General features: G+C 58.8%; 115 protein-coding genes and 1 tRNA gene (2 of these 116 running past the window's edge). 59 read left to right on the forward strand and 57 right to left on the reverse strand.

All coding sequences use genetic code 11. The annotated features are described in order from the left end of the window. Nucleotides 1-267: the 3' portion of a M24 family metallopeptidase gene (locus ACR0IP_RS17745; RefSeq protein ID WP_480526995.1), read on the forward strand. 900 nt of this gene lie to the left of the window's left edge; only the last 267 of its 1,167 coding nucleotides appear in the window; its start codon lies off the left edge, out of view; its stop codon occupies nucleotides 265-267. On the opposite strand, the gene ACR0IP_RS17750 is transcribed toward ACR0IP_RS17745, so the two are convergent. Continuing rightward, entirely contained in the window at nucleotides 264-719 is a 456-nt protein-coding gene (locus tag ACR0IP_RS17750) for a nucleoside deaminase (RefSeq protein WP_170662116.1), read from the reverse strand. The genes ACR0IP_RS17745 and ACR0IP_RS17750 overlap by 4 nt on opposite strands. Before the next feature lie 61 nt (nucleotides 720-780). Between ACR0IP_RS17750 and ACR0IP_RS17755 the strand changes: the two genes are divergently transcribed. The 13 genes from ACR0IP_RS17755 (at nucleotide 781) to ACR0IP_RS17815 (ending at nucleotide 15,032) form a co-directional block, all read left to right on the forward strand. Then, nucleotides 781-1,596 (forward strand): pseudouridine synthase, encoded by an 816-nt coding sequence (locus tag ACR0IP_RS17755; RefSeq protein WP_480526998.1) that lies wholly within the window; start codon nucleotides 781-783, stop codon nucleotides 1,594-1,596. A 174-nt stretch (nucleotides 1,597-1,770) separates the two neighbouring features. Further along, nucleotides 1,771-2,685, forward strand: coding sequence for a 5-bromo-4-chloroindolyl phosphate hydrolysis family protein (locus ACR0IP_RS17760; RefSeq protein ID WP_170691737.1), 915 nt, complete (start codon nucleotides 1,771-1,773; stop codon nucleotides 2,683-2,685). Between the two features lie 33 nt (nucleotides 2,686-2,718). Further along, complete coding sequence (locus tag ACR0IP_RS17765) at nucleotides 2,719-3,909, forward strand: toxic anion resistance protein (protein WP_170374831.1); 1,191 nt, start codon at nucleotides 2,719-2,721, stop codon at nucleotides 3,907-3,909. A gap of 12 nt (nucleotides 3,910-3,921) precedes the next feature. Further along, nucleotides 3,922-4,878, forward strand: coding sequence for a DUF2927 domain-containing protein (locus ACR0IP_RS17770; RefSeq protein ID WP_480527000.1), 957 nt, complete (start codon nucleotides 3,922-3,924; stop codon nucleotides 4,876-4,878). 22 nt (nucleotides 4,879-4,900) lie between these two features. Then, on the forward strand, nucleotides 4,901-6,049 hold the full coding sequence (locus ACR0IP_RS17775; RefSeq protein ID WP_170662122.1) for an SPFH domain-containing protein: 1,149 nt from the start codon (nucleotides 4,901-4,903) through the stop codon (nucleotides 6,047-6,049). A gap of 18 nt (nucleotides 6,050-6,067) precedes the next feature. Further along, the gene (locus tag ACR0IP_RS17780; protein WP_170662124.1) at nucleotides 6,068-7,156 is read left to right on the forward strand and encodes a TFIIB-type zinc finger domain-containing protein; all 1,089 of its coding nucleotides are present in this window, start codon (nucleotides 6,068-6,070) and stop codon (nucleotides 7,154-7,156) included. A 114-nt stretch (nucleotides 7,157-7,270) separates the two neighbouring features. Next, nucleotides 7,271-7,708 carry a D-aminoacyl-tRNA deacylase gene (dtd, locus tag ACR0IP_RS17785; RefSeq protein ID WP_170691732.1) on the forward strand — a complete coding sequence of 146 codons (438 nt, stop codon included), beginning with the start codon at nucleotides 7,271-7,273 and terminating at the stop codon, nucleotides 7,706-7,708. Beyond that, nucleotides 7,708-8,811, forward strand: a complete 1,104-nt coding sequence (locus ACR0IP_RS17790; RefSeq protein WP_170691730.1) for a DUF4147 domain-containing protein — start codon at nucleotides 7,708-7,710, stop codon at nucleotides 8,809-8,811. Before dtd ends, ACR0IP_RS17790 begins: the two co-directional genes overlap by 1 nt. A gap of 231 nt (nucleotides 8,812-9,042) precedes the next feature. After that, nucleotides 9,043-10,629: an ABC transporter substrate-binding protein gene (locus ACR0IP_RS17795; protein ID WP_170691728.1), complete on the forward strand. Its 1,587-nt coding sequence runs from the start codon at nucleotides 9,043-9,045 to the stop codon at nucleotides 10,627-10,629. A 15-nt stretch (nucleotides 10,630-10,644) separates the two neighbouring features. Then, the gene (locus tag ACR0IP_RS17800; RefSeq protein WP_170374804.1) at nucleotides 10,645-11,601 is read left to right on the forward strand and encodes an ABC transporter permease; all 957 of its coding nucleotides are present in this window, start codon (nucleotides 10,645-10,647) and stop codon (nucleotides 11,599-11,601) included. Then, nucleotides 11,601-12,416, forward strand: coding sequence for an ABC transporter permease (locus ACR0IP_RS17805; protein WP_170375341.1), 816 nt, complete (start codon nucleotides 11,601-11,603; stop codon nucleotides 12,414-12,416). Before ACR0IP_RS17800 ends, ACR0IP_RS17805 begins: the two co-directional genes overlap by 1 nt. Further along, nucleotides 12,413-14,053: an ABC transporter ATP-binding protein gene (locus tag ACR0IP_RS17810; RefSeq protein WP_480527003.1), complete on the forward strand. Its 1,641-nt coding sequence runs from the start codon at nucleotides 12,413-12,415 to the stop codon at nucleotides 14,051-14,053. Before ACR0IP_RS17805 ends, ACR0IP_RS17810 begins: the two co-directional genes overlap by 4 nt. Before the next feature lie 142 nt (nucleotides 14,054-14,195). Beyond that, entirely contained in the window at nucleotides 14,196-15,032 is an 837-nt protein-coding gene (locus tag ACR0IP_RS17815) for an alkaline phosphatase family protein (RefSeq protein WP_480527006.1), read from the forward strand. A gap of 85 nt (nucleotides 15,033-15,117) precedes the next feature. Here ACR0IP_RS17815 and ACR0IP_RS17820 read toward each other — a convergent pair whose 3' ends face one another. From ACR0IP_RS17820 to ACR0IP_RS17835, 4 genes are all read right to left on the reverse strand, one after another. Next, entirely contained in the window at nucleotides 15,118-16,041 is a 924-nt protein-coding gene (locus ACR0IP_RS17820) for an alpha/beta hydrolase (RefSeq protein WP_480527008.1), read from the reverse strand. Nucleotides 16,042-16,053: 12 nt separating this feature from the next. Further along, entirely contained in the window at nucleotides 16,054-17,943 is a 1,890-nt protein-coding gene (locus tag ACR0IP_RS17825; RefSeq protein WP_480527010.1) for an acyl-CoA synthetase, read from the reverse strand. Nucleotides 17,944-18,103: 160 nt separating this feature from the next. Further along, nucleotides 18,104-19,921 (reverse strand): ABC transporter transmembrane domain-containing protein, encoded by a 1,818-nt coding sequence (locus ACR0IP_RS17830; RefSeq protein WP_480527012.1) that lies wholly within the window; start codon nucleotides 19,919-19,921, stop codon nucleotides 18,104-18,106. Nucleotides 19,922-20,055: 134 nt separating this feature from the next. Beyond that, nucleotides 20,056-20,129: transfer RNA gene (locus ACR0IP_RS17835), tRNA-Gly, on the reverse strand. Between the two features lie 107 nt (nucleotides 20,130-20,236). On the opposite strand from ACR0IP_RS17835, the gene ACR0IP_RS17840 reads away from it, so the two are divergent. Continuing rightward, on the forward strand, nucleotides 20,237-21,007 hold the full coding sequence (locus ACR0IP_RS17840; protein WP_480527014.1) for a TIGR01458 family HAD-type hydrolase: 771 nt from the start codon (nucleotides 20,237-20,239) through the stop codon (nucleotides 21,005-21,007). A 428-nt stretch (nucleotides 21,008-21,435) separates the two neighbouring features. Here the strand turns inward: ACR0IP_RS17840 and ACR0IP_RS17845 are convergent, their stop codons facing one another. The 3 genes from ACR0IP_RS17845 to ACR0IP_RS17855 all read right to left on the reverse strand — a co-directional run bounded on the left by ACR0IP_RS17845 (nucleotide 21,436) and on the right by ACR0IP_RS17855 (nucleotide 23,861). Then, nucleotides 21,436-22,179, reverse strand: coding sequence for an alpha/beta fold hydrolase (locus ACR0IP_RS17845; RefSeq protein WP_480527015.1), 744 nt, complete (start codon nucleotides 22,177-22,179; stop codon nucleotides 21,436-21,438). A gap of 119 nt (nucleotides 22,180-22,298) precedes the next feature. Beyond that, the gene (locus tag ACR0IP_RS17850) at nucleotides 22,299-22,766 is read right to left on the reverse strand and encodes a lytic transglycosylase domain-containing protein (protein WP_170643205.1); all 468 of its coding nucleotides are present in this window, start codon (nucleotides 22,764-22,766) and stop codon (nucleotides 22,299-22,301) included. Between the two features lie 108 nt (nucleotides 22,767-22,874). Continuing rightward, nucleotides 22,875-23,861 (reverse strand): DMT family transporter, encoded by a 987-nt coding sequence (locus ACR0IP_RS17855; RefSeq protein WP_170643206.1) that lies wholly within the window; start codon nucleotides 23,859-23,861, stop codon nucleotides 22,875-22,877. Between the two features lie 116 nt (nucleotides 23,862-23,977). On the opposite strand from ACR0IP_RS17855, the gene ACR0IP_RS17860 reads away from it, so the two are divergent. Both ACR0IP_RS17860 and ACR0IP_RS17865 read left to right on the forward strand, forming a co-directional pair. Continuing rightward, the gene (locus ACR0IP_RS17860; protein WP_480527017.1) at nucleotides 23,978-24,661 is read left to right on the forward strand and encodes an SOS response-associated peptidase; all 684 of its coding nucleotides are present in this window, start codon (nucleotides 23,978-23,980) and stop codon (nucleotides 24,659-24,661) included. Then, the gene (locus ACR0IP_RS17865; RefSeq protein WP_480527019.1) at nucleotides 24,658-25,116 is read left to right on the forward strand and encodes a putative molybdenum carrier protein; all 459 of its coding nucleotides are present in this window, start codon (nucleotides 24,658-24,660) and stop codon (nucleotides 25,114-25,116) included. The genes ACR0IP_RS17860 and ACR0IP_RS17865 overlap by 4 nt, the downstream gene beginning before the upstream one ends. 213 nt (nucleotides 25,117-25,329) lie before the next feature. Here ACR0IP_RS17865 and ACR0IP_RS17870 read toward each other — a convergent pair whose 3' ends face one another. Both ACR0IP_RS17870 and ACR0IP_RS17875 read right to left on the reverse strand, forming a co-directional pair. Continuing rightward, complete coding sequence (locus ACR0IP_RS17870; protein ID WP_170637389.1) at nucleotides 25,330-25,896, reverse strand: tetratricopeptide repeat protein; 567 nt, start codon at nucleotides 25,894-25,896, stop codon at nucleotides 25,330-25,332. 30 nt (nucleotides 25,897-25,926) lie between these two features. Next, nucleotides 25,927-26,415 carry an Lrp/AsnC family transcriptional regulator gene (locus tag ACR0IP_RS17875; RefSeq protein ID WP_170480350.1) on the reverse strand — a complete coding sequence of 163 codons (489 nt, stop codon included), beginning with the start codon at nucleotides 26,413-26,415 and terminating at the stop codon, nucleotides 25,927-25,929. Nucleotides 26,416-26,518: 103 nt separating this feature from the next. On the opposite strand from ACR0IP_RS17875, the gene putA reads away from it, so the two are divergent. Together putA and ACR0IP_RS17885 are read left to right on the forward strand one after the other, a co-directional pair. Further along, nucleotides 26,519-29,917, forward strand: a complete 3,399-nt coding sequence (gene putA, locus ACR0IP_RS17880; protein WP_425085178.1) for a bifunctional proline dehydrogenase/L-glutamate gamma-semialdehyde dehydrogenase PutA — start codon at nucleotides 26,519-26,521, stop codon at nucleotides 29,915-29,917. Nucleotides 29,918-29,959: 42 nt separating this feature from the next. Then, complete coding sequence (locus ACR0IP_RS17885) at nucleotides 29,960-30,703, forward strand: rhomboid family intramembrane serine protease (RefSeq protein WP_480527022.1); 744 nt, start codon at nucleotides 29,960-29,962, stop codon at nucleotides 30,701-30,703. 106 nt (nucleotides 30,704-30,809) lie between these two features. Here ACR0IP_RS17885 and ACR0IP_RS17890 read toward each other — a convergent pair whose 3' ends face one another. Then, nucleotides 30,810-31,595, reverse strand: a complete 786-nt coding sequence (locus ACR0IP_RS17890) for an inositol monophosphatase family protein (protein ID WP_170680437.1) — start codon at nucleotides 31,593-31,595, stop codon at nucleotides 30,810-30,812. Between the two features lie 98 nt (nucleotides 31,596-31,693). After that, on the reverse strand, nucleotides 31,694-32,599 hold the full coding sequence (locus ACR0IP_RS17895; RefSeq protein ID WP_170555813.1) for a LysR family transcriptional regulator: 906 nt from the start codon (nucleotides 32,597-32,599) through the stop codon (nucleotides 31,694-31,696). Between the two features lie 94 nt (nucleotides 32,600-32,693). Between ACR0IP_RS17895 and metF the strand changes: the two genes are divergently transcribed. Together metF and ACR0IP_RS17905 are read left to right on the forward strand one after the other, a co-directional pair. Beyond that, nucleotides 32,694-33,560 (forward strand): methylenetetrahydrofolate reductase [NAD(P)H], encoded by an 867-nt coding sequence (metF, locus tag ACR0IP_RS17900; protein WP_170468213.1) that lies wholly within the window; start codon nucleotides 32,694-32,696, stop codon nucleotides 33,558-33,560. Between the two features lie 183 nt (nucleotides 33,561-33,743). Further along, nucleotides 33,744-34,406 carry a J domain-containing protein gene (locus ACR0IP_RS17905; RefSeq protein ID WP_170468215.1) on the forward strand — a complete coding sequence of 221 codons (663 nt, stop codon included), beginning with the start codon at nucleotides 33,744-33,746 and terminating at the stop codon, nucleotides 34,404-34,406. Nucleotides 34,407-34,476: 70 nt separating this feature from the next. Here the strand turns inward: ACR0IP_RS17905 and ACR0IP_RS17910 are convergent, their stop codons facing one another. After that, entirely contained in the window at nucleotides 34,477-34,995 is a 519-nt protein-coding gene (locus ACR0IP_RS17910) for a YHS domain-containing (seleno)protein (RefSeq protein ID WP_170374769.1), read from the reverse strand. Between the two features lie 229 nt (nucleotides 34,996-35,224). On the opposite strand from ACR0IP_RS17910, the gene yghU reads away from it, so the two are divergent. Next, nucleotides 35,225-36,103, forward strand: coding sequence for a glutathione-dependent disulfide-bond oxidoreductase (gene yghU, locus ACR0IP_RS17915; protein ID WP_480527026.1), 879 nt, complete (start codon nucleotides 35,225-35,227; stop codon nucleotides 36,101-36,103). 68 nt (nucleotides 36,104-36,171) lie between these two features. On the opposite strand, the gene ACR0IP_RS17920 is transcribed toward yghU, so the two are convergent. Both ACR0IP_RS17920 and ACR0IP_RS17925 read right to left on the reverse strand, forming a co-directional pair. Then, nucleotides 36,172-36,960, reverse strand: a complete 789-nt coding sequence (locus ACR0IP_RS17920) for an SseB family protein (RefSeq protein ID WP_480527028.1) — start codon at nucleotides 36,958-36,960, stop codon at nucleotides 36,172-36,174. After that, nucleotides 36,953-37,540, reverse strand: coding sequence for a uracil-DNA glycosylase family protein (locus ACR0IP_RS17925; RefSeq protein ID WP_170689280.1), 588 nt, complete (start codon nucleotides 37,538-37,540; stop codon nucleotides 36,953-36,955). The genes ACR0IP_RS17920 and ACR0IP_RS17925 overlap by 8 nt, the downstream gene beginning before the upstream one ends. 237 nt (nucleotides 37,541-37,777) lie before the next feature. Here ACR0IP_RS17925 and ACR0IP_RS17930 point away from each other — a divergent pair, with 237 nt between their 5' ends. Genes ACR0IP_RS17930 through ACR0IP_RS17945 form a run of 4 tightly spaced genes read left to right on the forward strand, consistent with a single transcriptional unit; the run spans nucleotide 37,778 to nucleotide 42,334 of the window. Further along, complete coding sequence (locus ACR0IP_RS17930; RefSeq protein WP_480527031.1) at nucleotides 37,778-38,437, forward strand: ABC transporter ATP-binding protein; 660 nt, start codon at nucleotides 37,778-37,780, stop codon at nucleotides 38,435-38,437. After that, complete coding sequence (locus ACR0IP_RS17935; protein ID WP_480527033.1) at nucleotides 38,415-39,983, forward strand: KpsE/RkpR family capsule polysaccharide export protein; 1,569 nt, start codon at nucleotides 38,415-38,417, stop codon at nucleotides 39,981-39,983. Before ACR0IP_RS17930 ends, ACR0IP_RS17935 begins: the two co-directional genes overlap by 23 nt. Nucleotides 39,984-39,988: 5 nt before the next feature. Next, a complete protein-coding gene (gene kdsA / locus ACR0IP_RS17940; RefSeq protein WP_170689277.1) occupies nucleotides 39,989-40,822 on the forward strand; it encodes a 3-deoxy-8-phosphooctulonate synthase in 834 nt (277 codons plus the stop codon). A gap of 15 nt (nucleotides 40,823-40,837) precedes the next feature. Then, nucleotides 40,838-42,334, forward strand: a complete 1,497-nt coding sequence (locus ACR0IP_RS17945) for a phosphomannomutase/phosphoglucomutase (RefSeq protein ID WP_480527036.1) — start codon at nucleotides 40,838-40,840, stop codon at nucleotides 42,332-42,334. 28 nt (nucleotides 42,335-42,362) lie between these two features. Here ACR0IP_RS17945 and ACR0IP_RS17950 read toward each other — a convergent pair whose 3' ends face one another. After that, nucleotides 42,363-44,312 carry an AsmA family protein gene (locus ACR0IP_RS17950; RefSeq protein ID WP_480527038.1) on the reverse strand — a complete coding sequence of 650 codons (1,950 nt, stop codon included), beginning with the start codon at nucleotides 44,310-44,312 and terminating at the stop codon, nucleotides 42,363-42,365. A gap of 96 nt (nucleotides 44,313-44,408) precedes the next feature. Between ACR0IP_RS17950 and rimO the strand changes: the two genes are divergently transcribed. Together rimO and ACR0IP_RS17960 are read left to right on the forward strand one after the other, a co-directional pair. Then, nucleotides 44,409-45,797, forward strand: a complete 1,389-nt coding sequence (rimO, locus tag ACR0IP_RS17955; protein WP_480527040.1) for a 30S ribosomal protein S12 methylthiotransferase RimO — start codon at nucleotides 44,409-44,411, stop codon at nucleotides 45,795-45,797. A 118-nt stretch (nucleotides 45,798-45,915) separates the two neighbouring features. Further along, nucleotides 45,916-46,239 (forward strand): hypothetical protein, encoded by a 324-nt coding sequence (locus ACR0IP_RS17960; protein ID WP_170680414.1) that lies wholly within the window; start codon nucleotides 45,916-45,918, stop codon nucleotides 46,237-46,239. 36 nt (nucleotides 46,240-46,275) lie between these two features. Here ACR0IP_RS17960 and ACR0IP_RS17965 read toward each other — a convergent pair whose 3' ends face one another. Both ACR0IP_RS17965 and ACR0IP_RS17970 read right to left on the reverse strand, forming a co-directional pair. Next, entirely contained in the window at nucleotides 46,276-46,695 is a 420-nt protein-coding gene (locus ACR0IP_RS17965) for a diacylglycerol kinase (RefSeq protein ID WP_480527042.1), read from the reverse strand. Between the two features lie 76 nt (nucleotides 46,696-46,771). Then, entirely contained in the window at nucleotides 46,772-46,957 is a 186-nt protein-coding gene (locus tag ACR0IP_RS17970) for a hypothetical protein (protein WP_425085163.1), read from the reverse strand. Nucleotides 46,958-47,186: 229 nt separating this feature from the next. Between ACR0IP_RS17970 and ACR0IP_RS17975 the strand changes: the two genes are divergently transcribed. Then, complete coding sequence (locus tag ACR0IP_RS17975) at nucleotides 47,187-47,429, forward strand: CDGSH iron-sulfur domain-containing protein (RefSeq protein ID WP_170689272.1); 243 nt, start codon at nucleotides 47,187-47,189, stop codon at nucleotides 47,427-47,429. A gap of 23 nt (nucleotides 47,430-47,452) precedes the next feature. On the opposite strand, the gene ACR0IP_RS17980 is transcribed toward ACR0IP_RS17975, so the two are convergent. From ACR0IP_RS17980 to ACR0IP_RS17995, 4 genes are all read right to left on the reverse strand, one after another. After that, the gene (locus ACR0IP_RS17980; RefSeq protein WP_170468240.1) at nucleotides 47,453-47,722 is read right to left on the reverse strand and encodes a DUF6455 family protein; all 270 of its coding nucleotides are present in this window, start codon (nucleotides 47,720-47,722) and stop codon (nucleotides 47,453-47,455) included. Between the two features lie 14 nt (nucleotides 47,723-47,736). Further along, complete coding sequence (locus ACR0IP_RS17985) at nucleotides 47,737-47,988, reverse strand: DUF6455 family protein (protein WP_170492215.1); 252 nt, start codon at nucleotides 47,986-47,988, stop codon at nucleotides 47,737-47,739. Nucleotides 47,989-48,056: 68 nt separating this feature from the next. Further along, complete coding sequence (locus ACR0IP_RS17990; protein WP_170460595.1) at nucleotides 48,057-48,425, reverse strand: YigZ family protein; 369 nt, start codon at nucleotides 48,423-48,425, stop codon at nucleotides 48,057-48,059. Further along, entirely contained in the window at nucleotides 48,422-49,123 is a 702-nt protein-coding gene (locus tag ACR0IP_RS17995) for a M48 family metallopeptidase (protein WP_170374736.1), read from the reverse strand. Before ACR0IP_RS17995 ends, ACR0IP_RS17990 begins: the two co-directional genes overlap by 4 nt. 120 nt (nucleotides 49,124-49,243) lie before the next feature. Between ACR0IP_RS17995 and ACR0IP_RS18000 the strand changes: the two genes are divergently transcribed. From ACR0IP_RS18000 to ACR0IP_RS18010, 3 genes are all read left to right on the forward strand, one after another. Then, a complete protein-coding gene (locus ACR0IP_RS18000; RefSeq protein ID WP_170375333.1) occupies nucleotides 49,244-49,483 on the forward strand; it encodes a hypothetical protein in 240 nt (79 codons plus the stop codon). A 187-nt stretch (nucleotides 49,484-49,670) separates the two neighbouring features. Continuing rightward, entirely contained in the window at nucleotides 49,671-50,249 is a 579-nt protein-coding gene (locus ACR0IP_RS18005) for a nitroreductase family protein (RefSeq protein ID WP_170374734.1), read from the forward strand. Further along, nucleotides 50,246-50,938, forward strand: coding sequence for an EI24 domain-containing protein (locus ACR0IP_RS18010; protein WP_170374731.1), 693 nt, complete (start codon nucleotides 50,246-50,248; stop codon nucleotides 50,936-50,938). The genes ACR0IP_RS18005 and ACR0IP_RS18010 overlap by 4 nt, the downstream gene beginning before the upstream one ends. Nucleotides 50,939-50,940: 2 nt before the next feature. On the opposite strand, the gene ACR0IP_RS18015 is transcribed toward ACR0IP_RS18010, so the two are convergent. After that, a complete protein-coding gene (locus tag ACR0IP_RS18015) occupies nucleotides 50,941-51,213 on the reverse strand; it encodes a DUF1467 family protein (protein ID WP_170374730.1) in 273 nt (90 codons plus the stop codon). 21 nt (nucleotides 51,214-51,234) lie between these two features. Further along, nucleotides 51,235-51,639 carry a methylmalonyl-CoA epimerase gene (mce, locus tag ACR0IP_RS18020; RefSeq protein WP_170374728.1) on the reverse strand — a complete coding sequence of 135 codons (405 nt, stop codon included), beginning with the start codon at nucleotides 51,637-51,639 and terminating at the stop codon, nucleotides 51,235-51,237. Between the two features lie 135 nt (nucleotides 51,640-51,774). Between mce and ACR0IP_RS18025 the strand changes: the two genes are divergently transcribed. After that, nucleotides 51,775-52,491 (forward strand): response regulator, encoded by a 717-nt coding sequence (locus ACR0IP_RS18025; protein ID WP_170374726.1) that lies wholly within the window; start codon nucleotides 51,775-51,777, stop codon nucleotides 52,489-52,491. Nucleotides 52,492-52,818: 327 nt separating this feature from the next. Here the strand turns inward: ACR0IP_RS18025 and aspS are convergent, their stop codons facing one another. From aspS to ACR0IP_RS18045, 4 genes are all read right to left on the reverse strand, one after another. Next, on the reverse strand, nucleotides 52,819-54,594 hold the full coding sequence (aspS, locus tag ACR0IP_RS18030; protein WP_480527047.1) for an aspartate--tRNA ligase: 1,776 nt from the start codon (nucleotides 54,592-54,594) through the stop codon (nucleotides 52,819-52,821). Between the two features lie 77 nt (nucleotides 54,595-54,671). Continuing rightward, a complete protein-coding gene (locus ACR0IP_RS18035) occupies nucleotides 54,672-55,343 on the reverse strand; it encodes a CPBP family intramembrane glutamic endopeptidase (protein ID WP_170689270.1) in 672 nt (223 codons plus the stop codon). Further along, nucleotides 55,340-55,984 carry an aminotransferase class IV family protein gene (locus tag ACR0IP_RS18040; protein WP_170374719.1) on the reverse strand — a complete coding sequence of 215 codons (645 nt, stop codon included), beginning with the start codon at nucleotides 55,982-55,984 and terminating at the stop codon, nucleotides 55,340-55,342. Before ACR0IP_RS18040 ends, ACR0IP_RS18035 begins: the two co-directional genes overlap by 4 nt. Continuing rightward, entirely contained in the window at nucleotides 55,939-57,066 is a 1,128-nt protein-coding gene (locus ACR0IP_RS18045; protein ID WP_480527050.1) for an aminodeoxychorismate synthase component I, read from the reverse strand. Before ACR0IP_RS18045 ends, ACR0IP_RS18040 begins: the two co-directional genes overlap by 46 nt. A 177-nt stretch (nucleotides 57,067-57,243) precedes the next feature. Here ACR0IP_RS18045 and carB point away from each other — a divergent pair, with 177 nt between their 5' ends. Further along, a complete protein-coding gene (gene carB, locus ACR0IP_RS18050) occupies nucleotides 57,244-60,588 on the forward strand; it encodes a carbamoyl-phosphate synthase large subunit (protein WP_480527052.1) in 3,345 nt (1,114 codons plus the stop codon). A 55-nt stretch (nucleotides 60,589-60,643) separates the two neighbouring features. Here the strand turns inward: carB and ACR0IP_RS18055 are convergent, their stop codons facing one another. Genes ACR0IP_RS18055 through ACR0IP_RS18065 form a run of 3 tightly spaced genes read right to left on the reverse strand, consistent with a single transcriptional unit; the run spans nucleotide 60,644 to nucleotide 65,198 of the window. Next, on the reverse strand, nucleotides 60,644-63,685 hold the full coding sequence (locus ACR0IP_RS18055) for an efflux RND transporter permease subunit (RefSeq protein ID WP_480527053.1): 3,042 nt from the start codon (nucleotides 63,683-63,685) through the stop codon (nucleotides 60,644-60,646). An 11-nt stretch (nucleotides 63,686-63,696) separates the two neighbouring features. Continuing rightward, complete coding sequence (locus ACR0IP_RS18060) at nucleotides 63,697-64,734, reverse strand: efflux RND transporter periplasmic adaptor subunit (RefSeq protein WP_480527054.1); 1,038 nt, start codon at nucleotides 64,732-64,734, stop codon at nucleotides 63,697-63,699. Beyond that, the gene (locus ACR0IP_RS18065) at nucleotides 64,731-65,198 is read right to left on the reverse strand and encodes a MarR family transcriptional regulator (RefSeq protein WP_170374701.1); all 468 of its coding nucleotides are present in this window, start codon (nucleotides 65,196-65,198) and stop codon (nucleotides 64,731-64,733) included. The genes ACR0IP_RS18060 and ACR0IP_RS18065 overlap by 4 nt, the downstream gene beginning before the upstream one ends. Before the next feature lie 168 nt (nucleotides 65,199-65,366). On the opposite strand from ACR0IP_RS18065, the gene ACR0IP_RS18070 reads away from it, so the two are divergent. Then, on the forward strand, nucleotides 65,367-66,491 hold the full coding sequence (locus tag ACR0IP_RS18070; protein ID WP_170374699.1) for a beta-ketoacyl-ACP synthase III: 1,125 nt from the start codon (nucleotides 65,367-65,369) through the stop codon (nucleotides 66,489-66,491). A 15-nt stretch (nucleotides 66,492-66,506) separates the two neighbouring features. On the opposite strand, the gene ACR0IP_RS18075 is transcribed toward ACR0IP_RS18070, so the two are convergent. Beyond that, nucleotides 66,507-68,291 (reverse strand): hypothetical protein, encoded by a 1,785-nt coding sequence (locus ACR0IP_RS18075; RefSeq protein WP_480527055.1) that lies wholly within the window; start codon nucleotides 68,289-68,291, stop codon nucleotides 66,507-66,509. Nucleotides 68,292-68,363: 72 nt separating this feature from the next. Next, nucleotides 68,364-68,825, reverse strand: a complete 462-nt coding sequence (locus tag ACR0IP_RS18080; protein WP_170374695.1) for a hypothetical protein — start codon at nucleotides 68,823-68,825, stop codon at nucleotides 68,364-68,366. A 358-nt stretch (nucleotides 68,826-69,183) separates the two neighbouring features. Between ACR0IP_RS18080 and ACR0IP_RS18085 the strand changes: the two genes are divergently transcribed. Continuing rightward, a complete protein-coding gene (locus tag ACR0IP_RS18085; RefSeq protein ID WP_170374693.1) occupies nucleotides 69,184-69,762 on the forward strand; it encodes a thymidine kinase in 579 nt (192 codons plus the stop codon). On the opposite strand, the gene ACR0IP_RS18090 is transcribed toward ACR0IP_RS18085, so the two are convergent. The 5 genes from ACR0IP_RS18090 to ACR0IP_RS18110 form a co-directional block, all read right to left on the reverse strand. Next, complete coding sequence (locus ACR0IP_RS18090) at nucleotides 69,759-70,709, reverse strand: 2-hydroxyacid dehydrogenase (RefSeq protein WP_170662205.1); 951 nt, start codon at nucleotides 70,707-70,709, stop codon at nucleotides 69,759-69,761. The genes ACR0IP_RS18085 and ACR0IP_RS18090 overlap by 4 nt on opposite strands. Then, nucleotides 70,709-71,047, reverse strand: coding sequence for a tRNA-binding protein (locus tag ACR0IP_RS18095; RefSeq protein ID WP_170662207.1), 339 nt, complete (start codon nucleotides 71,045-71,047; stop codon nucleotides 70,709-70,711). Before ACR0IP_RS18095 ends, ACR0IP_RS18090 begins: the two co-directional genes overlap by 1 nt. Further along, nucleotides 71,040-71,855, reverse strand: a complete 816-nt coding sequence (gene proC / locus ACR0IP_RS18100) for a pyrroline-5-carboxylate reductase (RefSeq protein WP_170374687.1) — start codon at nucleotides 71,853-71,855, stop codon at nucleotides 71,040-71,042. Before proC ends, ACR0IP_RS18095 begins: the two co-directional genes overlap by 8 nt. A gap of 38 nt (nucleotides 71,856-71,893) precedes the next feature. Then, the gene (locus tag ACR0IP_RS18105) at nucleotides 71,894-72,394 is read right to left on the reverse strand and encodes a type III secretion system chaperone family protein (RefSeq protein WP_480527057.1); all 501 of its coding nucleotides are present in this window, start codon (nucleotides 72,392-72,394) and stop codon (nucleotides 71,894-71,896) included. Nucleotides 72,395-72,704: 310 nt separating this feature from the next. Further along, entirely contained in the window at nucleotides 72,705-72,953 is a 249-nt protein-coding gene (locus ACR0IP_RS18110; protein ID WP_480527058.1) for an accessory factor UbiK family protein, read from the reverse strand. Nucleotides 72,954-73,050: 97 nt separating this feature from the next. Between ACR0IP_RS18110 and lgt the strand changes: the two genes are divergently transcribed. The 5 genes from lgt (at nucleotide 73,051) to ACR0IP_RS18135 (ending at nucleotide 77,267) form a co-directional block, all read left to right on the forward strand. After that, the gene (gene lgt / locus ACR0IP_RS18115; RefSeq protein ID WP_480527060.1) at nucleotides 73,051-73,938 is read left to right on the forward strand and encodes a prolipoprotein diacylglyceryl transferase; all 888 of its coding nucleotides are present in this window, start codon (nucleotides 73,051-73,053) and stop codon (nucleotides 73,936-73,938) included. Beyond that, a complete protein-coding gene (locus ACR0IP_RS18120; RefSeq protein ID WP_480527061.1) occupies nucleotides 73,935-75,002 on the forward strand; it encodes a class I SAM-dependent methyltransferase in 1,068 nt (355 codons plus the stop codon). The genes lgt and ACR0IP_RS18120 overlap by 4 nt, the downstream gene beginning before the upstream one ends. Then, the gene (pgeF, locus tag ACR0IP_RS18125; RefSeq protein WP_170689258.1) at nucleotides 74,999-75,757 is read left to right on the forward strand and encodes a peptidoglycan editing factor PgeF; all 759 of its coding nucleotides are present in this window, start codon (nucleotides 74,999-75,001) and stop codon (nucleotides 75,755-75,757) included. The genes ACR0IP_RS18120 and pgeF overlap by 4 nt, the downstream gene beginning before the upstream one ends. A gap of 273 nt (nucleotides 75,758-76,030) precedes the next feature. Beyond that, complete coding sequence (locus ACR0IP_RS18130) at nucleotides 76,031-76,159, forward strand: hypothetical protein (protein WP_256439789.1); 129 nt, start codon at nucleotides 76,031-76,033, stop codon at nucleotides 76,157-76,159. A gap of 325 nt (nucleotides 76,160-76,484) precedes the next feature. Then, a complete protein-coding gene (locus tag ACR0IP_RS18135; RefSeq protein WP_170637468.1) occupies nucleotides 76,485-77,267 on the forward strand; it encodes a Hint domain-containing protein in 783 nt (260 codons plus the stop codon). A gap of 117 nt (nucleotides 77,268-77,384) precedes the next feature. Here the strand turns inward: ACR0IP_RS18135 and ACR0IP_RS18140 are convergent, their stop codons facing one another. Continuing rightward, on the reverse strand, nucleotides 77,385-77,885 hold the full coding sequence (locus tag ACR0IP_RS18140) for an Lrp/AsnC family transcriptional regulator (RefSeq protein ID WP_170374674.1): 501 nt from the start codon (nucleotides 77,883-77,885) through the stop codon (nucleotides 77,385-77,387). Nucleotides 77,886-78,110: 225 nt separating this feature from the next. On the opposite strand from ACR0IP_RS18140, the gene trxB reads away from it, so the two are divergent. From trxB to ACR0IP_RS18160, 4 genes are all read left to right on the forward strand, one after another. After that, the gene (trxB, locus tag ACR0IP_RS18145) at nucleotides 78,111-79,052 is read left to right on the forward strand and encodes a thioredoxin-disulfide reductase (RefSeq protein ID WP_170689257.1); all 942 of its coding nucleotides are present in this window, start codon (nucleotides 78,111-78,113) and stop codon (nucleotides 79,050-79,052) included. 78 nt (nucleotides 79,053-79,130) lie between these two features. After that, complete coding sequence (locus tag ACR0IP_RS18150) at nucleotides 79,131-80,801, forward strand: adenylate/guanylate cyclase domain-containing protein (protein WP_480527063.1); 1,671 nt, start codon at nucleotides 79,131-79,133, stop codon at nucleotides 80,799-80,801. Between the two features lie 226 nt (nucleotides 80,802-81,027). Then, nucleotides 81,028-82,746: a bifunctional sulfate adenylyltransferase/adenylylsulfate kinase gene (locus ACR0IP_RS18155; RefSeq protein ID WP_480527064.1), complete on the forward strand. Its 1,719-nt coding sequence runs from the start codon at nucleotides 81,028-81,030 to the stop codon at nucleotides 82,744-82,746. Nucleotides 82,747-82,883: 137 nt separating this feature from the next. Continuing rightward, complete coding sequence (locus ACR0IP_RS18160; protein WP_480527066.1) at nucleotides 82,884-83,723, forward strand: hypothetical protein; 840 nt, start codon at nucleotides 82,884-82,886, stop codon at nucleotides 83,721-83,723. Here ACR0IP_RS18160 and ACR0IP_RS18165 read toward each other — a convergent pair. From ACR0IP_RS18165 to ACR0IP_RS18180, 4 genes are all read right to left on the reverse strand, one after another. Next, on the reverse strand, nucleotides 83,720-84,592 hold the full coding sequence (locus ACR0IP_RS18165) for a hypothetical protein (RefSeq protein WP_480527067.1): 873 nt from the start codon (nucleotides 84,590-84,592) through the stop codon (nucleotides 83,720-83,722). The genes ACR0IP_RS18160 and ACR0IP_RS18165 overlap by 4 nt on opposite strands. Further along, nucleotides 84,589-85,476: a PhzF family phenazine biosynthesis protein gene (locus ACR0IP_RS18170; protein ID WP_480527069.1), complete on the reverse strand. Its 888-nt coding sequence runs from the start codon at nucleotides 85,474-85,476 to the stop codon at nucleotides 84,589-84,591. Before ACR0IP_RS18170 ends, ACR0IP_RS18165 begins: the two co-directional genes overlap by 4 nt. 109 nt (nucleotides 85,477-85,585) lie before the next feature. Continuing rightward, a complete protein-coding gene (locus ACR0IP_RS18175; protein WP_170374662.1) occupies nucleotides 85,586-85,810 on the reverse strand; it encodes a DUF1150 family protein in 225 nt (74 codons plus the stop codon). 5 nt (nucleotides 85,811-85,815) lie between these two features. Continuing rightward, entirely contained in the window at nucleotides 85,816-86,229 is a 414-nt protein-coding gene (locus tag ACR0IP_RS18180) for an Hsp20 family protein (RefSeq protein WP_170374660.1), read from the reverse strand. A 163-nt stretch (nucleotides 86,230-86,392) separates the two neighbouring features. Between ACR0IP_RS18180 and ACR0IP_RS18185 the strand changes: the two genes are divergently transcribed. From ACR0IP_RS18185 to ACR0IP_RS18195, 3 genes are all read left to right on the forward strand, one after another. Next, nucleotides 86,393-86,617 (forward strand): YdcH family protein, encoded by a 225-nt coding sequence (locus ACR0IP_RS18185; protein ID WP_480527071.1) that lies wholly within the window; start codon nucleotides 86,393-86,395, stop codon nucleotides 86,615-86,617. 65 nt (nucleotides 86,618-86,682) lie between these two features. Further along, entirely contained in the window at nucleotides 86,683-87,171 is a 489-nt protein-coding gene (purE, locus tag ACR0IP_RS18190) for a 5-(carboxyamino)imidazole ribonucleotide mutase (RefSeq protein WP_480527073.1), read from the forward strand. Then, nucleotides 87,164-88,231, forward strand: a complete 1,068-nt coding sequence (locus ACR0IP_RS18195) for a 5-(carboxyamino)imidazole ribonucleotide synthase (RefSeq protein ID WP_480527075.1) — start codon at nucleotides 87,164-87,166, stop codon at nucleotides 88,229-88,231. Before purE ends, ACR0IP_RS18195 begins: the two co-directional genes overlap by 8 nt. Nucleotides 88,232-88,297: 66 nt before the next feature. On the opposite strand, the gene ACR0IP_RS18200 is transcribed toward ACR0IP_RS18195, so the two are convergent. The 6 genes from ACR0IP_RS18200 to ACR0IP_RS18225 form a co-directional block, all read right to left on the reverse strand. Further along, complete coding sequence (locus tag ACR0IP_RS18200) at nucleotides 88,298-89,449, reverse strand: alpha-D-ribose 1-methylphosphonate 5-triphosphate diphosphatase (protein WP_480527077.1); 1,152 nt, start codon at nucleotides 89,447-89,449, stop codon at nucleotides 88,298-88,300. Then, nucleotides 89,446-90,219: an alpha/beta fold hydrolase gene (locus tag ACR0IP_RS18205; protein WP_480527079.1), complete on the reverse strand. Its 774-nt coding sequence runs from the start codon at nucleotides 90,217-90,219 to the stop codon at nucleotides 89,446-89,448. Before ACR0IP_RS18205 ends, ACR0IP_RS18200 begins: the two co-directional genes overlap by 4 nt. Before the next feature lie 44 nt (nucleotides 90,220-90,263). Beyond that, nucleotides 90,264-91,100 (reverse strand): DMT family transporter, encoded by an 837-nt coding sequence (locus ACR0IP_RS18210; protein ID WP_480527081.1) that lies wholly within the window; start codon nucleotides 91,098-91,100, stop codon nucleotides 90,264-90,266. A 179-nt stretch (nucleotides 91,101-91,279) separates the two neighbouring features. Further along, on the reverse strand, nucleotides 91,280-92,923 hold the full coding sequence (groL, locus tag ACR0IP_RS18215; RefSeq protein WP_170374649.1) for a chaperonin GroEL: 1,644 nt from the start codon (nucleotides 92,921-92,923) through the stop codon (nucleotides 91,280-91,282). A gap of 55 nt (nucleotides 92,924-92,978) precedes the next feature. After that, nucleotides 92,979-93,266, reverse strand: a complete 288-nt coding sequence (gene groES, locus ACR0IP_RS18220) for a co-chaperone GroES (protein WP_170352338.1) — start codon at nucleotides 93,264-93,266, stop codon at nucleotides 92,979-92,981. A 154-nt stretch (nucleotides 93,267-93,420) separates the two neighbouring features. Next, nucleotides 93,421-94,095, reverse strand: a complete 675-nt coding sequence (locus ACR0IP_RS18225) for a DUF2161 domain-containing phosphodiesterase (RefSeq protein WP_480527084.1) — start codon at nucleotides 94,093-94,095, stop codon at nucleotides 93,421-93,423. 113 nt (nucleotides 94,096-94,208) lie between these two features. Here ACR0IP_RS18225 and ACR0IP_RS18230 point away from each other — a divergent pair, with 113 nt between their 5' ends. The 7 genes from ACR0IP_RS18230 to ACR0IP_RS18260 all read left to right on the forward strand — a co-directional run bounded on the left by ACR0IP_RS18230 (nucleotide 94,209) and on the right by ACR0IP_RS18260 (nucleotide 100,481). Continuing rightward, on the forward strand, nucleotides 94,209-95,189 hold the full coding sequence (locus ACR0IP_RS18230; RefSeq protein WP_480527086.1) for a TraB/GumN family protein: 981 nt from the start codon (nucleotides 94,209-94,211) through the stop codon (nucleotides 95,187-95,189). 106 nt (nucleotides 95,190-95,295) lie between these two features. Beyond that, entirely contained in the window at nucleotides 95,296-96,216 is a 921-nt protein-coding gene (locus ACR0IP_RS18235; protein WP_480527088.1) for a manganese-dependent inorganic pyrophosphatase, read from the forward strand. Between the two features lie 226 nt (nucleotides 96,217-96,442). Beyond that, on the forward strand, nucleotides 96,443-97,318 hold the full coding sequence (locus ACR0IP_RS18240) for a TIGR01459 family HAD-type hydrolase (RefSeq protein WP_480527089.1): 876 nt from the start codon (nucleotides 96,443-96,445) through the stop codon (nucleotides 97,316-97,318). Nucleotides 97,319-97,419: 101 nt separating this feature from the next. Then, nucleotides 97,420-97,863, forward strand: a complete 444-nt coding sequence (locus ACR0IP_RS18245; protein WP_074736482.1) for a MaoC family dehydratase — start codon at nucleotides 97,420-97,422, stop codon at nucleotides 97,861-97,863. 181 nt (nucleotides 97,864-98,044) lie between these two features. Next, nucleotides 98,045-98,977: a bifunctional riboflavin kinase/FAD synthetase gene (locus ACR0IP_RS18250; protein WP_480527091.1), complete on the forward strand. Its 933-nt coding sequence runs from the start codon at nucleotides 98,045-98,047 to the stop codon at nucleotides 98,975-98,977. Further along, entirely contained in the window at nucleotides 98,974-99,447 is a 474-nt protein-coding gene (locus ACR0IP_RS18255; RefSeq protein WP_480527093.1) for a YcgN family cysteine cluster protein, read from the forward strand. The genes ACR0IP_RS18250 and ACR0IP_RS18255 overlap by 4 nt, the downstream gene beginning before the upstream one ends. Next, nucleotides 99,447-100,481: a threonine aldolase family protein gene (locus ACR0IP_RS18260; RefSeq protein ID WP_480527095.1), complete on the forward strand. Its 1,035-nt coding sequence runs from the start codon at nucleotides 99,447-99,449 to the stop codon at nucleotides 100,479-100,481. Before ACR0IP_RS18255 ends, ACR0IP_RS18260 begins: the two co-directional genes overlap by 1 nt. 2 nt (nucleotides 100,482-100,483) lie before the next feature. On the opposite strand, the gene ACR0IP_RS18265 is transcribed toward ACR0IP_RS18260, so the two are convergent. Next, nucleotides 100,484-101,086: a DsbA family protein gene (locus tag ACR0IP_RS18265; protein WP_480527097.1), complete on the reverse strand. Its 603-nt coding sequence runs from the start codon at nucleotides 101,084-101,086 to the stop codon at nucleotides 100,484-100,486. Between the two features lie 107 nt (nucleotides 101,087-101,193). Between ACR0IP_RS18265 and ACR0IP_RS18270 the strand changes: the two genes are divergently transcribed. Then, the gene (locus ACR0IP_RS18270; protein WP_170637503.1) at nucleotides 101,194-102,213 is read left to right on the forward strand and encodes a ribose-phosphate pyrophosphokinase; all 1,020 of its coding nucleotides are present in this window, start codon (nucleotides 101,194-101,196) and stop codon (nucleotides 102,211-102,213) included. A gap of 102 nt (nucleotides 102,214-102,315) precedes the next feature. Continuing rightward, entirely contained in the window at nucleotides 102,316-102,756 is a 441-nt protein-coding gene (gene rpiB / locus ACR0IP_RS18275; RefSeq protein ID WP_480527099.1) for a ribose 5-phosphate isomerase B, read from the forward strand. A 42-nt stretch (nucleotides 102,757-102,798) separates the two neighbouring features. Here the strand turns inward: rpiB and ACR0IP_RS18280 are convergent, their stop codons facing one another. From ACR0IP_RS18280 to ACR0IP_RS18310, 7 genes are all read right to left on the reverse strand, one after another. Further along, nucleotides 102,799-103,149: an H-type lectin domain-containing protein gene (locus tag ACR0IP_RS18280; protein ID WP_480527101.1), complete on the reverse strand. Its 351-nt coding sequence runs from the start codon at nucleotides 103,147-103,149 to the stop codon at nucleotides 102,799-102,801. 116 nt (nucleotides 103,150-103,265) lie between these two features. After that, nucleotides 103,266-103,676, reverse strand: coding sequence for a F0F1 ATP synthase subunit epsilon (locus tag ACR0IP_RS18285; RefSeq protein WP_475216431.1), 411 nt, complete (start codon nucleotides 103,674-103,676; stop codon nucleotides 103,266-103,268). 12 nt (nucleotides 103,677-103,688) lie between these two features. Further along, nucleotides 103,689-105,113: a F0F1 ATP synthase subunit beta gene (gene atpD, locus ACR0IP_RS18290; RefSeq protein WP_170460468.1), complete on the reverse strand. Its 1,425-nt coding sequence runs from the start codon at nucleotides 105,111-105,113 to the stop codon at nucleotides 103,689-103,691. A gap of 18 nt (nucleotides 105,114-105,131) precedes the next feature. Then, complete coding sequence (locus ACR0IP_RS18295) at nucleotides 105,132-106,010, reverse strand: F0F1 ATP synthase subunit gamma (RefSeq protein WP_170374620.1); 879 nt, start codon at nucleotides 106,008-106,010, stop codon at nucleotides 105,132-105,134. A 12-nt stretch (nucleotides 106,011-106,022) separates the two neighbouring features. After that, the gene (gene atpA / locus ACR0IP_RS18300) at nucleotides 106,023-107,561 is read right to left on the reverse strand and encodes a F0F1 ATP synthase subunit alpha (RefSeq protein ID WP_170374618.1); all 1,539 of its coding nucleotides are present in this window, start codon (nucleotides 107,559-107,561) and stop codon (nucleotides 106,023-106,025) included. Next, nucleotides 107,562-108,122, reverse strand: coding sequence for a F0F1 ATP synthase subunit delta (locus ACR0IP_RS18305; protein ID WP_170374616.1), 561 nt, complete (start codon nucleotides 108,120-108,122; stop codon nucleotides 107,562-107,564). 300 nt (nucleotides 108,123-108,422) lie between these two features. Continuing rightward, on the reverse strand, nucleotides 108,423-109,157 hold the full coding sequence (locus ACR0IP_RS18310; protein WP_480527104.1) for a class I SAM-dependent methyltransferase: 735 nt from the start codon (nucleotides 109,155-109,157) through the stop codon (nucleotides 108,423-108,425). 62 nt (nucleotides 109,158-109,219) lie between these two features. On the opposite strand from ACR0IP_RS18310, the gene gloB reads away from it, so the two are divergent. Together gloB and clpA are read left to right on the forward strand one after the other, a co-directional pair. Continuing rightward, complete coding sequence (gene gloB, locus ACR0IP_RS18315) at nucleotides 109,220-109,987, forward strand: hydroxyacylglutathione hydrolase (RefSeq protein WP_480527106.1); 768 nt, start codon at nucleotides 109,220-109,222, stop codon at nucleotides 109,985-109,987. A 174-nt stretch (nucleotides 109,988-110,161) separates the two neighbouring features. Further along, nucleotides 110,162-110,957 carry the 5' end (the start) of an ATP-dependent Clp protease ATP-binding subunit ClpA gene (gene clpA / locus ACR0IP_RS18320; protein ID WP_170460457.1) on the forward strand. 1,529 nt of this gene lie beyond the right edge of the window, so the window shows 796 of its 2,325 coding nt (coding positions 1-796); it begins with the start codon at nucleotides 110,162-110,164; its stop codon lies beyond the right edge, outside the window.

Genomic DNA, 110,957 nt, shown 5'->3' on the forward strand with positions numbered 1-110,957 from the left:
TATGACAGTTTCGCCCGCGCCGGATATGAAAAGGCCAACCGCACCGGTTATCCCATCGGCCTCAGCTACCCGCCCGACTGGGGAGAGCGCACGATGAGCCTGCGTCCCGGCGACACCACGGTATTGCAGGAAAACATGACGTTTCACCTGATGCCGGGACTGTGGACTCCGGACTGGGGGCTGGCGATAACCGAAAGCTTTGTCGTGACGCCGGAGGGCGGCCAACCGCTGGCCGATATCCCGCGTGAGATGGTGGTTAAACCCTAGTAGTCACGTTGGCTCGCGAAAAAGCGCCTGAGCAGGTCGGCCGCCTCGTCGGCTGCGATGCCATCATAGACCTCTGGCTTGTGATGGGCCTGCGGGTGCGCAAAAACCCGTGCGCCATGGGCGACTCCACCTGATTTCGGGTCGGACGCCCCGTAGTAGATGCGGCGGATGCGTGCTGCGGCCAAAGCCGCGGCGCACATCGCGCAAGGCTCCAACGTCACATAGAGGTCATGACCGGGCAGCCTTTCTGAGCCTGCCTCGGCGCAGGCGGCGCGTAGAGCCAGTATCTCGGCATGGGCGGTCGGGTCGTTCAGCTCTCGCGTGCGATTCCCGGCAGAGGCAACAACCCGGCCGTCGGACGCGACGATCACCGCGCCGACGGGAACCTCCCCCCGTTCGGCGGCCGCGCGGGCCTCGGCCAGCGCCTTGTCCATATGCGATTTGAACACCATGCCCCTGACTGCCTCAGAAACCTGCCTTTCGCAAGCGGGCGGGATGGGGTATGGCCCTGCCATGAGCAACACCCCTCCTCCAGGCGACCGGATCGCCAAAGTCCTGGCCCGTGCTGGCGTAGCCTCGCGGCGCGAGGCGGAACGCATGATCGAAGCAGGCCGCGTCAGTGTGAACGGCAAGGCTATCAAAAGCCCTGCCCTGAACGTGACCGGCAAAGACAGGATCACCGTCGACGGCAAACCGGTATCGGAACCCGAACCCTCACGCCTGTGGCTGTATTACAAGCCGACCGGTCTGGTGACCACGACCAAGGATGAAAAAGGCCGCGCGACGATCTTTGACGAACTGCCCGAAGGCATGCCTCGGGTGATGTCTGTTGGCCGGTTGGATCTAAACTCCGAAGGGCTGTTGCTGCTGACCAATGATGGCGGCATCAAACGCAAGCTGGAGCTTCCCTCAACCGGTTGGCTGCGGAAATACCGCGTTAGGGTGAATGGACGCCCCAAGGACGAGGATTTCGCCCCCCTGCGCAAAGGTCTGGTGATCGAGGGCGAAAGGTTTCAGCCCATGACCGTCTCGCTTGATCGTCAGCAGGGCGCGAATGCCTGGCTAACCATCGGCCTGCGCGAAGGCAAAAACCGCGAGATCCGCCGCGCGATGGAGGATATCGGCTTTACCGTGAACCGCTTGCTGCGCGTATCTTACGGGCCGTTCCAACTGGGCGACCTGAAACCGGGTGAGGTTGAAGAGGTCCGCCGCCGCGTAATGCGCGATCAGCTGGGTCTGGATGGGGGTGAAAAACCCGAAGGAACGGCGAAACGCGCGACCCGACCGCAGCGAAAACGCCCTCCGATCGGCAAGAAACCCCGCAAGTGATGCGGGTTTGACAACCTTCCCCCTAGCGCCAAGCCCTCGTATCCCCTAAATTTTCTGTGAGTGCTGCTATTTGGGGGGCTGAATGTCCGGGAGCGGAGTGCAAAAACTGGCCTATGCGGCCCTTCTGGTGCTGCTGTTTGGCGTCTGCACCGGCCTGCTTGGGGGTCTGTAGCCATGGCCAAACGCTTTGGCGGCAAATACAGCCCTCAGGGTCAGGAATCGTCGGATAGCCCGCTGCCGCGCGGCCAGTTTGACAATGCTCGGGTTGAACCTGCAGGCGCGCGGGCAAACATCCTGTTCATCCCCGCGATCCCTCTGGTCTTTTTGTCGCTGAATGACGGCGCGATTGGCATGACCATGGGCCTTGTTGCCGCAGGCATTCTGACAGCCGCCGCGTTTTTGCTGCGCGAAGGGTTGCGGGCCGAGGCCGCTTATAACGCCCGCAAAACCGCGCGTCGCCCAGCCTTCCCTCGTAAGATCTTCGCAAGCGTTCTGACCGGGCTTGGGGCAGCGCTCGCGTCCTACCGTACGGAGTTTCTGGACGCTGAGACCGCGGCGCAAGCAAGCCTTGTAGCCCCGATCCTGTTTGGCGCCGCCGCCGCTACCCTACATTCCGTATCCTTCGGCTTGGACCCCATGAAAAACAAGGGGATGGAGGGTGTCGACACGTTCCAGCAAGACCGTGTCGCCCGCGTCGTCGATGATGCAGAAAAGCATCTGGCTGAGATGACGGATGCAATCAAACGCGCCGGAGATCGACGGATTGAGGCGCGTGTCGAACGGTTTCAGGACACCGCCCGTGATCTGTTCCGCACGGTCGAAGAAGATCCGCGCGATCTGGCGGGCGCACGGAAATATCTGACCGTCTATCTACAGGGGGCACGTGATGCGACGGTCAAGTTCGCGGATGTATATGCCCGCACCCGCGACGGGCAGGCCTTGGCAGACTACTCCGCCCTATTGGATGATCTGGAACAGAATTTCGCCGCGCGTACGCGCAAAATGCTATTGGATGACCGCAGTGATTTGACGGTCGAAATCGACGTGCTGCGTGAAAGACTGCAGCGCGAAGGCGTCCGGCTGGACTGACCGGCCCTTTATATTTGAGCGAGGAACTCCCCTATGTCCGACGAGATCAAGAACAAAGCGGTTGAGGCCGAAACACTGGTACAAGAGGTCACCGCGGTGGCCCTGCCCGAACCACAGGCCGAGGTCGTCTCGCTTGAAGAGGCCGACGAACCCGTCAGCGCCGAGATCCGCAAGCGGATGGATGAGATCGACATGGGCAACACCAATTCGATCGTCGCCTTCGGCTCGTCCGCGCAGGCCGAATTGCAAGAGATCAGCCAAGCCATGCTGGCAGATGTGCGCAATAAGGATGTTGGCCCCGCGGGCGACAGTCTGCGCAACATCGTCACCACGATCCGGGGGTTCTCGGTCAGTGAGCTGGACGTGCGGCGCGAACGCAGCTGGTGGGAGAAACTGCTGGGTCGCGCGGCCCCATTCGCCAAATTCACGGCCCAATACGAAGAGGTGCAGGGCCAGATCGACCGTATCACCGACGATTTGCTGTCTCACGAACACACTCTTTTGAAAGACATCAAATCGCTGGACCTGCTCTATGAAAAAACGCTGGGGTTCTATGACGAACTGGCGCTTTACATCGCTGCGGGCGAGGAAAAGCTGACCGAGCTGGACAGCCACGACATCCCCGAGAAAGAAGCCGAGGTTCAGGCAGCACCCGAAGATCAGCAGGTCATGAAAGCGCAGGAGCTGCGCGACATGCGCGCCGCGCGCGACGATCTGGAACGCCGGGTGCATGACCTGAAACTGACCCGGCAGGTGACGATGCAGTCACTGCCCTCGATCCGGTTGGTGCAAGAGAACGACAAATCTCTGGTGACGAAGATCAACTCGACCTTGGTCAACACGGTTCCCCTGTGGGAAACCCAGTTGGCGCAGGCCGTCACCATCCAGCGCAGCGCCGAAGCCGCCGCTGCCGTGCGCGACGCCAATGATCTGACCAACGAGCTTCTGACCTCGAACGCGGCCAACCTGCGTGAGTCGAACAAGATGATCCGCGAAGAGATGGAGCGTGGCGTGTTCGACATCGAGGCCGTCAAACAGGCCAACGCGGACCTGATCGGCACGATCAATGAAAGCCTGGCGATCGCGGACGAAGGCAAAGCCAAACGCGCAGCTGCCGAGCAAGAGCTTCAGAAGATGGAGGCCGAATTGCGCGACACGCTGGCCGCCGCCAAGGCACGGCGTGACGGGACCGGCGACAATGCCGGAACGGCTGTTCCGGGATAAGGTGGGCTGGGCGTGCTGCCTTTGAGCTGTCTCAAAACGGGCCTTGGTGTTCTGGGGCTTCTAGCGCTTGCGGGGTGCGATGAGGCGCTGACCTCTTCGGTCGTTCCGCAGGTGCGGCCATCGGCCCCGCCGACTGCGGCAAACGCCTATGTGCCACCTTCGGCCGCCAGTCAGGACCTCGCGCGGTTCTATCAACGGATCGAACGGGACCTACTTACCCGCGGCCTGTTGCGTACCGATGGCGGAGGACCAGACACCCCTTATGACGCCGACGACCTGAGCCGGAACTTTGAGGCCATCGCTTTTTACAGCGAATATCCTGATCACACTGTCTCGCTCGGGTCGCGGCAAACGGATGGGCAACTCAGCCGCTGGTCAGGACCTGTTCGTATCCAGACCGAATTCGGACCCTCGGTCCTGCCCGCGACCCGCACCAGTGACGCGGATCAGGTTCAATCATATGCTGCGCGGCTGGCCAAACTGACTGGCCATCCGATCTCGACCGTCAGTCGCAAAGCCAATTTCCACGTGTTTTTCGCCGGCAAAGACGACAGCGCCTATGTTGTCACGCGTCTCAAGGAACTGGTGCCCAACATCAGTCAAGCCTCTCTGGATTTAGTCGCCAACCCGCGCGCGAGTTTCGACTGTTTTGTGTTCGCCTCGGCCACCCGCAACGATCCGAACAAATACGTGCGCGCAGTGACGCTGATCCGGTCGGAACTGCCCGATCTGGTGCGGCGTAGCTGTATTCACGAAGAGATTGCGCAAGGGCTGGGCCTGTCCAATGACAGCCCTGCCGCGCGGCCTTCGATCTTCAACGATGATGACGAGTTTGCCTTGCTGACAAGTCATGATGAGAAACTACTGACAATGCTCTACGATCCGCGTCTTACGCCCGGAGTGACGGTCGATCAGGCCCGCCCTGTGGTGCGGATCATTGCGCGTGAATTGATGGGGCAGCCGCTCTGACCCCAAGGACAGGAGAACCCAAATGGGAATTTTCGATTTTCTGACCGGAGAGTTTATCGACGTTATTCACTGGGTCGATGACACCCGAGACACCATGGTCTGGCGGTTCGAACGCGAAGGGCACGAGATCAAGTATGGTGCCAAGCTGACCGTCCGCGAGGGTCAGGCGGCGGTGTTTGTCCATGAAGGGCAACTGGCGGATGTGTTCACGCCCGGTCTCTATATGCTCGAGACCAACAACATGCCGATCCTGACGACCTTACAGCACTGGGATCACGGCTTTCAGTCCCCATTCAAATCCGAGATCTATTTCGTCAACACCACGCGGTTCAATGATCTGAAATGGGGCACCAAGAACCCGATCATGCTGCGCGACCCGGAATTCGGACCAACCCGCATTCGGGCCTATGGCACCTATACGGTACGGGTGAAAGACCCGGCAAAATTTCTGGTCGAGATCGTCGGAACCGATGGTGAGTTTACCATGGACGAGATCAGCTTTCAGGTCCGCAACATCATCGTGCAAGAGTTCAGCCGCGTGATCGCCGGGTCCGGCATTCCGGTTCTCGACATGGCCGCGAATACGGCCGATCTGGGCAAACTGATTGCAGCCGAAGTCTCGCCCGTGTTGGAAGGCTATGGGCTGGAGATGCCTGAGTTCTACATCGAAAACATCTCGCTTCCGCCTGCGGTAGAGGCCGCGTTGGACAAGCGCACCTCTATGGGACTGGCGGGTGATCTGGGCAAGTTCACCCAGTATTCCGCCGCCGAGGCGATGACGGCAGCAGCCAACAACACCGGTCAGGGCGGCGGCATGGGTGCCGGTCTTGGCATGGGAATGGGCATGGCGATGGCCAATCAGATGGCGAACATGGCAGCGGGCCAACCGAGCGGCCCGTGGGGGTCGCCCGCCCCCGCTGCCCCGCAAACATCCGCGCATGCGGCCCCGCCGCCCCCTCCACCCGTTGAGCATGTATGGCATATCGCGGTGGACGGACAGACCAGCGGGCCGTTCTCGAAGGCCAAGATGGGGCGTATGGCCACGGACGGAGAACTGACACGCGAGACACATGTCTGGACCGCTGGTCAGGATGGCTGGAAAAAAGCCGGTGAGGTGCAGGAGTTGGCGCAACTGTTCACGATCCTGCCCCCGCCTCCGCCGGGTGCGTAGGCAGTAGCAGGCGGACGGATGACTGAAGAACACCGCTTTCCCTGCGACCAATGTGGCGCGGACTACCGGTTCAATCCCGGCGATGGCACGTTGACCTGTGACCATTGCGGCCACTCCGAACCCATTGGCTCAGGCCCATGGGGCGGCGCAAGCCTGCGCGAGCTGGATTTTGACGCCGCCATCGCCGACCGTCTGCCCGACAGCGAGATTGAGGAAACGCGGGTTCTGTCCTGTCCGAACTGTGCCGCTCAGGTCGAGTTCGACCCGAATACCCACGCAGCGGAATGTCCGTTCTGTGCCACTCCTGTGGTGACGGATACAGGCGTCAACAGGCATATCAAACCCAAAGGCGTCCTGCCTTTTGCGCTGGATGAACGGTCCGCCCATAAGGCGATGGGGGATTGGCTGGGTCGGCTTTGGTTCGCGCCGAACGGGCTGAAGGACTATGCTCGCAAGGGGCGAAAAATGCAGGGCATATATGTGCCCTACTGGACCTTCGACGCGGACACCAAATCCAGTTATCGCGGCGAACGCGGCACCGTCTACTACGAAACGCGCACCGTCATGCGCGACGGGAAGCGGGTGCAACAACAGGTGGCCAAAGTGCGCTGGAGCCCGAAATCCGGTCGTGTCGCGCGGTTCTTTGATGACGTTCTGGTGTTGGCGTCACGCTCTCTGCCCAAGAAATATACAGACGCGTTGGAGCCCTGGGATCTGCCCGCACTTGAACCCTACCAGCCGCAATACCTGGCGGGGTTCCGGGCCGAGGCGTATTCGGTCGAGTTGCCCGATGGGTATTCCGAGGCGCGGGCACATATGGCGCGCGTGATCGAGCGTGACGTGCGCTTTGACATCGGTGGCGACCGGCAGCGTATTCACGCGGTGGACACGGATGTACGCGATGTGACGTTCAAGCATATCCTGCTGCCCATCTGGATGGCTGCCTATAAGTATCGCGGGCAAACCTATCGGTTTGTGGTCAACGGGCGCACTGGCCGGGTGCAGGGGGAACGACCGTGGTCTGCGATCAAGATAACCATTGCGGTGGTCCTTGGCCTGCTGGTGGCAGCAGGCGTGGGGTACGTGATGGCGACGTCGCAGGGGTGAGCCCAGCAAAATCACACAGGCAGACGTTTTCCCGACTACGCGCAAGACGCTGGATGACAAGTGGGCCTCCGGCGGCTAAACCGACTGCTGAACGCATGCGATTTGGGGAGAGCGATGCGCGCAGTCTTACAACGGATCTCTAGAGCGTCAGTCTCGGTGGATGGCGCTGTTGTCGGTCAATCGGGACCGGGCCTGATGATTCTCGTATGCGCGATGCAGGGCGACAGCGAAGAGAATGCCTCGAAACTTGCTGCGAAAATCTCCAAGCTGCGAATCTTCAAGGATGACGCCGGTAAAATGAACCGGTCTGTTGTGGACATTGGCGGCTCGGCCTTGGTTGTCAGTCAGTTTACCCTTGCTGCGGATACGGCCAGCGGTAACCGGCCCGGATTCTCGCAGGCCGCTGCGCCGGATGTCGGGAAACACCTTTATGAAACCTTTACCAAGAACCTCGCCGCTTGCGGAATCGCGGTCGAGACAGGGCAATTTGGGGCCGACATGGCCGTCGAACTGGTCAATGATGGGCCAGTGACAATCTGGATGGAGAATTGATGACCCGCGCTGAACAGGCAATCGCACTCTGGCAAGCCGGAGTCGCGGCGGTAGACGGATACACGGCAACCCGCAAAGCACTCTCCGATGTTGCAAAACCGGATCGGATTCTGGCAGTTGGCAAACCCGCGGCGGCGATGGCCCGAGCGGCATTGGATCATTTCGGAGACATCCCAACGCTGGTGGTCACCAAGGACGATCATGGGCGCGACCTGCCGGAGGGCGTCGAGGTGATCGAGGCCTCACATCCAGTCCCGGACAGCCGCAGCCTTGCAGGCGGCAGGGCACTACGCCTTGCGGTTGAGGCTATGCCGTCTGAGGCGCACCTGCTGCTGTTGGTGTCGGGCGGCGCGTCCTCGCTGGCCGAAGATTTGATAGGTGGCAAAACGCTTGAGGATCTGAAGGCGTTGAACAAAAAGCTGCTCTCCGAGGGACTTGATATCGGGTCGATGAATGCGGAACGACGCAAGATTTCGCAAGTCAAAGGCGGAGGATTGCTGTCCCGGCTCAAAGGCCGAAAGGTCACGGTTCTGGCGATCTCGGACGTGCCGGGGGATGATCTGAACGTTATCGGCTCGGGCATCGGTGCGCTGCCTGAACAAGTCTCTTACGAGGCCGAAGCGCAGATCATTGCCTCGAACGCCCATGCACGTGCGGCGGCTGCCGAAGCGGCCGAGGATGCGGGTCTGTCGGTGCTGGCCAATGAAGAGGCCCTGCATGACGATTATCAGGCTGTTGCCACAGCGCTCGGTGAGAAACTGCGGCAGATGGGATCAGGCGTCATGGTTTTCGGCGGCGAGCCGACTGTTGTGCTGCCCCCAAACCCCGGACAGGGTGGGCGCAATCAGGCTTTGGCACTGGCTCTGGCGCATGAGATTTCCGGCCTTGAAAATATCACGGTCGTGGTCGGAGGAACCGACGGAACAGATGGCCCAACCAACGCAGCGGGCGGGGTCGTTACTGGCGCCACTTGGGCCAAAGGCGCGGACGAGGCGCTGGCCGCCGCCGATAGTGGGGCCTTCCTGGAAAACGCAGGCGCTTTGCTGGTGACCGGGCCGACGGGAACCAATGTCATGGACCTGATTGTCGCAATTCGGGATTAGAATGACGTATTCTCCCGATACCGACCAAGGCAACCAATAGATCATTTTCGTCATAGCGGAGGAAGCGAAGACACGGCGCTATGACGGCTTTGATAAACACGGTATTGTCAGGCAAGGCACATTTGCGACACGGAATTCCACTTGCCCGACCCGCTGAAATGCGTCAACGTTGACTCACGCGTCAATAAAAAGCCCGAAAACGGGCGAACACAATCAACTGGGAGCTTCTGAATGAACGAACAACTCACTCACATGTCCAAACAGGTGACGGCAGGCAAACTGACCCGTCGCGAGTTCATGGGCAAAGCCGCCGCTCTTGGCGTTTCGGCAGCCATGGCAAGCACGATGTTCGCCGACGCGGCCCGTGCAGCCGGCCCGAAAAAGGGTGGCGATCTGAAATTCGGCCTGCAGGGCGGCGAATCGACCAACTCGCTGGATCCGGCAACCTATGCAAGCTCGGTCCCGTTCCAGAACGGCAAACAGTTTGGCGACCAACTGGTCGAAGTTGCACCCGACGGCACGATCGAACCACGCCTTGCCGAAAGCGTCGAAGGCAGTGCAGACGCGAAGGTCTGGACCTTCAAGCTGCGTCAGGGGGTCGAGTTCCACAACGGCAAGACCATGACCAGCGAAGACGTGCTGAAAACCATGCAGCGCCACTCGAACGAAGACTCCAAGTCCGGTGCATTGGGCATCATGAAGGGCATCGAGTCGATGAAGGCCGATGGCGACAATTTCCAGGTCACCCTGTCCGAGCCCAACGCCGACCTGCCCTATCTGATGGCCGACTATCACCTGATCATTCAGCCGGATGGCGGCATGGAGAACCCGGCAGCCGGTATCGGCACAGGTCCCTACAAGCTGGAAGTTGATGAGCCCGGCGTCCGTCACCTGTTCACCAAGAACGAAAACCACTGGAACAGCGATTTCGGCAACTTCGACAGCGTCGAAGTGGTTGTCATCAACGACGCAACTGCCCGGACAGCCGCGCTGCAATCGGGTCAGGTTCACGCAGTGAACCGCGTCGAGCCCAAAGTTGCCGACCTGCTGGGCCGCGCGCCAAACCTGACTGTTCATTCGACCGCCGGTCGTGGCCACTATGTGTTCATCATGCATTGTGACACGGCTCCGTTCGACAACAACGAACTGCGCACGGCTCTGAAGTATGCCATCAACCGCGCGGATCTGGTGGACAAAGTTCTGCGCGGGTATGGCTCGATCGGGAATGACATGCCGATCAACGCGGCTTACCCACTGTTCGATGAGACCATCGAACAGCGTGAGTTCAGCGTTGAAAAAGCGGCAGAGCACTACAAGAAATCCGGTCACGATGGATCGCCGATCATTCTGCGCGTTGCAGATGGCGCCTTCCCCGGTGCTGTGGATGCGGCGGCGCTGTTCCAGCAAACCGCTGCTCAGGCAGGTATCCCGCTGGAAATCAAGCGTGAACCCAATGATGGCTACTGGTCGGAAGTTTGGAACGTTCAGCCGTTCTGTGCCTCTTACTGGGGTGGTCGTCCGGTCCAGGACCAGATGTATTCGACCGCGTACCTGTCGAGCGCAGATTGGAACGACACGCGCTTCAAGGTTCAGGCCTTCGACGACTTGCTGTTCGCAGCGCGCGCCGAACTGGACGCGGAGAAACGCAAGGGTATCTACAGCCAGATGGGCCAGATGGTCCGCAACGAAGGCGGCCTGATTTGCCCGATGTTCAACGACTTTGTCGAAGGCATCAGCAACCAGCTGGACGGTTGGGAATCTGATCCGACGCAAGAAATGATGAACGGCAACATCTCGCGCAAGATGTGGTTCGTATAACTCGGGCAACGGATAATGCATCCTATCATCAAACTGGTTTCCCAGCGCCTTGCGCTGGGACTCCTATTGCTGCTCGGCGCTTCGGCTCTGATTTTTGGCCTGACCGAAGCCCTTCCCGGAGACGCCGCGCAAGCCGTCCTGGGGCAGTCCGCAACCCCTGAGGCCCTTGCAAACCTACGAGAAGAGATGGGCCTGAACCGCCCTGCCCTAACCCGCTATTTCGAATGGTTGGGTGGCATCGCGCAAGGCGATCTGGGGCAATCCCTCACCAATAAACTCGATATCTCCGAGAGTATCGGCAAACGCCTCGGTAATACACTATTCCTTGCTTGCGTCGCTGCGATCGTTTCTGTTCCGCTTGCGATCTTCTTGGGCCTTCTGGCCGTCCGGTTCCGCAATCGCTGGCCCGACAAGTTGATCTCGGCGATTACTCTGACAACCGTTTCAATCCCCGAGTTTCTGATCGGTTACGTGGTGATCTACTTTATCTCTGTTAAACTGGGCTGGTTCTCATCCCTGGCGATGATCAACGATTCCATGACCTTCGGGCAGAAGCTGAATGCAATTGCCCTGCCGGCTTTCGTTCTGACGCTGGTGGTTCTGGCGCAAATGATGCGCATGACCCGCGCGGCCATTCTGAACCTCATGCAATCGGCCTATATCGAAACCGCCGAGCTTAAGGGCCTGAGCACCTTTCAGGTCATTGCACGCCACGCCTTCCCCAATGCGATTTCCCCTATCGTGAACGTTGTGATGCTGAACCTGGCCTATCTGGTTGTCGGTGTCGTCGTGGTCGAGGTTGTGTTCGTCTATCCTGGCATGGGGCAGTATCTGGTGGATGCGGTGACCAAACGTGACGTGCCCGTCGTGTTGGCCTGTGGCGTCGTATTCGCGGCCGTCTATATCGGCCTGAACATGGTTGCCGATATCGTGTCGATCCTTGCCAACCCAAGACTGAGGCATCCGAAATGATAAAGAACATTCCTCTTTCGGCACTGATTGGCCTCTTGTTCACTGGCGCCTATTTCTTTGTGGCCATCGCGGCCCCCCTGATTGCGCCCTATGGAATGGCAGAAGTCGTCGGTGATGTGTGGGAGCCTGCCAGCGCCGAACATCTGCTGGGTACGGACAATATCGGGCGGGACCTACTGACCCGCATGATCTATGGCGGGCGCACGACGATCTTCATCGCTGCCGCCGCAACCTTGCTCAGTTTTCTGACCGGTACGTCTCTGGGTTTGCTGGCCGCCGTTCTGGGCGGATGGGCGGATCAGGCACTCAGCCGGACTGTTGACCTGATCATGTCGATCCCGACCCTGATCCTGGCGCTGGTTATTCTGGCCATCGTTCCGGTGACCGTTCCGATCCTGATCCTTGTGATGGGTCTGCTGGACGCAACCCGCCCCTATCGACTGTCGCGCTCGGTCGCGGTGGACATCAACGTGATGGACTACGTCGAAGCCGCGAAACTGCGCGGTGAAGGGCGCGCATGGGTTATCTTCCGGGAAATCCTGCCCAACGCTCTGTCGCCTCTGGTGGCCGAGTTCGGTCTGCGGTTCATCTTCATGGTTCTGTTTATCTCGACCCTGTCCTTCCTAGGCCTGGGCGTGCAACCGCCGCTGGCGGACTGGGGCGGCATCGTGAAGGAAAACAAGGACGGTATCGTCTATGGCATCGGCGCTGCTCTGTGGCCCGCAGTGGCTATCGCGACGCTGGCCATCTCGGTCAACCTTGTGGCTGACTGGGTTCTGAACCGCACCACATCGCTGAAAGGAGGCCGGGGATGAGCGACGATATCCTTCTCAAGGTCCGCGACCTCAAGATCGGCGCGACCGTCTATCCGCCGGGCGAAAAGCCCCATGACATCGAAATCGTGCATGGGGTCAGCTTTGACCTCGAACGCGGCAAGGTGCTTGGGCTTATCGGTGAATCCGGCGCTGGTAAATCCACCATCGGTCTGGCCTCGATGGCCTACGGCCGCGGTGGTGTGAATATCACCGGCGGCGAGGTCTGGGTAAACGGGCGCGATATCCTCAAGACATCTCATGGGGATATCCGCAAGCTGCGTGGGGGTGAGGTCACCTATGTGTCGCAATCCGCTGCCGCGTCGTTCAACCCTGCCAAAAGGATCATGGATCAGGTCGTCGAAGCGGCGGTCGAGCAGAAGAAATTCACTCGCAAACAGGCCGAGGCCCGTGCACGTGAACTCTTCGCCAAGCTGGGCCTGCCCGATCCGGACAATATCGGCAGTCGCTACCCGCACCAGGTTTCCGGTGGTCAGCTGCAACGCTGCATGACCGCGCTGGCCTTGTGCCCTGAGCCAGATCTGGTGGTGTTCGACGAACCAACCACGGCCTTGGACGTGACCACCCAGATTGACGTTCTGATGGCGATCAAAGAAGCCATTGCGGATACCGGCGTCGCAGCCTTGTATATCACTCACGACCTGGCGGTTGTGGCGCAGGTCAGCGACGACATCATGGTTTTGCGGATGGGCGACACCGTCGAGTACGGCAATACTGATCAGATCATCAACAACCCGCAGGAAGACTACACCAAGGCCCTGGTCTCGGTCCGGTCTATCGAACATGAAGAGAAAAAGCCGACCTCAGAGCCGGTTCTTCAGGTCGACGGTATTACCGCACGCTACAAGGGTCTGAACTTCGATGTTCTGCACAACGTCAATGTTGAGCTCCATCCGGGGCAGACTTTGGCGGTCGTGGGCGAATCCGGCTCGGGTAAGTCCACTTTGGCACGTGTGATCACCGGCCTGCTGCCGGCACGTGAGGGTGAGATCACCTTCAACGGGCGCAAGCTGAGCTCGGATCTGAAGGGGCGTACACGCGAAGACCTGCGTGAGCTGCAGATGATCTATCAGATGGCGGACACGGCGATGAACCCGCGTCAGACAGTCGGCACGATCATCGGCCGCCCGTTGGAGTTCTACTTCAACATGCGCGGAGCCGAGAAACGCAAACGCGTTGTCGAGCTGCTGGATGAGATCGAACTGGGCGAAAAGTTCATCGATCGCTATCCGGCGGAACTATCCGGCGGACAGAAACAGCGTGTCTGTATCGCGCGGTCACTGGCGGCCAAGCCTAAGATGATCATCTGTGATGAGGTCACTTCGGCCCTTGATCCACTCGTAGCTGACGGCATCCTGAAGCTGCTGCTGGACCTGCAGAAGATCGAGGATGTGGCTTACCTATTCATCACCCATGATCTGGCGACGGTCCGAGCGATCAGCGACAGCATCGCGGTGATGTATCAGGGTCGCGTCGCGCGCTACGGCTCGAAATCTCAGGTGCTTAGCCCGCCGTTCGACGACTACACCGACCTGCTGCTCAGCTCGGTCCCCGAGATGGAGCTTGGCTGGCTGGAAAAAGTGGTTGCCAACCGGAAGATGGAGGCGGCAGGGAACTAACCGCTGCCTCAACCAAAGCTATGAAATCCCGGCACTTGTCACAAACAGGTGTCGGGATTTTACTATTCGGGGCGGGAATAGGCAGCCCAAGTGCAACGAATCTTCTAGGGTCGCCCGAAACACTCTCGAAAAGGGTCAGAACATGGACCGCAAACTCCTCCTCATCATTCTGGACGGCGTCCCGTGGCGCAACTTCCGCCGGTTGTTCGGCAACCTCGAAGGCTGGGTCGATAGTGGTGAGGCCCGCGTATGGAAGCTCCGCTCGGTCCTGCCATCGACCTCGGCCAGTTGCTATGCCTCGATCCACACGGGCGTGACCCCGCAGGAACATGGCTGTACCGGCAACGGCAATGTCTTCCGCCTGAGCCATAAGGACGTTTTCAGCCAGGTCCGCGAGGCCGGAGGCGTGACCGGAGCCGTCACCCACAGCTATTGGTCGCAGTTCTTCAACCGTCATCCGTTCGACTATGTGCGCGACGTGGAATATGACGAGCCGGACAGTAAGACCATCAATCACGGGCGGTTCCACAGCATGACCGGCTATGGCAAGGCCAACCAGATGACGCCCTGTGACGTCGATCTGTTTGCCACTCTGACGAACCTGTGCCTGCGCCATGGGTTGGACTATGGCATCCTGCACACCTGCACCTTGGACAGCATGGGTCATCGCTTCTTCCACGATTGTGAGGAAATGGATCATGCGTGCTTCGTGATGGATGAGATGCTGGCCCCCTTCATTCCGAACTGGCGCAAGCTGGGCTATGAGGTCATCGTCACCGCAGATCACGGGCAGGACGAACGCGGCCACCACGGCGGGCGGAGCCCGTTGCAACAGGAAACCGCACTGTATTATTTCGGCGACGCAGAAGGCCCCGAGGCCGATACGGTGATCGACCAACTACAGCTTGCCCCTACCATCCTAACCCGTATGGGCGCGCCGCTGGCGGAAACGATGAAGGCCAAAGCGTTCCTGAGCTGATCAGAACGCTACGCGGACTCATCCGGCGACAGGAATGTTCTGAACAGGACAGGGCATTCCTGTTCTAATCTGGAACCCAGATCGGTTAGTCGTAGGACCAAATCCCCTGCCCCAGAGCCTCAATGGCGATGGAAATTCGTTCAAAACTATCCGCAGCGCGTTTGACCGAGGTTCGGGCGCGCAGATAACCGTGGACAAGGCCCGGTTCGTTGATCCACTCAGCGCGTCCTCCAGCAGACTGGATCGCGGCACAATAGTCTGATCCATCATCCCTGAGAGGGTCGCAATCGGCGGTGATGACAACGGTCGGCGGCAAGCTCGAGAAGTCGGTATCCTGAAGCGGGGCAAAAGTTGGATCGCCGCTTGGGGCTGGCCCCCCGCATCTAACTGCTTCGTAGAACTTGATATCCTGAAGCGTCAACAACGGCGCATGCGCGTGTTCGATATACGAACCTTTGGACGTATCACCGCCCAGCCCGGGGTAGATCAAGACCTGCCCCAAGATAGTCTCTAGCCGACCCCGCGCGTGATGAGCGACACATGCCGCCAGATTGCCCCCTGCACTGTCACCCGCCAGAATCATCGGGTCGCCAAATTCGTCCGCCGCCCAGTTTGTAGCAGTCCAACAGTCCTGAAACTGGGCCGGATGCACGTTTTCGGGGCACAGGCGATAGTCGACTGCGACAATCCGATATCCGGTCTGTGCGCAAATCTCGGCGCAGACATCATCGTGGCTATCCAGCCCGCCGACGACGAAACCGCCGCCATGGAAATAGACGACGGTTCGTGTCGGTTGACCTGCGGTATAAAGGCGGACCGGCACGCCATTGGCGGACAGGTCCTGCACCGCCACCCCTTCGGGTCGCGGCTGGCGAAAATCCTGACACATCTTGTCATAAACCTTGCGCTGGTCTTCGATTGACAGATCCACCGCATCGTCAGGATAGCTTTCAGCCGTGCGTCTTATGAACGCCCAAGTTTCCTCATCAATTAGACGTTCATAATCCATGTTCCCTCCCGGTTAGGCTGCCCACTCCCACGGCCGGGTATAAGCGCCCAGCACTTTGCTGACATCGTCCTCGGATGTGCCGTTCGCGTCAAGCTGCGCGACCAGGCCACGCTTCTTGTCGTCGATGACCGAGACGACACGGGCATCAACGCCAGCTTGCTCAAGCGCGCCATTGTAGATCCGGGTGATCGCGTGCTTGCGCAGATCAGGTTTGAACACCTTACCAACCGCGGTCTTGGGCAATTCGGTCAGAATTGTCATGTGCTTGGGCTGAGCCGCGCGTTCATGAACATGGACCTTACAGAACTCCATCAACGCCTCTTCGGTCACCGAAGCTCCCTCCACCAGTTCTACGAATGCGCAAGGCACCTCACCGGAATGGGCGTCGGGCTGACCAATGGCACCTGCGAAGGCCACGGCCTCATGCCCTAGCAGGGCCTCTTCGATCTCGGCAGGATCAATATTATGTCCGCCACGAATGATCAGGTCCTTGGCACGACCGGTGATCCAGAGGTACCCGTCGTCATCAAAGCGACCCAGATCGCCTGTGCGCAGATACTTGTCGTAGTGGTACAGGTTCTCGTTCTTGTCGGTTTCTGTATAGGTATTGCCTGCAAAGACACCGGGGTTCGAAACGCAAATCTCTCCAATCTCATCCACCGCGCATTCCTTGGGACCGTCCGGGCCGTCCTGCAGGATTTTGACATCGGTGTAGGGGAAGGGAATCCCGATCGAGCCGATCTTTTTCTCACCATCCACCGGGTTGCACGAGACAAGGCAGGTGGCCTCGGTCAGGCCATAACCTTCGACGATGGTCACGCCCGTTGCCTCTTCGAACCGCCGGAACAATTCCACCGGCAGCGGGGCCGAGCCGGAGAACGCCGTTTTCACCGAGGAAATATCAGCATCCACGGGTCGCTGCATCTTGGCCGAGATCGCGGTGGGCACGGTGATGATGAAACTGACCTTCCAACGTTCGATCAGCTTCCAGAAATTGTCGAACACGCCATCGCCGCGATAACCCTGAGGTGTCGGGAAAATCACATGCGCGCCCGAGGACACGGCCGCCATCCAGATCACATGCACGGCAAAGACGTGGAACATCGGCAGCGGGCACATGATGACGTCGTTTTCGTCGAACAACAGCGTATTGCCCAGCCAGCCATTGTAGATCAGGCCCGAATATTTGTGCTGCGCCACCTTCGGCATGCCGGTCGTGCCGCCGGTGTGGAAGTAGCAGGCCACCCGGTCCTCGGTGCTGTCTGCGAAGGTCAGTGTCGTGGGCTGTTTGGCCAATTCCTGATTGAAGTTCTTATAGTCCGCATGCGCGAGCTTTGCCTTGTCGCCCATTTTTGGGCGCAGGAACGGGACGATCCAGGATTTCGGCGGTGTCAGATAGCGGTTCAGGTCAATCTCGAGAATGGTGTTGACCTTGGGCGCATGGCGCACGGCCTCTTCCACCTTCTGCGCCACATCCGTTTTCGGGAAGGACTTGAGCGTGACGACAACCTTAGCGCCAGTCTCGCGCAGAATGGCGGCGATCTGTTCCGGCTCGAGCAGCGGGTTGATCGGGTTTACGATACCGGCCACGGCACCGCCCATCAGGGTCACCAGCGTCTCGTTACAATTTGGCAGGATATAGGCCACCACGTCGTTTTCGCCGATCCCGAGCGAGCGAAACAGGTTGGCCGCCTGATTGACCTGCCCTAGAAGGTTGGACCATGTCAGCGTCTCGGCCTTGTCATTCGGACCTGAAAACAGCTGAAAACTGACCGCGTTGTGGTTTGGAAATTTCTCTGCGGTGCGCGATAGCAGCTGGTGGAACGTCACCGGCAGGTCGCGGTCCTCCCATGCCATTTCCTGTTCAATACGCGCTTTGTCTTCCTTGCCAACAAAGGCCATGTGGCTCCTCCCCGTGTTTTATTCTCCCGCGCGCCACACGCGGAGTGATCTTACCTCAGATGGGATCACAACCTTGGCGGCGCAAGCAAGGGCTTAGCGAGGGAAAAGTTGAAAATGTAGAATGACGCTACGGCGAAACGGCGATTGCCGGAGCGTCACTTTATTCCGCGGCGACGCCGTCAGTGAACTGAAGACGGGCCAAACGGGCGTAAAGCCCCCCTTGCGCCACCAGATCGTCATGGGTGCCCTGGGCGACGATGCGACCGGCCTCCAGCACCACAATGCGGTCCGCCTTTTTCACGGTTGCCAGCCGATGCGCCACGATCAGGGTCGTGCGCCCGGCGCGCATCTGATCCACCGCGCCCTGTACAGCCCGTTCGCTTTCCGCATCCAGCGCCGAGGTCGCCTCGTCCAGCAACAGAACAGGCGCATCCCGCAAAATGGCGCGTGCAATAGCGATCCGCTGTTTCTGCCCGCCAGACAGCATTACTCCCCGTTCGCCAACGAAACTGTCATAGCCTTCGGGCAGTGCCGCGATGAAGTCATGTGCGGCAGCGGCGCGCGCGGCGGCCTCGACCTCGGCGTCCGAGGCATCCAGACGGCCAAAGCGTATATTGTCACGGGCGGAGGCGGCAAAAATAACCGGATCCTGCGGGACCAGTGCCATATGCTGGCGGAAATCTGCCCGGTTAAGGTTTTGCAGATCCATCCCATCCAGCATCACACGCCCCGAGTTCGGGTCGTAGAACCGCTGGAGCAACTGAACCACAGTTGTTTTTCCCGCGCCCGAGGGGCCAACGAAGGCAACCGTCTCGCCGGGATTGACCTGCAGGCTGAGCTTGTCCAGCGCTACCACATCGGGCCGCGCAGGATAGCGGAAGGTGACCTCTTCGAACTTGATCTCTCCGCGCACCGGTTGCGGCAACGGTTTTGCTTGGGACGGGTCGGTCACGGCGTCTTCGGCATTTAGCAGCTCAACCAACCGTTCAGTGGCCCCTGCAGCGCGCTGAAGCTCGCTCCAGATCTCGGACAGGGCAGCAACAGAGCCTGCCATGATGACGGAGTAGATGACGAATTGGATCAGAACCCCTTCGGTCATGACCCCATTGCGCACGTCATTGGCCCCCATCCACAGCACTCCAACGATGCCTGAGAAGACGAGAAAGATTACGATGACCGTCAGAATGGCCCGCGTCTGGATGCGGCGTAGCGACACGACATAGGAGGTCTCGGTCATGTCGCCAAACTGCTGGCGGCTTGCGGGTTCATGGGTGAAAGCCTGCACGGTCTGTACCGCGCCCAGCGCCTCGCCCGCGTTGCCTGAAGAGGCCGCGATCCAGTCCTGATTCTCGCGGCTTATGGCGCGGAGCCTGCGGCCCAGCACCAGAATTGGCACCACAACAACGGGGATCAGCAGCAGAACCAGCGCTGTCAGCTTGGCCGAGGTTAACAGCATCAGCACCAACCCTCCGACAAACATCAGCAGGTTGCGCAGGGCAATCGAGACAGATGACCCGATCACCGATTGAATCAGCGTCGTGTCGGTGGTGATCCGGCTCAGGACCTCTCCGGTCATGATGCGTTCGTAGAACTCGGGGCTCATACCGATGACGCGGTCAAAGACGGCCTTTCGAATATCGGCGACCACGCGTTCCCCCAGACGGGTGACAAGCGCGTAGCGGATGCCGGTGCCCACGGCGAGAATACCGGCGATACCCAGCGCGGCCAGGAAATACCAGTCCAGCAGCTCTCCGTCCTGAATGCGGAAGTTGTCCACCACGCGACGCACGGCCAAGGGCAAGGTCAGCGTCATACCAGCCGTCAGGACCAGCGCCAGTGTCGCTCCTAGCATCAACAGGCGATACGGCTTCATGAACGGCCAAAGCGATGCCAAGACGCCCAGCTTTTTCGAGCCTGCTCTTTCTTCGCTGGCGCCCGGCGCGGATGCGGTGGTCGTGCTGGCTATCTGTCTCGCCATGTGCGGCCCTTGTGTCTTCACTGTGTCTTCGATGCTGAGTTGCTGTTTCTTGGCGGTACTGGCCCGCAGGGTCAAGGCCGCGCGCAAAATGCCCTGAGGACCGGGCCATTTGACGCAGAGATGTAGGGCTGAGTTGGAGCGGGTAGACGGAATCGAACCGACATAGCCTGCTTGGAAGGCAGGGGCTTTACCATTAAGCTATACCCGCTCAATGTTTCGCCTTCCTATGTGATGGCTAAGTGGGCGTCAAGAGCGAACCATCACTTGGGCAAATTGACCCGAAAGAAAGAGTTTTTCGTAGTTTGTGAGGAAGGTGTGAGCAAAGGCGTTCTGTTTGATATCGCAGGTGTTCTGTATCAGGGCGATAAGCCACTGGCGGGTGCTGTGGAGGCGGTTTCAACCATTCGCGACACAGGACTTCCGGTTCGCTTTCTAACGAATTCAACCCGACGACCGAAGCGTGTTATTCTGGATAAGCTACAAGGCTTCGGAATAGACGCAGATCCCGAAGAAATACTGACACCCGCTGCGGCAGCTTGTGCCTGGCTAGAGGAAAACGGTCTTGCGCCACATCTTCTGATCCATCCGGATCTGGAAGAGGATTTTGCAAAGTGCTCGAAATCTGGCCCCAAAGCGGTAGTGGTTGGAGATGCCGGCCGCTATTTTACGTATGAACGATTGAACGCAGCCTTTCGCCTGATCCAAGACAGTGCTCTCTTTCTTGCATTGGCCTCAAACAGAGTGTTTCGTGACGCAGACGGCGAATTGAGTCTGGATGCCGGCGCTTTCGTCCGGGCGCTTGAGTATTCGAGTGGAACGAATGCTCTTCTGTTTGGAAAACCATCGCCAGCGTTTTTCCACTCTGCCGCGCAAAGCATGGGGCTAGAGCCTGCTGAGGTAACAATGATTGGCGATGATGCCGAAAGCGATATCGCGGGTGCTTTGAGGGCGGGTTTAGGCGCGGCCTTTCTGGTTCGAACCGGAAAATACCAAACTGGCGACGAGGCGCGCTATGAACCGCGACCCACTGCAACTGCAGACGGTGTCCGGGCCGCTGTGGAACTTTTCACCGAAGGGCGCGATTGAAAGCGCCCGAAGGAGCATTGCACCGATGGGAACCGGCACACACAAACAGATAAGGTCAGTGCGGTAAACTTCGGCCCGAACAAGCTTTGATTTCAAACTTGGGTTGGCACACGACCCGCGGCGGGTCAGAACAGTCGAGCAAAATGAGGGCTTTTGCAAGTTCCGCCAGGGGTAAAAGAGGACACTGAAGTTCTCCGCGGACGGCCCGTGGCCGACATTCAGCACGGCATAGAATTTCCGCGGGCGCGGCCCGCTTTGCTTACATTCACTGCAAATGCAAATTCTCGACATCTGCGAATTCACAGGATGCGGACTGTGCGGCCATCCGCATTTTCACTCCGAAGGACCGTAGCAGACCTTCGAAACGAGACTTTGCAAACCCAGAGGTTCGCGGCCCTACTTTCATCAAACTCTAATTTGCAACTCCACTAGATTTCTGTAAGCGCCTCAGCGATTTTGTCTGCGAGTACTTCAGGCTGGTCAACGCTCGGCCAATGTGTGGCGTTTTCTAAGATGACATGGTTCATCTTGTTTTCTTCTAGCCAACGGACAGTGTCTTCGGGACAATTATCGGGATTGTACAAATATGTAACGTTAGCTGCGTGTTGCAAAACCTCACCTGGTATGTGATCTGATGAAAACATCCGGGCGTCAATACCGAGCTGCCAAAGCGCTAAAGGATCGGCCTTTGAGACTTCGTCGCGATATCTCCTTATGATCGGTTCAGACTTCGCCATCTCATCTAGCCGCCCTAGAAACGCTTTGCGAAACTCTGCCGGACTAGCGTAGTCGGCCGCTGTACCGGAAAAATAGGCATCTGCGGCGGTAATGTTACCTTCCAGAGAAACGATTTTAGTCAAAGGGCAGTCTGCCCGGCGGGCGGCCAAGGAAGCTATGATCGAAGCAACTGAATGGGCGACGATAGTTTCGGCCTCATACTTTGTTGCTTCATTTGACACGTATTGCGCGAGGGCTTCGAGTGTTGTTCCTTCAGCAAGAGGCGCAGCGCCAAATCCTGGAAGATTGATGGGCAACAAACGATGGCTGAAAGCAAGGTGTGTCTCAGTCAATCCGTCAAACATGCTTCCATTGTCGCCGAAGCCGGCAACGAACAAAATGATCGGCCGATTGTCACGCACCCCTTTGAATTTTCTTGAGTGTTCGGCGCACATATCAATCTCCTGAACTCTGCGGGACGCGCAAAACAGGGCTCCAACGTGCAAGCTACTTTGTGCAAAGAAGGCTGTTTGCGGTGTATCGGGAGCTTTCTGCAATTCCTATGGGAAGGACCTCAGCCGCAGTATTTTCGGACCTCGGTATCCCGAAGCCCCGTGGCTACAAGCATGCATCTGTTACGGGCTTCGTAGTAATAGCCGCGGGCATACCACATGACCGCTTCGGGCTCATTTCCATCCGAAACCATCCAGGCACCGCGCAGGTATTTCACGGCGTATGTCAGATTGGTCTGAGCGTCAAAGAGGTCGGAAGGCTGTCCACGAAACCCCATCTGGCGCGCTGTGGCAGGTAGAATCTGCATCAGCCCGTAGTAGGGGCCATTTCGGGCACTGGGGCGGTAATCACTTTCTCGTTGGATCACTCGGTGTACAAGGCTCCGCGGCACACCGTTTGCGTCCGCAGTTTCATTGATCATCACTCGCAGCTCAGGGGTTTCACCGGGATAAAGCCGGGTTAATGACTCCGCGGGTTGATTGCTACAAGCGGCAAGAAATAACGCAGCAACAATGAACGTGTTTCGCATCAGAATTCTCTTCCCATCAACTGTACGATTCATCAGCGCTCAACTGCGATTGAATTTCAATATCCCAGAAAATTGTTGAGCAACTTTTGGCCCGAATTGATTTGGCATCTAATACCGACGGTGCACTCTCTTTTCAGTAACAATGTGCCTCTTTTTCTGACGCTCACGCAAAAATACAAACAGTCCTGACCCCAAGATCAGTGCGATACCAATGGCGACAGGCAGGTTTGGGAGCTCTCCCCAGATGACCCATCCCCAGAAAACGGCCATAGGAAGACCGACGTATTCAAATGGCGCCACTGTCGCCGCGTCTGCCATGCGGTAAGCCTGGCCGAGGCAATACCCGATGATTGCAGAATTGAATCCGAGCCCAATAAACAACCAGCGGTCAGTCCCTTCGGGCCAAACCCAGGCACGCAGCAAGAAGATCAAGCTTTCGTTTTCAAACGCGCTCGCAAAGCGCCCATCCCCTGCCACTGACCAGAACAACAGGCTTACAACGATAAAGCACGCCTGAATGTAAACAGCCATTGCTGAGGCTTTGGACTTTGCGCCCAAGAAACGAGTCATCACGTTGTTGAGGGCATAGGTGAACGCAGCAAGAACCGGAAGGGCATACATCAGCAGACCAACCTCACGCTCGCCGCCGCCCTCCCAGGGGCGGGTCATGATCACCACGCCCAAGAATCCCACAATCACGGCACCAATCCGCATCGGCCCAACTCTTTCGCCAAGCAATGGGATACTCAGCAAGGTGATCATCAAGGGAGCTACGAAGAAAACAGCCGTGGCTTCCGCCAGGGGCATTACCGCGAGGGCTGTAAAGAAGGTCAGATTGGCTACCACAATCAACAGACCGCGCAGAAGGTGAAGTCCAGGCTGATCGGTTTTCAGGATGCGCCAACCGCCCTCCATCTGGACTAGGGCAAAGCTAAATCCGATTCCGATCAATGATCTTGCAAACACCATCTGGTGCAAGGGGTAACCGCCAGACAGGAATTTAATCAGCATATCATTGATAGAAATCGCCAATATTCCGATCAGTACGAACGCAATACCAACTGTCGGGTTTTGTAATTTTTGTACCGGTGTCATGGTGTGCCCTTTCATTGGGCCACTACCATGGGTCTGGGGATAGATCACGTCGCTTTGCGACACGGTAAGTCGCGCAACCTTGTCCAACTTAGGTCTTGTGCGTAGCTTTTGGAGCCATGTGCAACCTCTACTCCAACACCATCCCGGCCACAGCGATGCGCCATCTGTTTGACGTGACCGTTGAACGCGACACGCTGGGGAATGCGGAACCATTCCCAGCCATTTATCCAAAGCCCTTAGCCCCTGTGGTCAGGAAAGGCGACGAAGGTAAGCGTGAGCTGGTCTCGCTGAGTTGGGGATTTCGTACGACAAAGAAGTCAAAGAAAACCGGTGCTATTATCCAACCGGGTGCCTTGAATAACGCACGTGATGACAAGGTGCGCTCAAACGGCTTGTGGAAACAGAGCTTTGAGGAGCGGCGTTGCCTCGTTCCGGTTAGTTCGTTCTGTGAGGCCCAAGGAAAAAACCCTGCCACCTACCACTGGTTCGCCCTGAAGGGCGATGAAGACCGCCCGCCACTCGCATTTGCGGGTATGTGGCAAACCTCGCGATACCAGGGCCTTGAAGGGCCCGAGGAGGTTGAAACCTACACCGTCATCACCACGACGGCCAATGAACTGGTAAAGCCCATACACCCGCAGAGAATGCCCGCCATCCTCAAGCCGGAGGACTATGAGCAATGGATGGATGGCAACGCGAATGACGCATTCGAACTGCTGGAGCCCCTAAATTCGAACGAAATGCAAATTGTTCGGTCTGGCGAAGGTGAGAAGTCGGACTCAGCAGGAAGATTGCCGTGAAAATCGTATCGGGTGGGCAAACTGGCGTAGACTTGGCTGCACTTGAGTTCGCTATCCAACGCGGTTTGAGCTACGGCGGCTGGGTTCCCAAAGGTCGCATCAACGAAGCTGGCCGCATTCCAGAGCGATACTCAGGTCTAACGGAAGCACCTTCGCCAGAACCAGACGTCAGAACCCGGCTCAACGTCGGTTCAAGCGACGCGACGCTTATTCTGACTGATGGATCAGAAAGTCCCGGCACGAACTATACTCATCAAGTCGCAAGTGAGTTAGGAAAACCGGTTTTGCGTATCGCGCTTGCAGATAAAAACCGTCTAGAAACTGAGCGGGTTCGGCAATGGGTCGCATCGATCAAGCCTTCGGTTCTCAACGTTGCCGGACCACGTGAATCTGAGGCACCTGGGGTATGTTCGAAAGCGTTTGCTTTCCTGAGCGACGCACTTTCGACCTCCTAGGCCAGTTTCTCACACGCCCGAAGTTCTTAAAGGGCTGACCGGTAAACCCGACGGTATTAACAACCCCTGCGGTCCATTGATCGAAAATTCCACACTGCCACCATTACCACTAAGCTATACCCTTTCAGCGTTTGGGTTGAGTGATCCAAGCATCTGGGGGCGTCAAGAACCGAAATCACGCCGGGCGTGCATTTCCTTGGGGCAGTGGGTCTGTCAGATATCCTCGCCCGGCGGCTCTAGCGCGCCGCCCGGTTCCAGCAAGGCCCGCTCGGACAGCCATGGGTTCAGCTCAAGGGCCGCAGTCAGGGCAGAACGGGCCTCATCCAATCTCCGCAGACCCAGCAACGTTAGGGCCCGGCCACTCATGGCCGCGATGTGATTTGGGGATAGCTCCAGCGCCCGATCCAGATCAACCAAAGCTGAAGGGAAGTCTTGCCGCAGGAAATTGACGAAGGCACGTTGGTTGTACCCTTCGGCATATTCCGGGCAGTAGACCACCAGTTCATCTAGCTCTTGCAAAGCGCCCAGAAGATCCGATGCCTCGCGCCGCGCCATGCCACGATCCAATAGCGTCTGAGCGCGAAGGTCGGGCGCATCGGTCCACAGCTCCCACATCTGGTTGGAAATCCCGCGCGCCTCAGACTGCGACTCGGCCTGTTGAATTTGTGCAATCAGCGCGCCCATTCCTTCCGAATGGTCCGGTGCAGACGGGCAGGATTGCGCCAAAGCGGGAGTTGTAAGCCAAAGGGCAAAGACAGGTGCTATGAACGTGCGGATCATAGACCAAGTGTGACGCACAATCCGCTTTGGTCAAGTTTCGCGGTCGATGCCACCCAGCAATCCGGTTTCTTTCACCGCTTCCATCGCAACAAAGGTCGAGGTATTGGCGACATGCGGCAGAGACGAGATCTTCTCGGCCAGCACCGCGCGGTATTCCGACATCGACCCGGTGCGCACCTTCAGCAGATAGTCGAAATTCGACGCGATCATATGGGCTTGCTCGATCTCCGCGATCTTGCGGACCGCGGCATTGAACTCGGCCAGCGCTTTTTCCCGCGTGTCAGTCATGCGCACCTCGACAAAGGCCACGTGATCTAGCCCCAACCGGATCGGATCCAACATTGCTCGGTATCCTGTAATCACCCCATCTGCCTCAAGCCGCTTCAACCGTGCCTGGGTCGGCGATTTCGACAACCCGATCCGCCGCGCCAGATCCGCGACCGAGATGCGCCCGTCTTCGGCCAGAGCCTGCAGAATCGCGCGATCAAAACGGTCGAGGTTCGGAAAGTCCATTTGCATCGAAATACCGTCAAAAATCAGTTCGTTTGACCTGTGTATGTCAAAACTTGGTCCGTTGTCCCGAAAAAATGCGCGTATACTGATAAAAACGCCCGGAGGAACAATGTCTCACAGCCTGCGCACATCCATCGACACCCACACCTATGCCGATCAATCGACCGTTCTGCAGGCATTGACCCACCAGGCAGACCTGTCCGAGTCGGACCGTCGCGCCATCTGCGACGCGGCGGCCCAATTGGTCCGCGATATCCGGTCCAGCACCTCGCCCGGCATGATGGAGGTGTTTCTGGCTGAATACGGCCTGTCCACTGACGAAGGCGTGGCGCTGATGTGTCTGGCCGAGGCGCTTCTGCGAGTACCCGATGCAGATACGATTGATGCGCTTATCGAAGACAAGATCGCGCCCTCGGACTGGGGCAAACATTTGGGGCAGTCCTCATCCTCGCTGGTCAACGCCTCGACCTGGGCCTTGATGCTGACCGGCAAGGTGTTGGATGAGGGTAAGGCCTCGCCCGTCAGCGCCATCCGCGGGGCGATCAAGCGGCTGGGTGAACCGGTCATCCGAACCGCTGTTGGACGCGCGATGAAGGAGATGGGGCGTCAGTTCGTTCTGGGCGAGACGATTCAATCGGCCATGGAACGCGCCAGCGGGATGGAGGCCAAGGGCTACACCTACTCCTACGATATGTTGGGCGAAGCGGCCCGGACCGAGGCCGACGCCGCCCGCTATCACCTGTCCTATTCGCGCGCTATCGCCGCCATTGCCGAGGCGTGTACTCATGACGATATCTGCGCCAATCCCGGCATTTCGGTCAAGCTGTCTGCCCTGCATCCACGCTATGAGCTGGCGCAGGAGGCGCGGGTCATGGATGAACTTGTCCCCCGCCTGCGCGCACTGGCCCTTCTGGCCAAAGCTGCTGGCATGGGCCTGAACGTGGATGCCGAGGAAGCCGACCGGCTGTCCCTGTCCCTGCAAGTCATCGAGGAAGTCATGGCCGAGCCCGCCTTGGCCGGTTGGGATGGGTTCGGCATCGTCGTGCAAGCTTACGGCCCGCGCGCCGGGCTCGTTCTGGATACGCTCTATGAAATGGCCGGGCGCCATGATCGCAAGCTGATGGTGCGGCTGGTCAAAGGCGCCTATTGGGATACGGAGATCAAGCGCGCGCAGGTCGAAGGTGTCGATGGCTTCCCAGTCTTCACCCATAAGGCCGCGACCGATGTCTCGTATATCGCCAATGCCCGCAAGCTGCTGGGCATGACCGACCGGATCTATCCGCAATTTGCCACGCATAACGCGCATACCGTCAGCGCGATCCTGCACATGGCCGAGGGACAGCCATTCGAGTTCCAGCGCCTGCATGGGATGGGCGAAACGCTGCACGGTCTGGTATTGGACAAACACAAAACCCGCTGCCGCATCTACGCGCCGGTCGGCGCGCATCGCGATTTGCTGGCCTATCTGGTCCGGCGTCTGCTGGAGAACGGCGCGAACTCATCCTTCGTGAACCAGATTGTGGATGAGGCCGTCCCACCGGAAGAGGTCGCCGCTGATCCATTCACTGCAGCTGAGACACCGCCCTCGCCTCTGCCAACCGGGCCAGAGCTGTTTTTGCCCGAGCGTCCCAACTCCAAGGGCTTTGATCTGCACCACACACCGACGCTGGACCAGATCGACGCAGCGCGGGATCGGTTCCAAGCAACTGATTGGCGCGCGGAGCCTTTGCTGTCCGAGGACGCGAAACCCATGGCTGAAGAGCCGGTGATTAACCCGGCCAAACCCCAGGACAAGCCCGGCACAGTTGCGTCGACCAGTATTGCGGATGTGGAGCTTGCCCTGGCCTCGGCCAGCCCATGGCAAGCCCCGGCAGAGCAACGCGTCAAAGCTCTGAACGCAGCCGCCGACCTGTATGAGGCCCATTTCGGAGAACTCTTCGCCCTTCTGGCTCGCGAGGCGGGGAAATCCCTGCCCGATGCCGTTGCCGAGCTGCGCGAAGCGGTGGATTTCCTGCGCTACTACGCGGCGAACATCCCCGATGCCAAACCGGCTGGGGTCTTCACCTGTATCAGCCCGTGGAACTTCCCCCTGGCGATTTTCACCGGACAGATTTCGGCGGCTTTGGCAACCGGCAACGCCGTCCTCGCCAAACCCGCGCCGCAGACGCCTCTGATCGCGCATCGCGCGGTGCAGCTGTTGCACGAGGCCGGAGTTCCCCGCGATGTGTTGCAACTGCTGCCAGGCGGACCAGAGGTCGGGGCCGCGCTCACCTCGGATGCGCGCGTCTCGGGTGTGGCGTTCACCGGATCTACGGCGACGGCGTTGAAAATCCGCTCGGCCATGGCACAGAACATGCGACCCGGCACACCTCTGATCGCTGAGACAGGTGGTTTGAACGCGATGATCGTGGACAGCACGGCGCTGCCGGAACAGGCGGTGCAATCCATCATCGAAAGCGCGTTTCAATCAGCTGGTCAGCGCTGCTCAGCCCTGCGCAGTCTCTATCTGCAAGAGGATATCGCCGAGGATGTGCTGACCATGCTCAAAGGCGCGATGGATGCGCTGCAGGTCGGTGATCCGTGGCTGATCTCAACTGATTGCGGGCCGGTCATTGATGAGACCGCGCGTCAGGGAATCGCGGACCATGTCGCGAAAGCCCGTGCAGAAGGGCGCGTTCTTAAAGAACTCAACACGCCGCCCGAGGGGACATTCATTGCCCCCACCCTGATCGAAATCGGCAGCATCGCCGATTTGGAACGTGAAATATTCGGCCCGGTTCTGCATGTCGCTCGCTTCAAAGCGCAAGAGATCGACACGGTAATCGCCGACATCAACGCCACTGGCTACGGGCTGACCTTCGGCCTGCACACTCGCATCGACGACCGGGTTCAGCATGTGACCGAGGCGATCCACGCGGGCAATGTCTATGTGAACCGCAACCAGATCGGCGCCATCGTGGGATCTCAGCCTTTCGGAGGCGAGGGGCTTTCGGGCACTGGTCCCAAAGCGGGTGGGCCGAACTACTTGGCCCGGTTCTGCGCTCCGGATCGTCAGAGCACCTCAGAGACATGGCGGGCAACTGCGGAATTGCCCGCGCCGAAAGGGCAACCGGCCCCTTTTCGAACCCAAACCCTGCCCGGACCTACGGGGGAATCAAACCGGTTGTCTGAATTTGCCCGGCCTCCGCTGTTATGTCTCGGCCCCGGCGAGAGCGCTGCGCGCGCTCAGGCAGATGCGGTTTTGGCTTTGGGTGGGACGGCGATTGAGGCGACGGGCATGCTCGATCTGCATCGTTTGGAAAACCTGACCGGCTTCGCGGGCGTTCTGTGGTGGGGAGACGAGGAAACCGCCCGTCAGATAGAACAGCATCTGGCGCGGCGCGACGGGCCGATCCTGCCCATGATCCCCGGACTGTCGGATCGTACGCGGGTGCTGGCGGAACGCCATGTCTGCGTCGACACGACGGCGGCGGGCGGCAATGCGGCGCTGTTGGGTGGTGCGGCATAACCTGACCTTGACGCTGGGCCCGGAAAAGCCCAGCGTCGCGCCATGTTTCCGATCCGAGATCACAACCCCTCGGGGCGCACACCCTATGTTGTCTACGCCCTACTGGCTGCTAACATCCTAATCTTCGTCAGCTATGTCGGGATCATGGACAACGCACGGGTGCTTCAGCAGTTCTATTTCGACTACGCAATCATTCCCGCCCGCAGCGCCGAAGGGGTCGCACTCGAGACCTTCGTGACCTCGATGTTCCTGCATGGCGGATGGATGCATCTGGCGGGCAACATGCTGTTTCTTTGGATTTTCGGCGATAATCTGGAAGACGAAATGGGCCACCTACCCTTTCTGCTGTTCTACCTTGTCGCCGGGATCGGAGCGGGGCTGATCCATGTGATCACCGCACCTGACTCGGTGGTGCCCACAATCGGCGCATCCGGGGCGATTGCTGGCGTGATGGGCGGGTACCTGCTGCTTTTCCCCAAAGCCCGCGTGGATATTCTGCTGATCCTGATCGTCTATTTCCGGGTCTTTACCATCCCGGCCTTCGTAATGCTCGGGGTCTGGCTGGCCCTGCAGTTTTTCGGCAGTCTTTCCAGCAACCCCGACGAAGGCGGCGTTGCCTATTGGGCCCATACCGGTGGGTTCATCGTGGGGCTGATCCTATGTATCCCACTCTGGCTGAAACGCGGAGGGCCAGCGTACTGGGACCGCACGCACGGTCACCCGCCTCACCCCGAGACGAAATACAAGCTTTCGCAATCGCGGATCCCGCGCGTGCCGCGTAGGTAAAGGCGTTTAAAGCGTTTTGCGTTTTATCTGAGGCAAAGTGGTCGAAATGCGCGTTCGATCGAAGGGAGAGGCAGCGTTTTTCGATTCAAATCAAACGCAAAGCGATCTAGCCCCGGATGACCTTGGCAAAGCTGTCAAAGATCGGCTCGTTGGCGCAGATGACCTCGCCATCTTCCAGAATGCTGCCTTCGGGGTTCAAGGGTTGAACCAGACCACCGGCCTCTTTCACGATGATGATCCCGGCGGCCAAGTCCCACGCGTTCAGGCGACGTTCCCAGAACCCCTCGTAACGGCCTGCGGCCACATAAGCCATGTCGAGCGCCGCAGCGCCCCAACGGCGCACGCCGGCACAGGCGGGCATCAGGCGCGCCAGATCCTGCAGCGTGGCCGGCAGATCCGAGCGACCGCCAAAAGGCAAACCGGTCGAGAAAACCGACTCGATCATGCGGTGACGGCCCGAGACGCGGATACGCATGTCGTTCATCCAGGCGCCCTCGCCTTTTTCGGCAAAGAACATCTCGTCCTTGGCGGCGTCGTAGATCACACCGGCGACGATCTTGCCTTTGTGCTCAAGCGCGATCGAGATCGCCCAGTGCGGCAACCCGTGCAGGAAGTTGGTGGTGCCATCCAGCGGATCAACGATCCAGCGGCGGGTCGGGTCCTCGCCGTCAATCGCGCCGCCCTCTTCGGCCAGCCAACCATAGGTCGGACGCGCGCCCAGCAGTTCCTCTTTCAGGATGGCCTCGGCAGCGATATCGGCCTTGGACACGAAATCGCCCGCGCCCTTCATCGACACCTGCAGGTTCTCGACTTCACGGAAATCCTTGACCAGAGACCGCCCCGCCTTGCGCGCGGCTTTGATCATGATGTTGAGATTTGCACTGCCAACCATTGTGAAAAGGCTCCTGTCCGGTCAAACCGCGCGTATACTGATGCAATGCGCCCTTGCCAAGAGGAATGATGCGCATAGCAGACCTTAGCGAAACGCCGTTACTGCGCCTGCAACTTCCGCGCCTCGTCTCGCGCCAGCTTGACCAGATCTTGGACAAAGGGTTTTTCCAGATCCTCAGTGCGGACAGCGGCATAGAGACGACGTGTAATCCCTTCTTTTGTCAGCGGGCGGGTGACGTAGTCTGAGTTGTATTTGACCTCGCGCACGACCCAATCCGGCAGGACAGAAATCCCCCGATTTGAGGCGACAAGCAGCAGGATCACGGCTGTCAGTTCAACCTGTCGGATGCTGGCTGGTTCAACCCGCGCCGGGATCAACAACTGGCTGAACACGTCCAATCGCGTGCGCTCGACCGGATAGGTGATCAGGGTCTGACCGCGAAAATCCTCGGCCTCAATGAAGTCTTTCTCGGCCAGCGGATGGGAAGATGCCGCGACGAATACCGGGTTATAGTCGAACAATTCCACGAACTCGACACCCAGCAGGTCTTCGGGGTCGGAGGATACGACCAGATCAACCTCTTCCTTTTGCAAGGCAGGCAGCGCGTCAAAGGCCAAACCGGGGCGAATATCCACGTCTACATCGCCCCAGGACTTGCGGAAGGACTCCAGCACCGGAAATAGCCATTCGAAACAGGCGTGGCATTCAATCGCAATATGCATCCGACCCGTGCGGCCATCGCGCAGGGATGAGAACTCATGCTGCGCGGCTTCGACCTGAGGCAGAATCTGCTCGGCCAGCCGCAACAGTCGCAGCCCCGCCGCAGACAGCTTCATCGGCTTGGACCGACGCAGGAACAGTTCGACCCCGGCCTGATCCTCCAGCCCTTTGATCTGGTGGCTCAGCGCCGATTGGGTGATGTTCAGCTGATCGGCCGCACGCGCAAGGCCGCCACAGTCATGGATCGCCTTGATGGTGCGCAGGTGCCGGAATTCGATGTGCATTTGAAGTAAAGCTCATGTTGTTCTTGAGGAATATGAGTTTGTCTCACAATGCGTGTCATGCGACAAGACCCTCAGTTGATCCTGAGAGGCTGCGATGACCAAACCTGAAATCTCATTCGAGTTTTTTCCACCCAAAACGCTGGAGGCCTCATTCCGGCTATGGGATACGGTGCAGACGCTGGCCCCTCTGGAGCCCCGGTTCGTTTCGGTTACCTACGGCGCGGGAGGCACGACGCGAGAGTTGACGCGCGATGCCGTGGCGACTTTGCACAAGTCATCGGGACTGCCGGTTGCGGCGCATTTGACCTGCGTCGATGCTTCGCGTCAGGAAACGCTGGATATTGCAGACACCTTCGCCCGTGCCGGTGTAGAGAACATCGTCGCATTGCGGGGCGATCCGCCGAAGGGTCAGGACAGGTTTGTCCCTCACCCCGAAGGTTTTGCCAACTCTGTTGAATTGATTGAGGCCCTCGCAGAAACCGAGATGTTCAGCATTCGGGTTGGTGCCTATCCCGACATTCATCCCGAAGCACGGGATACGCGGGCCGATATCGACTGGCTAAAGGCCAAGCTGGACGCGGGCGCCGATGAAGCACTGACGCAGTTCTTCTTCGAGGCCGAGACCTTCTTCCGGTTCCGCGACGCCTGCGAAAAAGCCGGGATCGACAAGCCGATCGTGCCGGGCATCCTGCCGATCGAAAACTGGAAAGGCGCGCGCGCCTTTGCACAGCGCTGCGGTACACGGATACCCGATTGGGTCGATCACGCCTTTGAAAAAGCCTTGCGTGATGATCGCGAGGATCTGCTGGCTACGGCCCTTTGCACCGAGCTGTGTTCGGACCTGCTGGAGGGTGGTGTGGACAAGCTGCACTTCTACACCCTGAACCGGCCCGAGCTGACCCGCGACGTGTGCTTCGCCCTTGGGATCACGCCGAAGGCTGAACTGCAGAACGTCGCCTAACCCCTTTCGACAAAGACGAAATGCCCGCGCCATCCGAAAGCGCGGGCATTTTGCTTGCCGCTGGAACAATGTCAGCACGGCCAGATCATTGTCCCCCGCAACTAATTCAATCTTGAGAAGAATTTGACAAAATCGTGACCGTACTCAAACTGGTCTCGTGTACGTTAATGAGTGTTTTTGAGTATGAAACCTGTCGATAAGATCGCAGCGCGAAACAGCGCGCTGGCGGACCTAGGGTTGTCGCCCTCTGCCAGTTCCGACGAAATCCGCGAAGCTTGGCGCAATATTGCCTTCCGGGCGCATCCCGACCATATGCCGGGGGATTGCGAAGACTTCTCGCGCGCCAAGACTGCCTATGATTTTCTACGCAAACAGGGGTTGGGCGCAAAAGGCGCATCGGGCCCGCAAATGCCTAAGCGGCCGCGCCTCAAAAAGCGTGTGATCGAGTTGCCGCCAGAGGACATCTCCGCCTGCAAATCCATACTGAACCCGACACAAGCACTGCCGCATATGGCAAATTCGCCATCAACTCGGAACGCCGATGTCGAACCGGCTGCATCAGACCATGTGCCCGATGCCGTCGGATGCTATGGCCGCCACTTGACCTTTTTCGTAGCAACTCCGGTAACCGAAGGGGCGAACCGCATCGCACTTCCGACCTCGGTGCTAAGCAACAGACGGCATGTCGAGACTGAGATCCTGAGCTTCAAGTCCAACAACACCGGACCGGGCGAGGTGGTGATTCCTGACACCATTTGCGAACGCAAGTTTCCGGGGGCAAAAAGTGTTCGTATCCGGTTCGAAGCCAATCAGGACATGATCGACGAATTCTGGCTGGCTGGATAGTCAGCCAGAAAAAAGCCCGGCTCAGTGGGGGGAGCCGGGCTTGTTTTTCTTCACAACATTGTCTGCGCGATCAGTTGGTGACAGGACCTTCCGAGGTGAATTTCGGGATCACGCTGGTCGATGCGTCTGCGCTTTCGATACCGGGCCAGTTGCCTTCGGCCAGGTTGATGTTGCCCGGGATGTCCTCTTCGAAGAAGCCTACAACAACGTCGGTTATGTTCAGGTACAGCTTGTCATCAACGATGCGCCACAGGTTCGGGTTTGCCGGAACCTTGCCGCCTTTTGAGACGCCATAGGCGCAATGCCCGTCATACTGAGGCGCGTAGTAGGCCGGGTTCTCAAGAAACTTATCGCGGTTCTCCTCCGATGCAAAAGCCCAAGTTGCGCCGTTGTATTCCGCCGTGATGTCGGCATTGCCGCGTACACCTTCTGGCTGCGACGTCCCCACCGGTGCCTGATCAAGGCCGCGATAGGCTACAACATCATAGCCAGAGACCGCAAATCCGGTTCCGTCGACATATTGGGGGCCTGCAAAAGCCGGAATTGCCAGAGCCATGGCCGCAGCAAAAGACAGGGCAAAACGTTTCATGTGGTCATTCCTTTTTCGTGTATCGGGGGTGCCGTTTGGCTGACACGACAAACAATAAGCGATTCTGAGGCGCTTCGTAGGGCCGCTCGCGCCGGTGTGACCATCAACGAGATTTCGTGAGAGAATTATTACAGTTTCCTGCGTCAAGCGGGGTTGGACTCGGGGAATTGCAACATTAGCTGTTAGCGCATCGGCTTTGCAGCCCTGCGATTGGCAAGAAAGGCATCAGATGAGCGATCAATCCACTTACACTCCCCCCAAAGTCTGGACCTGGGATAGCGAAAGCGGCGGACGCTTCGCCAATATCAACCGCCCCATCGCCGGAGCAACCCATGACAAGGACTTGCCCATTGGCCGCCACCCCATACAGCTCTATTCGCTGGCAACGCCCAATGGCGTCAAAGTGACAGTCATGCTTGAAGAGCTTTTGGCTCAGGGTCACGAAGAAGCCGAATACAACGCGTGGCTGATCAACATCGGTGAAGGGGATCAGTTCAGCTCGGGCTTTGTCGAGGCGAACCCGAACTCGAAAATCCCGGCGCTCTGGGATCGGTCAGGTGATGCTCCGGTGCGCGTGTTCGAAAGCGCCTCAATCCTGTTCCATCTGGCCGAAAAGTTCGGAGCGTTCTTGCCCGAGTCAGGCCCGGAGCGGACCGAGGTGATGAACTGGGTGTTCTGGCAGATGGGTAGCGCGCCGTATCTGGGCGGCGGATTCGGCCATTTCTACGCTTACGCGCCTGAGAAATGGGAATATCCGATCAACCGCTTTGCCATGGAAGCCAAGCGCCAGCTGGACGTGTTGGACCGTCAACTGGCCGAAAACACCTATATCGCAGGCGAGGATTACTCGATTGCGGATATGGCGATTTGGCCCTGGTATGGGCAGCTGGTTCTTGGGCGTCTCTATGATGCTGCCGAGTTCCTGGATGTGGAATCCTATGAAAACGTCATGCGTTGGGCCAAAGCGATTGACGCGCGCCCGGCCGTAAAGCGGGGCCGCATGGTCAACCGCGCGTTTGGCGAGCCGCACACACAGCTTCATGAACGTCATGAGGCCAGCGACTTCGAAACCCGTACGCAGGACAAATTGGAAGCAGCGGCAGACTAGTTCTCTTCGAGTTTCGTTAGAGACTCTCCAAGACATTTAGCGCGGTGCAAAAGTGTGCACCGCGCTTTTTATTTCAGGATCGGCGGGTTCTCGGGATCGCTGCCGGGCACAGGCCGGGTCAGGTCACGGACTTCGGGTTGCGGCAGGTCGAACCGCAAACCAACCTTCGCCAGAGACGCGGCAGCGGGGGCTTCGGGTGCAAAAAAACCGACATCCATCGCTCCGGCTTCGATCCCCGAAAAGGTCAGAGCCTCGGACGCAGCCTTGGCCAGCGCTGATTGCGCCCCGTCCACGGCCCCGACAAAGCCCAGCAAGTGGCCCGAAGCACCGGATTCGGATTTGGTGCCGACCAGATAGGCCGACTGTGCCAGACCGACTGCAGTCGACAGCTTTGTATCCAACGCGCGTAACAGGGTTTCCGGTAGGCCGGTCGGAGGCAAAAACTCGGCCAGTTTCTCTTCGACCTCATCAGGCGCATGTTCTAGCGTTGTCGCCAGCCAACCCAGCGCCTCGGACGGGATCAGCATCGAGGATGGAGCGACCTCGATGTTCAGACCCAGACCGATCCCCTGCCCCGCCAGCATCGAAGACAGGATACGCCCCGAAAGCGCCGCGTATGGAACCGGACGTCCGGCGAATTGCGCCAACCGATCCTCGCGATCAAAGGCCAGTACGAAACGGCCATCGGCCACGTCGAACAGCTCAGGCGAGATATTCTCGCCCTGCGCCTCTTCGGTCAGCATCAAGAACAGCTCACTATCAGCCAGCCGCTCAAAAAACCGCAGCCGGGCGGCATCGTCCTGCGGAGCGGCGTCCATCGCGGTATGCGCTGTGTCCAGCGCCGTTGCTTCAGTCATTCAGAACCTCTTGCACCCGTGCCTGCAAGGCCGGCAGCAGGTCGGTCTCGAACCACGGGTTTTTCTTGATCCATGCCGTATTGCGCCAGGACGGATGAGGCAAGGCAAAGATGTGCGGCGCGTGGTCTCGCCAATTGCGAACCGTCTCGGTGACCGAACTGTGCACCCCAAGATGGTACTTATGTGCGTGCCCCCCGACCAACACTGTCAGAGGGACCGGCCCAAGCGCCTCAACGACCCGTTCATGCCAGGTTTTGCGGCACAAGGCAGGGGGCGGCAGATCCGCTTTTCGCTCGTCATATCCGGGAAAGCAGAAGGCCATAGGCACGATGGACAAACGATCTCGGTTGTAAAACACCCCCTCGTCGATCCCCAACCAATCCCGCAAGCGATCCCCCGACGGGTCTGTAAAAGGCCGCCCCGACTCATGTACCCGTGCGCCCGGAGCCTGCCCCGCAACCAGGATCGGAGTGCCAGCGCGGAACCAGACGACAGGACGCGGCGCGTGCTGCGTCGCGGTTTGCGCGAACGCATCCGCACACAGCCGACAGGCCGAGATTTCCTTTTGCAGATCACTCATAGCCGCTGTCTTGCCCCGAAATCGTGAGAATCAAAGGATGATAGCCACCCTCGAAGTTGCCGCCAAAACATCTTTTCGTGTTGATGTTTGCCACGATGTGATCTGCACTTTGTGAAGATGCATTGAACATTTGTTTCATAATTCGACATAATGTAGCCAACATGAAACGATAGACCTCGCATCCAAACGCTCACCAAAAAGAGCGATCAAACCAAAGGATTGAGCAGCAGGCCAAGCATGCTTGAATTCGAGAATGTCAGTAAATCCTTCTGGACGGGGACACGCCGCAAGGTGATCCTCGACCGGGCTTCGTTCCGTGTCGAACTCGGAACCTCGCTGGGTGTGCTTGCGCCGAACGGGACGGGAAAAACCACTCTGATCAATATGATGGCGGGTTTGGAAAAGCCCGATGAAGGGGTCATCCGGCGTGAGTGCAAAGTGTCTTTCCCGATGGGGTTTACCGGTGGTGTCTCCTCGAAGATGTCTGCAATGGAGAACGCACGCTATATCGCCAAAATCTACGGTATGGACCCCGACTATGTCGAAGCCTACTGCAGCTGGCTGTGCGGTCTCGGCGAGTATTTCAACCAGCCTTTGGCCACCTATTCGTCGGGCATGAAAGCCAGATTCACCTTTGCGCTGATGCTGGCACTGGACTTCGACATGTACCTGATTGATGAGGGCATGCCCGCGTCCACGGATGTGGAATTCAACCATAAGGCCGGCGCAATCTTGCAGGAAAGGCTGCGCACGACAACGCTGGTCATCGTATCGCACAGCCCCGCAACGCTGGAAAAATTCGTGAAACAGGCGGCCGTTTTGGTCGACGGCCAGCTGCACATGTTTGAAACCTTGGAAGAGGCAAAGCAGTTATATGACTACGAAACCCAAGGTTAGAAAATACAACTGGCGCCACAAGGCGCAATCAGGCACCTCGCCCGAGGCCCGCTCGGACGCCATGGCCCGCATCCGCAGCGCAACGCAGGCCTCGTCAGGCGAAACGCAGCCCGGGACCGAGCTGGACGATATCAAGCGCGAAGGCCCTACCGGTCGGCAATTGCGTATTGCCCGGCGTCTGGCCAGCAAACACGGACTGGCGGCGACTTCTGACTATGACGCGGTACGCCTGCTACGCAAGAAGGGTATTGATCCATTCCGGCGCAGCAATTTGCTGGAACTGGCCTCGGCAAATGCTTCGGCGAAAACGGAGAGTGACGAAACGGCAGCCGTCCAGTTGCCACAACCGGTGAGCGAGGCCCCTCAGACTCTGCCAGGACCTGAGATGAGCCCGGCCGAGCGGCGCGACCGTGAAATCGGTCAGATCCAGAAGGACATCGCCCTCCGCCGAAAAAAGAAACTGGCGGCGCTGTTTGCGCGGCTTGCCGTGTTCGTCTTTCTGCCCACGTTCGTTGTCGGCTATTATTTCTATCGGATTGCGACACCGATGTATGCCAGCGACTCGGCCTATTCGATCCTTCAGGCCGACGGCGGTGGTGGAGCGATTGGCGGCCTGCTGAGCGGGACTCAATTTGCAACCGCGCAGGATTCTGTTTCCACTCAAGAATTTTTGGAATCCAAGGACGCTCTGGAACGTCTGGAAAAGGATATCGGCTTTTCTGAAATCTTCAAACAGGATTGGATCGACCCGATCCAGAGACTACCAGAAAACGCTAGCTTGGAAGACACCTACAAGCTTTACAGACGCATGGTGACCATCGGCTATGACCCAAGCGACGGGATTGTGCGAATGGAAGTTGCCGCACCCGAGCCCGAAACTGCCGTCGAACTGTCCCAACTCCTGATCTCTTACGCGGAAGAGCGGATCAACAGCCTGTCCGGCCTCAAGCGCGAGGATCAGATGCGCGATGCGCGGGAAGGGTTTGAGGCCGCTCAGGATGAAAGACGACGGGCGCAAGAAGCGCTGATCGAGTTGCAGTTGCAGGGTGCTTTGCTGGACCCAGAAAACGTCATCGCCGGTCTTCGCGGTCGGATCAATGAGATCGAGGTCGCCATTCAGGATAAAGAGCTGGAACTGGCCGCCCTGCAAGACAACCGCCGACCAAACCAGGCCAAGGTCGACGGGGTCAGTGCCGATATCGCCCGCCTGGAAGTTGTCCTAGCCGAGTTGAACGCCGAGATGCTGGACGCGTCCGCAGGCGAAAACTCGCTGGCGCGGCTGAGCGTCCGAATCCAGATGGCGCAGGCTGATCTGGCAGCGCGTGACATGATGCTGCAAACGGCGATGCAACAAATGGAAACCACGCGGTCCGAGGCGAACCGCAAAGTGCGGTACCTAACAGTTTCGGTGAACCCGGTGGAGGCGCAGGATCCGACCTATCCAAGGAAGTTCGAAAATACGATTTTGGCTTTCCTGTTGTTTGCTGGTATCTACCTGATGATCTCGCTTACCGCGTCGGTCCTTCGTGAACAGGTATCCTCGTAAGACACATGAAACATGTAAAAATCTCCGACCTGACGGTCGGCAATGACCTTCCTCTGACCATCATTGCCGGCCCCTGCCAGCTTGAGACGGCAGACCATGCCCAAATGATTGCGGGCGCCATGAAAGAAGCCTGCGACGCGGCCGGGGCGCAGTATGTTTTCAAGGCGTCGTATGACAAGGCGAACCGAACCTCTTTGTCCGGCAAGCGCGGCATGGGGATTGATGCGGGGCTGAAGGTTCTGGATGACATCCGCAGCACCATGGGCATTCCGGTGCTGACCGATGTCCACACCGAAGCCCAATGCGCCATCGCGGCTGAGGCCGTCGATATTCTGCAGATCCCAGCTTTTCTGTGTCGCCAGACCGATATGCTTTTGGCGGCGGGCGCAACGGGTAAGGCTGTGAACGTCAAGAAAGGTCAGTTTCTCGCCCCCTGGGAAATGGGCAACATCGTCGACAAGATCGAAAGCACCGGGAACCAGAATATCCTCCTGACGGAACGTGGAACCTCGTTCGGGTACAATACTCTGGTGGCCGATATGCGGGGCCTGCCGCAAATGGCGAAGACGGGCTATCCGGTCGTGATGGACGCGACCCATTCGGTGCAACAGCCCGGTGGCAAAGGTGGCTCCTCGGGTGGGCAGCGCGAATTTGCGCCGGTGATGGCGCGCGCCGCCGTATCGCTGGGGATCGGAGCGGTGTTCATCGAAACGCATCAGGACCCCGACACAGCACCGTCTGATGGCCCCAACATGATCCCTTTGGATCAGATGCCCCATCTTGTTGACACATTGATGCGTTTTGATGCGCTGGCCAAAGCGAACCCGATTCAGATTTAACGATTGAGACCAGTTATGACCAAACCCATTCCCGAGGTGACCCCAAACACCTGGAGCTTTCTGCGCGACCCGATGATCAAACCCACCGGGTTCCGCGAATATGATGCACGCTGGAAGTACCCTGATGAGATCAACCTGCCGGGCATGACCGCCCTTGGTCTTGGGATCGGTACTCAGATGCACAAACGCGGCATCGCGCCGGTCATTGCGGTTGGCAATGACTACCGCGACTATTCTCTGGCCATCAAAAACGCGTTGATCCTCGGCCTGATGCAGGCGGGTGTTCAGGTGAAGGACATCGGCCCTGCCCTCAGCCCAATGGCCTATTTCGCGCAATTCCATCTGGATGTTCCGGCGGTGGCGATGGTCACCGCCAGCCATAACCCAAACGGCTGGACCGGGGTCAAAATGGGTTTCGACCGACCGCTGACCCACGGCCCGGATGAGATGTCCGAGCTGCGCGACATTGTGCTGAATGGCGAGACAGTGGCGCGTGAGGGCGGCTCGTATGAATTCGTCGATGGCGTTAAAGAGGCCTATATCGACGATCTGGTCGGTGATTTCAAAATGTCCCGCCCGCTTAAGGTGGTTTGCGCCACGGGTAATGGCACTGCCTCGGCATTTGCACCCGAGATTTTTGAGCGGATCGGTGTTGAGGTTGTGCCCAGCCACAACGAACTCGACTACACGTTCCCGAACTACAACCCGAACCCCGAAGCCATGGAGATGCTGCATGACATGGCGGATGCGGTGAAATCCAGCGGTGCCGATCTGGCCTTGGGATTTGACGGCGACGGCGATCGCTGCGGTGTGGTCGATGACGAGGGCGAAGAGATCTTTGCCGACAAGGTCGGTGTCATCATGGCGCGCGATCTGGCCAAGCTGCATCCCGGCGCGACCTTCGTGGCCGACGTGAAATCCACTGGCCTGTTCGCCAGCGATCCAGAACTGCAGGCCCATGGCGTCAAGGCAGATTACTGGAAAACCGGCCACAGCCATATGAAACGCCGGGTCAAGGAAATCGGAGCTCTCGCAGGGTTCGAGAAATCCGGCCACTACTTCCTCGCCGAGCCTGTTGGGCGCGGATATGACTGCGGGATGCGCGTTGCGGTGGAAATCTGCAAATTGATGGACCGCAATCCGGATCAGAGCATGTCCGATTTGCGCAAGGCTTTGCCCAAGACATGGTCAACTCCGACAATGTCACCCTATGCCGCTGACACCGAGAAATACGATATCCTTCAGCGTCTGGTGGACAAGTTGGTTGCCAAGGCCGACGCGGGCGATAGCTTCGCGGGTCGCGCAATCAAAGAGGTCGTCACCGTCAACGGCGCGCGCGTCATTTTGGACAATGGCAGCTGGGGTCTGGTGCGGGCCTCGTCGAACACCCCCAATTTGGTTGTCGTCTGCGAAAGCAGCGAAAGCGAAGCAGAGATGCGGGCTATCTTTGCCGACATCGATGCTGTCATCCGGACCGAGCCCGGCGTCGGCGACTACGACCAAACGATCTAAAAGAAAGGGGCGCCGATGTGCGCCCCGATCAATCCCCTCCGAACAGCTTGAGCAAGCCTTTCTTGGCTTCCTCCTCTAGCTTGTCCTTAAGCACGTCTTCGATTTGATCAGTGTCTGTGATGGTCGAGTCCAGCTCTGACCCGACCTTTTCCAGAACCTTGGTTTTGGCGTCGTTTTCCAGATCTTTCAGCTTTCCCTCTGCCGCTGCCTCGATGACCTTTGTCAGGTCCGGACGGATCGAAGGGTCGCTCCACGGGCCGACAATACGCACAGGCACAGCGATGCCTTCGCCTGAGTTAGCACGCAGGGCGACCGGCGTGAACAGATAGTCGATATCGCGCGCGCCGATCCCTACGCGTCCCGATCCATCCGCCCTGAAATTATCCAGCGACATGAGCAGGTCGTTGTTCGTCAGATTGCCGCCATCCATCGTGAAACTGGCTGTCAGGCTGTTGAACACTGTGGTCCCTCCGGACCCTTCGCCGCGCCCCATTAGCCGGTTCAGGTCGAAGCCGGAGATGACGCCCTTCCCGACCGAAATATCGCCCTTCCCGGACAGCGACCGCATGATCGCATCTTCGGTCTGCCCCACGCCCAGAAACTCCAGCGAGGCCGAGGCCGTTCCCGTCAGCCGTTCAACCCCTCCGAGCGTTGACAGCGCCTGCTGCACGTCGATTCCTTCGGCTTTGAAGTTTCCGCCGACGGACAGGCCGTTGCGATTATTGGCCACTACCTGACCGTTCAACTGTCCGGAAAACAGAGTCGCAGGTTGCATTTTCAGAACCGCACGTGATCGGTCGAGGTTGAGCGTCAGGTCGCTTTGCCCAAGCGTCATGTCCGGCACGGCGATGGAGGACGCGGTCAGTCGAATCGAGCCATTCGCCAAGCCCAGCGCCGACGCGTCGATAGGTGTCGTCGACCACCCGTCACTGGCAGAAGAGGCCCCACCGCCACCGTAGCCTGTGTCGACGGTGTCTGCGAAGGTCGAAAAATCCAGATCCCCCGCCCGCAAACGCGCTGTGATCTTTGGAGGGTCTGAAATCACGATATCGGCCTCGCCATCGAACCGGTTGTGATCTAGCACTGCAGTCATGTTTCGCAAAGAGATGCGACCGTCCCGCGTGTAAGTCATTTGCCCCGCCACATCTGCCACACGCCCCAGACCATTGGGCACCGCCACGCCCGCCTGCCCGAACGCGGCCAGCATGGCGTCGGTATTGCTGGTCTTGACCTCAGTCTTGCCGTCCATTTCTCCTTCGATGGTCGCGCGCCCGTTGAAGGCGATACGCCCGCCCGGTGCTGTCATCGAAAGCTCCAGAGGTGCCGCGCCGCCCGAGGCGAAGGCTGGCAGGTCAGGCAGCTTCAGATTCACCTGAACAGTGCCACCGGGCACGGCCATATTGGCCTCCATGATCATCGGGGCCGAGACATCCGGCCATTGCGCCGAGAGGTTAACGTCCCGGAAATTCCACTTGGTCGCTCCGTTTTCGATAAAGATCAGGCGCGCGTTGCTGAGTTCCAGTCGGTCGAGTGTGATCGGTTGCGTGGCCTGAGGCGCGGACACTGTTCCTCCTCCGGTGCTGGGTGCGGAGGCAGGTGCGGTCAGTTCCCAATTGCCCCGGCCGTTAGCGTATTCCAGCCGCAGAACAGGGCTGTCAGCAAAGACCCGTTTGATCCTGATCTCGCCTCCCCACAGCGCCGCCGCATCCACGCCGAAAGACAGGCTTTCAGCGCTCAGCATCGGCTCAGACCCCGCCCACTCGGCATTGCCGAAGGTGACTGGCCCGGTTTCAAGGCCCAGAACCGGCCAGAAAGAGATCGAAACATCGCCCGAGAAGGTCAGGTCGCGCCCCGTTTCCGCTTTGACCTGTTCGGCCAGAAGCGCCCCCAGTTTGTCGCCGGGCATCAACAAAAGCGCGCCCACAACAAGGCCCACAACGGCCACCAAGACGAACAGGATACGTATCAGCCATTTCATCGAACTGCTCTCCGCCTTTTGGGCTTGTGTTTGAGGTATCATTCAAACCCACGGCCGCATTTGCAAGGGGAACCAATCCAAACTATATGCGGCCGCATGAGTAGCAATCCGCCAAACCTCCGCCCCGACCTTGCCCCGTCTGCCCGGATCACCGACACGCCGCGTTCAGGCCAGCCGACCATTGGTATGGTCTCATTGGGCTGCCCCAAAGCGCTGGTAGACAGCGAGCGCATCCTAACCCGGTTGCGCGCCGAAGGGTACGGCATTTCGCCCGATTATTCCGGGGCCGATGCCGTGATTGTGAACACCTGCGGATTTCTGGACAGCGCCAAGGCCGAATCTCTGGACGCCATCGGCGAGGCTCTGGTCGAAAACGGCAAGGTCATCGTGACCGGCTGTTTGGGGGCCGAGCCAGACTATATCCGGGAACACCACCCGCGTATCATGGCGGTCACCGGCCCGCATCAATACGAGCAGGTTTTGGACGCGGTACATGTGGCGGTGCCGCCTGATCCGGACCCATTCGTTGACCTGTTGCCTGCTAGTTCTGTGCAGCTGACTCCGCGGCACTACAGCTATCTCAAGATCTCTGAGGGCTGTAACCACAAGTGCAAGTTCTGCATCATCCCCGACATGCGCGGCAAGCTCGCCAGCCGTCCGGCCCATGCCGTGCTGCGCGAGGCCGAAAAGCTTGTCGACAATGGTGTGCGTGAGCTGCTGGTGATCAGTCAGGATACCTCGGCCTATGGGTTGGACCGGAAATACGATGTGAACCCGTGGAAGGACCGCGAGGTGCGCAGCCATATCACCGATCTGGCGCGCGAATTGGGGCAGCTCGATGCCTGGATTCGGCTACACTATGTCTACCCCTACCCGCATGTGCGCGAGTTGATCCCGCTGATGGCAGATGCGGGCTGCAACGTGCTGCCCTATCTGGATATCCCCTTTCAGCATGCGCACCCGGATGTGCTGAAGCGCATGGCCCGTCCGGCCGCAGCCGCCAAAACACTCGATGAGATCAAAGCCTGGCGCGAGATCTGCCCGGACATCACTCTGCGCTCGACCTTCATTGTTGGCTTTCCAGGCGAGACCGAGGCCGAATTCCAGACCTTGCTCGATTGGATGGACGAGGCGCAATTGGATCGTGTTGGTTGTTTTCAGTACGAAAACGTTGATGGCGCGCGCTCGAACGATCTGCCCGATCATGTGGCCCCTGAGGTCAAGCAGGACCGATGGGACCGTTTCATGGAGAAAGCGCAGGCGATCTCTGAAGCCAAACTGGAAGCCAAGGTCGGTCAGACCCTCCAGGTCATCGTGGATGAGGTCGATGACGAGGCCGCCACCTGCCGAACCAAGGCCGACGCGCCCGAGATTGACGGCAACCTTTTCATTGATGAGGGGTTCGAAACCCTCAAACCCGGAGACCTCGTTACGGTCGAGGTCGATGAAGCGGGTGAGTATGACTTGTGGGGCAAACGGGTTTGAACACCCCTAACCCTATGATCTGACAACTACAAATAAGTTAGGGCAAGCGTGAGCCGAGTTTATTGGCGCTTGCCCGCCAAAGCCGCGATGCTGAACTCGACACGGGTTGGAGGGTTTCATGTTTCGGTTTCCGAAGATTTCATCGCATTTCAAATTGCTGGCGGTGGCGGCCATGATGCTGGCGCCTCCGGTCGCGGCGCAGCACGCGCATAGCGGCGCGGTCACGATCTTGTCAGTCGGTGGCAACAAGCTGGTGATTTACACGCGCAGCAAACACTTTGTTCACCGGCATCACGCGGCTCCGGTCCTCAAACACAAGGTCAAACTGGGCAAGCGTGTCCTGCATCCGCGTCGTAAACTGGTTCTCAAGCATCACAGGCCGCGGCATCTGAAACACAGATCATTTGGTCTGCGCCACAGGATACATCGCAAGTTTCGCTGAGCGCTCCACGGCGTTTCAAGCGTAGCTTAAGGCGGTCTAGATCAGGCCGATCAGCGCTACGGCCCAGGCAATCCCAGCGGCAATCGCTGTCAATGCAACAGCTGCGCTCGCAGCATCTTTGGCCAGTCCCGCCAGCGGATGATGGTCGGTCGAGGTATAGTCGACCGCCCGCTCGATGGCCGTGTTGAACAGCTCGGCCACGAGCACGAGGACGCCCATGACAAGGATCAACGCACGCTCGGCCCCGCTGATCGGCAGCCACACAGCAAGCACCGCCGAGATCAGGTTGGCATAGCCCCAGACGCGAAAAGAATACTCATCCCGCCAGGTGGCGACCAATCCTTGCCAGCTCCATTTGGTGCGGTCCTTTAGGCGGGAAAAGAAATTGAGCATGGGTTCTCGGGCGATTGCTTTCGTGCCGTTCTGAAGGGTTGGCAAGCGCAGTGCAATGGGCAAGAAAAAACCGCCCCAAGGGCGGCATCCACTTCGTTTGATGTGCAGACGGCCCGCATTGGGGCCGCCTGCAAAACCTTTATTGTATCGGGTCACAGACAGTCTGGCCTGCTTCGGTTGTTGCCAGCTGATACCCGCCCGGGCAGCTTGGTGTGCCAGCTTTATCATAGCTCGGCTGAACGTATACTGGGGTCGGTTCTTCCTGCTGCGCACAAGCAGTCAGGATCAGAGCAAACGCACCAACGGCGGCAAACTTCAGTTTCATGTCCATCATTCCTTTATTACTTTGCTGATATTGCCCAATTTTCGGGGCCACAACCAGAATACGGGCTGACAAGCAATCTGGCAACAGAATCAATCACAAAACCGTGAAACGCAGCGATTCCATGCCAGCATGACCGGCAATTTGCGACTTACTCGCCAAGACAGGCTACCTTTTTCGAAACATAACCCTAGACTTTTTTCAGACATCAGCCAAAGGACGGAGTAGCCAAATGTCTCAATCCCCGATCATCGCCCAAGACTCGCCCATTCCCGTCGAGGTCGAAGAAGGGAAAAGCTATTTCTGGTGCTCCTGCGGCCAGTCTAAGCGGCAACCTTTCTGCGATGGCTCCCACAAAGGCAGCACGTTCGAGCCAGTCAAATACACCGCTGAGGCCAGCAAAAAGGTGTTCTTCTGTGGGTGTAAACATACGTCCAAGCAACCCCTGTGCGACGGGTCGCATTCCAAGCTCTGAAAGGCATTTCAGGTCCTGAGACTTCAGGCCTGTTCTGTTTGCGCGGCCTTGAGCGCGGCAAATTTCGCCCGATTCGGACAGGTCTGCGGTGCGTCTGTGCCCGCGGCCTGCCGATCCATCCATTCGGGGCAATCCTGCGCAGATGAGCACCCCCGGCAGAACTGGATCATCTCGGCCCATTCCTCTTGGCTAAGCTTGCCGGACCGATGCGCATGAACAAGGTCTGCGCCGGTTGTCTGCCCCATGCGCAGGACCAGACGGAAGTGGGTCATGATGTTTCCCAGATGCGGCATCCTACCAACCCGCGCTAGGGCATCAGTTTATGCAGCAAGTCTTTGTTGCGGCAGTATTCAGGGGTCCGGCTTAGAGACGATGCTTGAGCCAGCAGCGTTTGGCAATTGTCGGGATTGGGGCAATCGGTGCAGCGCAGTACCGCCTCCGAAAGCTGGTCCATGGACACATCGCCCCGGATAGTGGCTTCCTCCAGATCGACATCCAGCATGTTTGCCATGTCGTCCACCAAACCGGCATGCAATCGCAGTGATTTCAGGCTGGGCATGTTGCGTCCTTTCCCTGTCGCGCTGGCAAACAGGGTAGCAAGCATGGACCATAGGACTTTGATTCAGGTCAAATTGGGGCGCTGATCCGGTCCAGATAGGCGCGCGTGGCGTCCTGAACACGACGAAAGCGGTCTCCGCCCAGTTTCTTGCCGCCATACCAGCGGGTGACGATGATCACGTGATTGCGCAGGCCTTCACGCTCCAACATACGTAAGATCACCATGCCAGCGCCGCTTTCGCCATCATCGGCCTTTAGCCCGCCAGTCGGCAAAACCGCCGCCCATGTATTATGCGTGGCCTTGGCATAGCTTTTGTCCGAACGCAACGCGTCCAGCACCGCGTCAATCTCGGCCCGCGATTCGACATGCGCGCCCGACACCGCGTATTTCGAGCCCCGATCCGTCAAGACGACCCCCATCCGCAGCACATCCGTCATTGGGTCAATCCAAGCTGCCGGGCCGTTTGCTGAACGATCTGCACGCGCTGCGCGTTGGGCGGATGTGTGCTGAGGAACTTGTCAGCGGGATCCGGAATGCGGTCGAAATACTTGGCACCGACCAAGGGGTTATATCCGGCATTATAGGTAATGATTGTACCCAGTTGATCGGCCTCAAGCTCAAAGGTCTGGACATAGGCCTGCACACCCACTTTAGCACCCAGTTTCTGCGCCTCTTCAATCTCGGCGTCGCTGCCACCGCGAAGCCGCGCCAAGTCTCCGAATTTCGCGGCACTGGCGCTGGCGTTTTCGCTTTGACGGGCGATATGACTCAGAACGTGATGCGCCGCCTCATGGCCCATGACAAAGGCCAGCTCATCCGCGTTCTGGGCAGACTGGATCATCGAGCGGGTAAAAATGATCACTGGCTGGTTTTTGTCATCCAGTGTTTGAAACGCATTAGCCGGGGCCTTGGGATTCAGGTCCACCAGAATTCGGAAGTCGCAGTTCTGTCCTTTTGAGGTACGCAAACATTGCGCGCGGGCTTCGTCACCGATTGCCTGGCTAACCTCACGGAAGGTCTCAACCGTCACGGGCGCGTCCGAGGCCTCCCACTCGGCGACGGATTGCTCACGCAGGGTTTCCGCGCTGCATGCCGCCAGAAACAGTGCAATCACCAGAAGAATGAGTCGACGCATCAGGTTTCCTTCAAGCGGTCAGGCCTTAAGGGGAACATAGCGCGCGCATGACGGCACGACCATACCCGGATCGTGCCCAAACGACTTGCATTGCGAGGCGGTCGCGCGCACTCTGATCTCATGTTTTCGATTGAGCATGAATTCGACTCGACGGTGATTACTCTGGTGGATGAAGGCGACAAGCCTTTGAACGAAGACGTCGTCATCAACAGCTTCGCGGAATGTGTAACGTTGGAGCAATTCGATCCCCGCACCGGTGAGGTCCAGAAAATAACACTGTCGCCTGAACAGGTACGTGATCTGGCAGCCGCGCTGGACCTGCCCGAAGGCGTCTATCAAATTCGCGAAACGCAGGAATAAGGCTCCTATAGCGCGCGCGTGGACGGCGACACGCCGATGCCTTAGATATCGCAAACGTAGCCATTCAAACCCCTTTTTCGCAGGCCGCATCGACCGGGCGAAAAAGACCCAGCGAACTTGCCCCGCCCCTTGAAACCCAAGCCGTGGCAACCAAAATACAAACCGCTGATGTAAAGGAAGTTAACATATGTCCCTGAAAAACCCCGCCGCGCTGGAATTTCTGCAGGTGCGCCGCTCTCGCCCTGCAAAATCGCTGATCGCCCCGGCTCCGACGCGGGATGAGCTGTTGCCGCTGTTGATCGCAGCCGCGCGCAGCCCTGATCATGGCAAGCTTGAGCCTTGGCGGTTCATTGTGCTGGAAAAAGGCGCGATGGCGCGTCTGGCCAGCCTGACCGAGGACTGCGGCACCGCTTTGGGCAAAAGCCCCGAAGACATCGCAAAGGCGCGCAGCCAGTTTGATCTGGGACATCTGGCGGTGGCCGTGATCGAGGTTCAGAAACCGTCCGAGAAGATCCCCGCCATCGAACAGACCTATTCGGCGGGCGCGGTCTGTCTGGCGCTGTTGAACGCGGCATTGGCCGCAGGATGGGGTGCCAACTGGCTGTCCGGCTGGCAGACCCATGACCACACCTTCTGCCAAAAGGCATTTGGGCTGGCCGACAATGAAAGCGTCGCAGGCCTGATTCACATCGCCACCGAAGGCAGCGCCCCGCCCGAGCGCCCACGGCCTGATGTTGCCGCCCTGACGGAATGGGTCGCGGAATGATCATCCTCAACGCGTTTTTTGCAGCGCTGGGTCAGATCGGAGACCCAAAATTCCGCTCTGTCCTGTTTCGGGGCATCGGGCTGACGGTTCTTTTGCTGATCCTCGCCTGCGCAGGCGCGATCTGGTTCATCAATTCGCTATCCGGCAACGAGATTTCACTGCCATTTGTTGGCACGGTTTCCTGGTTGAACGACGTGCTGAATTACTCGGGCATTTTTCTGGTGCTGGCGTTGCCGGTGTTCCTGATGGTGCCGGTCGCCTCGGCCATCACCTCGATCTTTCTCGAGGACGTGGCACAGGCGGTTGAGGACGAGCATTATCCAACCCTGCCCAAGGCTCCAAAGATACCGATATCCGAGGCCGTCATGGATGGGTTGGGCTTTTTGGGCGTTCTGATCCTGGCCAATATCCTGGCACTGATCCTCTACGCGATCTTCCCACCCTTCGCCCCCTTCATTTTCTGGGCGATGAACGGGTTTCTGCTGGGCCGAGAGTACTTTGCACTGGCGGCGATGCGCCGTTTGGGCCGTGACGGGGCACGCAAGCTACGCGCCAAACACGCCACCACCATCTGGGCGGCAGGAACGCTTATGGCAATCCCGCTTTCCGTTCCTTTGGTGAACCTTGTGATCCCGATCCTCGGGGCGGCTACGTTCACCCATATCTACCACAAGCTTTCGGACACCTAAGGTCAGCGCGGCTCCAACTGGTTCAACCAGTCGAAGTCGCGCACAGAAATCGCGCCTGATAGGATGATCCCGGCGATGATCGCCCATAGAACGATCGAAATGCCGGTGGTAATCCACATCTTCTTTTTCATGTGATGCTCTTCCGGCGCACCCGCATGGGTGCCCGGAACGATATCCCCCAGATCGCCCTGCGTCTTGATACGAATAGGCAGAACGATCAGCAGCGTCATGAACCAGATGACAGCAAACAGAACCAAAGCGGCAGTGATAGTCATGTCAGGCCCTCCGGGCTGGCGTTACACCTGTTCCAACTCGACCAGGCAACCGTTGAAATCTTTGGGGTGTAGGAACAGCACCGGTTTACCATGGGCACCGATCTTGGGCTCACCCGAGCCAAGCACACGCGCGCCGGTTTCCTTCAGGTGGTCACGCGCTGCGATGATATCGTCGACCTCATAACAAACGTGGTGGATACCTCCGGCGGGGTTCTTTTCCAGAAACCCGTTGATCGGGCTGTCATCACCCAGCGGGTACAGAAGCTCGATCTTCGTATTAGGCAGTTCGATGAAGACAACCGTCACACCATGATCGGGTTCATCCTGAGGCGCACCCACCTTGGCGCCCAGCGCATTGCGGTATTGATCTGATGCGGCCTCAAGGTCCGGAACGGCGATGGCGACGTGGTTCAGGCGTCCAATCATGATAGTCTCCTCTGTCCTGCATTGCTTGGGTTATGGGGGCTGCCCGGGCAAAGAACAAGTGCGCCAAATTGCCCGTTAACCCTGTGTTAGCCAGAAGTTCCTAGCGTGAGACATCTGCTGGATAGGAGAGCTGCCATGGACGATTCGGGACCCTTGACCACCATTGCCACACCAACCGCGACCCGGCCGTTGCGGGGACAGACCATTCTGGTTGTCGAAGACAGCCGATACTCCTGCGACGTGATCCGCCTGATGTGCTTGCACAGCGGCGCGCGGATCCGGCGTGCAGATTGCCTGAAATCGGCCCGGCGTCACCTGCAGATCTATCGCCCCTCGATCATCGTCGTGGATATGGGGCTGCCGGATGGCTCGGGCGCCGATCTGATTGCCGAACTGACGCAGGCCACCCCTCGGATCGGCGTGATCCTTGGCATGTCCGGCGATGACTGCACCCGCGAACAGGCGATGCAGGCTGGTGCAGATGGATTTCTGGACAAGCCAATCAAATCCATGGCCTTCTTTCAAAGAACCATTCTCGAGCTGCTACCCGAAGACCGCCGCCCCAGCGAACTACACGCGGTCCGGGATGAGCAGATCCACCCCGACCCGCTCGCCTATCAGGACGACATGGCCCATATCGCCGATGTGCTGGCCGGTCCGAATGATCACCGCACGCTTGACTATGCAGCCCAGTTTCTCGGCAGCGTCGCGCGTGAGGTCAATGATCTGGTACTAATCAAGGCGGCAAAGGACCTTGCCGCATCCCGATCCGAAGGCACGCCGATCACCGCTCGCGCTGCGCAAGTTGCCGGGATCGTTCAAGACAGATTGCAGCAGAAAGAGGCTATCTGAATTGATCACCGCCTATTTCATCACCGCATCTTTGTTGTGTTTGTGGATGTACCGACAGGCTCGCAGCTCGGCTCGGGCCATCCGGGCGAAACGGGTCGGGGTGGCCAATCCTCTGGACTAAAGCGTTTCGGGTTTCACCTGAATCATCAAATGACACCAATGTCCAGAGAACGTCACAGGCATATCCAGGGATTGAGGTGGCGAGACAGACCGGAAATACACACGCATTCTCGCCTCCAGTGATCGGCCCGATCAGGTGATACGCAGCAATTGCTTGGTTTCGCCCCCTCAAAAGCAAACCGCCCGCTTGAAGCGGGCGGTTGTTGTCTAGTCCTGAGGGATGATGCGAAGCCCCAGTTCCATCAACTGATCCGAACTCGGATCGGACGGCGCATCCATCATCAGATCCTCAGCGCGCTGGTTCATCGGGAACATCATGACCTCGCGGATGTTGGCTTCATCAGCCAACAGCATCACGATCCGGTCAATGCCCGCAGCACAACCACCGTGTGGCGGCGCGCCGTAGTGGAACGCGTTGAACAGGGCACCAAAGCGGGATTTCACTTCGTCCTCACCATAGCCTGCCAGCTCAAAAGCTTTCAGCATGATTTCCGGCTTGTGGTTCCGGATCGCGCCCGAGACCAGCTCATACCCGTTACAGGCCAGATCGTACTGATAGCCGCGCACGTCCAGAGGATTGCCGTTCAGCGCTTCCATACCGCCCTGCGGCATCGAGAACGGGTTGTGTTCAAAGTCGATCTCGCCGGTTTCCTCGTCCTGCTCGTAGATCGGGAAATCCACGATCCAAGCAAAGGCGAAACGATCTTTCTCGGTCAGGCCCAGCTCATCGCCGATCACGTCGCGAGCCTTGCCGGCGACCTTTTCAAAGGCCTTCGGCTTACCACCCAGGAAGAACGCGGCATCGCCGACGCCCAGACCCAGTTGCTGACGGATCGCCTCGGTGCGCTCGGGACCGATGTTCTTGGCAAGCGGGCCAGCGGCCTCCATCCCTTCGCCCTGATCGCGCCAGAAGATGTAACCCATCCCCGGCAGACCCTCTTTCTGCGCAAAGGCGTTCATACGGTCACAGAACTTGCGGCTACCGCCCGTCGGCGCTGGGATGGCGCGGATTTCAGTGCCGTCCTGCTCCAACAGCTTCGCGAAAATCGCAAAGCCAGACCCGCGGAAGTGGTCGGAGACCACTTGCATTTTAATAGGGTTCCGCAGATCGGGCTTGTCGCTACCGTACCACAGGGCCGCATCCTTATAGGAAATCTGCGGCCAGTCCTGATCCACCTTACGGCCGCCACCGAACTCTTCGAACACGCCAGTCAGAACGGGCTGGATCGTGTCGAACACGTCCTGCTGTTCAACAAACGACATCTCGAGGTCGAGCTGGTAGAAATCGGTGGGCGAGCGATCAGCGCGTGGGTCTTCGTCGCGGAAGCACGGCGCGATCTGGAAATACTTGTCGAATCCAGACACCATGATCAGCTGTTTGAACTGCTGCGGGGCCTGCGGCAGTGCATAGAACTTGCCCGGATGCAGACGCGACGGCACAAGGAAGTCGCGGGCGCCTTCGGGCGACGAGGCGGTGATGATCGGTGTCTGGTACTCGCGGAAGCCCTGATCCCACATGCGGCGACGCATCGAGGCCACAACGTCCGAGCGCAAGGTCATGTTCTGCTGCATCGCCTCGCGGCGCAGGTCGAGGTAGCGATAGCGCAGGCGGGTTTCCTCGGGGTATTCCTGATCACCGAACACCATCAGCGGCAGCTCGTCGGCAGCGCCCAGAACCTCTAGCTCACGCACGTAGACCTCGATCTCGCCGGTAGGCAGTTTTGGGTTCACCAGATCGGCGTCACGCGCTTTGACGGTACCGTCGATGCGGATACACCATTCCGAGCGCACTTTTTCAAGCTCGGCAAAAGCCGCGCTGTCACCATCGCAGAGAACTTGTGTCACACCGAAATGGTCGCGCAGGTCGATGAACAGCACGCCGCCATGATCTCGGACCCGATGCACCCAACCGGACAGGCGGACGGTTTCACCGACATTGGCGGCGGTCAGAGCGGCGCAGGTGTGGCTGCGATAGGCGTGCATGGAATATCCCTTCGGGCGCAGAATTCGTCGCGCCGATACACCCTGTCAGGCGTGGAAAGTCAAGGCAGGTCGCGCCGTCAAAACGGCCTTTGAACGTTGCCGGAATAGAAATACACGCCCAGACCCACGGCAAAGATGATATTCCCCGCAATCGCGTGCAGCAGCACCGCGTAGAAGAAGGACCCTCGTTTGTGATAGGCCCAGCTGAATAGCAGGCCGCCGACAAAGGTCATGACGGCGACAATCCAGCTCCAATACATCAGATGGGCGAAGGAAAAGATGGCCGCGTTCAGGAGGTCAGCCTTGCGACCGTCAGGCAGGATCGCATGGTAGCGGCGGTAAAACAGCGGGCGGAACAACAGCTCTTGCGGTAGCGCAGACAGGAGCGGATAGCCGACCCAGATAAAGGCCAGCATCTCGGGCCGGTGTATCAAAAGGAAAAAGGCGGCGTCCGGGCGGGTCAGGTGGATCAGCGCGGTGCAGAACAGTGCTGTAACAGCCGTGAAAGCAGCCAGTTCGCGGAGCGACCAGTTTGCCCAATTGTAGCGAAGTTCGGCCCATTGGAAGCCCGGTGTGGCATGCAACAGGACAATGCCCAGCCCTGTGAATGCGAACAAGGCCGGGAACATCCAGTTGGGCGGGAACAGGACTGCAATCAGCAGAGGGACCACAACGAAGAACGCACCGAATTCAAGCCGCAGGCGCCCCATCGCTACAGGGCGGTGGTCCAACGCGCTGTCGTTGCTCATAACACCACCAGCTTGGCCGGGATTAGGCCGCGCAGAGAGTTGCCCATGAATATCGCCTTGGCGGACTTCAGATCATTCATTGTTAGAACGGCCTCGGCCCAACCCTCCTCCAAAAGCTGCTCGCGCAGAATGCCCGGCAAAAGACCGCAGGACACAGGAGGAGTAAGCCTGCGCCCGTCCGGCATTTCAATGAACAGATTGGTGATGGTTCCTTCGCACAGCTCCTCCCGCTCGTTGAGGAACAGCTCCTCATCAATGCCGTCAGGCAGGGAGGCTCGCGCAGTATCATAGACCACGCGGCGCGAGGTTTTGTGCTGCAACCATATGTCGTCTGAGTTCAGCCGGGTCTGAGAAATCCCCAACCGCCAGATCTCAGGATTGCGAGCCAAAGCGGCGGTGGTCAGCTCAAAGCCCCCGCCGACATCCATGGTCAACCGACACCGCAAGGGGGCATCGCTGGCAACGCCAGCCAAAACCACAAGCGCCGCGTTGCGGTCGAAGGGCAGCGCCAAGTCCTTGGCCGTGCGCGCCATGCGGTTCAGATGCCTGTCACGCCGCAAGAAACCCTGATCGAGGTGAAAGCCCAGCGTTTCGATCAGGCGGAAGTCAGGCTCAACTGGTGGGCGAAGCGGGCTTTCCATAGGGCTTCCTCGTATTCAGATGGGGCTGTGCTGTCCCAAACCACGCCGCCGCCGACATTCAGGGTGGCGTTTCCATCGTCCATCATCAGGGTGCGGATGGCGACGTTGAATTCCGACCGGCCATCCGGCGCGGCCCAGCCGATGGTTCCGCAATAGATATCACGCGCCCAGGGCTCCAACTCGGACAGGATCTCCATCGCACGGATCTTGGGCGCGCCGGTGATGGAACCACAAGGGAACAGAGCCGTCATGATATCGGACAACCCGGCCCCGACCTGCAGCTGCGCTCGCACCAGCGAGACCATCTGATGCACCGTGGCATAGGTTTCGACCTTGAACAACTCGGGCACATGAACAGAACCGGGGAGCGCCACGCGGCTGATATCATTGCGCAGCAGGTCAACGATCATCAGGTTCTCGGCTCGGTTCTTCTCATCCCAGGACAGGAAGTTGCGACGGCGGGCGTCCTCGGCCATGTCCTCGCAACGCGGTTGGGTGCCCTTCATAGGCCGCGTTTCGATTCGACCGGTTTCATCCGTGCGGAAGAAAAGCTCGGGCGAGCGACTAAGAAGGTCCGGCAGACCGTCCTGTTGAACCAGCGCTCCATGGCCGACCGGTTGGCCGGATGTCAGCGCCGCGTAGAGCGCCGCGCTTTCTCCATCGACCGTCAGATCAATCGGGAAGGTCAGGTTCGCCTGATAGATATCCCCTGCCCCGATGGCATCATGCACTGCCCTGAAGGCCTGACTGTAGCGGGTCTCATCCCAACGCGGCTGAAACGTGGATACGCCGCCATCGGCTTTGGGTAGCGCGCTTTGATCCGGTGCGTCATAGACGCCGAAACACAGCAGCGGCAGTTTGCGGTCATTCGGCAGCAGTCCAAGCAGTTTAGGTTCCAGCACATAGCCCAGCTCATAGCTGGCATAACCAGCCAGCCAACTACCCGCCGCGCGCGCGTCATCGAGGGCCGCCAACGCCTGTGGCACCTCGTCCGCGGCATCCGCCCGGATGATGTGGGATGGCCGGTCGAACCGGGTTCCCGGACCGGCAGGTCCCTGATCAAAACGAATACGCAAGTGCATCCTCATAAGCCGTGATGCGCGATATAGAGAATACTCTGCCAAGGGAAAGGGGGGAAAGCGGCAATTTCACCTCTGTTCCCGATACCTCTTGCACCTTTTCGCGCGGTCCCTATAACGCAGGACAATTTGGGCGCTGGGGCGGTGCCCTGACTCGCTGACAATCGAAGGAACAAGGCCATGCCGAGAAGAACCGACATCAAGTCGATCATGATCATCGGGGCGGGCCCCATTGTTATCGGACAAGCCTGCGAGTTTGACTATTCCGGCGCTCAGGCCTGTAAGGCGCTGCGTGAGGAAGGATACCGGGTCATTCTGGTGAACTCGAACCCCGCGACGATCATGACCGATCCGGGTCTGGCCGACGCGACGTATATTGAGCCGATCACCCCCGAAGTGGTCGCCAAGATCATCGAGAAAGAGCGCCCCGATGCCCTGCTGCCGACCATGGGTGGCCAAACCGGCCTGAACACCTCGCTAGCGCTGGAAGAGATGGGCGTGCTGAACAAGTTCGGCGTCGAGATGATCGGCGCTAAACGCGACGCGATCGAAATGGCAGAAGACCGTGCTCTGTTCCGCGAGGCGATGGACCGGTTGGGCCTTGAAAACCCCAAGGCAACCATCGTGACCGCGCCCAAGCGTGAAGACGGTTCTACCGATCTGGATGCCGGTGTTCAGATGGCCTTGGACGAGCTGGAGGAAATCGGCCTGCCCGCCATCATCCGACCTGCCTTTACGCTTGGCGGTACCGGCGGCGGCGTGGCCTATAACCGCGAGGATTACATCCATTTCTGCCGCTCGGGCATGGATGCCTCGCCGGTGAACCAGATCCTCGTCGATGAAAGCCTGCTGGGCTGGAAAGAATACGAGATGGAGGTGGTCCGCGACACCGCCGACAACGCCATCATCGTCTGCTCGATTGAAAACGTTGATCCGATGGGCGTGCATACGGGTGACTCGATCACCGTGGCCCCTGCCCTGACGCTGACCGACAAGGAATATCAGATCATGCGCAACGGCTCGATTGCCGTTCTGCGCGAGATCGGGGTTGAGACCGGTGGCTCGAACGTACAGTGGGCGATCAACCCTGAAGATGGCCGCATGGTCGTCATCGAGATGAACCCGCGGGTATCGCGCTCATCCGCTCTGGCCTCCAAAGCGACCGGTTTTCCGATTGCCAAGATCGCCGCGAAGCTGGCCGTCGGCTACACGCTGGACGAGCTGGACAATGACATCACCAAGGTCACCCCCGCGTCGTTCGAGCCGACCATTGACTATGTCGTCACAAAGATCCCGAAATTCGCCTTCGAGAAATTCCCGGGGTCTGAGCCCTACCTGACCACCGCGATGAAGTCGGTGGGTGAGGCCATGTCCATCGGCCGCACGATCCACGAATCGATGCAGAAGGCGCTGGCCTCAATGGAATCGGGCCTCACCGGCTTTGACGAAATCGAAATCTCCGGCCTGAATGTAGGTGTTTGGGAAGAAGCGGACGACAAGGCTGCCGTGATCAAAGCGATCAGTCAGCAGACTCCCGACCGTCTGCGCACGATTGCGCAAGCGATGCGTCACGGTCTTTCCGATGATGAGATTTTCGGTGTCACCAAATTCGACCCTTGGTTCCTGGCCCGCATCCGCGAGATCATCGAGGCCGAGCGCCAGGTCCGCAAAGACGGCCTGCCGGTCACCGAGGACGGCATCCGAAAACTGAAAATGCTGGGCTTCACCGACGCACGTCTGGGCAACCTGACTGGCCGTGACGAAGACAACGTCCGCCGCGCCCGCCGCAATCTGGGCGTAAAGGCCGTGTTCAAACGCATTGACACCTGTGCCGCCGAATTCGAAGCGCAGACACCTTATATGTACTCGACCTACGAAGCTCCGATGATGGGTGAAGTTGAGTGTGAGGCGCGCCCAAGTGACCGTAAAAAGGTCGTCATCCTTGGCGGTGGTCCGAACCGGATCGGTCAGGGCATCGAGTTCGACTATTGCTGCTGTCACGCCTGCTTTGCGCTGACCGACGCGGGTTATGAGACCATCATGGTCAACTGCAACCCCGAGACGGTCTCGACCGACTATGACACCTCGGATCGTCTGTATTTTGAGCCGCTGACTTTTGAGCACGTCATGGAAATCCTGACGAAAGAGCAGGAAAACGGCACGCTGCACGGCGTCATCGTCCAGTTCGGCGGCCAGACTCCGCTGAAACTGGCGAACGCGCTTGAGGCCGAAGGCATTCCGATCCTCGGCACCACGCCCGACGCGATCGACCTAGCTGAAGACCGTGAACGCTTCCAGGCGCTGGTCAACGAGCTGGGCCTGAAGCAGCCGAAAAACGGCATCGCTTCGACCGATGAACAAGCGCTTGAGATCGCAGAGGAAATCGGCTTCCCGCTGGTGATCCGCCCTTCTTACGTTCTGGGCGGTCGTGCGATGGAGATCGTGCGCGATATGGATCAGCTGCGGCGCTACATCAACGAGGCTGTTGTGGTCTCGGGCGACAGCCCGGTTCTGCTGGACAGCTATCTGGCCGGTGCGGTTGAGCTGGACGTGGACGCTCTGTGCGATGGCACCGATGTTCACGTTGCAGGCATTATGCAGCATATCGAAGAGGCAGGCGTTCACTCGGGCGACTCGGCCTGCTCACTGCCGCCCTATTCACTGTCGAAAGAGATCATCGAGCAGATCAAGGAACAAGCGTTTAAACTGGCCAAGGCGTTAAACGTGGTCGGCCTGATGAACGTCCAGTTTGCGATCAAGGATGGTGAGATTTACCTGATCGAAGTAAACCCCCGCGCCTCGCGTACCGTACCCTTCGTCGCCAAGGCCACCGACAGCGCGATTGCGTCCATCGCGGCGCGTGTGATGGCCGGTGAGAAACTGGCGGACTTCCCGAAACGCCCGCCCTACAAGACAGTCGATGACAGCAAGATCGCCGACCAGATGACGCTGGCCGACCCCGACATGCCGTGGTTCTCGGTGAAAGAGGCCGTGCTGCCCTTCGCCCGCTTCCCCGGCGTCGACACCATTCTGGGCCCGGAAATGCGCTCGACCGGTGAGGTCATGGGCTGGGATCGCGACTTCCCGCGCGCATTCCTGAAGGCACAGATAGGCGCTGGCATGGTGCTGCCCTCATCCGGCCGCGCATTCATCTCGATCAAGGATGCAGACAAAGGGCCGGATATGTTGGAGGCCGCGCGCGTTCTAGTCGATCAGAGCTTCGAACTGGTCGCTACACGCGGCACGCAAACCTGGCTGGACGCGCAGGGCGTACCTTGCGAAGTGGTCAACAAGGTCTATGAGGGACGCCCCGATGTGACTGACCTGATGAAAGACGGCGGTGTTCAGCTAGTGATGAACTCGACCGAAGGCGCACAGGCGGTGGAAGACAGCCGGTCGATCCGCTCAATCGCTCTGTATGACAAGATCCCCTATTTCACCACCGCCGCCGCCAGCTACGCAGCAGCGTTGGCGATCAAGGCACAAGCCGAAGGTGATGTTGAAGTGAAATCGCTGCAGGGCTGACGTGCAGCACCAAGGAAAAAGCAAAACCCCCGGTCTTTGACCGGGGGTTTTTCATTCAAGCGGTAACCGCTTGTCGTTTCTCATCTCGCTGAAAAAACAGCATATAGAAGACCGGGGCCGCGACCATGGTCAGGACCGTGGCAAAAGCCAATCCGCCCATGATGGTGACCGCCATCGAGACAAAGAACGCGTCGGTCAGCAGCGGGGCCATCCCAAGGATCGTTGTAATCGCAGCCAGCATGACCGGCCGCAGACGCGATACGGATGCTTCGATGATCGACTCCTGCAGGGGTTTGCCCGTTGCTCGGACCAGATCAATCTCTTCGACCAGAACGATGCCATTCTTGATCAGCATGCCCGACAGGCTGAGCAGACCCAGAAGCGCCGTAAAGGTGAACGGCAGTCCGGTGCCCAGCAAACCGATGACCACACCGTTCACCGACATGGGCACCAAAAGCCAAATGATGACCGGCTGGCGGATCGCATTGAACAACAGCACCGAGATCAGCACCATGATCAAAAGGCTCAGTGGCAATTGCCTGCCAAGGCTTTCCTGGGCATCGCCCGAGTCCTCGAACTCACCTCCCCATTCCATACGATAGCCGGGTGGCAGGTCCATCTCTTCAATCGTTGCGCGCACCTCGGAATGCACCTGCGCTGCGGTCACATCTGGTGGGATATCCGCGCCAACGGTGATTGTCAGAACCCGGTTGCGCCGGTGGACCTCGGTGTTGAGCAACTGGTATTCGAACCCGTCCACCATCTGTTCGATGGGCACGAATTGGCCTGACTGATCGGAATACACGACCTGATCGACGATCGAATAGTCACCCTCGGCCGGGCGGCGCAGAATGATCGGGATCAGGCGGTCACGCTCACGCAGGACGCCTCCGGTGATGCCGTCGGTCGAGAATTGCAGCGTGGCCGCAATATCTTCACGCGAAACACCGGCTGTCTGCGCGCGTTCAGTTGCGTAGATCGGTTGCACCGCCAGCTCTTTTTCGCGCCAGTCATGATGGACGTTGAGCGCGTTCGGCGTGGCAGCCGCCATACGTTGAACCGCTTCGTCCGCCAACTGCCTCAGCACGGCCGGGTCGCTACCCGAGAAGCGAGCTTGAATCGGCGTGCCTCCCCCCGGACCGAAGACCAGACGTTTGGTGCGAAACTCGCTTTCAGGGAACTGAGCCACCCCAAAGGCTTCAAGCTCGGCCTGCAGCGCTGGGATATCCTCCAGCGTTTCCGTCCGAATGATCATGTGACCGTAGCTTGGGTTTGGGTCCTCAGCGCTATAGGTCAGCATGAAGCGGGTCGCGCCTTGCCCGACAAACGTGGTGACGGACACCACATCGTCACGTTCGGCCAGCCAATCCTCTACCACTGCCATATCCGCAGAGGTACGCGAGATTGGTGTGCCCTGAGGCAGCTTGTAGTGGACAAAGAACAGCGGCGTATTCGAGTCCGGGAAGAATTGCTGCTTCATCAGGCCGAAGCCCGCATAGCAGGCCACCGTCACAGCGATCAGCCCGGCCACAACGAGCCAGCGGAACCGCAACGCCCAGCGCAGGATCGCGCCATAGACACGGAACAGAAGGCTGCCATAAGCGTCAACTTCACCCTCTTTCCCCTGCTTGAAGAAGTAATGCGCCAACATCGGTGTTACTGTGATTGCCAGAACCCAGCTGAGCAGCAATGAGATCCCGATAACTGCAAAGAGCGAGAACAGGAACTCTCCGGTCGCGTCGGGGCTGAGACCGATGCCCGCAAAGGCCATGATGCCGATGACCGTTGCGCCCAGCAGTGGGATCTGCGTTTTAGACGCCACTTCATCCGCCGCATCGCGCGAGGACTTGCCGCGCAGCATCGCGATCTGCATGCCCTCGGCCACCACAATGGCATTGTCCACCAGCATCCCCATCGCAATGATCAGGGCACCCAGCGAGATGCGCTCCATCTCAATCGAGAACAGCGCCATGAAAAGCAGTGTCCCGACCACGGTCAGCAGCAATGTCGTCCCGACCACAATGGCAGCGCGCCATCCCATAAACAGGCCCAGAACCGCGACTACAATGATCACCGACATGGCGAGGTTCACAAGAAAGTCGTTCGAGGCTTGCTCGACCACCACGTGTTGCTGGTAGATGGGCAGAATTTCCACGCCAAACGGGATTTGCGTATCCAGTTCCGCGAATTTTGCATCCGCGCGCTTGCCAACTTCGACGATGTTCTCGGCGGCCAAGCCGGCAATGCCCAGCGTAAAGGCCTCGGTCCCATCGAAGCGGATCATGATATCCGGATCAGTTTGACGGGCGCGGTAAACGTTGGACATGTCAAACAGGTTGATTACCTGCCCTTGCGAACCGACCGACAACCCGGCGATAGCAGATACACTATCCGACCCTTCAGCTGTCAGAATAGTGGTGCGGTCGTTCTCGGACCGAACAGAGCCGGAGGAGTTGACCGAATCCGCGTTGGCAATCGCCTCGTTGATGGCTTGGATGGGGACATTCTGATTCACCGAGATAGACAGATCCGGTTCGATGAAGATCGCTTCTTGCGGCAGGCCCTGCACCTCGACATCAGCAACGCCGTCGACGGTCAACAACTCACGCCTGAGAAACGTCGCCAGTTCGTGCTTTTCCGCGTCCGAAAAGCCTTCGGCCGTGACTGCATAGAACAGGCCGAACACGTCGCCGAAACCATCATTGACGTAGGGCTGATTTACACCGGATGGCAGGCCCCGCGCCGCGTCACGCACCTTGGCGCGCAGGCGGGTCCAGATTGCGGGCAACTCGCTGCCGTCGTAGGTGGATTTAATCTCAACCTCGATCAGAGACTGCCCCGGCTGATTCAACGAGGTGATCGTATCCACCTCACCCATTTGCTGGATCGCCGATTCCAGAGGCTCAGAGACTTCCAGCGCCACTTGCTCGGCCGTTGCGCCGGGGTATTGCGTGACGATGACCGCGTTTTTGATTGTGAAAGCCGGGTCCTCTAGGCGCCCCAGGGAAAGGAAGCCCCATATGCCGCCAAACAGGGCGATCAGGATGATCAGCCACGTGTAAAGTGGCCGGTCGATAGATGCGCGTGCAATTCTCATCAGCCCGCCCCTTAGTTCGAGAAGCCGGTGAAACGGCGCACGACCTGGCCGTCCGTCAAAGCCGAACCGCCCGCGACAACAACCTCATCGCCGTCTGACAAGCCAGTCAGAACACGGACTTCACCGGTCTGCGTTGGTTCGATGGTTACGGGTGCAAGGCGTACCGTGCCCTCATTTGCGCCAACCGGAGAAAAGACCATCACGCCCAGCGCGCTATCCGCGCCAGCGACGATGGCTGATGCCGGTAGAACGATTCCCGTGCGGCCATCCCTGACATGCACGTTCACCGACACGGACGAACCGGGCAGAATCTGCAGCCCCTCAGGCGGGGTCAGACCGAACTGAATACGGAATGTCTGTCCAACACTCGAAGTCTCGGCGTCGAACTCACGGATTTCCAGCGGGAAGACTTCATCGCTTACGGGAAATTTGGCGGTGATCGTGATGTCATCCTGCTGACCCGAGCGTTGGAACAGGATCTCGGGGACGTCCACCTCGATCCGCAGTTCCGACATATCGTGAATACGCACGATCGGCGTCCCCGCCGACACGGTGGTAAAGGCCTCAACTGCGCGGCTTGACACGAGCGCGTCGAACGGGGCCGTCAGTGTCGCGTGTTCCAGTTCGTATTCCGCGTCGCGTACAGCGATAGCGGCCAGTTGCGCTTCGGTTTCGGAATCATCGACTGCCACTTGGCTGGCCGTAGTGCCGCGCAACCGCGACAGGCGCGCGACGGTTCGGTCGGCCTGTTCTTTCTGCAGACGGGCGCGATCCAGCCTGAGTTCAAATGGCTCTTGATCCAGACGGGCGATCAGGCCGTCCTTCGGGATGACAAACCCTTCGGTGACAGGCATCTCGACAATCTGCCCCGGAACCTGAAAGGCCAAATCAACGGTCTGACGCGCAGCAACGCGGCCGAAAAACTGACGAGTGAAACCCGGAGCCGTTTCCTGAACCTGCATCAATTTAACCGGTTTCGCGGTCTCTTGCGCGACAAGCGGCGTCGCCAAAACGGCCAGCAGAAGGCCCAGAGAAGTCAGCTGTTTCATTTTTTCAATCCCTCGGGAATTCCCGTTTTCAGTACGTTGTCACGGATCTTGCTCGCCATCCGGGCGAACTCGGCTGTTTCTTCTGCATTCAGGCCAGAGGCCTTGTGAAACAGATCTCCGGCTGCTGACACCAACATGTCACGCGCGCTCTCGCCTTGTTCGGTCAGCACCAGCAGCCAGGCACGGCGATCGTTGGGATCGCGCTGGCGTGCCAGATAGCCAGCTTCTTCCAGAGTATCCGCAGTGGCCGTAATGGTGGAGGGTACGCTCAGCATGTCAGCCGCCAGAACACCCATTCGCTTGGGTTCATCCAGCTTGATCAGCATGTGGCATTCCGGGTGGCTCAGGTCTGTTTCGATGGTGTCGAAGGTCTCTTCGAGTTTCCAGTAGAGGGCATAGACGCCCATGATGGCCTGAATTTCAGGGCTCAGGCGGCCAAGCCTGTCGCTGATACTGTCTGACATTGAGGAGACTCCGAGACGTCGTTGCAGGTCATATACTTCAAATTGTGAACTATTCAATAACTGAAGTGGAGAATCACCCTCCGGCCTAGCTTCCCTCGGGTAACCAAGACTTGATCAAATGCCCCTGTGACTGCATTTTGAGCAAACCCAAAACGTTCAGGACTTGCCATGTATATCCCTGCAATCACCGGTACAGGCGTTTTCACGCCCAAAAACGTCATCACCAATGCCGAGCTGGTGCAAGCCTTCAACGCCTATGCCGACAAGGTGAATGCAGAGAACGCCCAGGCCATCGAAGCCGGGGAGATGGAGCCGATGCAGCATTCGTCCGAGGAGTTCATCGTCAAGGCGTCCGGCATCGAAAACCGCTATGTGATGGATAAATCCGGCGTGTTGGACCCCGACACCATGCACCCCGCTTTGCGCCAGCGCAGCGATGACGAGCCGGGGATCATGACCGAAATGGCGGTGGATGCCTGCCACAAAGCACTGGCGCAGGCTGGTCGGACGGCGGCAGATGTCGATCTGGTGATCTGCGCGGCCTCGAACCACGAACGGGCCTACCCGGCCATTGCCATCGAGATACAGCAGGTTCTGGGCATCAAGGGTTTTGGGTTTGACATGAATGTCGCCTGTTCCTCGGCCACGTTTGGCATTCAGGCGGCGGCGGATATGGTGCGCTCGGGTTCGGTTCGGTCCGCATTGGTCGTGAATCCCGAAATCTGCTCGGGCCATCTGGAATGGCGCGACCGGGATTGTCATTTCATCTTCGGCGACGTGGCCACGGCCACCCTGATCGAACGCATCGAAGACGCGCAAGGCCCGCATTTTGAGGTCCTTTCGACCCGATGCGCCACGAGTTTCTCGAACAATATCCGCAACAATAACGGCTTTCTGCGCCGCTCGCGCCCTGATGGGATGATCGACCGGCGCGACATGCAGTTCATGCAGAACGGGCGCAAGGTCTTCAAGGAAGTGCTGCCCATGGTCAGCCAGCATATCAGCGACCACATGGAGGCCGAGGGCATCGGCAGCGACGACCTGACACGCCTGTGGCTGCATCAGGCCAACAAAACCATGAACGATTTCATCGGTAAGAAGGTCCTTGGACGTGTGCCCGAGGCGGGTGAGCAACCCAACATCCTACAGGACTATGCAAACACGTCCTCAGCCGGGTCGATTATCGCCTTCTCCAAATACTCGGACGATCTTGAGGACGGGGATATCGGGCTGATCTGCTCGTTCGGGGCGGGGTATTCGGTGGGGTCCGTAATTGTGAAACGGAAATCCTGATCCAAGCGGACTATGCTATCGCATTACCTGGAACACGCGGAAGGCTTCGTGTTTCGGCCGCTGAAGTTCGTGAACATTGTTCGGCAAACGCCCAGCTAGGAATGCCGAAGGCAACCCCTCGCCTTCCGAAACGGAATTCCAGTAGGCCGCGCGAGACGCGTGCTTGCAGATCAACACGTAGTCCACACCCAGGTAGGCAAGGCGCTGGCCCGTCTCAGCCGGGTCCGACCGGAAAAGATCAATCTGTGCCAGGTTTCCCGCCTCATTGCGGTGATAATTACCGCCAAGCACCGAATGATGCGTGAAACGCAGGATGTTTGCCGCGAAGTTAAAGCCGGTCACACTCAACCCCGAAGGCAGATCATTTAGCGGGTCGTAGGCCTCCTGGGTATTGCAAGACTTCGAGAACACTTGCGGCCCGGCCGCGCTGTTCTCGGTCGTGGGTTGCCTAAGAGAAACATAGAACCGTTCGATGGTCGTTCCGGTCTTGGGCAGCATGAAGATGAAAAACACCATCATCAGGACCCCCCAGAAACGACTCCTCTGCGCTTTATACTTCAGGAACATGGCGCCAAGCACCTGCGCCTGAACCACTATGAGTGAAATGGCTAGAAACGCGCTCATCCGGGATTGGTACAAAAAGAGCGTTAGACTGGCACTCATAAGGAAAACCAACAGAAGATAATCAATCCGCGTGTCACGGGCGCGCGACAAATATAGCCCAGCAAGAATCGTAAAAACGGATACCCCAAACAAAGCGATCTTTTGCCCCGTATGGCGCGACAAGGTCGCAAAAGGTGCTTGCGCCTCGCTGATCTGGCTCAGCCAGAATTCTTGCATGGGTTGCGACATCTGACTGATGGGATTTTGCAGGCAGTACGGTGCAAACACATATGCGAAACCCAGGGCCAGAACTCCAAGGGACAGCAATGAGACTGCGCGCGCCCATAGCGACCATGCCGACGCAACGGCCCCGAGTCCCAACAGCCCAAGTCCTGCAAGCCCAGCAGGCAAAGCGACGCTAAGCGTCAGAGCATCACATCCGGGAAAGAAGAAGCTGTCGGCTGAGGTGGTTGCAACGCTCACCGCCAAAAGCGTGACTGCAAGCGCAGCTCCAAAGGCCATCAGGCGCGTACGAGCCTGTTCGCCCAACAATACCCAGTCAACGGCGAAGAAAGCCCCAATCAGTCCCAGATGCATCAGCGATTCAGCGCCTATCGACATCGACAGCGCAAGAAAAACGCCAAGCCAGATGCTTGCTCTCAATCGGGTTTTCCGCTCCACAAAGAACATCACTGAAAAGACGTACAGCATGATCTGCAAGCCGTGATGATCGAACGAGAAGTAGGTGTATTTCTTTGTGCCTTCCAAAGCCAAAGCGCCAAAGATCAGCGCCGAGATTGCCCCCTGACGCCCACCCAACGCTCCCGCTGTCACGACAAGGGCCCATAGGGTCGCCATCACCAAAATAGACGGCCAGACAATCGCTGTGACGTGAAGCGCAGCAGGCTCGGACAAGACAAGGCTGAACAACAAGTAGAGCGCTGCGATCGGCGCATCAACCAGCCGCGACCAGTGCATAAGCGTACCGTCGTTGGGACCCAGCCTATGCTGATACAGGTCGAGCCACCCCTGCCCGTTCAGCAGGTCGCTAACCACCACCCAGCGCAGCACGTCATCTGATCGGCCCTCATAATGGCTTAGCGCCGTCAACATTGACAGAATGACACAGACCGCGACAAGAAGGCGCCAGACAATCCCGTCGTCCTGAACCCTATAGGGTCGTGGGAAACCGTTCATGAAAGAATGCTCTGCGCTGTTTCGCCAAAAAATCCAGCTTCGCTTCTGTCACAGGCTTGCGGCAAAAACGTGTCAGCTAACGCTTTCTTCTTCGAGATGCAGTTTCATCTCAATCAGAACCTGCTGCAAAAGGCTGGTTTCCTTCAGCAGGCGCTTGGCTTCATTGACGGTGATGATCCCGTCTTCGATGGCCGCCTGATACTCGGTCATCAGCATGGCAAACCGCTGGCTCAGGGCGATGACATCCGCGTTCACGCCACCTGTACGCGGAGAATCCGTGTTGCGATCCCCGTAGGACAGGGTGATGTTCTTCAGGTCCGCCAGCGCCGAGGTAACATGCGGATAGTTGGCCGCGTTCTCTAGCCGCGCCACTGCGTCGACGGGCATGAACCGATCCGCGTGTTCCGAGTTGTCCGAATAGTAGCGGCCGAGCGTTGCCTTTGATTTGCCCGTGATCTCGCACGCGGCTTCGATCCCGACATCTTTCACCAAGGCTTCGGTGTGTTTCTTAAGATAGGCCCCGATATCTGCCATAGTTCTACCCTTGCTACCTGCGCGCGCCGCCCCTTCTGTCCGTTTTGGGGGAAAGCATAGGGAAATTTCCCATAACCGAGTCATAATTGAAATGCCATAAATTGACTATCCCTCAGATATGCGAGGGTTTTGTGAGTGAGTGGCGGCCGTTCAGTGCCGGTAATGAGTAATCGTGAGGCAATATTGTTCAGCCTCACTCCGTTTTGGTCACATGTTGACCGATGGCGTCGCTGTTGCATGCGCAAGGTTCCATCCCCAAAGAGCATCTGCTCGGCCTCTGCAATGGTAACGGCGACGTCGCTTCCCTCTGATCGATTGATGGGTTGTTCGATTGGCGTCGGCGCTTTAGACCCGCCGCATGGCTAAACTGTATTTCAACTACTCGACCATGAATGCGGGCAAATCGACCGTATTGCTGCAGGCCTCGCACAATTACCGTGAGCGCGGCATGAAGACCTATCTGATGACCGCTGCCGTGGACGGGCGCGCTGGTGTGGGGCGGATCGCCTCGCGTATCGGGATTTCCGAAGAAGCCGATACCTTCCGGCCGGACGATGACGTTTTTGCCATGATCGAAACGCGCCAGAAGGCCAATCCGATCGCCTGTGTCTTCGTGGATGAGGCCCAGTTCCTGTCCGAGGATCAGGTCTGGCAACTTGCCCGCGCCGTGGATGACCTGAAGCTCCCGGTGCTGGCTTATGGCTTAAGGGTAGATTTCCAGGGCAAACTCTTCCCCGGCTCAGCAGCCTTACTGGCCTTGGCCGATGAGATGCGCGAGGTCCGCACCATTTGCGAATGCGGACGCAAGGCCACGATGGTGATTCGGCAGGACGACAATGGCCGCGCGATCACCGAGGGTGCTCAGGTTCAGATTGGCGGGAACGAGACCTATGTCTCGCTCTGCCGCAAACACTGGCGCGAGGCGGTCGGCGACTAGACCGGGTTTGGCAAGTCGCGCCCTTCGACAAAGGCGGCCACATTGTCCAACGCCATATGTCCCATGCCGGTTCGCACCTCTTCGGTGGCGGTACCCAGATGCGGCAGCAAGGTGACGTTCTGCATCTCGCGCAGTGCCTGCGGCACAGCCGGCTCGAACTCGTAGACGTCCAGCCCAGCTCCTGCGATCTGCCCTGCTTGCAGCGCGCTGATCAGAGCGGTCTCATCCACCACTTCACCCCGCGCGATGTTGACCAGAATGGCCGAGGGGTTCATGGCCTCAAGCACTGCGGCATTGATCAGATGGCGTGTCTCAGCCCCGCCCGGAACGGCCAGAACAAGAAAATCGACCGAGGCCGCAAGTGCCGAGAGAACGGGGATGAACTCGGCCTCAAAATCAAGCTGCTTGGCACTGCGGGACTGATAGGCAACCTGCATGCCAAATCCAAAGTGACAGCGCCGTGCGATGGCTTGGCCGATGCGGCCCATGCCGACGATGCCGACTCGCTTGCCGGTGACATGATGCCCTAGCATTTGCGTGGGATGCCAACCCTGCCAGTTTTCAGCCCGTACCAAACGCTCTCCCTCACCCGCGCGCCGCGCGGTCGAGAGGAGCAAGGTCATGGCGATATCGGCGGTCGCATCTGTGACCGCGCCGGGCGTGTTGGTGACCGCGATGCCTAAGGCGCGCGCGGCCTCGACATTGATGTGATTGTAGCCGACGCCGAAATTGGCCAACAGCTTGCAGCGCGGCTCGGGCACTTTGGCGAAGACTTCGGCCGAGAATAGGTCGCCCAGAGTGGGCACAACCACGTCGTAGTCCTGCAACGCCCTCACCATCTCATCCTCGGAAAGCGGAGTGGTTGCCGGGCGAATCTCAACATCGAACTCAGCGGCTGCCCGTGCTTCGACCGCCGATGTCATCGGGCGCGTGATCCAGAGTTTCATCAGTGCATCCTTCCGCCAACGGGGACGTTGCCATCCGGGCCGATCAAGACGATCTCTCCGTTTTCATCCGGCAGACCCAGCACCAGAACCTCGGACATGAACTTTCCGATCTGGCGTGGCGGGAAGTTGACCACAGCCATCACCTGTTTACCGATCAGCATCGACGGGTCGTAATGTGCGGTGATCTGGGCCGAGGTTTTGCGCTTACCAATCTCACCGCCGAAATCGATCCACATCTTGATGGCGGGCTTGCGGGCTTCGGGATAGGGCTCGGCGCGGATGACCTCACCGACGCGGATGTCGACTTTCAAGAAGTCATCGAAAGAGATCTCACTCACGGCCCAGCTCCTTGGAACGGTCGGTCGCGGCCTTAACGGCCCGGTGCAGCAGATTTGGGAACCCTTCGGCTTCGTGCATCAGAACCTCAAGCGCGGCCTGTGTCGTACCATTGGGCGACGTCACATTGACCCGCAGTTGCGCGGGGTCTTCCTCGGCGGCCATTGCCAAGGCACCGGCGCCTGCAACTGTGGATTTCGCCAGTTTCATGGCCAGCTCATGCGGCAGACCCTGCGCCTGCCCTGCGGCGGCAAGCGTTTCGATCAGGTGGAACACATAGGCTGGGCCTGAGCCGCTGACGCCAGTGACCGCATCTATCTGAGCCTCGTCCGACAGACGCACGGTCTCGCCTATCGACGACAGCAAGTTTTCCGCGAGGTCCAAATCGTCACCGGACACATGTGCGTTGCCGATCATCGCCGTGATACCCTGACGGATCGCCGCCGGTGTGTTCGGCATTGCCCTCACAATCGGGGTGCCTTCGCCCAGCACGTCTTCGAACGTTGCAATCGAGGTGCCCGCTGCAACGGAAACGAACAGGCTGCCACCACCACCGAGGGCCTGAATCGCAGGCAGCGCCTCACCCATCATTTGCGGTTTGACGGCCACCAGCACGACTGCGGGGGATTCGGGCAGTGGCGTGTTGATGTTAACGCCCTGCGCTTTCAGCCAGTCCGAGGGGTAAGGATCAATCACCCAAACGGAAGCGGCGGGCAGACCGTGATCCAGCCAACCCGCCAACATCGCGGATCCCATCTTTCCGCAACCCAATAACACAAGGCCCTGCTCGGCCACGCGCGACATGTCCATCTGTGCCCCTCCCCTATTCAATGGTTCAGGGCAAAGGTTTACGCTCGGCCGTAGGCCTCTGCAATGGCGACTTGCATCGCCTCTTCCGGATCGCGATTACCCCATGTGACAAGTTGGATCGCAGGGTAATACCGCTCGGCGCTCATAACTGCGGCGGTGATCATCGTGTCGATCTGATCAGCGCTGGCCGTCTGACCGCCTGCCAGGACCAGACCATAGCGATACACCATCAGTTTTTGGTTCGCCCAATAGGTGAACGCACCTGCCCAGCACTGATCGTTCATTTTGTTGAGCAACTCATACAATTCGGATTCACGCTCGGATGGAGGTTCCATTTCGAACGAGCAAACCATCCGCAGCGTTTCATCATAGTTGGACCAGGCCAGCGTGATCGAATAGGTCCGCCACTGCCCTTCAACCGCCATCGCGATCTGATCGTCGCCGATGCGGTCAAAGTCCCAGTCGTGATGTTCGGCCAGATGTTCAACAATATCGATTGGATGAAGGTCTTCTTCGAGAAACTGCTCGGAAAGGGCCATAATGCCACCTCACTACTCTCTAGCATTTCGGGGCTGGCAGCGCCCCAGCGCTAGTTGCCTGCTCTACAAGCCGGGCTTCCCCCGTAGGCCTGTACCAAATATGGTGCGCCGCAAGAGGGTGTCTGGCAACCCCATTTCTTGGGGATAACGGCAATAAGTTGTGGACAGTCGGCAACGACGATCAAAATATTGGCGTCTTATGCAGCTTTGCCTTGATTAATTTCTGCAAGGCGGCATGATACACAACACCGCACAATCCGGCCTTGGATTGCGCGGCGCTAACCTTGTCTTCAAAATCTGGATATCAGCGTTACTTGTCCAGTTTCGCCTCAAGCGCTGCGATGCGCGCCTCAAGCGCGGCGTTCTCTTCGCGGGCCTTTTGGGCCATGGCGCGCACAGCGTCGAATTCTTCACGCGTAACGAAATCGCGGTCGGCCAGCCAACGTTCGATCATCGATTTCATCGCATTCTCGGCCTCTTCGCGTGCGCCCTGCGCCACACCCATGGCGTTGGTCATCAGCTGGGAAACGTCGTCGAGGATCTTGTTGCGGGTTTGCATGGCTTTTCTCCGAAATCGCGGTTGTATCCTATATGGGGAAGGATTGGCGCAGGCTCAAGGTTGACTTGCCCTGCAAACCCCGGGCAATGAGACGCACATGCAGGCTGTTCTGAATTTCCCCGATCTGTCGCCCGAGCTGTTCTCGATCTCACTGTTCGGGATGGAGTTCGCGCTCAGGTGGTACGCGCTGGCGTATATTGTCGGCATCCTGATTGCCTGGCGCCTGGCCGTGATGGCCCTGCGGCGCCCGGCCCTTTGGCGCAATGAAACGCCACCCATGAAGCCTGAGCAGTTGGATGATCTGCTGACCTGGATCATCATCGGTGTGATTCTGGGTGGGCGTCTGGGCTTTGTGCTGTTTTATCAACCGGCCTACTACTTGTCGCACCCGGCAGATATCCTGAAGGTCTGGCAAGGGGGGATGGCCTTTCACGGCGGGCTGCTGGGGGTGATTGTCGCCTCATACCTCTATGGTCGCCGTCACAACATTCCGACCCTGTCGCTAGGCGATTTGGTGGCCTATACCGTCCCGCCCGGCCTGTTGCTGGGGCGGCTTGCCAATTTCATCAACGCCGAGCTTTGGGGCCGACCAAGCGAGCTGCCATGGGCCGTGATCTTTCCCGGCTTCGCAGCGCAGGACTGCCCGGGTGTCGTGGCCGGTATGTGCGCCCGTCACCCCTCGCAGCTATACGAAGCCGCGCTTGAGGGTGTACTATTGGGCGCTGTCCTTCTGTGGTTGGCATATCGGCGCGGCGCGTTCCGAAAACCCGGCCTGATCATGGGCGTTTTCCTCGCAGGCTACGGGGCATCCCGCTTCGTGGTCGAGTTCGTCCGTCAGCCCGATGCGCAGTTCATCTCGCCCGGCAACCCGCTTGGACTGGCGTGGCATATCGGCGGCTACGGCCTGACAATGGGGCAAATCCTGTCTCTACCAATGATTACCTTAGGCCTGTGGTTCGCCCTGCGCGCCCGGCGAACGGCATGAGCCTGCACGAACTCCTGATCGCCCGAATCCGGCAAGACGGCCCGATGACGCTGGCCGATTACATGACCGAATGCCTGCTGCACCCAACTTTGGGCTATTACTCCACGCGCGACCCGTTTGGTGCTCAGGGCGATTTCACCACCGCGCCTGAAATCAGTCAGATGTTCGGCGAGTTGATCGGCCTATCACTGGCGCAAAGCTGGATGGATCAGGGGCAGCCATCCACGTTTGCGCTGGCCGAACTCGGACCGGGTCGCGGTACGCTGATGGCGGATATCCTACGGGCAACCCGCACGGTTCCCGGTTTCCATGATGCGGCCAAGGTTGTTCTATTGGAGGCCTCCGAGACGCTTCGCAACGTGCAAAAGGCAACCCTGATAGATCACAACCCGCAGTGGATCAGCGATGTGGCGGAACTGCCGGACTTGCCGATGTTTCTGGTGGCAAATGAGTTCTTTGACGCCCTGCCCATCCGCCAATTCCTGCGTGATGGCGCCACTTGGTGCGAACGATTGATCGGAGAGGCCGATGGCGCGCTGAGTTTTGGCCTTGGCCCCGCTGAGCCGCATACTGCGCTGCAGAACAGGCTGTCCGATACGCGAGACGGGGATCTCGTCGAACTCTGCGCACCTGCCATTCCGATTCTAACCATCCTAGCCTGCCGAATCGCGCAGAACGGAGGGGCTGCTCTGATCGTGGACTATGGTGACTGGCGCTCGCTTGGCGATACGCTTCAGGCCCTAAAGGCGCATGAACGTGCGGACCCTCTGCAAACCCCCGGCCAAGCAGACCTGACCGCGCATGTGGATTTTGAGCCCCTGGCGCTGGCTGCGAAGGCCGCAGGCTGTGCTCATACCTGCCTGACACCACAGGGTATTTTTCTGGAACGTCTGGGAATCACCGCCCGTGCACAGGCTCTGGCCAAGGGTATAGGCGGCTCCAAGCTTGATGAACTGGTGGCCGCACATCGCCGGTTGACGCATGTCGATGAAATGGGAAATCTGTTCAAAGTGCTGGGCCTCTACCCGCCCCAAGCTGCGCCTCCACCGGGACTTGAACCATGACCTTGGAAATTCTCACGTCGGATATGCTGGCCCCCGTAAAACACGGCTTTTTCAGCCGTAGAGGCGGCGCATCCTCGGGCGTCTTCGCGGGATTGAACTGCGGTTATGGATCATCCGATCAGACCGAGATCGTCGCCCTGAATCGCCGACGGGTTGCTGACGCGATGGATGTCACGCTAGAGGCGCTGGTTGGTATTCATCAGGTTCATTCGCCCGATGTGCTGACGGTGGATGCGCCCCTTACGGGTGACAAACCCAAGGCGGATGCGCTCGTGACCGCCACGCCCGGGTTGGCTCTGACAATTCTGACCGCGGACTGCCAGCCTGTGCTTTTCTGCGACCCTGACGCGAACGTGATCGGCGCCGCCCATGCTGGCTGGCGTGGCGCTTTGGACGGCGTGTTGGAGGCCACATTGGACGCGATGGAGGCATTGGGCGCCACGCGCGAAAACACGCGTGCCGTGATCGGGCCATCCATTTCGCAGGCGGCCTATGAGGTCGGCCCCGAGTTTCTGGATGCTTTCATGGCGGAGTCCTCGGAGAACAGCCGATTCTTCGCCAATGGCACCGAGGATCGGCTGCAATTTGATTTGCCAGCCTTTGGTCTGCATAAACTGCGCCAAGCGGGTGTCGGGCAGGCAGAATGGACCCGGCATTGCACGTATTCCGATCCAGATCGCTTTTATTCATACCGCCGGACAACACACGCCAAAGAGGCGGACTACGGGCGGTTAATTTCGGCGATCAGATTGTAGATTAGGCCCCAATTAAGGCAAAACCGCCACCTTTCCGCCACATTTATTGTGTTTACCTGACACAGAATCGTAGTGAATTTTGTGCCAGTACTCAGAAGGTTATCTGTCTTTGCCGACAAATGAATGCTGGCACCTCAAACAGAGGAACCGCCAACCTTTATTTTTTGTCCGTTTTTGATCCCGGTTAAGCCTTATCCCTGCCGCAAACCTGCGGCACGTTAAGTCTACACACACGGAATGAGGCTCAGACCTCCGATCGAGCAGGACCAGAAAATGAAACAGAAATCTCGCTTTCTCAGCGCGGTCATTCAGGCCGCACAGGACCCGAAACTGGACATGCCGTGGAAGCGAGTGTCAAGCCATTCTGTCAGGGTTGCCCGCCGTCTGGCGACGCGACGCTGAAACAGAAAGCCAACGGAACCAAGCTGCCGGTTCCATTTGGTCAACGCGCACCGGGTAGTGCTCCGGTCCGATGTGCGTGGGATGCAAAGAAAAATGCATCCTGAGTTCGGAGCGTGTTTGCGGGCATTTTCGCCCGCGCAGTACGAGTTTGTCTGGGGGGTCAATGGATTGACCAATGGAATGCGAAATTGCTTCGCTGTGCGCTGCGGCCATAGCCGGTGCCCAAGGGTTACCCATTTATTTCAAGACAAAGAACCGAACCGACAGATGGGCCTGCATGGGGGTATGCCCCGTCTGATCCGGTTCTAAAAGGAACGGAATATTTATGACTATTCCAAAATCACTGGCCATTGCTGCCAGAAATGCTGTCGAAACCTCGGCATTGCTCCGCGACACTCCGCGGCCGACTACAAAACAGAAAGCCCAGCTGCGCCGTTACGAAGTGAGCGCCCTGCTCAAAAACGGAGACATTGCGCAAACCCGGCATATCGCACCGGCCCTGCCGATGTTCGAGGACGCCTTTTGCGCCTTCTCACGGGGGTCGCTTGTGGAAACCGAACAGGGGCCCATGGCGATCGAGGATCTGCTGCCCGGCGACACGGTACTGACGCAGGACGGAACCTCTGAGACCGTTTTGTGGAAAGGCTCTGTGACGCTGATACCGGGCCGCGAGGATTCGCGCGGGCGCACCCGTCCGTTGACCCGCATCATGGCTGATACGTTTGGCATGCAAAAACCGATGTCCGGTGTGATCGCAGGACCAGCCGCGCGTCTGCTTGGCACGCCAGCCCATTTGCGGCACCTGCATGGCGGGTCACCGATTCTGGCGCCTGTGGCCGAATTTCAGGACGGAATGGGTGTTGTGGAAACAATGCCTCCAACTCCAGTAGAATTGTTTCACATTTGCCTGAAAAAACACTCGGTCATCCGTGTAGACGGCTTGCCCTTTGAAACCTATCATCCAGGTGCTAATGCGGTTCGCATGATCAGCCATTCGTTACGGTCGATCTATCTGAACCTGTTCGCGCATATCGAATCGCTGAACGATTTTGGCCCGTTGCTTATGCCGCGCGCCGGAGACGGAGAGATCGACGCGATATCGGCGTGAATTGTTAAAGAGTACTGCAGAGTGGGGGCTTTATGCAGATTTTGATAGGATGGGCTTTGACCCTGGCGGTGGTGGCTATGCTGCCGCCCTGCCCAACAGAAACACGACGGATGTGGTTTACGCCGAGCGGTTCATTCGGTCTTCCAATACATCGAACGGGACGCCTGGCTCGTCTTTTGCGCCGCGGATAACAAGCGATGTCTTGACGCTGGCCACGTTTGGCGTGGTCAGCAGTTCGCCGGTCAGGAACTGCTGAAAACTGCTGAGGTCGGGCGCGACGCATTTCAGGATGAAGTCGACCTCGCCGTTCAGCATGTGACACTCACGGACCAGCGGCCATAGTCTGCACTGCTCCTCGAACGCGCTGAGCTCCGACTCCGCCTGGCTGTCCAATCCAACCATCGCAAAGACTTGAACCTCAAACCCAAGCTCGCGGGCGTTCACTTCGGCGTGGTAGCCGGTGATATAGCCCGATTCCTCCAAAGTGCGCACACGGCGCAAGCACGGAGGGGCCGAGATACCGACCCTTTTGGCCAGTTCTACATTGGTCATGCGACCGTCCGCCTGCAATTCCGCCAGAATCTTGCGATCAATTTCATCCAGCCGGGTCGTGACCATAAAACGCTCCTGATTTTTCGGTTCTTATATCAGCACCCAGCCCACGCGCAATAATGTTTCGTAGCTGCGCAATTTTCTTTGTTTTCAGATCGCTCATTTGCGCAGGGCCATACCGACAAGGCATATCAGGTTCCCTTCATGAAGGGGCTTTAAGCCCTGCCCGCCCATCGCTATATCCTTGCGACGGGCAAAAGGCCCAAATCAGGCAGTTCGAGCGGGGGTACCATGGCCGACACACGACACACCAAGGTTCTGATCATCGGGTCGGGACCCGCAGGCTATACAGCCGGGGTTTATGCAAGCCGCGCGATGCTGGAACCCATTCTGGTGCAAGGGATCGAGCCCGGCGGCCAGCTGACGACCACCACCGAGGTCGAAAACTGGCCCGGCGATACTGAGGTACAAGGCCCCGATCTAATGGTCCGCATGCAGGACCACGCCAAGGCGATGGGCTGTGAGGTCATCGGCGACATCATCAACGATCTGGATGTCTCGAAACGTCCCTTCACCGCAAAAGGGGATAGCGGCACGGTTTACACTGCCGATGCGGTCATTCTGGCGACCGGTGCGCGGGCCAAATGGCTTGGCGTGCCGTCGGAAGAGAAATTCAAAGGCTTCGGCGTCTCGGCCTGTGCGACCTGCGACGGGTTCTTCTACCGCGGGCAAGAGATCGTTGTAATCGGCGGCGGCAATACCGCCGTGGAAGAAGCGCTGTTCCTGACCAATTTCGCCAGCAAGGTGACCCTGATCCACCGCCGCGACGAGTTACGGGCGGAAAAGATCCTGCAGGATCGCCTGATGAAGAATGAAAAGATCGAACCGCTCTGGTTCCACGAACTGGACGAGGTCATCGGGACCGATGCGCCCTTGGGCGTCGAAGGCGTGCGCGTCAAGAACGTGAAAACGGGCGAAATCTCTGAAATCCCGTGCAAGGGCGTTTTTGTCGCCATCGGCCATGCCCCGGCCAATGAGTTGGTCAAGGACACGCTGGAAACCCATATGGGCGGCTATGTCGTAACCAAGCCAGGATCAACCGAGACCTCGGTTCCGGGTGTTTTCGCAGCCGGTGACCTGACAGATCACATCTACCGTCAGGCCGTCACCAGCGCAGGCATGGGCTGTATGGCTGCCCTGGATGCCGAACGCTTTCTGGCCGAACAGGACTAAGGGCCACAGGGTCAGGTCACACCGGCTTGACCCTATCCCCGCGCGGCCTCACACTGGTGCAAAACATGAGGGTCGCGCGTGGTCACAACGGACAACGCTCTTTGGCGTGGCGGGTGGTCAACCCGGCTTAGGATCGGCAGCGGGCTGGTCCTTTTTGTCTTTGCCTTATTCCATTTTCTGAACATCGGCCTCGGCCTGTTTCACACCGATTATCTGCATGGCATGCAAGACGGTCGAAAGGCCGTCACCCGCCACGACGCCATGAGCGCGCTTCTCTACCTTGCGCTGATCGTGCATTCGGGCCTTGCGCTAACGTCGATCATACAACGACGGACCTTGCGCATGCCGTTCAGCTCGGCCCTGCAAATCGTGCTGGGGCTGCTGATCCCGATCCAGCTGATCGTCCATATCATTCACACGCGCTACGCGCATGAGATCTACGATGTGAATGACGAAATGGGCTATATCATCATTCTGATGTGGCCAAGCTCTGCGATTTGGATGCAAAGCCTGCTGTTGCTGATCGTGTGGGTACATGGCTGCATCGGGTTGCACATGTGGCTGCGGTTGACCCGGTGGTGGGGCAGGACCCTGCCCTACCTGATCGGTATTGCAGTCTTTGTCCCCTGTTTCGCCCTGGCCGGTGTGCTGACCGAAGGGCGCCGGATCTGGGCCGATTTTGCCGATGACTTCCTGCGCGAACAGTATATCGAACACTATAACTGGCCCTCGGCCGAGGCCTTTGAGGCCATGTTCCGCGTCGAAGACAACGCAATGATGGGGTTTTGGGCCGCGCTCGGTGCAACGGCGGCCTTCTATCTTGGCCGCAAGCTGTGGCGTCGTCGGCACTCTGTTCAGGTGACCTACGCCCGAGGCCCCGAGGTTTTTGCCGAGAAGGGCATGACGCTGCTTGAGATGTCTCAGGCCAACGGAATTCCGCATGCCGCCCTATGTGGCGGCAAGGGCCGCTGCACCACCTGCCGCGTGATCGTCGAAGATGGCGGAGATCACCTGCCCCCGCCCAGCGAGATCGAAGCCCGCAGCCTGGCCGCCGTTGGGGCCTCGGCCCAGACCCGTCTGGCCTGTCAGATGCGCCCGACCGAGCCGGTAAAGGTCTTTCGTGTTTTTCGCCCCGACGGCAAGCACGACCGGGCTCATGCAAGTCAGGGGCAGGAACGTCAGTTGGCCGTGCTGTTTCTGGACATGCGCGGCTTTACCGCCCGCACAGCAGGGCAACTGCCCTATGATATCGTCTTCCTTCTGAACAGGTTCTTTGATGCGATTGTGCCTTCGATCACCTCTCAGGGCGGGGTCGTCGACAAATACATGGGGGATGGGCTGCTGGCGGTTTTTGACAAACCCGACCCCCGGCAATCCGCCCGCGCCGGTCTGAAAGCCGCGATTGAGATCAGCCATGCGCTGGAACAGTTCAACCGACAGCTATCATCCGAAGATAGCCCGCATATCCGCATCGGCATGGGGCTGCATCTGGGCGATCTGGTGCTTGGGGAAATTGGCGCGGCCGGCCATGCCGCGCAAACCATCATCGGGGACGCCGTGAATGTCGCCAGCCGTCTTGAGGCCGAAACAAAGCCGCTGGGGGTTGAGCTTCTGGTGTCGGCCGAGCTGCTACAGGCCGCCGAGATGGACATCTCGGACGACCGCATCCAAAACTTCAAGCTGCGCGGCGTGTCCGAGCCCGTTCCAGCCCTGCCTGTGCCCCGCGCCTCGGAACTTGAAAAGGCCTAAGACAACAGGAACACGCATACTTACTGTGGCACATTTGCGCTAGATTACCGGAACTTTGATCGCCCGTTTTCCACCGAATTGGAAAATTCTTCCAATCACAAGAAAAACCGCTCATATCCTCCTTAGTTTTATCTGACCCTGTGGACTCTGACTCAGTGGCGGGGCACATGCCGTTTCAAATGCCAAGATCACACTGGCGCATCATCACATCGACAAGAGAATTCCGATGACAATGTTAAGCAACCTCGCCCCCATTCCCGAACTCTACGTATCTTATGACTCGGCCCAGAAGCTGAAGGTTGAGGCAGCGGATCTGACCAGCCATGACCTGTCTCCGCGCCAGATTTGCGATCTGGAACTGCTGATGAATGGCGGCTTCAACCCGCTGAAAGGGTTTCTGAGCGAAGCCGACTACAACAATGTGGTCGAGAACATGCGTCTGGCTGACGGCACGCTGTGGCCGATGCCGATCACGCTGGATGTCAGCGAAGAATTCGCCGAAAGCATCGAACTGGGCCAAGACATTGCCCTACGAGACCAAGAGGGCGTGATCCTCGGCACCATGACCGTGACCGACCGCTGGACCCCTGACAAATCGCGCGAGGCCGAGAAGGTCTTTGGCGCGGATGACGATGCGCACCCGGCCGTCAACTACCTGCATAACGTGGCAGGCAAGGTTTATCTGGGCGGTCCCGTTGTCGGCATTCAGCAACCCGTCCACTATGATTTCCGTGGCCGCCGCGACACGCCGAACGAGCTGCGCGCCTATTTCCGCAAACTGGGCTGGCGCCGGATCGTTGCGTTCCAAACTCGCAACCCGCTGCACCGCGCCCACCAGGAACTGACCTTCCGTGCCGCGAAGGAAGCGCAGGCCAACCTGTTGATCCACCCGGTTGTCGGCATGACCAAACCGGGCGACGTGGACCACTTTACCCGCGTGCGCTGCTATGAGGCGGTGCTGGACAAGTACCCGGCCTCGACCACCTCGATGTCGCTGATTAACCTGGCGATGCGCATGGCTGGCCCGCGTGAGGCCGTTTGGCATGGCCTGATCCGCGCCAACCACGGCTGCACCCACTTCATTGTTGGCCGCGACCACGCTGGCCCCGGCAAGAACAGCCAAGGTGAAGATTTTTACGGCCCCTATGACGCGCAGGATCTGTTCCGCAAATACCAAGATGAAATCGGCGTTGAGATGGTCGACTTCAAGCATATGGTCTATGTGCAGGAACGCGCCCAGTACGAGCCGAATGACGAGATTCTCGACAAGGACGATGTCACCATCCTGAACATCTCGGGAACCGAACTGCGCCGCCGTTTGGCCGAAGGTTTGGAAATCCCCGAATGGTTTAGCTTCCCCGAGGTCGTGGCCGAACTGCGCAAAACCAAACCGCCGCGCAGCCAGCAGGGCTTTACAGTGTTCTTCACTGGCTTCTCGGGCTCGGGCAAATCCACCATCGCCAACGCGCTTATGGTTAAGCTGATGGAAATGGGCGGCCGCCCCGTGACGCTGCTGGATGGCGACATCGTGCGTAAGAACCTGTCGTCCGAGTTGGGCTTCTCGAAGGAACACCGCGATCTGAACATCCGCCGCATTGGTTACGTGGCCTCCGAGATCACCAAAAACGGCGGTATCGCCATTTGTGCGCCGATTGCGCCCTATGCCGCCACCCGTCGGGCCGTGCGCGAGGAGATCGAACAGTTCGGTGCCTTCTGCGAGGTTCACGTGGCCACCAGCATCGAGGAATGCGAACGCCGCGACCGCAAGGGCCTGTATAAGCTGGCGCGCGAAGGCAAGATCAAAGAGTTCACCGGCATCTCAGACCCTTACGACGTGCCCCAGAACCCTGAACTGAGCGTCGAGACGGAGAATGTCGAGGTCGACAACTGCGCTCATCAGGTTCTGCTGAAGCTCGAGAGCATGGGCCTGATCGCTGCAAACTAAGCGGTTGAGCTAAACCAGATTGGAAACGGCCTCAGGTCACCGGGGGCCGTTTTTCGTGCGAACCAAGGACCGAGATTGACAAAGATGCGTGGCCTTGATGCAGTCAACCCAGTCAAGTTCGCCACAGTCAATCCACGATGCACCCCCTTCCTCAAATCGCCAGCTTCTGGTTTGGCTCCGATCTCAGCTGGCTCGAGGCGCTGTGCATTCAATCCTATCTGGACCATGGTCATTCCTTCACCCTCTATGCGGCCCACGACATCGCGAACATCCCAAATGGCGTCGACCTGCGGCATGCGTCCGAGATACTGTGGCCCGCCCCTTTTGATCTACGGCCCGAAGATCGGCTGGGCGTTGCGGTGTTTTCGGACATTTTCAGGCTGAGGTTGCTGGAACGCACAGATTTCATCTGGGTGGATCTGGATGCGCTCTGTCTGAAGCCTTTCGATTTTGCGTCCCCTTTTGTCTTCGCCCCCTCTCAATCCGGCAAGTTTCCCAATGGGGTGCTCCGTCTGCCGCAAGAGTCCCAAACGCTTGCGCAGATGCTGGCATTTGTCGCCTCGGCCAACCCGACCCAACCCTGGCGCGGGGCCAAGCTGCGCAGACGCAACGAGCAGCGTATCGATGAGGGTGAAACCTGGGGGATCGAGGCGCTGCCCTGGGGATGCTCCGGCCCGAAGGCGCTGGGGCATTTTCTGCGTGAGACCGGAGAGGACATCCACGCAATGTCCGCCGATACGTTCTACCCGCTGGCGAATGAGGCGCTTTGGAAGCTGCACGACCCCTATCTGCCCCCATCCACTATTGAACGAGACGGGGTACATTCCGTGCATGTCTTTGGGCATCAGAAGAAATTCATGGCCCAACAGACTGCGGGCCTGCCGGTGCGGGGATCGTTTCTCAGCACGCTATGCGCGCGTCACGGGATTGACCCACAAGACAACCCAATCGCACCGATGGCTTGGATGGGGTTTTAACCGGACGCGCCCGATAGCTCATGCCGCAGAGCGCGCACGGCGCGTTCTTCGAACTGACCGTAATCTGCAGCTGCGTCCTGAGTCGCCTTCAGATGGGGCAGACGCTGCGCATAGTCTTCTTCGGATGCAGACTGAATCGCTTGCTGTATATCTGCCTGTGTCTCGCAGAGGATCATCCCAGAAGTCTCCATGAAATCCCCGATATTCGGGCAACCCCAGTAAATCGGGACCGTCGCGCACAGGATCGAGTCGATCAGTTTCTCCGAGAAGTAATTCCGCTCTCGAACATTCTCGATTACGACCGAATAGCGGTAAGGGGCCAGACCATCCGATTTCTGTTCAAAAGGCGTGTATCCGCGCCCCATGATATCAACATCTGCCCCGGTTTCGCGGACCCAATCTATGACGTCATGGCGTAGCTGGTGGCCCACGAGGTCCCGCTTGGCCGAGGCGATCAGCGAACAGGATTTGACCTTCTCAGCCTGTAGCTCCTGCCAGTCCGGCACCATGGTCACGCCATAGGGCAGAAACACAGCATTGGGCAGGTTTTCCAGTAGAACGTCGTGAAAGGTGAACACCCTAAAGAACCGCCGCCACGTCAGGCGCAGCTGTCGGTCATGTTTGGCGTGGATGGCCGACGGCTCGCCCATCACCAGTGAAATCCGCGCTTTCGTGCCCCGCCGCAACCGCCAGTGAACCGTTGAATTGGGATACATGATAAGATGATCCGTCGGCGCGAGGTCGCCAACTGTTTTGCCCAGCAAACGATCCGGGCAGCCCTCGTGCCAGATCAGCTCGGACAGAGGCACCTCGGCCAGTTTCGGGCCCAGACGGTGGCCGTAGGGTAAAACAGCAATCGCTTCGGTCATTGATCCGCCTCAGGCAAGTCGACCTGTCCGCGCATCAGAACATAGCCTTGCCCCGCCACCTTGATCCCGGTCATGGCATCGCTCGGACCGACACGCGTCACCGTTGCTTGCCCCGGACGCCCCATGTCGTGACCCTGTTCAGCGATGAATTGGTCTTTCTCCATAAGCCCGTATTTCCAAAGATAGGCCGCCATCGCGCCCGTCGCAGAACCTGTAAAAGGGTCCTCGGGTGGGCTGGGCGGTGCCAGCAGCAGGCGTGAGAACGTATCCCCTTGTGTCGTCGCCCCCTGCAAGGTGACCAAAAACGGCTCGGCCATATCGGAACCAGAAAATCCCGCTTTTGCTGCCACCTCGCGCAAAGGACCTTCGGCCAGCCGCGCCGCGCGCAAGGCGTCGTGATCCCGCAGCACGGTGATACAGAACGGCAACCCGGTAGAGACAAATCGCGGAGGAGAAATAATCGCGTCCTCGGGCAACGATATCGCACTGGCAACCAGATCGGCGGGAACATGTGCTCCAAATTCCGGCGCAACCTGCGTCATCTCGATCTCATCACCGTTCAGACGAATGGCGACTAGGCCTGCCCCGGTTTCCAATGTCAGAGAGTCACCCTCAACCAGACCGCGCGACCGAAGTGCCGCGACCGTTGCGATGGTCGGATGACCGGCAAAGGGGATTTCACGGCTAGCCAGAAAATACCGCACCCGGATATCGGCAACATCCGACGGGCCGGTAAAAGTGCACTCTACCAGAGAGGTTTCGCGCACATAGGCCATGCAGACCTCATCCGACAGATGGGCCGCGCCATGGACTACGACGCAGCCATTTCCACCAAAGGCTTTGTCGGTAAAGGCATCCACCCAGTCAAAATCGAACCAGCTCATCCGGCGTTTCCTTACATGCACATGTCATCCCGGATACAATCCGGAGTTTGTGCATGTTTCGCTGGTGTCGGGCGGAATGTCACGCGCAAACGCGTGTTAATGGAGCCGTTCAGTGAACGGCCACCGGCGACAGATCATGCTCGCGGGCCAATACAAAGGCCAGCTTGCGGTCGGCGACAAGCGCCAGTTGCTGCCCGTCTGAGTCATGAACGGCGTACAGCTGATCCAGATCACCCGCCTGATCGCGCAGATCGCTGGGCAGATCGGCAACCTCAACCGTTTTGACATACACGATACGGTCGCCTTCGGTGTTGATTTCAATCGGTGTGTTCATTGCTCTTACCCCTTCCGTATGTTGATTGTCTGCACCACGGTTTCCGGCACGGCGCGGGTCAGATCCACATGCAGCAGACCGTTCTCCATTATCGCCTCGCCCACCTCGACACCGTCGGCCAGCACGAACATGCGCTGGAATTGACGCGCCGCGATGCCGCGATGCAGAAAGATGCGCCCCTCGCTATCGTCGCGCTGACGGCCTCGGATCACCAGTTGGCGATCCTCGATGGTGATCGACAGATCCTCTTCCGCGAACCCGGCCACCGCCAGAGTGATGCGGTAGGAATAGTCCGAGGTCTGTTCGATGTTGTAGGGCGGATATCCTTCATTGCCAGCCTTTGCAGACCGTTCCAGAAGGCGTTCCAATTGCTCGAACCCCAACAGATGCGGGTATGAGCCCAAGGTAAGTTTTGACACGTGTTCTCGTCCTTTTATGTCAAAGCGACGTATTGGGCGGCCCCGTTCTGGCAACCGCACAAGGTAGAATATGGGAAGAAACCGGGATGTCCACAAGGTCTGGCGTGATAACGTCTTGCACACTATCTTGTTGGGGACGCACCACAACAAGCCCGAGTCGCCAATGAACGCGCCCACTGACATGTCCATGAAAACCGATGAAGTTCTACGGGTTGAGTTGGAGGTTTTTCGTCGTCAGCACCGCGATCTTGATGAGGCGATCGAGGCGTTGCAGGCCACCGGCACATCGGATCAGTTGACGATCAAACGGTTGAAAAAACAGAAACTGCGGCTGAAAGACATCATCCGCCTGATCGAGGATCGCCTGACCCCCGACATCATCGCCTGACGCATTGCCACGCATGCGGATTTGGCTATAGTGCGCGCTCTTTCGAACGGCAGGGACGCAAGCGGATGAGCGATGTGAAAGTGGGGATCATCATGGGCAGCCAATCGGATTGGCCCACGATGAAAGAAGCCGCCAATATCTTGGATGAATTGGGCATCGCGTATGAAAAACGCATCGTTTCGGCCCACCGCACCCCTGACCGTCTATGGGATTACGGCAAGACCGCTGCGTCGCGCGGTTTGCATGTGATCATCGCGGGCGCTGGCGGGGCTGCACATTTGCCCGGCATGATGGCGTCGAAAACCCGCGTGCCCGTGATCGGCGTTCCGATTCAGACGCGGGCGTTGTCGGGCGTCGACTCACTGTATTCGATCGTTCAGATGCCGAAAGGATTTCCTGTGGCGACCATGGCAATCGGCGCGGCCGGTGGGGCCAATGCGGGCCTGATGGCGGCTGGTATTCTGGCCTTGCAGGACAGCGCTCTGGCCGAACGGTTGGACGCGTGGCGTGAGGCTCTGTCGGCCTCGATTCCGGAGGAGCCTGTCGATGAGTGACGCTCTGCAACCCGGTGCCCGGATCGGAATCCTGGGCGGAGGCCAATTGGGCCGGATGCTGTCGGTCGCTGCCTCCCGCTTGGGGTTTGTGACGCATATATTTGAGCCGGGCGCGAACCCGCCTGCGGCGCAAGTCGCCGACCGCGTGACAACCGCGCCGTATGACGACGCCGACGCGCTGCGCGCCTTCGCCGACTCGGTCGATGTCATCACCTACGAGTTCGAGAACATCCCAACCGAGGCGCTGGACCTGCTGGAAGCCCACCGCCCAATCCGTCCGGGACGCGAGGCTCTGCGGGTCAGTCAGGACCGGCTGACTGAGAAAAATTTCCTGCAAGGTCTGGGCCTCAACACCGCGCCTTTTGCGGACGTCACCGATCTGGCAAGCCTGAATACGGCTATTGAGGAAATCGGCACACCCGCGATCCTGAAGACCCGCCGGTTCGGCTATGACGGCAAAGGTCAGGCCCGCCTGCGCGCGCCTGAGGATGCCGAGGCTGCTCTGGCCGATATGGCGGGCGCGCCCGCGATCCTTGAGGGGTTTGTGGACTTCTCACACGAGGTCTCGATCATCGCGGCCCGCGGGCTTGATGGCCAGGTCGCTTGCTTTGACCCCGGTGAGAATGTCCACCGCGACGGCATCCTGCACACCACAACGGTCCCTGCCCGCCTGCGCCCGGCGCAGCGCACGGATGCAGTTCTGCTCGCGGCCAACATCCTGAATGCTCTGGACTATGTGGGCGTGATGGGGGTTGAGCTGTTCGTCACACCCGCGGGCCTGATCGTAAACGAAATCGCGCCTCGGGTGCATAACTCGGGCCACTGGACGCAGAATGGCTGCGCCGTCGACCAGTTCGAGCAGCATATCCGCGCCGTGGTCGGGTGGCCTTTGGGAGACGGGCAGCGACACTCGGACGTGGTGATGGAGAACCTGATCGGCGACGATATGGACCGCGTGCCGGACCTGGCGCAGGAGCGGGACGTCGCCTTGCACCTGTACGGCAAGGCCGAGGCCAGGCCCGGTCGGAAGATGGGTCACTTCAACCGCATCGCTCGCTGAGGGAAATCGCGCAGTCTACGCGATGCCTCCGGCGGAGGTATTTTTGAACAGAAGAAGGTGAGGCGGTCAGGAGAAAAATCTGGCCGCGATGTCACCGGACATGTGGCTGACACGGCCGCCCGCAAAGGTGGCGGCGACGCGGTGAGTTTTTGCATCCAGAATGACGATATCGGCGCGTTGACCCGGCATCAATGTTCCACGATCTTTCAGGTCGAGAAACCGCGCGGGGCCGGACGAGACAAGCGTCCAGGCCGCCGCAAAATCCAGCAACCCGCTTTTTGCCAACATAAACGCGGCGCGGCGCGGGCTGGGATAGTGGTAGTCTGAGGCCAGAGCGTCACACAGCCCCATCGCGATCAGGTCCAGCGCGCTGGCGTTGCCCTTATGGGAGCCTCCGCGCACCACGTTAGGTGAGCCCAGGATGATGTGATCTCCGGCCGCGCGTGCGGCTTCGGCTGCAGCGAGGGTTTCGGGGAATTCAGCGATCGAAACACCGCGTTTGCGCCATCCTGCGCGGGTCTCAGGCGTGGCATCATCATGGCTGCCCAAGCGCACGCCGCTTTGGGTCAAGTCAGCGCAAAGCGCGTCAAGTGCGGCGGGGACTTCATCGCTGCGGGCATGCATGGATAGCAGCATCTCAAAATGCACATCGGGGTTGCGCCCCGCTTTCAGGGCCTGCCCCGTCAGACGCGGAGGTTTTCGCCCTTCGGCCAGGCGGTCATGCGGCAGGTGGTCGTTGAAGACGACATAAGGCACCTGCCAATCCGCAACCTTTTCGGCCAGCTCGTTATAGTCGTCCAGCATATGCGTCTCGAACCGCAATTGCGGGATCAGATCCGTGACGGTGCTGTCCTTGACATCGGCAATCGCCTTGAACACCTGCGAGGCAAAATCCGGCCCACGCACCCCGCCTTCCCAGCTGTAGAACTGGGCCAGAACGCCGGTGGTGATCCCATTGGCGGCAAGCTCGGCCTCGACCGACAGGATACCTTCGTTCATCTGCTTCATGGCACCACGGCGCGGGGCAATATGACGTTCGAACCCGTCCCCATGCAGGTCGATTATGCCGGGCAGAACCAAATAGCCTGACAGATCAACGTGTCGCCCGGTCCGGTCGCCCTGTACGACCCCTTCGGCAATTGACAAATCGGCGCGCGACAACCCAGCCTCCGGCAGCAGAACCTCTGCTCCGGTCAACGTCAGTTCCAATGCCGTCATTCCGTGCGCTCCGAGTCCGGCTCCGAGCAATCCTGCCCGATACAGATCTCGTCAATGACGTCCATCACCCCATCAAGCCAAGTGATTTGCGGGTCGAACTGTCCAAATTCGATGAAGTGCAGCGCCTGGGCCATGACGCGGGGATTGTTCATCATAAAAGTATGCGTCACAGGCAGAACGATATGATCCGCCATACCTTCAACTCGGGTCGTGCGGATCGACACTTTGCCATCGTCTGGCCCATCAATCATCGACGAAAAGACCGGGTTCAGAGAGTTTTCACCCGCGATCACCCCAAGCTCGAACTCAACCGGGGGCAATTGGCGCGGGATACCCTCGGGGCCCGTGCCCAACTGCAGCCCTGCTGGACCATTGAGGTAGCCGAACACCTCCCACGCACCCAATTCATCCACCAACTGGCTGCCTTGATTGGGCGGCCCAAGCATGACGACGCGACCCAAATTCTCTGGTTCGTGATCCTGCAGCCAATAGCGCAACAGGATACCCCCCATGGAATGCGCCACGACATTCGCGGTGTCGTCCCCGCATTTGGCGAACGCATCGGGCAGAGTTTGCTCGGCCAGTTCCGGGATGCCCAGATCGGTCGACGGGTAACCCGGGCGAATGACCGTATAGCCATGCACCTCGAACAATTGCTCCATCACCGAAAAGGACGCCTCGGTCCGAGCCAGCCCATGCAGCAGGATCACGCATTTCGCCTGGGCCGCAGCCGGGAGAAGGAGAAAAATTATGGCAAGCAGAACTCTCATACCCGCCAGATAAGGCCTATTTCGGTTCGGGGAAAGATGTGACCTCAGGTTCTGCGCTGTACTGCCAGCGCGATCCCGCCCAAAACCAGTGCCGCGCCGATGATCAAGCGCATGCTTGCCACCTCACCCAACAGCAAAATTCCGGCAACGATTGCGATGACAGGGACGCTGAGCTGTACGACCGCAGCGACCGAAGGGGCAAGCTGCGGCAACACGCGATACCAAAGCGCGTAGCCAAGGCCCGACGTCACGCCCCCGGACAGAGCCGCCAGAAAATAGCCAAATCCGGTCATCTGGCAAGTACCACCTGTCACCAGCAAGGCCATAGCCGTGACGGGTAAGGCGACAACGAAATTGGCCGCCGTGCCCTCCAAAGCGTTCGGTTCGGACCGTCCGGCCAAGGAATAAGCAGCCCAACCAACCCCCGCCGCGACCATCAGAGCAGCCATCAAGGCGTCCACCTGAACGGTCCCCGATGGCCAAAGCACATAGGCCAACCCGCCCAGCGCGACCGCTGCGCCTGCCAATTGGCGCACCGTCGGGGCCGCTCCGGTCATAGCACCGACTGCGAACATGGTGATCTGAACGACACCGAACAGGATCAACGCACCCAACCCGGCGTCCAACGTCAGGTATGCCACAGAAAAGCCAATCATATAGAGAGACAGTGAACCCGCCCCGATGATCCGACGTGGTGAGAGAAGCGGCAGAACCCCGCCTTTCAAAAGAACCAACACGGCCAGAACCACCGCCCCCGCAAGAACACGGAAAACGGCGAACCCCGCAGGATCACTCGCCCCGCTCTCAATCGCCAGCCGGTTCAGAATCGAATTGGCCGCAAAGGCGCACATGGTCAGGGAGGTCAGAAGAAAAAGTCTCATGAATCCCGCATAGCGCGTTGGCCACGCTTTGCACACTCACTTTCCGGCTACGTGCAACGTCCAGTCTTCTTCTGTTCAAAAATACGTCCGCCGGAGGCATGGCCGCGCAGCGGGCATTCCAAACGCAAACGGGGCCGCCCAAAGGCGACCCCGCTCGTAAGCACTATGGCCCAAGCAGCTTACATCATGCCGCCCATGCCGCCCATGTCGGGCATGCCGCCAGCAGGTGCCGCGCCTTCTTTGGCGGGCTTGTCAGCAACCATTGCTTCGGTGGTGACCAGCAGACCAGCAACCGAGGCCGCGTCTTCCAGCGCGGTACGGACAACTTTGGCCGGGTCAATCACGCCGAACGAGAACATGTCGCCATATTCTTCGGTCTGCGCGTTGAAGCCGAACGATACATCGCCGGATTCACGGACTTTGCCCGCAACGACCGCACCGTCAACACCTGCGTTCTCGGCGATCTGGCGCAGCGGCGCTTCGATCGCTTTGCGAACGATGTTGATACCGGCGTTCTGGTCAGCGTTTGCACCTTCCAGAGTTTCCAGTGCTTTACCGGCCTGAACCAGGGCAACACCGCCGCCCACAACAACGCCTTCCTGCACAGCAGCGCGGGTCGCGTTCAGAGCATCGTCCACACGGTCCTTACGCTCTTTCACTTCAACTTCGGTCATGCCGCCGACGCGGATAACAGCAACACCGCCTGCCAGTTTGGCAACGCGCTCTTGCAGCTTCTCACGGTCGTAATCCGACGAGGTTTCTTCGATCTGAGTGCGGATCTGAGCAACGCGTGCTTCGATCTCGGCTTTCTCGCCTGCACCGTCAACGATGGTGGTTTCGTCTTTGGTGATCTCGATCTTCTTGGCGGTGCCCAGCATGTCCATGGTGACGGACTCAAGCTTCATGCCCAGATCTTCCGAGATGACCTGACCGCCGGTCAGGATTGCGATGTCCTGCAACATGGCTTTACGACGATCGCCGAAGCCCGGTGCTTTGACAGCAGCAATTTTCAGGCCGCCGCGCAGTTTGTTGACAACCAACGTCGCCAGCGCTTCGCCTTCAACGTCTTCCGCGATGATCAGCAGCGGCTTTTGCGACTGGATCACCTGCTCGAGCAGCGGAACCATCGGCTGCAGCGAGGACAGTTTCTTTTCGTGCAGCAGGATCATGCAGTCGTCGAGTTCTGCGATCATCTTGTCTGCGTTGGTGACGAAGTAAGGCGACAGGTAGCCACGGTCGAACTGCATACCTTCGACAACATCAGTCTCGGTTTCCAGACCTTTGTTTTCTTCGACGGTGATGACGCCTTCGTTGCCAACCTTCTGCATCGCGTCTGCGATCTGCTGGCCGATTTCGGCTTCGCCGTTGGCCGAGATGGTGCCAACCTGAGCAACTTCTGCCGAGTCTTTGACTTCACGCGACGCGTCTTTGATGCCTGCAACAACTTTGGCAGTCGCCAGGTCGATACCGCGCTTCAGGTCCATCGGGTTCAGGCCAGCTGCAACCTGCTTCAGACCTTCGCGAACGATGGCTTGGGCCAGAACGGTTGCGGTGGTGGTGCCGTCGCCGGCTTCGTCATTGGTGCGGCTGGCGACTTCTTTCACCATCTGCGCGCCCATGTTTTCGAACTTGTCTTCCAGTTCGATTTCCTTGGCAACCGAAACACCGTCTTTGGTGATGCGCGGTGCGCCGAAGGATTTGTCCAGAACCACGTTGCGGCCTTTGGGGCCCAGGGTCACTTTAACAGCATCGGCCAGGATGTTCACACCTGCCAGCATGCGGTTACGGGCATCGGTGTCGAATTTGACGTCCTTTGCAGCCATGTCGTTTCTCCTTGAGAAATTAGTTGTAAATGAAGATCAGAGGAAGCGCGGCGGCTTACTCAATGATCCCCATGATGTCGCTTTCTTTCATCATCAGCAGCTCTTCGCCGTCGACCTGAACCTCGGTGCCCGACCATTTGCCGAACAGGATCTTGTCGCCAGCTTTGACCGCCATTGCGATCAGCTCGCCGCTGTCCTTGCGTGCGCCTTCGCCGGTTGCGACGACTTCGCCTTCGCTGGGCTTTTCTTTCGCGCTATCAGGAATGATCAGGCCGCCTGCGGTTTTCTCTTCGCTTTCTGTACGGCGAACCAGCACACGGTCATGAAGCGGTTTCAATGCCATCTTTGTAGCTCCTTGGGCTCAAAGTTTATCTATCCTCCCCCCGCCGACTGGCGAGGCGTTAGCACTCAAGGGTAGAGAGTGATAACGACGCATAGCTATGGGGTGCAAATCCCCGAGTCAACAAGCTGTGATGGATTTTTTTCGACCCAGACCCTCAATCAGGCTGGTCCCAACTATAGGCCCAGTGCTTCAAGCCCTCCTGCCCCGCATCCGTCAGGGCATAAACACCTTTTTCAACCTTGTCGAACCAGCCGTAGTGATTGGTGCGCATCAGCCGAGTGGCCTCGGCTACGCCTGTCGACTTCGCGACCTCGGCCCCTTTGCACGCGCCATGCTCAGCAAGATGGGCCGCGCATTTCAAAGCGTCCTGACGATAGGCTGTAACAATGCCGTGCCGCGTTGCGCCGCCAGAGTTCGGGTCGCCTTGTAGCCGATCAAACTCTCGCAGCATCCGGCCCGCTTTGGCCTTGTTCTTGCGCGGGGCATAGGGGCCGGGATCGCACTGCACCTCGACCGCTCCGTCTGCGCGCACGGTGATCAGGCCCAAGCCCAACCTGCGGCAGAGCGCCAGATTGTCCCGCAACGCTCGACGCGCAGTGCGTCCGGTTGGCTTGCCGACCCCCAGATAGACCTGATCCGTGACCCTGAGCCGCGCGACGGCCTGATGGAACAAAGCCAGCGAAAAGCGCAGTTTCAGCTCGACAATCACCGGCTCGGACCCGTCGCGCACCGCCATGATGTCGGCTGCGCCAACCTCACCTTTCACGGTATAACCCTGCCTCTCGAACAATGCCTTGATGGGGGGATAAAGATCCTGCTCGCGCTCCATGGCCCAATGCTATGCGTTTCGTGTCGAAATACCAGATGGGTCACCTTGAATATGCTGCATTTGGATGCCTAAATCTTATGTCGTCTGTTTGACCAACCGAGGAAGGACCGCCTATGCGCCTGATGGCCCTTTTTGGACTATTGCTTCTGCCCATGACGGCACATGCCGCCTGCGAAGGTCACGACCTGCGACCCTTGATGTCGGAAGAGGATCAGGCCGCCCTGCAACAATCCCTTGCCTCGGTCCCTTACCCCGAGGGCAATCACTGGATCGCCACCAAGGGCGACACGACCCTGCACCTTATCGGAACACTACACACCAACGATGCACGGATGGGTCCGGTCGTCGAACGGCTGACACCCATCGTAGCCCAAGCAGACGCGATCTATTTCGAGGTCACCGAAGCCAAAATGGAAGCGTTCGAGCAAGGCCTGGCCAATGACCTGAGCCCCGTGATGATCACCGAAGGCCCCACACTGATCGACCTGATGAGCGCCGAGGACTGGGCGGCCCTTTCGACTTCTTTGGCCGAGCGCGGCATTCCCAGCTGGATGGCGGCCAAAATGCGGCCCTGGTTTCTGAGCATGATGCTGGGCATCCCGCCCTGCCTGATGCGGAACCCGGATGCGAACCATGGCATGGATGCCCGCCTGACAGATGTGGCCGAGGCGCACGGGATTCCCCAACACTCGCTGGAGCGGATCGAAGACCTGATGGCGATGTTCGACACGCTTTCACTGGAACAACAGGTCGACTCGCTGGTCCGCTTGTCCGGAGCGATGCAGGCCGATGCAAACCACCTTGCCACCATGGCCAATGCGTATCTCGAGGAAAAACATGCGCAGATCCTGCAATTGGCCCGGATTCAGGGGTTCGAGGCCTCGGGCCTGTCGCAAGAGGATTACGACGCAGAATGGGCGCAGTTCGAACAACAATTGCTGGTAGATCGCAATAACAGTTGGATGGACCATATCCTGCGGATTCAGGATCAGACGGCCGTCATCGCGGTAGGTGCCGGGCATCTCAGCCAAACATATGGCTTGCTCTCGCTTCTGGAACGGGAAGGCTACACGCTGACGCGCGCGCCGTTCTGATTTCTCGGCAAGTCAGACCAACAGTCGCAGCGGCCCGCAAGCAGGTGACAAGCCCTGTCATGCGCCCTATAAGGCGCGCAAAATTTCCAATCCGCAGGACGCTGACATGACAACCCTAGTATTTGGTCACAAATCTCCCGACACCGATTCCACCGGCTCTCCGATCCTGTGGTCATGGTACCTGAACGAAGTCAAAGGCGAGCAGGCTGAACCCGTGCTGCTGGGCGAGCCCAACACCGAAGCCGCCTTCATGCTGCAGCGCTGGGACCTGCCCAAGCCGCGCATCATCGAAGACGTTGAAGCGGACGTTCCGGTTGTTATCGTCGACACCAACAACCCGGCAGAGCTGCCCGCCAGCGTCAACAGCGCCGACATCCGTGCCATCATCGACCACCACAAACTGGTTGGAGGTCTGGAAACCAAAGGCCCTATCGATATCACCGTTCGCCCTCTGGCCTGTACTGCGACCATCATGGTCGACCTGATGGGTGACGACGCCGCCAAGATGCCTGAAGCCATCAAAGGCGCAGCGCTGACTTGCATCCTGTCCGATACGCTGGAATTCCGCTCGCCCACCACCACCGCGCATGACCGCGAAGTGGCCGAGAAACTGGCCGCAGAACTGGGTCTGGATGTCTCGGCCTATGCGGCGGACATGTTCGCGGCAAAATCGGATGTGTCCTCGTTCTCGGATGCCGAACTGATCCGCATGGACAGCAAGGAATATGAAGTCGAAGGCACCAAGTTCCGCGTCTCCGTCCTGGAAACCACCGCTCCCGGCGTTGCTCTGGACCGCAAGGACAGCCTGGCCACGTCGATGGTTGACGTAGCAAAGGAAGACGGCGTCGATCAGGTGCTGCTGTTCGTCGTGGATATCCTTAACGAAGAGGCCACCCTGCTGGTCCCGAATGATCTGGTCAAAACCGTCGCCGAGAAAAGCTTCGGTGCATCGGTCGACGGCGACGCCGTAGTCCTGCCCGGCATCATGAGCCGGAAAAAGCAGATCATCCCGAACCTCAAGGTTTGATACCTGACCCAAGGGCGCCCCAAGCGGGCGCCTTTTTTTTGCGAGGCTCTGCCTCGCGCTCCGGGATATTTGTAGCCAGATGAAGTGCGGACCCCCTGCTTCTTCTGTTTCAAAATACCTCGGGGGAGTCGCGGCTCGCCGCGGCGGGGGCAGCGCCCCCTCTGGCAAATCCTGCCAAGCTCTGCCATAGGCTTGGCTGTCCGCAGACCATGCCAAAGGGAATCCCATGACCCAGATCATCTCCGCCCTCCACGAGATCTCCGATCGCTACAAAGTGCTTTTCGTCGACCTTTGGGGCTGTGTTCACAATGGGATCACTGCGTATCCAGAAGCGGTTGCCGCGCTGCAGACCTACCGCTCGGAGGGCGGTTTCGTTGTTCTGGTGACAAACTCACCAAAACCGCGCGCGGGCGTCGCCACGCAGCTTTCGCAGTTCAACGTCCCCGCCGACGCCTATGACACGATCGCCACAAGCGGAGATTCAGCCCGTTCAGCCATGTTCCGCGGCACGGTTGGCGAAAAGGTTTACTTCATGGGCGAATGGGAACGTGACGCGGGGTTCTTCGAGCCTCTGAAGCTGTTGGACCATCCTGTTCATATCGAGCGCGTCCCTCTGGATCAGGCCGAGGGGATCGTCTGCTGCGGGCCGTTTGATACGATGGCAGATCCCGACGTCAATCGCCCAGACTTCCTCTATGCCAAGCAAAAAGGCATGAAGCTACTATGTGCGAACCCCGACATCGTGGTCGATCGGGGCGAAGTACGGGAATGGTGCGCGGGCGCTTTGGCGAAGCTTTACACCGAGATGGGTGGCGAGAGCCTGTATTTCGGCAAACCCCATCCTCCTATCTATGATCTGGCGCGTCGGCGTGTGCAGGAAATGGATGTTGACGTCTCGGACAGCGACATTCTGGCTATCGGTGACGGCCCGCATACCGACATCCTTGGCGGCATGGGAGAGGGAATCGATACGCTCTTTATCTCAGGCGGGTTGGCCGCGACCGAGACGAAAACGTCGCACCACCCCCACGCAGAATCCCTAAGCGACTATATAGAAAGGGAAAAGATCAATCCCACCTATACAATCGGGCGTTTGCGTTAGTCATTTTTCACTTGATTTTCTGCAACTGCGAAGTAATAAAGTTGCCAACGGATGGCCGATGGTAGACTTTTATTACTCGGCAGAATTCAAGTGAGGGCACCATGTTGGACAATCTTCCACGCGGAACGATCTGTATTGAAGACATCGAGATGGGCATGTCCCGCCACCTGCGCAAAGTGGTGACGGACGAAGATATCGAGATGTTCGCGCAGGTCTCGACCGACCGGAACCCTGTGCATCTGGACGATGACTACGCCCGCGATACGATCTTTGAGGGCCGCATTGCGCATGGGATGCTGACGGCCGGGTTGATCTCGGCCGTGATCGGCGAGCAACTGCCTGGTCACGGGACGGTCTACATGGGTCAGTCGCTGAAGTTCCTGGCTCCGGTCCGCCCCGGCGACATGGTTTATGCCGAGGTCAAGGTGATCGACATTGATTTTGCCAAACGCCGCGTGAAGCTGGATTGTCACTGCGCAGTCGATGGCAAGAAGGTTCTGGTCGGCGAAGCCATGGTCCTTGCCCCATCGCGTAAGTTCGACTGAGCAAGTAGACGCGCACCCCTGTCGCAGAGGGGCTCAATCTCTGCGGCAATGACCCGCGCGCTGAAACGGTCATCGCTGAACCGAATGACGCTCTGCCACTCACCATCTAAGCGGGACGAATTGTCCGAAATTCTCGAAGGTCACGCTTGAACATACTGTTGATGAACAGTACCCAAAGCGCATGCAGATCATCCGGGACTTCCAGTATATCGAGCCAGAAGATCGCGGCGCCAGCGTGGCGATCGGGAACTTTGATGGCGTCCATGTGGGGCATCAGTCGGTTATCGAGCTGGCGCGCAATGCGGCTCCGAATGCACCTCTGGGCGTGCTGACGTTTGAACCGCATCCGCGTGAGTATTTTGCACCCGATGCGCCTCCGTTTCGATTGATGCGTGGGAACGCGCGGGCACACCGGCTTGAGAAGCTGGGTGTGCAGAAGCTATACGAGCTACCCTTCAATGCCGCTTTGGCTGGGCTGGCCCCCGAGGAATTCGCGCGTAGTGTGATCTGCGACGGTCTGGGCTTGTCTCATATCGTTGTGGGTGCCGATTTCTGCTTTGGCAAAGGGCGGGTAGGAACGGCGCAGGATATGGTCCGCTTTGGCGAGCAAATGGGGTTCGGCGTGACCATCGCCCCCTTGATGGAGCGTTCCGAGAACGTCGTCTCTTCGACCGCGATCCGAACCGCTCTCAGCGAAGGCCGCCCTGGCGATGCGGCGACCATGCTGGGCCATTGGCACCGCATCGAAGGCGAGGTCATCGGCGGCGAGCAGCGCGGGCGCGAGCTGGGCTTTCCCACCGCAAACATGTCGATAGAGGGCCTGCACCCGCCGAAATTCGGTGTTTATGCCGTACTGGTGGATGTTCTGGACGGCCCCAACAAGGGCTCCTACCAAGGCGCCGCGTCGATTGGCGTGCGACCAATGTTCAATGGTGAGGTCCCCAATATTGAGACGTTCCTGTTTGATTTCTCCGGCGATCTTTACGGTGCAACCCTTTCGGTCGGATTGGTCGAGTTTCTGCGGCCTGAAATGAAGTTCGATGGTTTGCACGGGCTGATTGCCCAGATGGATGCCGATTGCGCGAAATCAAGCGACATTCTGGCCGCGCGATGAGCGTGGATCCGATCAACCGCGCGGGTCTGTCTCCGCGCTTTTGGGAACGCAAACCCCTGCGCAAGATGAACCAGCGCGAGTGGGAAGCCCTCTGCGATGGGTGCGGCAAGTGTTGCCTGAACAAGCTGGAAGACGAAGACACAGGCGAGGTCGCGCTGACCTGCGTCGCCTGCCGCCTTTTGGACGATGAAAGCTGCCGTTGCACCCAGTATGGTATCCGGCACCAGTTCGTGCCCGAATGCATCGTCATGACCCCAGACAACATCGACTCACACGCCTACTGGCTGCCCCAAACCTGCGCCTATCGCCTGCTGTGGGAGGGCAAGCCTCTCTATGATTGGCACCCCTTGCTGTCTGGCACAGCTGACTCTGTTCATGCCGCCGGTGTCTCGGTTCAGGGGCGTACCGTGTCCGAGTTCGAGACCCCCATGGAAGAGTGGGAAGACTATATCATTGAGGAGCCGACCTGATGTATTTTGCCTCTGACAATTCCGGGCCTGTCCATCCGCAGGTACTGGCAAAACTGGCCGAGGCCAATCAGGGCTATCAGATGGCCTATGGGGCGGACACCCTGATGAATGAGGTCCGCGATCGCCTTCGCAGCATTTTCGAAGCCCCCGGCGCAGCGGTTTATTTGGTGGCGACCGGAACGGCGGCGAATTCACTGGCTCTGGCCACCCTCTCCAACCCTTGGGAGACGATCTTTTGCTCTCCGGTCGCGCATATCCACGAGGATGAGTGCAATGCGCCGGAATTCTACAGTGGCGCCAAGCTGACCCTAGTGCCGGGCACTGACAAGATGACCCCCGAGGCCCTGCGCCGGACGATTTCCTTAGAAGAAACGCGTGGTGTTCATGGACCTCAACGAGGACCGGTTTCCATCACACAAGTGACTGAGCGAGGGTCGGTTTATTCTCTGGAAGAATTGCAAGCCCTGTGTTTGGTTGCGAAGGAGTATGACCTGCCGGTGCATCTGGATGGGGCGCGGTTCACGAACGCTCTGGTCGCGTTGGGGTGTTCACCGGCCGAGATGACATGGAAGGCCGGCGTGGATGCGGTCAGCTTTGGCGGCACCAAGAACGGGTTGATGGGCGTCGAGGCGGTGATCTTCTTCGACGAATCCAAAGCATGGGAATTCGAACTGCGCCGCAAACGCGGGGCGCATTTGTTCTCGAAACACCGGTATCTGTCTGCCCAGATGGCAGCCTATCTGGAAGACGATCTTTGGCTGACATCTGCCCGTCAGGCGAATGCAAACTGCGCCCGCTTGGCCGAGGGCTTACGGGCGAAAGGGGCCGATTTCCTGCATGAGCCGCAGGCCAACATGATCTTCGCCTCCTTCCCGCGCGCCAAACACCGCCAGCTTCATGCGGCGGGCGCGGTCTATCACCTGTGGGGGGCGCAGTTGGAAGGTGCGGATGAGGCAGAGCCTCTGCGCTGCCGTCTGGTTTGTGACTGGTCGATCAGCCACGAACAGATCAACCAGTTTCTATCCCATCTGTAGGCTCAGCCTTTCAACTCGGCCAAATGTTGGTCGAGGTCGTCCAGACTGTCCTGCCCCCAGAACCGCTGACCATCTGGTGTGATGTAGAAGGGCGCGCCGAAAGCCCCGCTCTCCACGGCCTCTTCCAGATTGGCAGCGTAGGTCTCGGCCCCCACCAACAGGCCGCTATCGGCCAGATCGGCATTGAACCCGGCTTGCGTCAGGCAATCACGGATCACGTCGTCCTGCGCAACGTCTTTCTCTTCAGCCCAACAGGCCCGCAGCAGAGATTGGCATAGTTTACCCACATCCCCCGATCCATCTTTGGCGGCCGCAATCACAGCGTAAGAGGACGGAGCCATATTGGTCGGCCAATGCGCCGGTTTCAGGTTGAACGGTACGCCTAACTTTTTCGCGACCCGCACCAGATTCTGTGCGCGGTATTCAATGCGGGAAATATGCCGGTCTTTTGGTGGCGTGCCGCCCGTGCGCCCGAAAAGCGCCATGATGTCCAGTGGTTTGTAATTGATCGTCGCACCATGCTTGGCTGCGATCTCCTCCAGCCGTGTGCCCGCCAGATAGGTATAGGGTGAAATTGTCGCAAAATAGTAGTCAATCTGGGTCATCTGCACTTTCTCCGCTGCGTTGTCTTTGCGGAACGGTAAGGCCATGCTAAGCGGTGTCAACATCACGAATCTGTCACATTGCCAACGCTGCCCGGGGACTCCAGCCGATGCCGACACTCCACGAACCCAAGCTGATTGCTGGGAACGCTAACCTTCCGCTTGCCGAAACCATATCACGCCGCATGAGCCTGTATCGCGGCGTTGATCAGGGTCTGGTCGACGCCCGCGTCGAGCGCTTCAACGATGGCGAGATCTTCGTCGAGGTGTTCGAAAACGTCCGTGGCGAGGATATGTTCATTATCCAACCGACCTCAAACCCGGCGAATGACAACCTGATGGAGCTGCTTATCATCGCCGATGCGCTTCGTCGCTCGTCCGCGCAACGCATCACCGCCGTGATCCCTTACTTTGGCTACGCCCGTCAGGACCGCCGCACCAAGGCGCGCACACCGATCTCGGCCAAGCTGGTCGCCAACATGCTGACCGGCGCAGGGATCGAGCGGGTTCTGACGATGGACCTGCACGCGGCCCAGATTCAGGGCTTTTTCGACATCCCGGTGGACAACCTCTACGCCTCACCGATCTTTGCGCTAGATGTGAAAAACCAATTCAAAGACAATATGGACGAGATCATGGTGGTATCACCCGACGTCGGCGGCGTGGCCCGTGCGCGCGAACTTGCCAAGCGGATCGAAGCCCCCCTGTCGATCGTCGACAAACGCCGAGAAAAAGCCGGTGAAGTGGCCGAGATGACCGTAATCGGCGATGTTAAAGACAAGATCTGCCTGATCGTCGATGACATGTGCGACACTGCCGGCACCCTGTGCAAAGCGGCGCAGGTGCTGCTGGACAACGGCGCGAAAGAGGTCCACTCCTACATCACTCACGGCGTCATGAGCGGACCCGCGGTTGAACGTGTGACGAATTCGGTGATGAAATCTCTGGTTCTGACCGACACGATCCAGCCGACAGATGCGATCCTGAAAGCCAAAAACATCCGCATCGTGCCGACCGCGCCGATCTTTACCCAGGCCATCCTGAACATTTGGAACGGTACCAGCGTCTCGTCCCTGTTCGAGGACAAGACCCTGACCCCGATCTACGAATCCATGTACCAGATGGACTGACCTGACAGGGCGGCTTGCGATAGCCGCTCTTTTCTTTTCAGCAGCGGCGGCTTAGGACGCCCCTGCCCTTTCTCTACCACCATACAGCGGGACAGCGTTCTCATGACTGACACCAAACGCGTCGTTCTTTCCAGCGACCACGCCGCCATCGACCTGCGCCAGACCCTTGCCGCGCATATCGCCCAAGCCGGGTGGGAGGTCGTCGATATCGGCCCCACCACGCCTGAAAGCACGCACTACCCTCTGCACGGCAAGGCTGCGGCTGAACGTGTGGCCTCGGGCGATTGTACGCTGGGTATTCTGCTGTGTGGCACAGGCCAAGGGATCATGATGGCCGCAAACAAGGTTCCGGGTATCCGCTGTGGCGTCTGCTCGGATACGTTCTCGGCCCGGATGATCCGCCAGCACAACAACGCCAACATGCTGTCGATCGGCGCACGGGTCATTGGCGAAGGTCAGGCGCACGACATCGTGGACGCGTTCCTGACGGCCGAATTTGAAGGCGGCCGCCACGCAACACGAGTGGACATGATCGAAGACTGATCAAAGCACTGGCCCGCATGACATGCGGGCCACAACAGCGCCTTATGAGATGTCCCAATCATCCTCGTGCGCAACCTCACCAATTGCCGTCCATGAGGCGCGGATACGAGCGATCTTCGTATCGGACCATGTTCGGAACACCGCGGTGAACCCTTCGGCCGTAATCTCTTCGGCCTGCACCTCGGCGCGCAGGGCCGAGGATGTATCCACATCCCACAAAGACACTCCGATCTGAATCAACGGAGCTGACCGGAACGGCTGGCTGAATTTAACCGGGGAACGACGCTCACGCGGGCCATTGCCCGTCCACATGTCGCCGCCGTTGGAGAAGTCCGAGAACAGAACCGCCTCGCCTTGGTCAATACCTATGGGATGGGTGCGAAAAGTCTTCATGTTTTTATGTCTTTAACTCGTAATTACCGGAACTTATTCCACAGATATCTCACAATCACGACAAAAAAACGGCCCCGCGAAAGCGAGGCCGTTCAATTCTTCTGCAGGTGAACCTGTTACAGGCTCATATGCGTTCCAAGGGCTTCCATATCGGCCAGCAGCTTGGCGGCTTCGTCGACGATGGACTGATCATCGCCTTCCTTGGCCGCGTCATGCGAGGCACGCGCGTCAGCGATCAGGTCATCGAGATGCGACCGGGTCACTTCGGCAACCGGAATGGCCTTTTCGGCCAGAACCGACAGGCCATCACCGTTGATCTGCGCAAACCCACCGGTCACCAGATATTCGCTGGCGCCTTCGGGTGCGTCGACCTTCAGGATGCCCGGGCGCAGCGTGGTGATCGTGGGGGCATGATCGGGCATTGCCGTCATATCCCCGTCCGCGCCGGGTAGCTGGACCGCGGTGGCCGCGAGCGAAGCAAGGCTCCGCTCGGGGCTGACCAGGTCGAATTGCATTGTGTTTGCCATCAGGGATACTCCTTAGGCGGCTTCTGCGGCCATCTTCTCCGCTTTGGCGATCACTTCGTCGATGCCGCCAACCATCAGGAAGGCCGCTTCGGGCAGGTGATCGTATTCGCCAGCCACAACAGCTTTGAACGATGCGATTGTCACGTCTAGAGGAACCTGAACACCCGGCGAACCGGTGAAGACTTCGGCCACGTCGAACGGCTGCGACAGGAAGCGTTCGATCTTACGGGCACGGGCAACGGTCAGTTTGTCTTCTTCCGACAGTTCGTCCATGCCGAGGATGGCGATGATGTCCTGCAGCGACTTGTAGCGCTGGAGGATCTGCTGAACGTCGGTCGCAACCGCGTAGTGCTCTTCACCAACGATGGCCGGGTCCAGCAGACGCGAGGACGAGTCGAGCGGGTCAACAGCCGGGTAGATACCCTTTTCCGAGATCGCACGGTTAAGAACGGTGGTCGCATCCAAGTGCGCAAACGAGGTTGCCGGCGCAGGGTCGGTCAAGTCGTCCGCAGGCACGTAGATCGCCTGCACCGAGGTGATCGAACCCGACTTGGTCGAGGTGATGCGTTCCTGCAGGGCGCCCATGTCGGTGGCCAGCGTCGGCTGATAGCCCACGGCTGACGGAATACGACCCAGCAGAGCCGAAACCTCGGAACCCGCCTGCGTGAAGCGGAAGATGTTGTCGACGAAGAACAGAACGTCGGTACCGGACTGGTCGCGGAACTGCTCGGCCAGGGTCAGACCTGTCAGAGCAACACGCGCACGCGCACCCGGAGGTTCGTTCATCTGACCGTAAACCAGCGCAACCTGCGATTCCGACAGGTTGTCAGGCTTAATAACGTTCGACTCGATCATCTCGTGGTAAAGGTCGTTCCCTTCACGGGTCCGTTCACCAACACCCGCGAACACCGAGAAGCCTGAGTGCACTTTTGCGATGTTGTTGATCAGTTCCATGATCAGAACGGTTTTACCAACGCCGGCGCCGCCAAACAGGCCGATCTTACCGCCTTTGGCGTAGGGGGCCAGCAGGTCAACAACCTTGATGCCGGTGACCAGGATTTCCGACTCGGTCGACTGTTCGTCGAACTCAGGTGCGGGCTGGTGGATCGCGCGGGCTTCGGTTGCTTCAACCGGGCCTTTTTCGTCGATCGGCTCGCCAACAACGTTCAGGATGCGGCCCAGAGTTGCGTTACCAACCGGAACCGAGATCGGTGCGCCAGTGTCGGTTACAACTTCGCCGCGGACCAGACCTTCGGTCGCGTCCATCGCGATGGTACGGACGGTGTTTTCACCCAGGTGCTGAGCAACTTCCAACACCAGGCGCTTGCCGTTGTTGGTGGTTTCCAGCGCGTTCAGAATTTCAGGCAACTGATCTTCGAACTGCACGTCGACGACGGCCCCGATGATCTGTGTGACTTTGCCTTTTGCATTCGCCATGTTTCGTCTCCGGTTTTCTTACAGCGCTTCGGCGCCGGAAATAATTTCAATCAGCTCGTTGGTGATCACGGCCTGACGCGAGCGGTTGAACTGAATCGTCAGCTTGTCGATCATCTCACCCGCGTTGCGTGTCGCGTTATCCATCGCGGACATCCGTGCACCCTGTTCAGACGCTCCGTTTTCGAGCAGAGCCGAGAAGATCGCGGTCGCAACCCCCTTGGGCAGCAGGTCGGCCAGAATGGCCTCTTCGCTGGGCTCGTAGTCGAAGATTGCACCGCTGTCGTCACCTGCCGCTTCGTCTTCGAACGAGGCGGGGATAACCTGCTGTGCCGTCGGGATCTGGGTCACAACGTTGACGAACTTCGAGTAGAAGATCGTGGCAACATCGAACTCACCCGCATCGAAGCGAGACAGGACGTCCTTCGCGATGTCTTGCGCATTGGTGTAGCCAATACGTTTGACTTCGCTCAGGTCGACATGACCTACGAACAAATCGCCCAGATCGCGCTTGAGCGCGTCGCGGCCTTTTTTGCCAACGGTCAGAACTTTGACCGTTTTGCCTTTGCCGCGCAGCTCTTCAGCTTTGGCACGGGCCAGCTTGGCGATGTTCGCGTTGAAGCCGCCACATAGGCCGCGTTCAGCTGTCATCACAACCAGCAGATGGACATCATCACTGCCCGTACCACGGAGCAGCTTGGGGGCGCTGTCACTGCCCCCGACCGAAGCCGCCAGCCCCGCCATCACGGCATTGAACCGCTCGGCATAGGGGCGCGAGGCTTCAGCAGATTCCTGGGCGCGGCGCAGTTTTGCAGCCGCGACCATCTGCATGGCCTTGGTGATCTTGCGGGTCGATTTGACCGACTCGATCCTGTTTTTAAGGTCCTTCAGACTAGGCATCGGAACCTCCTCTTATGCGAAGGTCGCGGCAAATTCGTCGATCGCTGCCTTGATCTTGTCGGACGCTTCACCTTTGATCTTCGGATCTTCGTCGGTGAGCCATGTCAGCAGGTCAGCGTGCTTACCGCGCAGGTGCGCCAGCAGACCGGCCTCATAGCGGCCAACATCCGATACGTCGATCTTGTCGAGGTAACCGTTGGTACCCGCGAATATGACGCAGACGATTTCCGCGTTGGTCAGCGGCGAGTACTGCGGCTGTTTCATAAGCTCGGTCAGACGGGCACCACGGTTCAGCAGCTGCTGAGTTGCGGCGTCGAGGTCCGAACCAAACTGCGCAAACGCAGCCATTTCGCGGTACTGAGCCAGTTCCAATTTCACCGGACCAGCAACCGATTTCATCGCGTTGGTCTGAGCCGAGGAGCCCACACGCGAAACCGACAGACCGGTGTTCACAGCAGGACGGATACCTTGGTAGAACAGCTCGGTTTCCAGGAAGATCTGACCGTCGGTGATCGAGATCACGTTGGTCGGAATAAACGCCGAAACGTCACCACCCTGGGTTTCGATAACCGGAAGAGCGGTCAGCGAGCCTGCACCGAAATCTTCGTTCAGCTTCGCCGAACGCTCCAGCAGACGGGAGTGGAGGTAGAAAACGTCACCCGGATAGGCTTCACGGCCCGGCGGGCGGCGCAGCAGCAGGGACATCTGACGATAGGACACAGCCTGCTTGGACAGGTCATCATAGATGATCAGCGCGTGGCGGCCATTGTCGCGGAAGTATTCCGCCATCGCGGTCGCGGCGTAGGGCGCCAGGAACTGCATCGGCGCCGGGTCAGACGCGGTCGCGGCAACAACGATCGAGTATTCAATCGCGCCGGACTCTTCCAGTTTCTTCACCAGCTGCGCAACGGTCGAGCGCTTCTGACCGACCGCAACGTAAACGCAGTAAAGTTTCTTCGACTCGTCGTCGCCTGCTGCGTCGTTGTAAACTTTTTGGTTCAGAATGGTGTCCAGAGCAACGGCAGTTTTACCGGTCTGACGGTCACCAATGATCAACTCACGCTGGCCACGGCCGATCGGGATCATCGCGTCAACTGATTTCAGGCCGGTTGCCATCGGCTCGTGCACCGATTTACGCGGGATGATGCCGGGGGCTTTAACGTCTGCAACGCCACGCTTGGTTGCGTTGATCGGGCCTTTGCCGTCCAGCGGGTTGCCCAGACCGTCTACAACCCGGCCCAGCAGCTCGTCACCGATCGGAACGTCCACGATCGAGTTGGTGCGCTTGACGGTGTCACCTTCTTTGATGTCACGGTCAGAACCGAAGATAACGACACCAACGTTGTCGCTTTCCAGGTTCAGCGCCATGCCCATGATGCCACCGGGGAACTCGACCATCTCACCGGCTTGCACGTTGTCCAGGCCGTATACACGGGCAATCCCGTCACCGACGCTCAGCACGCGGCCGATCTCGGCCACTTCGGCTTCCTGACCAAAATTCTTGATCTGGTCCTTCAGGATTGCAGAAATCTCTGCAGCTTGGATTCCCATTTATCCGACCTCTTTCATTGCATTCTGTAGGGAGTTCAGCTTCGAACGGATCGAGCTATCGATCATTTTCGAGCCCACTTTAACGACAAGACCGCCGATGAGGCTTTCATCCACGGTCGCATTGATAGTCACGGTCTTGCCCACACGCTCGGACAGCGTCTTGGACAGTTTTTCCATTTGCGTCTTGGTCAGCGCCTTGGCCGAGGCGACATCGGCGGTCACTTCGCCGCGCTCTTCGGCCAGCATGTCGCGCAGGACCTGCACCAGCTGCGGCACCACAAACAGGCGACGCTTCTGCGCCATCAGACCCAGCGTGTTGCGCAGGATGGCGTTCAGGCCCATCTTATCAGCAACAGCGGCAATGGCGTTTTCCTGTTCGGCGCGGGAAACCAGCGGAGATGCGATCAGGTCGCGCAGATCGGCGCTTTCGCCCAGTGCAGCTGCAAGATCATTGATGCCGGATTCCAGACCTGCAAGGTCTTTGTTCTCTTTTGCGATCTCGAAAATCGCGGTGGCATAGCGCTCGGCGATGCCTGTGGAAATCGAAGCTGGTTCGGACACGTCCACCCTTCCGATACTTAGGCCCCGAAAACCGCGCGCGCAGCCAACCCGGGGGCGTGAAGATACCCCGTCCTTGAAGGGCGGGGATCAAAATCACCGGGGATGTATCAGAGGTGCTTCCACCAAGCAATACGCGATAGCGGTAACTGAATTATCCACAAATCGTTAGTTTTCATAAGCTTAACCCAAGTGCGACCGTTTGGACCCCTTGGCGCAGTTGAAAAATGTTACTGATTTGCAGGTTTTTGCGATTCCTGTGACCTTTTTCCCGCATTTTTTCCCGATGACTGCGCGGAATCGTCACGCCGGCTTCAGCAAACCGTCCAGCGCCTTGATCGGACGTTTCACCTTGTCCTTGGTGACCGTACCGCTTGGCGGACGGATCAGCTTGCTGACCTCAACCATCAGTACGCCTCCGGCCATTATGGTAGGAATGCGCTGGCCAGTTTTTTCGATCAGGCTACCCGATTTCAGCCAGAACCGTCGGAACGAGGGCGGTAGATACAGCGCGGAACAGTGGTTTTCAGGCACGAAATGATGGCTGCGCAGAAGGTTCTCGAGTTGCGTGGCCGAATATGGGTGACCAAATCCGAACGGTGTCCGGTCGGACCGCGACCACAGCCCCGCCCGGTTCGGCACTACAAAAAGCGCTCTGCCCCCCGGCCCCAACACGCGCCAGCATTCCTCAAGCACCTTGCTGGGCTGTTCCGAGGTCTCAAGCCCGTGCATCACCACCAGCTTGTCCACGTGGCCCGTCTCAATCGGCCAAAGCGTCTCTTCGGTCAGGACCGAGACATTGGGCATCCCGGCAGGCCAGGGCATCACCCCCTGAGGACCCGGCATCAATCCGACAACCCGCCGCGCGTCGGCGAGGTAGGGCCGCAGAAGAGGGACCGCAAAGCCAAATCCGGCCACCGTCTGGCCCTTCGCCTCGGGCCAGAGGTCGATCAGCCGACCACGAATCGCAGCCTGCGCCGCACGGCCCAGCGTGCTGCGATAGTAGAAATTCCTCAGATCCTGCACATCAAGATGCATTGCGGACACCCGGTCAATCGGCTTAGCTGAGGCGCAGTCTAGCAACGAAAGGGCAAAAGGCCATGCCTCTTGAGATCGTAACCATCCCATGTCTCAGCGATAATTACGCGTTTCTTGCGCATGATGCCGAAAGCGGCGCGACCGCGCTGATCGACGCACCCGAAGCCGGGCCCATCCTGGCCGAGTTGAAGGCGCGCGGCTGGACCCTCAGCCATGTCTTGCTAACCCACCACCACTGGGATCACGTCGACGGACTACCCGGAATTCTTGAGAAACACCCGGCCAAGGTGATCGGAGCAGCAGCTGATGCGCACCGCCTGCCCCCGCTCGACCAACAAGTCAGCGACGGTGAGAGCTTTGAGTTCGCAGGTGAGCCAGTTCAGGTAATGGATGTCTCGGGGCACACTTTGGGTCACGTCGCCTATTACATGCCGCAAAGTGCCACTGTCTTCACTGCGGATAGCCTGATGGCGCTGGGATGTGGGCGCTTGTTTGAAGGCACGCCGGAGCAGATGTGGCGCTCACTCAGCAAGCTTGCGGCGCTGCCGGATGACACGCTGGTCTGTTCGGGCCACGAATACACCCAATCTAACGCCAAATTCGCCGTCACCGTTGATCCGAATAATGCAGCCTTGCAACAGCGCGTCGTCGATATCGACCGCGCGCGCGCTGCAGGTCTGCCCACGGTGCCCTCAACAATGGGTCTGGAAAAAGCAACCAACCCGTTCCTGCGCGCCGAAGATCCGGCGATTCTGGCCCATTTGGGCATGGAAGGCGCGGACCCAGTTGCTGTTTTTGCCGAGATCAGGGGTAGAAAAGACAATTTCTGATGCCTATTTGACCATCCTCACGGCCACTCTCACAACAAATGTGACTGTCAAGTGAAAGAAAACCCTTGAAGCCGGGCGTCGATCAACCAAACTCTAATAGTATGAGGACATGGTTGGGATGGGGATCCGGCCGCAAGCCTGCCCCCTTCTGACCCAAGACAGAGGAGCACCCGCGTGCCTTCATTCTCGAGCACTTTGGAACAAGCCATTCACGCAGCTCTGGCAGCGGCGAATGAACGGCGACATGAGTTTGCTACGTTAGAGCATCTACTACTAGCGCTTTTGGAAGAGCCTGACGCAATCCGGGTCATGAAAGCCTGCAGCGTCGATCTGGACGAATTGCGCAGTACATTGGTCGAATTCATTGATGAGGATCTGTCAAACCTCGTCACCGATATCGACGGGTCCGAGGCCGTGCCAACGGCAGCATTCCAGCGCGTCATCCAGCGCGCGGCCATTCACGTGCAAAGCTCGGGCCGGACTGAGGTCACAGGCGCCAACGTACTGGTCGCCATCTTCGCCGAACGCGAAAGCAACGCCGCCTATTTTCTGCAGGAACAGGACATGACCCGGTATGACGCGGTCAATTTCATCGCGCACGGCGTCGCGAAAGACCCGGCCTATGGCGAAAGCCGCTCGGTTTCGGGCGCGGATCAGGTCGAAGATGAAGTGCAGGCCACCGCCAGCGACGAAGATCAAAAAGAAAGCGCCTTGGGCAAATATTGCGTCGATTTGAACGCCAAATCGCGCGCAGGCGATGTGGACCCGCTGATCGGTCGCGCCGATGAGGTCGAGCGCTGCATTCAGGTGCTATGCCGCCGCCGCAAGAACAACCCGCTTTTAGTAGGCGACCCCGGCGTGGGCAAAACGGCGATTGCCGAAGGCCTGGCGCATAAGATCGTGGCCGGTGAAGCCCCGGATGTTCTGTCGAACACCACCATTTACTCGCTCGACATGGGCGCTCTGCTGG

The sequence above is a fragment of the Ruegeria sp. AL11 genome (assembly GCF_056540865.1).

Excerpts from the sequence above, each read along its gene's own strand:
- ACR0IP_RS18005 (WP_170374734.1), top strand. The coding sequence starts at position 49,671 with ATGTCCCTGAAAAACCCCGCCGCGCTGGAATTTCTGCAGGTGCGCCGC.
- ACR0IP_RS18195 (WP_480527075.1), top strand. The coding sequence starts at position 87,164 with ATGAGTGACGCTCTGCAACCCGGTGCCCGGATCGGAATCCTGGGCGGA.
- mce (WP_170374728.1), bottom strand. The coding sequence starts at position 51,639 with ATGATTGGACGCCTGAACCACGTCGCCATCGCCGTTCCGGACCTTGAG.
- ACR0IP_RS17995 (WP_170374736.1), bottom strand. The coding sequence starts at position 49,123 with ATGCGTCGACTCATTCTTCTGGTGATTGCACTGTTTCTGGCGGCATGC.
- groES (WP_170352338.1), bottom strand. The coding sequence starts at position 93,266 with ATGGCATTGAAACCGCTTCATGACCGTGTGCTGGTTCGCCGTACAGAA.
- ACR0IP_RS18185 (WP_480527071.1), top strand. The coding sequence starts at position 86,393 with ATGAACGCGCCCACTGACATGTCCATGAAAACCGATGAAGTTCTACGG.
- ACR0IP_RS18260 (WP_480527095.1), top strand. The coding sequence starts at position 99,447 with ATGTATTTTGCCTCTGACAATTCCGGGCCTGTCCATCCGCAGGTACTG.
- ACR0IP_RS18075 (WP_480527055.1), bottom strand. The coding sequence starts at position 68,291 with ATGAACGGTTTCCCACGACCCTATAGGGTTCAGGACGACGGGATTGTC.
- ACR0IP_RS17925 (WP_170689280.1), bottom strand. The coding sequence starts at position 37,540 with ATGAGTGATCTGCAAAAGGAAATCTCGGCCTGTCGGCTGTGTGCGGAT.
- ACR0IP_RS18200 (WP_480527077.1), bottom strand. The coding sequence starts at position 89,449 with ATGACGGCATTGGAACTGACGTTGACCGGAGCAGAGGTTCTGCTGCCG.
- ACR0IP_RS18140 (WP_170374674.1), bottom strand. The coding sequence starts at position 77,885 with ATGGTCACGACCCGGCTGGATGAAATTGATCGCAAGATTCTGGCGGAA.
- ACR0IP_RS18170 (WP_480527069.1), bottom strand. The coding sequence starts at position 85,476 with ATGAGCTGGTTCGATTTTGACTGGGTGGATGCCTTTACCGACAAAGCC.
- ACR0IP_RS17760 (WP_170691737.1), top strand. The coding sequence starts at position 1,771 with ATGGCCAAACGCTTTGGCGGCAAATACAGCCCTCAGGGTCAGGAATCG.
- trxB (WP_170689257.1), top strand. The coding sequence starts at position 78,111 with ATGGCCGACACACGACACACCAAGGTTCTGATCATCGGGTCGGGACCC.
- aspS (WP_480527047.1), bottom strand. The coding sequence starts at position 54,594 with ATGCACGCCTATCGCAGCCACACCTGCGCCGCTCTGACCGCCGCCAAT.
- ACR0IP_RS17990 (WP_170460595.1), bottom strand. The coding sequence starts at position 48,425 with ATGACGGATGTGCTGCGGATGGGGGTCGTCTTGACGGATCGGGGCTCG.
- ACR0IP_RS18175 (WP_170374662.1), bottom strand. The coding sequence starts at position 85,810 with ATGAACACACCGATTGAAATCAACACCGAAGGCGACCGTATCGTGTAT.
- rpiB (WP_480527099.1), top strand. The coding sequence starts at position 102,316 with ATGACTGACACCAAACGCGTCGTTCTTTCCAGCGACCACGCCGCCATC.
- ACR0IP_RS17850 (WP_170643205.1), bottom strand. The coding sequence starts at position 22,766 with ATGCGAAACACGTTCATTGTTGCTGCGTTATTTCTTGCCGCTTGTAGC.
- ACR0IP_RS18280 (WP_480527101.1), bottom strand. The coding sequence starts at position 103,149 with ATGAAGACTTTTCGCACCCATCCCATAGGTATTGACCAAGGCGAGGCG.
- ACR0IP_RS18055 (WP_480527053.1), bottom strand. The coding sequence starts at position 63,685 with ATGAGAATTGCACGCGCATCTATCGACCGGCCACTTTACACGTGGCTG.
- ACR0IP_RS17825 (WP_480527010.1), bottom strand. The coding sequence starts at position 17,943 with ATGGCCTTTGTTGGCAAGGAAGACAAAGCGCGTATTGAACAGGAAATG.
- ACR0IP_RS18210 (WP_480527081.1), bottom strand. The coding sequence starts at position 91,100 with ATGAGACTTTTTCTTCTGACCTCCCTGACCATGTGCGCCTTTGCGGCC.
- ACR0IP_RS18225 (WP_480527084.1), bottom strand. The coding sequence starts at position 94,095 with ATGGAGCGCGAGCAGGATCTTTATCCCCCCATCAAGGCATTGTTCGAG.
- ACR0IP_RS18010 (WP_170374731.1), top strand. The coding sequence starts at position 50,246 with ATGATCATCCTCAACGCGTTTTTTGCAGCGCTGGGTCAGATCGGAGAC.
- ACR0IP_RS18270 (WP_170637503.1), top strand. The coding sequence starts at position 101,194 with ATGCCGACACTCCACGAACCCAAGCTGATTGCTGGGAACGCTAACCTT.
- ACR0IP_RS17980 (WP_170468240.1), bottom strand. The coding sequence starts at position 47,722 with ATGCCGCATCTGGGAAACATCATGACCCACTTCCGTCTGGTCCTGCGC.
- ACR0IP_RS17800 (WP_170374804.1), top strand. The coding sequence starts at position 10,645 with ATGCATCCTATCATCAAACTGGTTTCCCAGCGCCTTGCGCTGGGACTC.
- ACR0IP_RS18230 (WP_480527086.1), top strand. The coding sequence starts at position 94,209 with ATGCGCCTGATGGCCCTTTTTGGACTATTGCTTCTGCCCATGACGGCA.
- ACR0IP_RS18085 (WP_170374693.1), top strand. The coding sequence starts at position 69,184 with ATGGCTAAACTGTATTTCAACTACTCGACCATGAATGCGGGCAAATCG.
- ACR0IP_RS18295 (WP_170374620.1), bottom strand. The coding sequence starts at position 106,010 with ATGCCTAGTCTGAAGGACCTTAAAAACAGGATCGAGTCGGTCAAATCG.
- ACR0IP_RS17885 (WP_480527022.1), top strand. The coding sequence starts at position 29,960 with ATGTTTCCGATCCGAGATCACAACCCCTCGGGGCGCACACCCTATGTT.
- ACR0IP_RS17790 (WP_170691730.1), top strand. The coding sequence starts at position 7,708 with ATGACCCGCGCTGAACAGGCAATCGCACTCTGGCAAGCCGGAGTCGCG.
- metF (WP_170468213.1), top strand. The coding sequence starts at position 32,694 with ATGACCAAACCTGAAATCTCATTCGAGTTTTTTCCACCCAAAACGCTG.
- ACR0IP_RS18105 (WP_480527057.1), bottom strand. The coding sequence starts at position 72,394 with ATGGCCCTTTCCGAGCAGTTTCTCGAAGAAGACCTTCATCCAATCGAT.
- ACR0IP_RS17780 (WP_170662124.1), top strand. The coding sequence starts at position 6,068 with ATGACTGAAGAACACCGCTTTCCCTGCGACCAATGTGGCGCGGACTAC.
- ACR0IP_RS18070 (WP_170374699.1), top strand. The coding sequence starts at position 65,367 with ATGTATATCCCTGCAATCACCGGTACAGGCGTTTTCACGCCCAAAAAC.
- ACR0IP_RS18160 (WP_480527066.1), top strand. The coding sequence starts at position 82,884 with ATGCACCCCCTTCCTCAAATCGCCAGCTTCTGGTTTGGCTCCGATCTC.
- ACR0IP_RS17895 (WP_170555813.1), bottom strand. The coding sequence starts at position 32,599 with ATGCACATCGAATTCCGGCACCTGCGCACCATCAAGGCGATCCATGAC.
- ACR0IP_RS18110 (WP_480527058.1), bottom strand. The coding sequence starts at position 72,953 with ATGCAAACCCGCAACAAGATCCTCGACGACGTTTCCCAGCTGATGACC.
- ACR0IP_RS17775 (WP_170662122.1), top strand. The coding sequence starts at position 4,901 with ATGGGAATTTTCGATTTTCTGACCGGAGAGTTTATCGACGTTATTCAC.
- groL (WP_170374649.1), bottom strand. The coding sequence starts at position 92,923 with ATGGCTGCAAAGGACGTCAAATTCGACACCGATGCCCGTAACCGCATG.
- ACR0IP_RS18165 (WP_480527067.1), bottom strand. The coding sequence starts at position 84,592 with ATGACCGAAGCGATTGCTGTTTTACCCTACGGCCACCGTCTGGGCCCG.
- ACR0IP_RS18310 (WP_480527104.1), bottom strand. The coding sequence starts at position 109,157 with ATGCATCTTGATGTGCAGGATCTGAGGAATTTCTACTATCGCAGCACG.
- ACR0IP_RS17920 (WP_480527028.1), bottom strand. The coding sequence starts at position 36,960 with ATGACTGAAGCAACGGCGCTGGACACAGCGCATACCGCGATGGACGCC.
- ACR0IP_RS17945 (WP_480527036.1), top strand. The coding sequence starts at position 40,838 with ATGACCAAACCCATTCCCGAGGTGACCCCAAACACCTGGAGCTTTCTG.
- ACR0IP_RS18035 (WP_170689270.1), bottom strand. The coding sequence starts at position 55,343 with ATGAGCAACGACAGCGCGTTGGACCACCGCCCTGTAGCGATGGGGCGC.
- dtd (WP_170691732.1), top strand. The coding sequence starts at position 7,271 with ATGCGCGCAGTCTTACAACGGATCTCTAGAGCGTCAGTCTCGGTGGAT.
- ACR0IP_RS17975 (WP_170689272.1), top strand. The coding sequence starts at position 47,187 with ATGTCTCAATCCCCGATCATCGCCCAAGACTCGCCCATTCCCGTCGAG.
- ACR0IP_RS17750 (WP_170662116.1), bottom strand. The coding sequence starts at position 719 with ATGGTGTTCAAATCGCATATGGACAAGGCGCTGGCCGAGGCCCGCGCG.
- yghU (WP_480527026.1), top strand. The coding sequence starts at position 35,225 with ATGAGCGATCAATCCACTTACACTCCCCCCAAAGTCTGGACCTGGGAT.
- ACR0IP_RS17845 (WP_480527015.1), bottom strand. The coding sequence starts at position 22,179 with ATGTGCGCCGAACACTCAAGAAAATTCAAAGGGGTGCGTGACAATCGG.
- ACR0IP_RS18205 (WP_480527079.1), bottom strand. The coding sequence starts at position 90,219 with ATGAGAGTTCTGCTTGCCATAATTTTTCTCCTTCTCCCGGCTGCGGCC.
- ACR0IP_RS18130 (WP_256439789.1), top strand. The coding sequence starts at position 76,031 with ATGAAACAGAAATCTCGCTTTCTCAGCGCGGTCATTCAGGCCGCACAG.
- ACR0IP_RS17815 (WP_480527006.1), top strand. The coding sequence starts at position 14,196 with ATGGACCGCAAACTCCTCCTCATCATTCTGGACGGCGTCCCGTGGCGC.
- ACR0IP_RS17855 (WP_170643206.1), bottom strand. The coding sequence starts at position 23,861 with ATGACACCGGTACAAAAATTACAAAACCCGACAGTTGGTATTGCGTTC.
- ACR0IP_RS17970 (WP_425085163.1), bottom strand. The coding sequence starts at position 46,957 with ATGAAACTGAAGTTTGCCGCCGTTGGTGCGTTTGCTCTGATCCTGACT.
- ACR0IP_RS18000 (WP_170375333.1), top strand. The coding sequence starts at position 49,244 with ATGTTTTCGATTGAGCATGAATTCGACTCGACGGTGATTACTCTGGTG.
- carB (WP_480527052.1), top strand. The coding sequence starts at position 57,244 with ATGCCGAGAAGAACCGACATCAAGTCGATCATGATCATCGGGGCGGGC.
- proC (WP_170374687.1), bottom strand. The coding sequence starts at position 71,855 with ATGGACATGTCGCGCGTGGCCGAGCAGGGCCTTGTGTTATTGGGTTGC.
- ACR0IP_RS17875 (WP_170480350.1), bottom strand. The coding sequence starts at position 26,415 with ATGCAAATGGACTTTCCGAACCTCGACCGTTTTGATCGCGCGATTCTG.
- ACR0IP_RS18285 (WP_475216431.1), bottom strand. The coding sequence starts at position 103,676 with ATGGCAAACACAATGCAATTCGACCTGGTCAGCCCCGAGCGGAGCCTT.
- ACR0IP_RS17870 (WP_170637389.1), bottom strand. The coding sequence starts at position 25,896 with ATGATCCGCACGTTCATAGCACCTGTCTTTGCCCTTTGGCTTACAACT.
- ACR0IP_RS18240 (WP_480527089.1), top strand. The coding sequence starts at position 96,443 with ATGACCCAGATCATCTCCGCCCTCCACGAGATCTCCGATCGCTACAAA.
- ACR0IP_RS17935 (WP_480527033.1), top strand. The coding sequence starts at position 38,415 with ATGACTACGAAACCCAAGGTTAGAAAATACAACTGGCGCCACAAGGCG.
- ACR0IP_RS18045 (WP_480527050.1), bottom strand. The coding sequence starts at position 57,066 with ATGCACTTGCGTATTCGTTTTGATCAGGGACCTGCCGGTCCGGGAACC.
- ACR0IP_RS18235 (WP_480527088.1), top strand. The coding sequence starts at position 95,296 with ATGACAACCCTAGTATTTGGTCACAAATCTCCCGACACCGATTCCACC.
- ACR0IP_RS18250 (WP_480527091.1), top strand. The coding sequence starts at position 98,045 with ATGCAGATCATCCGGGACTTCCAGTATATCGAGCCAGAAGATCGCGGC.
- ACR0IP_RS18025 (WP_170374726.1), top strand. The coding sequence starts at position 51,775 with ATGGACGATTCGGGACCCTTGACCACCATTGCCACACCAACCGCGACC.
- ACR0IP_RS17985 (WP_170492215.1), bottom strand. The coding sequence starts at position 47,988 with ATGCCCAGCCTGAAATCACTGCGATTGCATGCCGGTTTGGTGGACGAC.
- ACR0IP_RS18060 (WP_480527054.1), bottom strand. The coding sequence starts at position 64,734 with ATGAAACAGCTGACTTCTCTGGGCCTTCTGCTGGCCGTTTTGGCGACG.
- ACR0IP_RS17755 (WP_480526998.1), top strand. The coding sequence starts at position 781 with ATGAGCAACACCCCTCCTCCAGGCGACCGGATCGCCAAAGTCCTGGCC.
- pgeF (WP_170689258.1), top strand. The coding sequence starts at position 74,999 with ATGACCTTGGAAATTCTCACGTCGGATATGCTGGCCCCCGTAAAACAC.
- ACR0IP_RS18255 (WP_480527093.1), top strand. The coding sequence starts at position 98,974 with ATGAGCGTGGATCCGATCAACCGCGCGGGTCTGTCTCCGCGCTTTTGG.
- rimO (WP_480527040.1), top strand. The coding sequence starts at position 44,409 with ATGAGTAGCAATCCGCCAAACCTCCGCCCCGACCTTGCCCCGTCTGCC.
- ACR0IP_RS17905 (WP_170468215.1), top strand. The coding sequence starts at position 33,744 with ATGAAACCTGTCGATAAGATCGCAGCGCGAAACAGCGCGCTGGCGGAC.
- ACR0IP_RS17930 (WP_480527031.1), top strand. The coding sequence starts at position 37,778 with ATGCTTGAATTCGAGAATGTCAGTAAATCCTTCTGGACGGGGACACGC.
- ACR0IP_RS17830 (WP_480527012.1), bottom strand. The coding sequence starts at position 19,921 with ATGGCGAGACAGATAGCCAGCACGACCACCGCATCCGCGCCGGGCGCC.
- ACR0IP_RS17960 (WP_170680414.1), top strand. The coding sequence starts at position 45,916 with ATGTTTCGGTTTCCGAAGATTTCATCGCATTTCAAATTGCTGGCGGTG.
- ACR0IP_RS18015 (WP_170374730.1), bottom strand. The coding sequence starts at position 51,213 with ATGACTATCACTGCCGCTTTGGTTCTGTTTGCTGTCATCTGGTTCATG.
- ACR0IP_RS18080 (WP_170374695.1), bottom strand. The coding sequence starts at position 68,825 with ATGGCAGATATCGGGGCCTATCTTAAGAAACACACCGAAGCCTTGGTG.
- ACR0IP_RS18120 (WP_480527061.1), top strand. The coding sequence starts at position 73,935 with ATGAGCCTGCACGAACTCCTGATCGCCCGAATCCGGCAAGACGGCCCG.
- putA (WP_425085178.1), top strand. The coding sequence starts at position 26,519 with ATGTCTCACAGCCTGCGCACATCCATCGACACCCACACCTATGCCGAT.
- ACR0IP_RS18265 (WP_480527097.1), bottom strand. The coding sequence starts at position 101,086 with ATGACCCAGATTGACTACTATTTTGCGACAATTTCACCCTATACCTAT.
- atpD (WP_170460468.1), bottom strand. The coding sequence starts at position 105,113 with ATGGCGAATGCAAAAGGCAAAGTCACACAGATCATCGGGGCCGTCGTC.
- ACR0IP_RS18155 (WP_480527064.1), top strand. The coding sequence starts at position 81,028 with ATGACAATGTTAAGCAACCTCGCCCCCATTCCCGAACTCTACGTATCT.
- ACR0IP_RS17795 (WP_170691728.1), top strand. The coding sequence starts at position 9,043 with ATGAACGAACAACTCACTCACATGTCCAAACAGGTGACGGCAGGCAAA.
- kdsA (WP_170689277.1), top strand. The coding sequence starts at position 39,989 with ATGAAACATGTAAAAATCTCCGACCTGACGGTCGGCAATGACCTTCCT.
- ACR0IP_RS17950 (WP_480527038.1), bottom strand. The coding sequence starts at position 44,312 with ATGAAATGGCTGATACGTATCCTGTTCGTCTTGGTGGCCGTTGTGGGC.
- ACR0IP_RS17765 (WP_170374831.1), top strand. The coding sequence starts at position 2,719 with ATGTCCGACGAGATCAAGAACAAAGCGGTTGAGGCCGAAACACTGGTA.
- ACR0IP_RS17820 (WP_480527008.1), bottom strand. The coding sequence starts at position 16,041 with ATGGATTATGAACGTCTAATTGATGAGGAAACTTGGGCGTTCATAAGA.
- ACR0IP_RS17860 (WP_480527017.1), top strand. The coding sequence starts at position 23,978 with ATGTGCAACCTCTACTCCAACACCATCCCGGCCACAGCGATGCGCCAT.
- lgt (WP_480527060.1), top strand. The coding sequence starts at position 73,051 with ATGCAGGCTGTTCTGAATTTCCCCGATCTGTCGCCCGAGCTGTTCTCG.
- ACR0IP_RS18135 (WP_170637468.1), top strand. The coding sequence starts at position 76,485 with ATGACTATTCCAAAATCACTGGCCATTGCTGCCAGAAATGCTGTCGAA.
- ACR0IP_RS18065 (WP_170374701.1), bottom strand. The coding sequence starts at position 65,198 with ATGTCAGACAGTATCAGCGACAGGCTTGGCCGCCTGAGCCCTGAAATT.
- ACR0IP_RS18245 (WP_074736482.1), top strand. The coding sequence starts at position 97,420 with ATGTTGGACAATCTTCCACGCGGAACGATCTGTATTGAAGACATCGAG.
- ACR0IP_RS18090 (WP_170662205.1), bottom strand. The coding sequence starts at position 70,709 with ATGAAACTCTGGATCACGCGCCCGATGACATCGGCGGTCGAAGCACGG.
- ACR0IP_RS18040 (WP_170374719.1), bottom strand. The coding sequence starts at position 55,984 with ATGGAAAGCCCGCTTCGCCCACCAGTTGAGCCTGACTTCCGCCTGATC.
- ACR0IP_RS17810 (WP_480527003.1), top strand. The coding sequence starts at position 12,413 with ATGAGCGACGATATCCTTCTCAAGGTCCGCGACCTCAAGATCGGCGCG.
- purE (WP_480527073.1), top strand. The coding sequence starts at position 86,683 with ATGAGCGATGTGAAAGTGGGGATCATCATGGGCAGCCAATCGGATTGG.
- ACR0IP_RS17890 (WP_170680437.1), bottom strand. The coding sequence starts at position 31,595 with ATGGTTGGCAGTGCAAATCTCAACATCATGATCAAAGCCGCGCGCAAG.
- gloB (WP_480527106.1), top strand. The coding sequence starts at position 109,220 with ATGCCTCTTGAGATCGTAACCATCCCATGTCTCAGCGATAATTACGCG.
- atpA (WP_170374618.1), bottom strand. The coding sequence starts at position 107,561 with ATGGGAATCCAAGCTGCAGAGATTTCTGCAATCCTGAAGGACCAGATC.
- ACR0IP_RS17910 (WP_170374769.1), bottom strand. The coding sequence starts at position 34,995 with ATGAAACGTTTTGCCCTGTCTTTTGCTGCGGCCATGGCTCTGGCAATT.